This is a genomic window from Pedobacter sp. ok626 (genome assembly GCF_900100435.1).
GTDB lineage: Bacteria > Bacteroidota > Bacteroidia > Sphingobacteriales > Sphingobacteriaceae > Pedobacter.
This window is the reverse complement of record NZ_FNEX01000012.1, coordinates 57,672-173,014: the sequence shown is the minus strand read 5'-3', so window position 1 is coordinate 173,014 and position 115,343 is coordinate 57,672. Positions and strand designations below refer to the sequence as shown.

At 40.2% G+C, this 115,343-nt stretch carries 105 protein-coding genes and 1 tRNA gene (2 of these 106 cut by a window edge); 61 read left to right on the top strand and 45 right to left on the bottom strand.

All coding sequences use genetic code 11. From position 1 onward, the window contains the following. The 3 genes in view from BLS35_RS17205 to BLS35_RS17195 are tightly spaced (at most 16 nt apart) and all read left to right on the top strand, a layout consistent with a single transcriptional unit that may run on beyond the window. Window positions 1–571, top strand: partial view of a peroxiredoxin gene (locus tag BLS35_RS17205; protein ID WP_090783325.1) — the 3' portion only. Its footprint begins 62 nt before the window's first position; 571 of the gene's 633 nt are visible here — the last part of the coding sequence; its start codon lies beyond the left edge, outside the window; its stop codon occupies window positions 569–571. 16 nt (window positions 572–587) lie between these two features. Beyond that, window positions 588–899 carry a thioredoxin family protein gene (locus BLS35_RS17200; RefSeq protein WP_090783323.1) on the top strand — a complete coding sequence of 104 codons (312 nt, stop codon included), beginning with the start codon at window positions 588–590 and terminating at the stop codon, window positions 897–899. Then, entirely contained in the window at window positions 896–1,147 is a 252-nt protein-coding gene (locus tag BLS35_RS17195) for a DUF6952 family protein (protein ID WP_090783320.1), read from the top strand. Before BLS35_RS17200 ends, BLS35_RS17195 begins: the two co-directional genes overlap by 4 nt. A gap of 61 nt (window positions 1,148–1,208) precedes the next feature. Here BLS35_RS17195 and BLS35_RS17190 read toward each other — a convergent pair whose 3' ends face one another. The 15 genes from BLS35_RS17190 to BLS35_RS17120 all read right to left on the bottom strand — a co-directional run bounded on the left by BLS35_RS17190 (window position 1,209) and on the right by BLS35_RS17120 (window position 26,104). After that, a complete protein-coding gene (locus BLS35_RS17190) occupies window positions 1,209–3,797 on the bottom strand; it encodes a phosphoenolpyruvate carboxylase (RefSeq protein ID WP_090783318.1) in 2,589 nt (862 codons plus the stop codon). Window positions 3,798–4,061: 264 nt separating this feature from the next. Continuing rightward, window positions 4,062–6,230 carry an IPT/TIG domain-containing protein gene (locus BLS35_RS17185; protein WP_090783316.1) on the bottom strand — a complete coding sequence of 723 codons (2,169 nt, stop codon included), beginning with the start codon at window positions 6,228–6,230 and terminating at the stop codon, window positions 4,062–4,064. Window positions 6,231–6,262: 32 nt separating this feature from the next. After that, window positions 6,263–9,520 carry a TonB-dependent receptor gene (locus tag BLS35_RS17180; protein ID WP_090783314.1) on the bottom strand — a complete coding sequence of 1,086 codons (3,258 nt, stop codon included), beginning with the start codon at window positions 9,518–9,520 and terminating at the stop codon, window positions 6,263–6,265. Window positions 9,521–9,550: 30 nt separating this feature from the next. Then, window positions 9,551–10,549: a fasciclin domain-containing protein gene (locus tag BLS35_RS17175; protein WP_090783312.1), complete on the bottom strand. Its 999-nt coding sequence runs from the start codon at window positions 10,547–10,549 to the stop codon at window positions 9,551–9,553. 2 nt (window positions 10,550–10,551) lie between these two features. After that, entirely contained in the window at window positions 10,552–11,886 is a 1,335-nt protein-coding gene (locus BLS35_RS17170) for a hypothetical protein (RefSeq protein ID WP_090783310.1), read from the bottom strand. 6 nt (window positions 11,887–11,892) lie between these two features. After that, window positions 11,893–12,975, bottom strand: a complete 1,083-nt coding sequence (locus BLS35_RS17165) for a fasciclin domain-containing protein (protein WP_165973333.1) — start codon at window positions 12,973–12,975, stop codon at window positions 11,893–11,895. Window positions 12,976–12,988: 13 nt separating this feature from the next. Continuing rightward, window positions 12,989–14,209 (bottom strand): hypothetical protein, encoded by a 1,221-nt coding sequence (locus BLS35_RS17160; protein ID WP_254778946.1) that lies wholly within the window; start codon window positions 14,207–14,209, stop codon window positions 12,989–12,991. Continuing rightward, window positions 14,209–15,948 (bottom strand): DUF4397 domain-containing protein, encoded by a 1,740-nt coding sequence (locus BLS35_RS17155; protein ID WP_090783306.1) that lies wholly within the window; start codon window positions 15,946–15,948, stop codon window positions 14,209–14,211. The genes BLS35_RS17160 and BLS35_RS17155 overlap by 1 nt, the downstream gene beginning before the upstream one ends. Next, entirely contained in the window at window positions 15,948–19,469 is a 3,522-nt protein-coding gene (locus BLS35_RS17150) for a TonB-dependent receptor domain-containing protein (protein ID WP_254778945.1), read from the bottom strand. Before BLS35_RS17150 ends, BLS35_RS17155 begins: the two co-directional genes overlap by 1 nt. A 203-nt stretch (window positions 19,470–19,672) precedes the next feature. After that, the gene (locus BLS35_RS17145) at window positions 19,673–20,719 is read right to left on the bottom strand and encodes a FecR family protein (protein ID WP_090783305.1); all 1,047 of its coding nucleotides are present in this window, start codon (window positions 20,717–20,719) and stop codon (window positions 19,673–19,675) included. 73 nt (window positions 20,720–20,792) lie between these two features. Further along, on the bottom strand, window positions 20,793–21,392 hold the full coding sequence (locus tag BLS35_RS17140; RefSeq protein ID WP_090783303.1) for an RNA polymerase sigma factor: 600 nt from the start codon (window positions 21,390–21,392) through the stop codon (window positions 20,793–20,795). Between the two features lie 163 nt (window positions 21,393–21,555). Then, window positions 21,556–23,103 (bottom strand): DHA2 family efflux MFS transporter permease subunit, encoded by a 1,548-nt coding sequence (locus tag BLS35_RS17135; RefSeq protein WP_090783301.1) that lies wholly within the window; start codon window positions 23,101–23,103, stop codon window positions 21,556–21,558. Between the two features lie 3 nt (window positions 23,104–23,106). Then, complete coding sequence (locus BLS35_RS17130; protein ID WP_090783299.1) at window positions 23,107–24,150, bottom strand: HlyD family secretion protein; 1,044 nt, start codon at window positions 24,148–24,150, stop codon at window positions 23,107–23,109. 21 nt (window positions 24,151–24,171) lie between these two features. Continuing rightward, window positions 24,172–25,488 (bottom strand): TolC family protein, encoded by a 1,317-nt coding sequence (locus tag BLS35_RS17125; RefSeq protein WP_090783296.1) that lies wholly within the window; start codon window positions 25,486–25,488, stop codon window positions 24,172–24,174. Next, window positions 25,478–26,104: a TetR/AcrR family transcriptional regulator gene (locus BLS35_RS17120; RefSeq protein ID WP_090783294.1), complete on the bottom strand. Its 627-nt coding sequence runs from the start codon at window positions 26,102–26,104 to the stop codon at window positions 25,478–25,480. Before BLS35_RS17120 ends, BLS35_RS17125 begins: the two co-directional genes overlap by 11 nt. Before the next feature lie 131 nt (window positions 26,105–26,235). Between BLS35_RS17120 and BLS35_RS17115 the strand changes: the two genes are divergently transcribed. From BLS35_RS17115 to BLS35_RS17105, 3 genes are all read left to right on the top strand, one after another. After that, entirely contained in the window at window positions 26,236–28,749 is a 2,514-nt protein-coding gene (locus BLS35_RS17115; protein WP_254778944.1) for a glycoside hydrolase family 9 protein, read from the top strand. A 62-nt stretch (window positions 28,750–28,811) separates the two neighbouring features. Then, entirely contained in the window at window positions 28,812–28,991 is a 180-nt protein-coding gene (locus BLS35_RS17110) for a hypothetical protein (protein ID WP_090783289.1), read from the top strand. A gap of 33 nt (window positions 28,992–29,024) precedes the next feature. Further along, on the top strand, window positions 29,025–29,579 hold the full coding sequence (locus tag BLS35_RS17105) for a DUF2911 domain-containing protein (RefSeq protein WP_090783287.1): 555 nt from the start codon (window positions 29,025–29,027) through the stop codon (window positions 29,577–29,579). Between the two features lie 13 nt (window positions 29,580–29,592). On the opposite strand, the gene BLS35_RS17100 is transcribed toward BLS35_RS17105, so the two are convergent. After that, complete coding sequence (locus BLS35_RS17100) at window positions 29,593–29,916, bottom strand: DMT family transporter (protein ID WP_090783285.1); 324 nt, start codon at window positions 29,914–29,916, stop codon at window positions 29,593–29,595. A gap of 107 nt (window positions 29,917–30,023) precedes the next feature. Between BLS35_RS17100 and BLS35_RS17095 the strand changes: the two genes are divergently transcribed. After that, complete coding sequence (locus BLS35_RS17095; protein ID WP_090783283.1) at window positions 30,024–30,590, top strand: Crp/Fnr family transcriptional regulator; 567 nt, start codon at window positions 30,024–30,026, stop codon at window positions 30,588–30,590. Here BLS35_RS17095 and BLS35_RS17090 read toward each other — a convergent pair whose 3' ends face one another. From BLS35_RS17090 to BLS35_RS17080, 3 genes are read right to left on the bottom strand one after another with little or no spacing between them, the layout of a single operon-like run. Beyond that, window positions 30,591–31,013, bottom strand: coding sequence for a hotdog fold thioesterase (locus tag BLS35_RS17090; RefSeq protein WP_090783281.1), 423 nt, complete (start codon window positions 31,011–31,013; stop codon window positions 30,591–30,593). After that, window positions 31,010–31,513, bottom strand: coding sequence for a DinB family protein (locus BLS35_RS17085; protein WP_090783279.1), 504 nt, complete (start codon window positions 31,511–31,513; stop codon window positions 31,010–31,012). The genes BLS35_RS17090 and BLS35_RS17085 overlap by 4 nt, the downstream gene beginning before the upstream one ends. Then, entirely contained in the window at window positions 31,491–32,708 is a 1,218-nt protein-coding gene (locus tag BLS35_RS17080; protein WP_090783277.1) for a sensor histidine kinase, read from the bottom strand. Before BLS35_RS17080 ends, BLS35_RS17085 begins: the two co-directional genes overlap by 23 nt. Before the next feature lie 89 nt (window positions 32,709–32,797). Here BLS35_RS17080 and gltX point away from each other — a divergent pair, with 89 nt between their 5' ends. The 8 genes from gltX to BLS35_RS17040 all read left to right on the top strand — a co-directional run bounded on the left by gltX (window position 32,798) and on the right by BLS35_RS17040 (window position 42,242). Further along, window positions 32,798–34,306, top strand: a complete 1,509-nt coding sequence (gltX, locus tag BLS35_RS17075) for a glutamate--tRNA ligase (RefSeq protein WP_090783275.1) — start codon at window positions 32,798–32,800, stop codon at window positions 34,304–34,306. A 71-nt stretch (window positions 34,307–34,377) separates the two neighbouring features. Then, on the top strand, window positions 34,378–35,217 hold the full coding sequence (locus BLS35_RS17070; protein WP_090783273.1) for a KPN_02809 family neutral zinc metallopeptidase: 840 nt from the start codon (window positions 34,378–34,380) through the stop codon (window positions 35,215–35,217). A 122-nt stretch (window positions 35,218–35,339) separates the two neighbouring features. Continuing rightward, window positions 35,340–36,464: a hybrid sensor histidine kinase/response regulator gene (locus tag BLS35_RS17065; RefSeq protein ID WP_090783271.1), complete on the top strand. Its 1,125-nt coding sequence runs from the start codon at window positions 35,340–35,342 to the stop codon at window positions 36,462–36,464. Window positions 36,465–36,476: 12 nt separating this feature from the next. Then, complete coding sequence (locus BLS35_RS17060) at window positions 36,477–40,067, top strand: response regulator (protein WP_090783268.1); 3,591 nt, start codon at window positions 36,477–36,479, stop codon at window positions 40,065–40,067. 25 nt (window positions 40,068–40,092) lie between these two features. Continuing rightward, a complete protein-coding gene (locus tag BLS35_RS17055; RefSeq protein ID WP_090783266.1) occupies window positions 40,093–40,470 on the top strand; it encodes a response regulator in 378 nt (125 codons plus the stop codon). Between the two features lie 3 nt (window positions 40,471–40,473). Beyond that, complete coding sequence (locus BLS35_RS17050; RefSeq protein ID WP_090783264.1) at window positions 40,474–41,295, top strand: CheR family methyltransferase; 822 nt, start codon at window positions 40,474–40,476, stop codon at window positions 41,293–41,295. Further along, entirely contained in the window at window positions 41,295–41,858 is a 564-nt protein-coding gene (locus BLS35_RS17045) for a chemotaxis protein CheB (protein ID WP_254778943.1), read from the top strand. Before BLS35_RS17050 ends, BLS35_RS17045 begins: the two co-directional genes overlap by 1 nt. A gap of 21 nt (window positions 41,859–41,879) precedes the next feature. Then, window positions 41,880–42,242 carry a response regulator gene (locus BLS35_RS17040; RefSeq protein ID WP_090783260.1) on the top strand — a complete coding sequence of 121 codons (363 nt, stop codon included), beginning with the start codon at window positions 41,880–41,882 and terminating at the stop codon, window positions 42,240–42,242. Here the strand turns inward: BLS35_RS17040 and BLS35_RS17035 are convergent. Further along, the gene (locus BLS35_RS17035) at window positions 42,235–43,917 is read right to left on the bottom strand and encodes a dipeptidyl-peptidase 3 family protein (RefSeq protein WP_090783258.1); all 1,683 of its coding nucleotides are present in this window, start codon (window positions 43,915–43,917) and stop codon (window positions 42,235–42,237) included. The genes BLS35_RS17040 and BLS35_RS17035 overlap by 8 nt on opposite strands. 118 nt (window positions 43,918–44,035) lie before the next feature. Between BLS35_RS17035 and BLS35_RS17030 the strand changes: the two genes are divergently transcribed. Then, complete coding sequence (locus BLS35_RS17030) at window positions 44,036–44,875, top strand: N-acetylmuramoyl-L-alanine amidase (RefSeq protein ID WP_090783256.1); 840 nt, start codon at window positions 44,036–44,038, stop codon at window positions 44,873–44,875. 36 nt (window positions 44,876–44,911) lie between these two features. Here the strand turns inward: BLS35_RS17030 and BLS35_RS17025 are convergent, their stop codons facing one another. Continuing rightward, window positions 44,912–46,573, bottom strand: a complete 1,662-nt coding sequence (locus BLS35_RS17025) for a glutamine--tRNA ligase/YqeY domain fusion protein (protein WP_090783254.1) — start codon at window positions 46,571–46,573, stop codon at window positions 44,912–44,914. A gap of 80 nt (window positions 46,574–46,653) precedes the next feature. On the opposite strand from BLS35_RS17025, the gene BLS35_RS17020 reads away from it, so the two are divergent. The 7 genes from BLS35_RS17020 to BLS35_RS16990 all read left to right on the top strand — a co-directional run bounded on the left by BLS35_RS17020 (window position 46,654) and on the right by BLS35_RS16990 (window position 51,636). Continuing rightward, on the top strand, window positions 46,654–47,073 hold the full coding sequence (locus tag BLS35_RS17020) for a cobalamin B12-binding domain-containing protein (protein WP_090783252.1): 420 nt from the start codon (window positions 46,654–46,656) through the stop codon (window positions 47,071–47,073). A 3-nt stretch (window positions 47,074–47,076) separates the two neighbouring features. Then, window positions 47,077–47,859 (top strand): enoyl-CoA hydratase/isomerase family protein, encoded by a 783-nt coding sequence (locus BLS35_RS17015; protein WP_090783250.1) that lies wholly within the window; start codon window positions 47,077–47,079, stop codon window positions 47,857–47,859. 153 nt (window positions 47,860–48,012) lie between these two features. Further along, a complete protein-coding gene (locus tag BLS35_RS17010; protein WP_090783248.1) occupies window positions 48,013–49,413 on the top strand; it encodes a sigma-54-dependent transcriptional regulator in 1,401 nt (466 codons plus the stop codon). Window positions 49,414–49,427: 14 nt separating this feature from the next. After that, window positions 49,428–50,480: an AI-2E family transporter gene (locus BLS35_RS17005; protein WP_090783246.1), complete on the top strand. Its 1,053-nt coding sequence runs from the start codon at window positions 49,428–49,430 to the stop codon at window positions 50,478–50,480. A gap of 52 nt (window positions 50,481–50,532) precedes the next feature. Beyond that, the gene (locus BLS35_RS17000) at window positions 50,533–50,802 is read left to right on the top strand and encodes a YtxH domain-containing protein (protein ID WP_090783244.1); all 270 of its coding nucleotides are present in this window, start codon (window positions 50,533–50,535) and stop codon (window positions 50,800–50,802) included. Between the two features lie 23 nt (window positions 50,803–50,825). Further along, a complete protein-coding gene (locus BLS35_RS16995; protein WP_165973334.1) occupies window positions 50,826–51,209 on the top strand; it encodes a phage holin family protein in 384 nt (127 codons plus the stop codon). Then, on the top strand, window positions 51,184–51,636 hold the full coding sequence (locus tag BLS35_RS16990; RefSeq protein WP_090783240.1) for a hypothetical protein: 453 nt from the start codon (window positions 51,184–51,186) through the stop codon (window positions 51,634–51,636). The genes BLS35_RS16995 and BLS35_RS16990 overlap by 26 nt, the downstream gene beginning before the upstream one ends. 57 nt (window positions 51,637–51,693) lie before the next feature. Here the strand turns inward: BLS35_RS16990 and aspS are convergent, their stop codons facing one another. Next, window positions 51,694–53,439 (bottom strand): aspartate--tRNA ligase, encoded by a 1,746-nt coding sequence (gene aspS, locus BLS35_RS16985; protein ID WP_090783238.1) that lies wholly within the window; start codon window positions 53,437–53,439, stop codon window positions 51,694–51,696. Window positions 53,440–53,585: 146 nt separating this feature from the next. Here aspS and BLS35_RS16980 point away from each other — a divergent pair, with 146 nt between their 5' ends. The 7 genes from BLS35_RS16980 to BLS35_RS16950 all read left to right on the top strand — a co-directional run bounded on the left by BLS35_RS16980 (window position 53,586) and on the right by BLS35_RS16950 (window position 59,773). Further along, window positions 53,586–54,146 carry an RNA polymerase sigma factor gene (locus BLS35_RS16980; RefSeq protein ID WP_090783236.1) on the top strand — a complete coding sequence of 187 codons (561 nt, stop codon included), beginning with the start codon at window positions 53,586–53,588 and terminating at the stop codon, window positions 54,144–54,146. Continuing rightward, window positions 54,133–54,657, top strand: coding sequence for a hypothetical protein (locus BLS35_RS16975; RefSeq protein WP_090783234.1), 525 nt, complete (start codon window positions 54,133–54,135; stop codon window positions 54,655–54,657). Before BLS35_RS16980 ends, BLS35_RS16975 begins: the two co-directional genes overlap by 14 nt. Further along, window positions 54,654–55,865, top strand: a complete 1,212-nt coding sequence (locus BLS35_RS16970; RefSeq protein WP_090783232.1) for a hypothetical protein — start codon at window positions 54,654–54,656, stop codon at window positions 55,863–55,865. The genes BLS35_RS16975 and BLS35_RS16970 overlap by 4 nt, the downstream gene beginning before the upstream one ends. Before the next feature lie 80 nt (window positions 55,866–55,945). Continuing rightward, the gene (locus tag BLS35_RS16965) at window positions 55,946–56,737 is read left to right on the top strand and encodes a TerC family protein (protein WP_090783230.1); all 792 of its coding nucleotides are present in this window, start codon (window positions 55,946–55,948) and stop codon (window positions 56,735–56,737) included. Window positions 56,738–56,746: 9 nt separating this feature from the next. Then, a complete protein-coding gene (locus BLS35_RS16960; RefSeq protein ID WP_090783228.1) occupies window positions 56,747–57,796 on the top strand; it encodes a nucleoid-associated protein in 1,050 nt (349 codons plus the stop codon). Between the two features lie 180 nt (window positions 57,797–57,976). Beyond that, window positions 57,977–59,521: an MFS transporter gene (locus BLS35_RS16955; RefSeq protein WP_090783226.1), complete on the top strand. Its 1,545-nt coding sequence runs from the start codon at window positions 57,977–57,979 to the stop codon at window positions 59,519–59,521. 12 nt (window positions 59,522–59,533) lie between these two features. Beyond that, window positions 59,534–59,773: a DUF6814 family protein gene (locus BLS35_RS16950; RefSeq protein WP_090783224.1), complete on the top strand. Its 240-nt coding sequence runs from the start codon at window positions 59,534–59,536 to the stop codon at window positions 59,771–59,773. 57 nt (window positions 59,774–59,830) lie between these two features. Here the strand turns inward: BLS35_RS16950 and BLS35_RS16945 are convergent, their stop codons facing one another. After that, window positions 59,831–61,015, bottom strand: coding sequence for a class I SAM-dependent rRNA methyltransferase (locus BLS35_RS16945; protein WP_090783443.1), 1,185 nt, complete (start codon window positions 61,013–61,015; stop codon window positions 59,831–59,833). Between the two features lie 85 nt (window positions 61,016–61,100). Between BLS35_RS16945 and BLS35_RS16940 the strand changes: the two genes are divergently transcribed. The 3 genes from BLS35_RS16940 to BLS35_RS16930 all read left to right on the top strand — a co-directional run bounded on the left by BLS35_RS16940 (window position 61,101) and on the right by BLS35_RS16930 (window position 62,648). Beyond that, entirely contained in the window at window positions 61,101–61,436 is a 336-nt protein-coding gene (locus BLS35_RS16940) for a tRNA-binding protein (RefSeq protein WP_090783222.1), read from the top strand. A 15-nt stretch (window positions 61,437–61,451) separates the two neighbouring features. Next, window positions 61,452–61,925, top strand: coding sequence for a nucleoside deaminase (locus BLS35_RS16935; RefSeq protein WP_090783220.1), 474 nt, complete (start codon window positions 61,452–61,454; stop codon window positions 61,923–61,925). 117 nt (window positions 61,926–62,042) lie between these two features. Then, complete coding sequence (locus BLS35_RS16930) at window positions 62,043–62,648, top strand: superoxide dismutase (protein WP_090783218.1); 606 nt, start codon at window positions 62,043–62,045, stop codon at window positions 62,646–62,648. Window positions 62,649–62,734: 86 nt separating this feature from the next. Here BLS35_RS16930 and BLS35_RS16925 read toward each other — a convergent pair whose 3' ends face one another. Both BLS35_RS16925 and BLS35_RS16920 read right to left on the bottom strand, forming a co-directional pair. Further along, window positions 62,735–63,667 carry a hydrogen peroxide-inducible genes activator gene (locus BLS35_RS16925; RefSeq protein WP_090783216.1) on the bottom strand — a complete coding sequence of 311 codons (933 nt, stop codon included), beginning with the start codon at window positions 63,665–63,667 and terminating at the stop codon, window positions 62,735–62,737. Between the two features lie 39 nt (window positions 63,668–63,706). Beyond that, window positions 63,707–64,858, bottom strand: a complete 1,152-nt coding sequence (locus tag BLS35_RS16920; RefSeq protein ID WP_256375305.1) for a GDP-L-fucose synthase — start codon at window positions 64,856–64,858, stop codon at window positions 63,707–63,709. Between BLS35_RS16920 and trmB the strand changes: the two genes are divergently transcribed. From trmB to BLS35_RS16905, 3 genes are read left to right on the top strand one after another with little or no spacing between them, the layout of a single operon-like run. Beyond that, entirely contained in the window at window positions 64,762–65,412 is a 651-nt protein-coding gene (gene trmB, locus BLS35_RS16915) for a tRNA (guanosine(46)-N7)-methyltransferase TrmB (RefSeq protein ID WP_090783212.1), read from the top strand. The two genes, BLS35_RS16920 and trmB, sit on opposite strands and share 97 nt — an antisense overlap. A gap of 13 nt (window positions 65,413–65,425) precedes the next feature. Next, window positions 65,426–65,752, top strand: coding sequence for an MGMT family protein (locus BLS35_RS16910; RefSeq protein ID WP_090783210.1), 327 nt, complete (start codon window positions 65,426–65,428; stop codon window positions 65,750–65,752). 1 nt (window position 65,753) lies between these two features. After that, window positions 65,754–66,341, top strand: coding sequence for a DNA-3-methyladenine glycosylase I (locus BLS35_RS16905; RefSeq protein WP_090783208.1), 588 nt, complete (start codon window positions 65,754–65,756; stop codon window positions 66,339–66,341). Window position 66,342: 1 nt separating this feature from the next. Here BLS35_RS16905 and BLS35_RS16900 read toward each other — a convergent pair whose 3' ends face one another. Further along, window positions 66,343–67,032: a hypothetical protein gene (locus tag BLS35_RS16900; protein WP_090783206.1), complete on the bottom strand. Its 690-nt coding sequence runs from the start codon at window positions 67,030–67,032 to the stop codon at window positions 66,343–66,345. A gap of 87 nt (window positions 67,033–67,119) precedes the next feature. On the opposite strand from BLS35_RS16900, the gene polA reads away from it, so the two are divergent. Continuing rightward, window positions 67,120–69,933: a DNA polymerase I gene (gene polA, locus BLS35_RS16895; RefSeq protein WP_090783204.1), complete on the top strand. Its 2,814-nt coding sequence runs from the start codon at window positions 67,120–67,122 to the stop codon at window positions 69,931–69,933. Window positions 69,934–70,106: 173 nt separating this feature from the next. Here the strand turns inward: polA and BLS35_RS16890 are convergent, their stop codons facing one another. The 3 genes from BLS35_RS16890 to BLS35_RS16880 all read right to left on the bottom strand — a co-directional run bounded on the left by BLS35_RS16890 (window position 70,107) and on the right by BLS35_RS16880 (window position 72,338). Then, the gene (locus BLS35_RS16890; protein ID WP_090783202.1) at window positions 70,107–70,784 is read right to left on the bottom strand and encodes a metal-dependent hydrolase; all 678 of its coding nucleotides are present in this window, start codon (window positions 70,782–70,784) and stop codon (window positions 70,107–70,109) included. Between the two features lie 28 nt (window positions 70,785–70,812). Further along, window positions 70,813–71,118 carry a YbaB/EbfC family nucleoid-associated protein gene (locus BLS35_RS16885; protein ID WP_090783200.1) on the bottom strand — a complete coding sequence of 102 codons (306 nt, stop codon included), beginning with the start codon at window positions 71,116–71,118 and terminating at the stop codon, window positions 70,813–70,815. A gap of 77 nt (window positions 71,119–71,195) precedes the next feature. Further along, window positions 71,196–72,338: a M28 family metallopeptidase gene (locus BLS35_RS16880; protein WP_090783198.1), complete on the bottom strand. Its 1,143-nt coding sequence runs from the start codon at window positions 72,336–72,338 to the stop codon at window positions 71,196–71,198. A 129-nt stretch (window positions 72,339–72,467) separates the two neighbouring features. Between BLS35_RS16880 and BLS35_RS16875 the strand changes: the two genes are divergently transcribed. The 10 genes from BLS35_RS16875 to argH all read left to right on the top strand — a co-directional run bounded on the left by BLS35_RS16875 (window position 72,468) and on the right by argH (window position 83,163). Next, window positions 72,468–73,670, top strand: coding sequence for an NAD(P)/FAD-dependent oxidoreductase (locus BLS35_RS16875; protein WP_090783196.1), 1,203 nt, complete (start codon window positions 72,468–72,470; stop codon window positions 73,668–73,670). 392 nt (window positions 73,671–74,062) lie between these two features. Then, on the top strand, window positions 74,063–74,767 hold the full coding sequence (locus BLS35_RS16870) for an N-acetyltransferase (protein WP_090783194.1): 705 nt from the start codon (window positions 74,063–74,065) through the stop codon (window positions 74,765–74,767). Between the two features lie 13 nt (window positions 74,768–74,780). After that, window positions 74,781–75,971, top strand: coding sequence for an argininosuccinate synthase (gene argG, locus BLS35_RS16865; RefSeq protein WP_090783192.1), 1,191 nt, complete (start codon window positions 74,781–74,783; stop codon window positions 75,969–75,971). After that, complete coding sequence (argC, locus tag BLS35_RS16860) at window positions 75,964–76,932, top strand: N-acetyl-gamma-glutamyl-phosphate reductase (RefSeq protein ID WP_090783190.1); 969 nt, start codon at window positions 75,964–75,966, stop codon at window positions 76,930–76,932. Before argG ends, argC begins: the two co-directional genes overlap by 8 nt. Window positions 76,933–77,025: 93 nt before the next feature. Beyond that, window positions 77,026–78,159 (top strand): aspartate aminotransferase family protein, encoded by a 1,134-nt coding sequence (locus tag BLS35_RS16855; RefSeq protein WP_090783188.1) that lies wholly within the window; start codon window positions 77,026–77,028, stop codon window positions 78,157–78,159. Beyond that, window positions 78,156–79,118: a Rossmann-fold NAD(P)-binding domain-containing protein gene (locus BLS35_RS16850; RefSeq protein ID WP_090783186.1), complete on the top strand. Its 963-nt coding sequence runs from the start codon at window positions 78,156–78,158 to the stop codon at window positions 79,116–79,118. The genes BLS35_RS16855 and BLS35_RS16850 overlap by 4 nt, the downstream gene beginning before the upstream one ends. A gap of 5 nt (window positions 79,119–79,123) precedes the next feature. Then, window positions 79,124–79,915, top strand: a complete 792-nt coding sequence (argB, locus tag BLS35_RS16845; RefSeq protein ID WP_090783184.1) for an acetylglutamate kinase — start codon at window positions 79,124–79,126, stop codon at window positions 79,913–79,915. A gap of 2 nt (window positions 79,916–79,917) precedes the next feature. Further along, window positions 79,918–80,736 (top strand): pyrroline-5-carboxylate reductase, encoded by an 819-nt coding sequence (proC, locus tag BLS35_RS16840; RefSeq protein ID WP_090783182.1) that lies wholly within the window; start codon window positions 79,918–79,920, stop codon window positions 80,734–80,736. 5 nt (window positions 80,737–80,741) lie between these two features. Further along, entirely contained in the window at window positions 80,742–81,809 is a 1,068-nt protein-coding gene (locus tag BLS35_RS16835) for a M20 family metallo-hydrolase (protein WP_090783441.1), read from the top strand. 22 nt (window positions 81,810–81,831) lie between these two features. After that, window positions 81,832–83,163, top strand: a complete 1,332-nt coding sequence (gene argH / locus BLS35_RS16830) for an argininosuccinate lyase (protein ID WP_090783180.1) — start codon at window positions 81,832–81,834, stop codon at window positions 83,161–83,163. A gap of 54 nt (window positions 83,164–83,217) precedes the next feature. Here the strand turns inward: argH and BLS35_RS16825 are convergent, their stop codons facing one another. The 3 genes from BLS35_RS16825 to BLS35_RS16815 form a co-directional block, all read right to left on the bottom strand. Continuing rightward, window positions 83,218–84,798 carry a peptide chain release factor 3 gene (locus BLS35_RS16825; protein ID WP_090783178.1) on the bottom strand — a complete coding sequence of 527 codons (1,581 nt, stop codon included), beginning with the start codon at window positions 84,796–84,798 and terminating at the stop codon, window positions 83,218–83,220. Window positions 84,799–85,085: 287 nt separating this feature from the next. Then, window positions 85,086–85,346: a hypothetical protein gene (locus BLS35_RS16820; protein WP_090783176.1), complete on the bottom strand. Its 261-nt coding sequence runs from the start codon at window positions 85,344–85,346 to the stop codon at window positions 85,086–85,088. A 439-nt stretch (window positions 85,347–85,785) separates the two neighbouring features. After that, window positions 85,786–86,526 (bottom strand): SDR family NAD(P)-dependent oxidoreductase, encoded by a 741-nt coding sequence (locus BLS35_RS16815; protein WP_090783174.1) that lies wholly within the window; start codon window positions 86,524–86,526, stop codon window positions 85,786–85,788. Window positions 86,527–86,621: 95 nt separating this feature from the next. Here BLS35_RS16815 and BLS35_RS16810 point away from each other — a divergent pair, with 95 nt between their 5' ends. Next, entirely contained in the window at window positions 86,622–87,005 is a 384-nt protein-coding gene (locus tag BLS35_RS16810) for a winged helix-turn-helix transcriptional regulator (protein ID WP_090783171.1), read from the top strand. Between the two features lie 60 nt (window positions 87,006–87,065). On the opposite strand, the gene BLS35_RS16805 is transcribed toward BLS35_RS16810, so the two are convergent. Next, window positions 87,066–88,448 carry a DUF6600 domain-containing protein gene (locus tag BLS35_RS16805; protein ID WP_090783169.1) on the bottom strand — a complete coding sequence of 461 codons (1,383 nt, stop codon included), beginning with the start codon at window positions 88,446–88,448 and terminating at the stop codon, window positions 87,066–87,068. A gap of 302 nt (window positions 88,449–88,750) precedes the next feature. Between BLS35_RS16805 and BLS35_RS16800 the strand changes: the two genes are divergently transcribed. After that, a complete protein-coding gene (locus BLS35_RS16800) occupies window positions 88,751–89,458 on the top strand; it encodes an SAM-dependent methyltransferase (protein WP_090783167.1) in 708 nt (235 codons plus the stop codon). Here the strand turns inward: BLS35_RS16800 and nadD are convergent. The 3 genes from nadD to BLS35_RS16785 form a co-directional block, all read right to left on the bottom strand. Next, window positions 89,455–90,027 carry a nicotinate (nicotinamide) nucleotide adenylyltransferase gene (gene nadD / locus BLS35_RS16795; protein ID WP_090783165.1) on the bottom strand — a complete coding sequence of 191 codons (573 nt, stop codon included), beginning with the start codon at window positions 90,025–90,027 and terminating at the stop codon, window positions 89,455–89,457. The two genes, BLS35_RS16800 and nadD, sit on opposite strands and share 4 nt — an antisense overlap. Window positions 90,028–90,089: 62 nt before the next feature. Further along, the gene (gene gmk, locus BLS35_RS16790; protein WP_090783163.1) at window positions 90,090–90,659 is read right to left on the bottom strand and encodes a guanylate kinase; all 570 of its coding nucleotides are present in this window, start codon (window positions 90,657–90,659) and stop codon (window positions 90,090–90,092) included. A gap of 6 nt (window positions 90,660–90,665) precedes the next feature. Beyond that, entirely contained in the window at window positions 90,666–91,529 is an 864-nt protein-coding gene (locus tag BLS35_RS16785) for a YicC/YloC family endoribonuclease (RefSeq protein WP_090783161.1), read from the bottom strand. Between the two features lie 113 nt (window positions 91,530–91,642). Between BLS35_RS16785 and BLS35_RS16780 the strand changes: the two genes are divergently transcribed. Then, complete coding sequence (locus BLS35_RS16780) at window positions 91,643–92,362, top strand: hypothetical protein (protein ID WP_254778942.1); 720 nt, start codon at window positions 91,643–91,645, stop codon at window positions 92,360–92,362. On the opposite strand, the gene rnc is transcribed toward BLS35_RS16780, so the two are convergent. The 3 genes from rnc to BLS35_RS16765 are packed head-to-tail and all read right to left on the bottom strand — an operon-like array spanning window position 92,359 to window position 94,659. Further along, complete coding sequence (gene rnc, locus BLS35_RS16775) at window positions 92,359–93,087, bottom strand: ribonuclease III (protein WP_175459609.1); 729 nt, start codon at window positions 93,085–93,087, stop codon at window positions 92,359–92,361. The two genes, BLS35_RS16780 and rnc, sit on opposite strands and share 4 nt — an antisense overlap. A 54-nt stretch (window positions 93,088–93,141) precedes the next feature. Beyond that, window positions 93,142–94,395 carry a beta-ketoacyl-ACP synthase II gene (fabF, locus tag BLS35_RS16770; RefSeq protein ID WP_090783157.1) on the bottom strand — a complete coding sequence of 418 codons (1,254 nt, stop codon included), beginning with the start codon at window positions 94,393–94,395 and terminating at the stop codon, window positions 93,142–93,144. A gap of 27 nt (window positions 94,396–94,422) precedes the next feature. Further along, on the bottom strand, window positions 94,423–94,659 hold the full coding sequence (locus BLS35_RS16765) for an acyl carrier protein (protein ID WP_008241990.1): 237 nt from the start codon (window positions 94,657–94,659) through the stop codon (window positions 94,423–94,425). Between the two features lie 160 nt (window positions 94,660–94,819). On the opposite strand from BLS35_RS16765, the gene BLS35_RS16760 reads away from it, so the two are divergent. From BLS35_RS16760 to BLS35_RS16740, 5 genes are all read left to right on the top strand, one after another. After that, window positions 94,820–95,239: an IPExxxVDY family protein gene (locus BLS35_RS16760; protein WP_090783155.1), complete on the top strand. Its 420-nt coding sequence runs from the start codon at window positions 94,820–94,822 to the stop codon at window positions 95,237–95,239. Between the two features lie 141 nt (window positions 95,240–95,380). Continuing rightward, window positions 95,381–96,811 (top strand): pyruvate kinase, encoded by a 1,431-nt coding sequence (gene pyk / locus BLS35_RS16755; protein ID WP_090783152.1) that lies wholly within the window; start codon window positions 95,381–95,383, stop codon window positions 96,809–96,811. A 47-nt stretch (window positions 96,812–96,858) separates the two neighbouring features. Next, window positions 96,859–96,946, top strand: a tRNA-Ser gene (locus BLS35_RS16750). Window positions 96,947–97,205: 259 nt separating this feature from the next. Beyond that, complete coding sequence (locus BLS35_RS16745; protein WP_090783150.1) at window positions 97,206–98,525, top strand: ATP-binding protein; 1,320 nt, start codon at window positions 97,206–97,208, stop codon at window positions 98,523–98,525. A gap of 388 nt (window positions 98,526–98,913) precedes the next feature. Next, window positions 98,914–100,131 carry a thioredoxin fold domain-containing protein gene (locus tag BLS35_RS16740; protein WP_090783148.1) on the top strand — a complete coding sequence of 406 codons (1,218 nt, stop codon included), beginning with the start codon at window positions 98,914–98,916 and terminating at the stop codon, window positions 100,129–100,131. A gap of 184 nt (window positions 100,132–100,315) precedes the next feature. Here the strand turns inward: BLS35_RS16740 and BLS35_RS16735 are convergent, their stop codons facing one another. Continuing rightward, entirely contained in the window at window positions 100,316–100,918 is a 603-nt protein-coding gene (locus tag BLS35_RS16735) for an insulinase family protein (protein ID WP_090783146.1), read from the bottom strand. Between the two features lie 182 nt (window positions 100,919–101,100). Here BLS35_RS16735 and BLS35_RS16730 point away from each other — a divergent pair, with 182 nt between their 5' ends. After that, the gene (locus BLS35_RS16730) at window positions 101,101–101,796 is read left to right on the top strand and encodes a LytR/AlgR family response regulator transcription factor (RefSeq protein WP_090783144.1); all 696 of its coding nucleotides are present in this window, start codon (window positions 101,101–101,103) and stop codon (window positions 101,794–101,796) included. A 7-nt stretch (window positions 101,797–101,803) separates the two neighbouring features. On the opposite strand, the gene BLS35_RS16725 is transcribed toward BLS35_RS16730, so the two are convergent. The 4 genes from BLS35_RS16725 to BLS35_RS16715 form a co-directional block, all read right to left on the bottom strand. After that, complete coding sequence (locus BLS35_RS16725) at window positions 101,804–102,535, bottom strand: MIP/aquaporin family protein (RefSeq protein ID WP_090783142.1); 732 nt, start codon at window positions 102,533–102,535, stop codon at window positions 101,804–101,806. A 32-nt stretch (window positions 102,536–102,567) separates the two neighbouring features. Next, window positions 102,568–104,058 (bottom strand): glycerol kinase GlpK, encoded by a 1,491-nt coding sequence (gene glpK, locus BLS35_RS16720; RefSeq protein WP_090783140.1) that lies wholly within the window; start codon window positions 104,056–104,058, stop codon window positions 102,568–102,570. Window positions 104,059–104,210: 152 nt separating this feature from the next. Then, window positions 104,211–104,387, bottom strand: a complete 177-nt coding sequence (locus BLS35_RS27870) for a hypothetical protein (RefSeq protein ID WP_165973335.1) — start codon at window positions 104,385–104,387, stop codon at window positions 104,211–104,213. A 238-nt stretch (window positions 104,388–104,625) separates the two neighbouring features. Continuing rightward, window positions 104,626–105,240: a porin family protein gene (locus BLS35_RS16715; protein ID WP_090783138.1), complete on the bottom strand. Its 615-nt coding sequence runs from the start codon at window positions 105,238–105,240 to the stop codon at window positions 104,626–104,628. A 293-nt stretch (window positions 105,241–105,533) separates the two neighbouring features. Between BLS35_RS16715 and BLS35_RS16710 the strand changes: the two genes are divergently transcribed. The 3 genes from BLS35_RS16710 to BLS35_RS16700 are packed head-to-tail and all read left to right on the top strand — an operon-like array spanning window position 105,534 to window position 108,684. Next, the gene (locus BLS35_RS16710; RefSeq protein ID WP_090783136.1) at window positions 105,534–107,240 is read left to right on the top strand and encodes a glycoside hydrolase family 3 protein; all 1,707 of its coding nucleotides are present in this window, start codon (window positions 105,534–105,536) and stop codon (window positions 107,238–107,240) included. Between the two features lie 9 nt (window positions 107,241–107,249). After that, entirely contained in the window at window positions 107,250–107,906 is a 657-nt protein-coding gene (locus BLS35_RS16705) for a TatD family hydrolase (protein WP_090783134.1), read from the top strand. A gap of 1 nt (window position 107,907) precedes the next feature. Continuing rightward, window positions 107,908–108,684, top strand: coding sequence for a tRNA threonylcarbamoyladenosine dehydratase (locus BLS35_RS16700; protein ID WP_090783132.1), 777 nt, complete (start codon window positions 107,908–107,910; stop codon window positions 108,682–108,684). Window positions 108,685–108,695: 11 nt separating this feature from the next. Here BLS35_RS16700 and BLS35_RS16695 read toward each other — a convergent pair whose 3' ends face one another. Then, window positions 108,696–109,205 carry a thioredoxin family protein gene (locus tag BLS35_RS16695; protein ID WP_090783130.1) on the bottom strand — a complete coding sequence of 170 codons (510 nt, stop codon included), beginning with the start codon at window positions 109,203–109,205 and terminating at the stop codon, window positions 108,696–108,698. A 127-nt stretch (window positions 109,206–109,332) separates the two neighbouring features. Here BLS35_RS16695 and BLS35_RS16690 point away from each other — a divergent pair, with 127 nt between their 5' ends. After that, on the top strand, window positions 109,333–112,560 hold the full coding sequence (locus tag BLS35_RS16690) for a UvrD-helicase domain-containing protein (RefSeq protein ID WP_090783128.1): 3,228 nt from the start codon (window positions 109,333–109,335) through the stop codon (window positions 112,558–112,560). A 1-nt stretch (window position 112,561) separates the two neighbouring features. Next, window positions 112,562–115,343, top strand: the 5' portion of a protein-coding gene (locus BLS35_RS16685; RefSeq protein WP_254778941.1) for a PD-(D/E)XK nuclease family protein. 134 nt of this gene lie beyond the right edge of the window; only the first 2,782 of its 2,916 coding nucleotides appear in the window; the start codon lies at window positions 112,562–112,564; its stop codon lies off the right edge, out of view.

The window sequence follows — 115,343 nt, the reverse complement described above, 5'->3', positions numbered from 1 at the left end:
TGATTTAAAGATCAACATTTTTGAAGAAGCAGTAAGTAAAGAGAAAAAAGTTATATTATTCTGGTATCCAAAAGATTTTACTTTTGTTTGTCCAACAGAACTACACGCTTTCCAAGCTGCTTTACCTGATTTTGAAAAAAGAAATACAATTGTAATTGGCGCTTCATGCGATACTAACGAAGTTCACTTTGCATGGTTGAATACTGCAAAAGAAAACGGTGGTATCGAAGGTGTTACTTACCCGATCTTAGCAGATACACACAGACATTTAGCTAACATTTTGGGAATTTTAGATCAAGACGTTGAGTACGATGAAGAAGGCAATGAATCTTTCTCTGGTTCAAATGTAACTTACAGAGCTACTTATTTAATCGATGAGACTGGTAAAGTATTCCACGAAAGTGTTAACGATATGCCAGTAGGTAGAAATGTAAAAGAATATTTACGCTTAATTGATGCTTATGCTCACGTTCAGAAACATGGCGAAGTTTGCCCTGCAAACTGGGAAGAAGGAAAAGAAGCAATGAATGCGAACAGAACTGGCGTTGCAGAATACCTGAGCGCGAACTAATAAAAAATAAAAAAATATGTTTTTAGAATTAACAGAAGATAATCTTCAACAGTATGTTGCTGAAAACAACAAGGTTATGGTTCAGTATGCTGCGTCTTGGTGCGGAAACTGCAGAATCATGAAGCCAAAATTCAAGAAACTGGCAGCTGAAAATGAAGATGTTACTTTCTTAATTGTGGATGCGGAAAAACTTCCTGGTTCACGTAAACTTGCAAACGTTGACAATTTGCCAACTTTTGCAGCCTTTGAAGGTGGAGCGCTGGTTGATCAGGTTCAGACCAATAAGGCAGAAGTGTTAAATGAATTATTTGATAAAATAAAATCATGAAAATACCAGTAATAAGACAACTATTCCAAAATAGTACGCCTGAAGATCTTGAAGCAACTTTAACTGTTTTAGAAGCTTTCTGTGAATTTAGAGGCGTAAATGAGGAAGAGATTAATGTGGCAGGCGAAATGATTACCAATATCTGCGGAGCCCTTGAAGTTCATGGGAGTGTAAAAGGCGGTATGGTTGAAAAAGACGCACTGAACGCATTTGGACAAAAAGTAATGGGTTCAATTGATAGAAATTAATCTCCTATACTTGTAAAAAGAGGGCGATTCCATATTGGAACCGCCCTTTTTTTTGTGCATTTTAAGCCAGGTTTCGACCAGCATTTACAATGCCGTATACCGTTCTGATGGCTAGCTTTTCATAAGCCTGTTGCTCCTCATCTGTGATTTTGGACTGTAATTGTTCCAGTGCATAATGTTGGATGAGTACAAGTGGTAGTACAATCTTCTCTCTGACCGCAATAGAGCTCTTCTCAACGGGGTAATTCTCCATTAAGGCCTTGTGACCCGAAAGCTCCAATAACATTTCCTTAGAGAGCTCGAATTCGTCGTGTAAGATTTTCCAGAAAGCACCATATTCTTTATCATTTGCAAAGTGGGCAGTGATAGAAAAATCAGACTTGCTCATCGACATCATACAGTTATCTACGATGGTTTTAAAGTATCCGGATTCCTGGTATGTTTTTACAACTTTATCCCAATTGCCTTCAGCTTTCTGATTTTTTAAAGCCGTTCCCATTCCGTAAAAACCAGGAATGTTTTGTTTTAACTGGCTCCAGGCGGTTACAAAGCTGATCGCTCTAAGATCTTCCAGTTTCAAAGCTCCTCCAGAGTTACGTTTTACCGGTCTGCTGCTAATGGTGATTTTAGACAATAAAGTTAGAGGAGAGAATTTCTCCAGATAACTTAAAAATAGGGGATGCTGACGTAAAGCAAGGAAGGACTCATAACTGTCTTTTGCCATTACATCAAGTAGGTTTTTGTGTAGTGGGTCGAGCAGAATATTGTGTGTTTCTTTAATTCCAGCGGACATACCGGCATTGATCAGTTGCTCAATGTTAAATTCGGCACTGTCAATTGATCCGTATTGTGAGCTAATGGTTTGTCCTTGTATGGTCAGCTGTATGTTCTTGTTGGCAATTTCTTTACCCATAGAGGCATAGAAACGGTGTGTTTTACCCCCACCACGTGAAGGTGGGCCGCCACGACCGTCAAAGAATGCAAGTTGTATGTTGTGTTGGTCTGCAATTCCTGTTAGGGCTACTTTAGCATTAAAAATAGACCAGTTGGCCATTAGATAACCACCATCTTTGGTGCTGTCTGAGAAGCCCAACATGATGTGTTGTTTGTTGCCGCGGTTTTTTAAGTGTTTTTTGTAAAAAGGATGCGTGTAAAGTGTATTCATGATCTCTGCAGCATCTGCAAGGTCATGTACAGTTTCAAATAAAGGCACGAAATCAATAGATAAGTCGTCCTCTTCCCAACCATTCCATAAGAAAAGCTCCATCAATTGCAGGATGTCACTTGCTTGTTGGCAGTTACTGATGATGAAACGGTGACAGGCCAGCTCTCCATTACTTTTCTGGATCTGTTTGATCTCCGCGATGGTTTGCAGGGTATCCTTCACCAATGCGTCTGAAGATTCTGGAACATTCAATTTTGCACTTTTGAACGACATGTTTTTAATCTTTTCTGCTTCGGAAAGACTATCGTAGTCCTCAGGAAACAAGGAAACGATTGGCTTACTTTGACGGCAGAAAGCGTGTACATCTCTTAAAACCCTGCTATCTTGTCTGATGTCTAAAGAAGCGAAATGGCTACCATAGAGTTCTACTTTACGGATCAAATCGGATACGACATCTGTAAACAGGCCATCGTGGTCTTCATTTAAAGTGGTTAGGATCTTATTGAGGTTTTCGATTAAGAAATCAGCAATATTCTCCATTGGAATATTAGGATCGAACGCATTTTTGTATAAGACATCCTGTACAATTGCAATGGTATCTTCTACACCTCTGAAGGTAATGCGACGTTTAAGATTCCTGAAATCACGGTAATAGCACCTGAATAGGATTTGACGAAGCATTTTAGAAACTTGTATAGTAGAATCGGCGTGTACATTCGGATTGCCATCCCTGTCGCCGCCTGGCCAGAAGCCCAATTCGATGATCTTTTTCGACTGCAGGTTGTAATCGTTTAAGCTTTTATCTACTTCTGACTGGATATTTGCAGCGGCAAAATAAAATACGTTTTCTAGGTACCATGCCAGGCTTAATGCTTCATCAACAGGGGTTGGCGACTTCTTGTTAAAGAAGGGCGTTTTACCCAATTGCTGTAACAACAGGTTAATGCTTGATATATCGTTGGTCTTAATGGCAGTGGTTAGATCGGTAATGATCGACAATACGCTACCTGGATAAAACTGGGTAGGGTGTGCAGTTAATACCAGGCGAAGAGAAAACTCCTCGATTAGTTTTTCAATCTTATCCGTAAGGGCTTTATTGTCTATGCCCTTTTTAAGGTACGACAACAAGGCATTGTGTTCATCGGCAGCATTCAGCTTATTGAAGGAAGCATCTTCTACTGCGTCGAATAATACAACCTGACGCTCTATGTATTGTATAAAACGGAATAAAAGGTCTACAATGTCCTTCTTTGAATGTTTTTGGGTGTACTTCTTGAAAAAAACATCAATAATTTCTGCGGGAGTGTCATGGTTTTTTACACCATCCTCGCAGTATTTTAAAAAGAGAGGGAGTAAAGTACCGGTGTCTTTAACTTTGTAAAACGGAAGGGTTAGGAAAAGGCTATTATAAAGTTCGAACCGGGATACGACTTCATTGTTAAATAAAGACTCTCTCTGACCTTTTGCTCGTTGTTTTTGCATCATAATTTGAAGGAAATATTTTCGCGCTTAATCTAGCAAAAATCATCCAAATAATGGCTTAAAAGGGCAATAATTTTATTTTGATTTATTTATATAAATCGATAACTTAGATGTGTAGAGATTTAAAAAATCTTTAAAGAGGGTTGGTATATTTAAGCGGAGACGCTGAAATTATACCATTTAATTGTTATTTTTTTGGGGTAAAAGAGGTTGATTCATCTATAAAAGATGATCAACCTCTTTTTTACGTTAAGGTAATTTTTAAGATTACTTCAAAAATACTTTCCGTATCGCTTTATTTGCGGCATCTAAAATGTAAATATTTCCGTCTTTGTCAACGGCCATATCGTCCATTGAACCGATTTTTGCCTGAGAGAATGCTCCATCTGCAAATCCAGGGGCTAATTTCACCAGCGTTGAAACCTTTCTGCTGGCGATATCAACCTCTCTTAATGCGTAATTGTATTTGTCGCCGGCAATCAATTTACCAGGGCCATATAAAGCCAATCCACCTGAAATACTGTTGAATCTCGCAGCTAATCCTACTCCGTCCTGGAATCCAGGATCAGAACTACCTGTGAAATAGTTTTCATTTCCAGCTCCGGCAGCAATACGCCCAATCGCATTATTACTGCTTGAACTGGAATCTACATAATAAAGATTTCCATCAGCATCTACTACTGCCTTGGCCATTGGCCAGAATGGCCCGCTGATCTTCGTATAACCACCGGCTGTATTTACTTTGTTCATCCCTGCATAAGCAGCCACAATATTTACATAAAGATTTCCTGCATTATCAAATGCCATCAAGCCTGGTGCGAAGCCGGAAACATAGATGGTATTCTGACCGGAAGGCGTAATTTTTCTGATGTGGTTGCGCCCGATATCTGACACATAAATATTATTCTGTTTATCGATGACTATTCCGTAAGGCGTGTCAAAAACAATATCTGCGCCATTGGTCTGTAAAACACTAACTACACCAGCTGGCGTGATCTTTTTCACCAGATGGTTCATCCTGTCGGCCACATAGATATTGCCTGAATTGTCTACTGCTATTCCAGCCATGAAACCTCCAAAAGTATCATCGTTAGGTCCACCAGCTAGGGTCAGCATACCTGCTCTTCTAAATTCCTGTGGTGCCAGGGCTTCTTGTCCAGCTACGACTACTTTTAAATCACCCGTGCTTAAGCCAGCTGGTGCATCTAGGACCAGTGTGTTTTCTGTGGCTGTTTTTACTGTTGCCAGCAGGCCATTAAAGTACACCTTGTTGTTTATAGGATTGGCACTAAAACCTGATCCCTTAATGGTCACGGTTGTACCTGCCAATCCATTATCCGGACTTACAGAAAGGATACCGAGCGTTTGGTCTTTAAATTGTGGCCCATCAGTTGCCTGATCATTCACCACAACTTTTACCACTCCTGTTCCTGTACCCCCCGGTACCAGCAGTTTTATCTGGGTTCCGCTGGCAGATTGAACTGGAATTTCAACCCCGTTAATGAATACTTTGTTTTCGTCCAGAACCTCACTAAACAAAGCCCCGGAAATCGTCATTTCAGCTCCTTTCGGACCGCTTAATGGCGTTACAATTTGAATTGATGGCGGAGCAACTACAGTAAATATCGGTCCCGCAATTTTTTGTCCGTTGATATTTACAGAAAGTGGTCCTGTTTTAACACCATCTGGTGCTAGTACGACCAGTTTTTCTTTCGTCGCTTCCAGAACAGTAGCGCTGGTTCCGTTAAAATCGATCAGATTGCCTTCGGTCAGTTCTTCAAAGCCTATCCCATTGATCGTTACTTTTGTGTTTTTACCACCGCTTAAAGGTTTGATACTGCTAATGGCCTGATAAGTGAAATTCTGACCTTTGGCTTCTTTACCATCAACCTTCACTATGATCGGCCCAAAGCCAGCATCCACAGGCACTTCGGCCACAATAATTTCGTCGGACACGCTGACAACCAATGCCGGTTTTCCATTGATGAAAACTGTAGCCGGCCCAGTAGTGCTACTGAAACCAGCGCCGCTAATCCGGATTTGAGAGCCCGCCGGTCCGTTGGCAGGGAATACCGTTTTTACACTTAAATCCTGATAGATATATTGTCCCAGGTCAAAATTACGGGAATCGTAATTTAGGGACAATGCGCCCGTCACACCACCTTCTGGCATGCGAAGTACGATTGTATTTTCAGTGGCACTGATCACTTCTATGGCTTTTCCGGAAATGGTTGCAGAATACTTACTGAGTTCGGTCCCAAAACCCTCGCCAACAATAGAAACCAGGGTTCCTGCATTTCCACTATTTGGGTAAAAGCTGTCTACTTTGAAAGGTACCAGGGGTACTTCCACCTTATCCTTTTTACAAGCCCCAATAAACAGCAGGAAGCACAGCATTATGCCAATACTAAAATTCCATTTGTGTTGAATATTCATCTTTTTTATGAATTAATTTTTTAACTATTAAACTAGAAGCTATACCTCAATCCCAGTTGTATTTGAGCTCTCGATCCAAAATAATCGATGCTGTACGGCTGACCAGGGTTATTAAACGTAAACACAGGATAATTATCCGCATTTTGCTGTGGCGGGAACAAGGAAGGTGTTAAGCCTACGCTACTGGTGGAATTAAATGTGTTTGGTGAGAAATACTGGACGCCCCATGTCTTGCTGATCAAGTTGGTTACATTCATCACGTCCACTGTAAAGCTTAATGATTTGGACTTATTGGCGTTTACAAATAACTCATGGGAAAGGTGTAAATCAGCCTGGATATTCCATGGGGTTCTTCCTTTATTACGCTCCGTGTAGCTTCCTCTTCTGCTAGTAAGGTATTCATTCCCATCAATAAATTGATTAAATGCGGCTGCTTGTTGCGCTGCAGTTGCCGTTGGGATATCCTTGAAATAGCGGATGGCTTCCTCTCGCAATGGGATGTAGGTTAAACTCACCTGCTGCGGTAAGCCCTGGATATTTCCGTTTACAATTCCATAACTAAAAGGACTGCCCGATTGTGCGCTAAAGAATAAGCTGATATTCGTTTTACCTGCTCTGCTCCATTCGTAGTTATAGCTGATGCTAGATACAATGCGGTGGCGAATGTCAAAATTACTTGCACTTAGTGTTGGGTTATTTGGAATCAAGGCCTGGTTCAGTTGCCAGTTACTTTCCATCGAGTTACGCACGCCATTGCTTAGATCTTTTGACTGCCCGTAAGTATACGAAGTGCTTAGATTTATGGCATTGATAAATCTTTTCGCAATGGTACCTGTCAGGCTGTAACGATAGCCTTCTTTGGTATTGCTCAGCAGGTAAATATTGGAGAAACGTGGATCAACTGTGCCACCATAAACAGGCTGTTGCTTTTCTTTGTCGTAACCATAGTAAAGTGGATTGTCTTTGGTATTCAACTGCTGGAACAACACATCTTTTAAGTTTTTAGTGTACATTCCTTCTACAGTAAAACGCCAGTTATTATCTGTTTCGTAATCGACACCTAAGCTTCCACGTAATACTTGTGGCATTTCAAAACCGTTATCTACCAGGTCGACCTGTGTACGACCGCTATTTGGGTTATTGATCACCGTTCCGTTTTGCTCAATAAATCCAGCAATGCCATTCGGACTTGGTTTAATTGGATCTGTTCCCGGTAGGAAAGGCTGTTGATCGGCTCTCTGGTCAATCGCACCAAAAGTATTTCCGGTGTTGTAATAAGCATAAGCTAACCATGCAAAAGGAATACGACCGGTAAACATCCCTATTCCTCCACGGAAAATCAACTTTTGATCACCTAGGGCATCGTATCTAAAACCTAAACGCGGAGACAATTGTACCTTGTTTAAAAACTTATTATTGATGCGGTTTAATGGCGTATACGTGTAGGTATTTCCAAAATTTGGATCTGCGAAAATGTCGCGGACTTTATCACTTAAAGTCGGCATGGTTGGCAAATTCACAAAATCTGCACGTAATCCTGGCGTGATACGTAATTTATCGCTGATCCTGATCTCATCCTGCACATATAAACTGTACATGTTTACGTCGAAATCTGCTGCAGGATTGGCCAACAGGTAATCTCTGCTGTTATTGAAATAATTGTAACTGCCTCTTACGCGGTAAGGGTTGTTGTTCGTGAAATCTTCAATACTCTGATAATCCACACGACCGTTCCAGGAATTTACGAAACCATATTGAATGTTGTACAACTCATTATGTGTTCCGATTAAGAACTTATGACGTCCTTTTGTCCAGTTTAGGTTAGCGGTAAACTCCCAGGTTTTCTGTTTCATGTTGAAGATACTCGCTTCGCGATCTGTACCTAAATAAATGGTCGTTCCTGGTGTACGGCCCATAATCTGTACCTGTGGCAAGGTAGGGTCGCTTAAGGGATCCCTGCTGTCGTTTACATGGGTAAAGCCAACTAATAAATTACCAGATAGTTCATTATTGAAGCGGCTTTTCAGCTCGGCAACAGTACTCGTTTGGTTATTTTCCTGTAGGAAAGCCATGCTGCTGAAACGGAAATCCTGCTGGTCGCGGTCCATATGTGTGGCCTTACTGAAAATCGTATTATTTCTGATCGCCAACTGGTGTTTATCGTTAATGTTCCAGTCTAAACGGTTAAAGAACTTCTGGGATTTGCTCCAGTTGGTATATACATCTGCGGTACCTGCATCAAAGATGCTTCCGTACCTGGTTTTTACCGTATTGGCAATAGAATGCGCATCTGCAACGCTGAAAATAGGATTGGTTTCTGCGGTACCTACGAATAATTGTGTAGGGTCCTGACGGCGGGTGATCTCCTCGTTGCTAAAGAAGAAAAGTTTGTTTTTAATAATCGGGAAACCGATGCGAAAGCCGGCCTGATAATCATAGAAATCAGCATTCATTTTGCCCAAACTACCTACGCGATCCCGACCGGTTAATGTGGCGTTTCTTCCTAATCCATAAACGGAACCACTTACGGTATTGGTACCACTACGCGTGACGGCATTAACCGATCCACCGGTAAAGTTTCCGATCTTCACATCAAAAGGTGCCAGGTAAACCTGCATGTCTTCTATGGCGTCTAATGAAACTGGGTTTGTTCTCGTACTGCTGCCGTTCATACCTGAAGTTCCGGTTTGTCCACCTTGTGAAGGGCTAAAACCAATGGCATCGTTATTTACTGCACCATCGATAGTTACGTTATTGTACCTGAAGTTTGTACCGCCGAAGCTATTGTCGCGGCTCCCCTGGGGGGTTAAGCGGGTAATATCGGTAATACTTCTGCTGATCGTTGGCATGTTTTTCACCTGCTCAGCGCTTATGTTTTTACCCGTTCCGTAGTTGTCTGCTTTTTGCCGAATGGTTTTCTTTGCGGATACTTCAACTCCTTTCAGTTCCTGTGCATTTTCTCCCAGCACAAAGTTGAGCTGCTGACTGCCGCCCAGTCGGATTGCGATGTCATTGCGTACTGCATTTTGCATCCCCATCGTGGAAACGGTCACCAGGTAAGGTGCTCCAATGCGGAGATTATTTAAGAAATAACGGCCATCTTTATCCGCCGACATGGCGTAACGGGTACCAGATGGCGTGTGAATGGCCACAACTGTAGCACCAGGTATCGCTAAACCTTTGGCATCTTTAACCTGCCCTGTTAACGAACCGCTTGTTTCCTGCGCCATGCTATAAAGCGACACCAACATCAGGGCGCAAAGCATAACGACTGAATATATTTTCTTCATTTTTTAAGTTTAATTGTTTTACGAAGCCTGTTATTGGGTGATTCGCAAAGCGGCATCAATAATATGTAATACACCATTTCCAGAAAGGACATCTTGTTTAAGCAGTTTTACCTGAGCTGTATTTCCGATTCCTTTGAGTGTAATTCCTTTAAAACTACCTGCTGCACTTTCATCCGGCACCAAGGTCATAGTCACAGAATTGCCGTCAAGCATGGACTGCAAACTCATATTAGAAGGCCCGGTACTTAAAATATAGTCGTAGATAAAGCGCCTGTCTTTCACAATATGGTAGTTCACAAAGCGCTTCAATACTGCTGGATCTGTATTGTTGATTTGTTCGATACTGCTATAGCCTATCGCCTGCATCGCGTCATTATTAGGAGCGAAAATGGTGTAAGGGCCTGCTTCATTAATGGTTTGTAGTACACCAGAACTTCTTAAAGCTTGGGTAAAAAGTGTAGTGCTGGCTTCTGCGGCGATTGCATCACCCAATAAATCATGCAGATAAGGCGTCAGCACACGGTTAACCACCTGGATCAATCCATTGGAAGCTGGGATATTTTTTGAAATCACCCTAGAGCCATTCAGGGTCAGGATAGTATCCTGGCCTTTGATCCAATGTGTGGCATATAACTTGCCCCCGCGAGAGCGCAGCTCCTGATTAAATAGGAAGGGCAGCTTGTTCAGTTCGTACTTTCCGTCCAGGGTATGGTAGTTTGCTATCCGGGAAATTATAGTCGGATTAGCAGTCATAACACCTACTGCACCTGTATACCCCGCGGCGCTAAAGGCCGCATCTGAAGGTGCCAGGACTGTATAAGGACCTTGACCTTCTTGTAAGGACTTGTCCAATCCGCTACGTTTTAAGGCAGCACTAAATGCCGAGAGGTTAAAGTTATCGGCGATCACCAGGTTGATTTTATTGTTATCGTACTCGTTCTTTTTCTGATCCTCTTTACTGCACGATGCGCCCAATATGGTCATCAGTATTAAAGAAAATAGGGTGTTCTTTTTATATAAATGTGCCATGTTTAGTTTAATTTAAATCCTTTAGGAAAAATCAGGCGGTCAACGACATGGATAGGTCCATTTAAGGTGTTGACATCGGTCTCTGTCACCGTAGCTGCTGGATATTCTGAACCTTTTGCCTTCATCTGAATGCTGTTATTTACCGATGAAAATTCGATTGGCATTTTATACGCGAAATCTGAGGTGGGGTTTCCACCCAGGTTAACCATGTAATTGTTCAATGTTGCATTGAGTACATTGCCATAAAACACAGTAGAATTGGCGTAAGCTTTATCACCACCACTTGTAACTGGCTGAAACATCCTTCCCCAGTCACGATGAAAGTTGTAAATCGTATCCATCGGATATCCACCCACTGCATTAAATGTATTCTCATCAAAACGAATCGAACCAGCACTTCGCTCATTAAATTTCATCACATCGGCCAGCGTTTGAAACCCTGCTTTATGGAAAGCCTCATCGGTTGGTGCAAAGAGTGTAGATATTGTGATATTTGGTCCTATATATCCTGGATAAATCGGCTCATTGATGCCCCAGCCAACTTGGTACAGCTTTCGGGAGCTAATGTAAGGCCGGACTTCCTCCGGACTAGGTCTATAGCCGAAAAGCGGTTCCATATCATTGATCATGGTCTCTATAAAATTTTCATCCGCCAGGCGCTGGGATTCCAGGAATATCGTAAATCTGCCATCAGCTCTTAAAGCTTCTAAAATGGTTTTTGTTGGCTTTTCTATGGTTTTTTCCAGGACATACAGTCCACCGTCGGTTGCTGGCAAATAGTTCAATTTACCTAAGTTCTTGCCGTTGATCAGTAAGGATTCGCCTTTTATACCTACATAGTTTTTATAGAAATAGAGATCATACTGATTTGCTCCAGTCCCTGTATTTTCATAATAAGGAAGATAGAGTCCTGGTTGCTCCAACAAGGTCTTCACCACAAAATTGTCGGTCCGCTGTGTCAATTCTGTTTGTGTAACCGGACCAAGGGTCGTATAAAACATCATTAAGCTATCTAGTTCTGCTATAGGCATCTGAGCGATTGCACTCGCCGTTAAACCAGCAGCTTGCATGGCCGCATCATTCGGGGCGAAAACAGTATACACCAATTTGCTGCTCCTGGCTTTCAGGATTGTCTTGATATTGCTTTTTTGCCAGGCGCTATAGTATAGTTTTGCCGGAGATGCGGCTAATAATTCTTCTACGGTTTGTGTGGCTTCAGGTTGAAAAGGAACCTGGCTTCCTTCCGGGTCAGGCAAAAATTCGCTCTTGGTACAAGCCGCTAGAAGAAGCAGACTTGAGCATAAAATGATTGACCTTAAATTTTTTATATTCATCATGATATCTTATTTTTTTATCGCTTGATCTGGTGTTACCATTCCATCAGTCAAGTGGTGGACAAGCCCATTACTACATAAATTGTCATTTTTTGCGACGATCTCACTGGTCACTGCTTTTATGGGGCTATCCGAAGGTCCGTTACCCGGACGCAGGACTAGTCCATAACCGAGTTTAAAGCTGGGGTATTGTTTTCCACCTCCGAAAGTCATATAGTAGTTGCTGTTCTTCAGGAAATAATTAAAGGCGCCATTCGAATTGATTATGGAGAACACCTGACCATCGGACACAAAGAAGTGCCTGTCGTATAAAATATAAACCCCAAAAAGCAGATCCCCCAGGTATTTGCTGGCATCCATCTCATTTAAAGAAGCTGCGGTAATCCCTACATTTTTAAGGGCTTCGTTATTGGGCGCAAAAACAGTGAATTGCTGTGTTGTCGCCAGTTGATCCCATAGGTTAAACTTCTTTAAGCCGCTTACAAATACGCTGTAATCCGGATGTTCGGCCAGCCATGCTTGTACCGTTTTATTGAAATTAGGTTTCATTACGTTATCTAATACCTGTAGGTTGCCATTGGCCAACACCACATCTTGCCGGGTCACTTCGGATCCAGAAAAATACAACTCATTTTCTGCACCTCCATTCGGGTTTGTTGATGCTCTGGAAACATATAATTCTGCGTCAGATAGAGTGGCATAGCGCACATCAATTCCGTTATTTGGAATATCACTAACCCTCAGCTTACGGGGTAGTATGTGGTATCCAATCACTTTTCTTAGGCTATCTACGTTCATCTTATCAAAATCTGAAGGATTATAAATACCCATCCTGTTAAATGCGGCATCTATTGGTGCCAATACCGTAAAAGGACCTGCCCCATTGAGCTGATCTATATAGCCCACTTTTTTTATGGCGGCATAAAACAAGCGCATTTCATAGTTGTTTTTCACAAAATCGGCTGCCGGGCGGATGTTTTCGTTAGGTGCGGCAATCGTTAAATCATCATGCTTACAGGAAGCCAGCAATAAGATTTGTATTCCTATGGCCAGTATCATCAGCGTTTTATTCCTATATTTTCTTTTTTCCATGGAAATCATATTCTTAATAAATTGGCGGTGCATATTTCCTTTGAACCGTGGTTAAATAAACCTTACCATTTACTACTTCAATGGTATTTACAGTTGCGAATGTGGCTGGATTGTTCTTTCCAGAGTGAATGTTGACCAAAAGGTTAGGTAATATCGCTGCGTTATCATTGCTCTGCATCCTGATTTTACCGTTCTGCAGGCAATTTACAGAAACCCAGTTTCCTCCATTATCCGTAGAGCCACTAAAAAATGGATTGGAAGAAACATCCATCCCCGGTACAAAAAAGTCGAAGCGCGGCCAGATGTTTGTGGTGATGCCATTGGATGATTTACTGGCCCAGATCGGGAAGCTGGAATAAGGGTTAACCACTGAGGTTTCGGTATTCAGCTTCACATTGGCGAAGTATTTCCCTTTATAACCAGGTACTGTGGCCCCTTGAGTACTCAATAAATTCTGATCCTCGTAAAGTGAAAGATAAACGTTCATGTCATCTTTCATTCCCCACTGAAAACTTGCAAGCAGAAAATTGTCTTCTTTAAGCGACTTATCGGCCTCCCAGTAACCTTTTCCGCTCATGTTATAGAAATTTACATAGGCCAGCGAGTCAGACAAAGGGAGTTTATGGAAGATTTCCTGACGCAATAAAACGCCTGTTCTTTTGGTCACAAAATCTTTCTGCAGCAGGTGCATGGTATAAACCTCCTTAGCGGTTAAATTAATAGTCGTATCGATCAGAATATCCTTTTTAAGATGGGTTTCTAATTGGAAGAAGGGCACTGTATTTTTAGGTCGGTAAGCGAACATAATACGCACTTTTCCAGATGGCACCTGGGCCCAGCTGCTCAAATCAAAACCGTTTAAGATCGGGCCTACCAGTACGTTTTCTTTTCCAGGATATTCTGGATTGTTTACCGAAGTGCTGTTTCCGACATGGGAGGGATAGGGCGGAGCATAAGCATCTCGCTGATCTAGAAAATCACCTACAATTTCTGCACTTACAGGCATTCCGCTGGCATCCACTACGGGGTTGATGAACATACAGAAAAAGGGCACTTTATTGTCTTTGCTGCCCAGGGTTTGCACGTAGTTCAGGTTATTGAACACACGGAGGTAAGCAGGCTCCTTAATTTTACTATATTCGAGCTTTACACAACCGGAAATCAGTAGCAGGAAATTACAAGCTACAAGCCAGAGGAATGTGGTGTTCATTTGAAATAATCTATTCTTTTTCATTATTTGTTATGTTTGATAATGATCATTTTTGCTTTGGTTGCCGGCGTACTTCCCGTTCCCGATTGTCCAATTAAGCTCAAGGTATAAATGCCCGGCTCATGTACGGGCAATGCTCTTCCTGGTCGCAGATACAAGTCTTTATTGGCGATAAAAGCATCGTTTTTCAGTACCTCAATGTCGTTTGCCCAAACACCCGGGACAACGTTAGGTTTAGAGCGGTAGACCATCACTTCATATGGACTTTGCGAATAACTACTGCTTACATACGGGTGCTCAAACAATGGTATCCCCAGTTGTAGGTTGACACCGGCATTGGGATTGTCTTCACCACCGGCAATAGATTGGCCGTTATTTAGCGTAAACGTAATATAAGGGTTGCCTGTTGAAAGGTTTAAAAACCTTTTAAAGAAGAAGTAACGGTACTGATTTCTGGCATAGGTAGCATCTTCTTGCGCAGGGCCACCGCTATAAGTTGCCCCACTCAAATCGTTGGCTACTACTAATAATTTAGGGGCACCCGCAGCATCTGGAGATAACCAGACTGTATAATTTTGTGCGGGGCGAAGTACTTGTGTTGCGCTGGCTATGACCTTACCCGAAGCATCCGCCGCTTCGATGGTATGACTGCCTTGAATGAAGTTACTATAGGCACCAGATCCGCCAAAACTAAGGTCGCTTGCAATGGTTTTGCCATCTACTTTAAAGCTTACTGCGTCTGTACCCCAGGCATTAGCGGCTTGTATGCGGAAATAGGTATTGTTAACAGCAGCAGTATTATCATTCAATACCTGGAATGAATTCTGGTAGGTGTCAGCGGTCTCAGCATTCTCATTGATTAAATAATTAAAACGCTGAGGCGCGATTAAAATCGTGTAAATCCCTCCAGGTTGATAGGTTTGGATTGGCGCATAAGTTAAAGCGGTAGAATTCATGATATCTTTTGGAATCGTAGAGGTTGGTGGATCCAGTATGGTATACTGATTCAATTCAGACCCTAATGCCGGCATTTGCCTGCCGTCCTGCATCAACACTTTAAACTGATACGTACCATAAGGGACCTCTATGTATTCAGATGTTTGTGTTGCTGAACTGATGTTATTCGTCTTCGGATTTACAAATGAACCATCGGAGTAAGCCAAAGAGACACTGCCCGTTAAATCTTCGAGAGTCCCACTGCTGTTGAAGGCAGGGTTTTTAATTTTACCGGATAGGTTTACGATCCTGATTTTAAAATGATCAGGTTTTGAGGGGGCCGCAACACCGCGCTTTATTTGAACAACATCCGGCTGCCCTTCCATACCAAAAGTTGGCATCAGGAAATAGTCCGTGGGGTTATTGTAATCATTTTTGACCTCCGTTTTGATATCATTACCCAATGTGGCCTGATATGATCTGGTCATGAAGTCCAGTTTTACAATTTCCTGTGCATTAAAAAGATCCTGTGGCACGTTCCAGATTTTAGTTAAATACCCGTTACCAGGGAAATAGGAGGTTCCCGGTAATTTAGGAGGCGTTCCTGGAGTTGGACTAGGGGTTAGAAAACTGGTCAGACTATCGCCATTGGCGATCACCTGATTGTAAAGCGCCAGATTGATTACCCTGGCGGTAGAATTGACACGGTTATCCGTTAAAACGCGGTTATCGGCCTCAAAATTCAGCTTATCCTTTTTGCAGGCCTGACCTAAAATCATGACCATCAGGAAAAAGAGGGGAAGGAACTTATATTTTAGCTTATTCATTATTTAAAAAGGTTATAGGTAAAGCCCAGCATAATTTCTGCACCACGATTAAAACTTCGGTTGATGTATTCGTTACCATACCATTTACCACCAGTCTGAGGATTCGCATAAACGGTTTTTATTGCTGGATTCAGGATATTCTTGGCGTAGCCTTTGAATTTCACGCTTTTAGTGATTCGCTGACTGAATACAAAATCTAATACCGGTACAGGTTGCGTATATAAATCAGGTTCTCCAGTCAGGTTAATCTGTACCAAACGTTCACCTACCATATTAAAAGTCATGGTTAAATCAGAGCCCGATTTTGGGTTTTCATAGTTTAACCAAAGATTGATAGAGTATGGTGCCTGCTCAAAAAGTGGAGAGTTTTTTGGCGTATAACGATCCAGTGAACGAATAGCTTCATAACGTTCCGGTGTTTTTTTAATGTCACTTTGAGCCAGTAACAAGTTAGAGCCGAAATAGAAGTTCTTCAAAGGATCATATAAAGAACCCAGGCTTTTCACGACCTCTAACTCCAATCCCCATACTCTACCCAGGTTAGGATCGTTCTGGAATTGGATGGTTGGAAACTCTGGGTAGGTAGCTGCTAAACCTGCGGTTTGCAAGCTGAATACCTTTACCAACTGGTTTTCAATACGTTTGCCAAATGCAGAAATGGCCAATACTTCTCCTTTTTCCGGGAACCATTCCCATCTGAAATCCAGATTTTGAGTAGATTGGTTTTTCAGGTTTGGATTACCTACTACCAAGCCCATCTGGAAAGCATCAAATTCAAAAACGTTGGTGATTTCCCTCAACTCTGGTCTCGCCAAAGTGGTGTTATAAGCTGTACGGAAATTCATGTTGTCGTTTAAGGCATAGGTTGCATTTACGGAGTAATAAGGTTTGAAACCTGTTTTGTACACCGAATTAGGGTTGATTGGGTTCAATGGAATCCTTCCGCCGTTGGCCTCTCCGGCAGTCAATGAAGGATCTAAGAATACACCTGCAGTATCTACTTTGGAGCCGATATTAGTGGTTTCGAAACGTACACCACCTGCTACACGAAGTTTTTCAGTGATTTTCAAATCTACCATCCCGTAAAGGGCATTGGTTTCAAAATACCCGGTATAGTTGTTTGGAGACTTCTGGGTATTGTATAAGAAACCACCGATAGGCAACATGCCCTCGTCCTGATTGGCTGCAGGCATTTTTACGCCGATCATCTGATTGCTCACCAATCGGTTCAGGTTGCCTTCCGCATCGTACAGTGGGATTGATTTATTAGTCGTAAAGTTAGAGCCTGGTAAGAACAACTGGTTCTCTGTGAAAGAGCGGTCACGGAACAAATAATTTATCCCTGTTTTAAATTGCTGGATCTGTCCGAATAATTTAAAAGGGATGCTTAAATCTACTTTGTAGTTGTAGTTTTTCTCATCCAGGTTACGCCATCTACGTCCGTTTGGCTCTGCCTGCATGATACCGTAAGGACCAAATCCATTCACATAACCAGAAGTTAAGGCGTAAAGATGTTTTGTATAGGTCAGATCTCCGGAAGTACCTCCAGCACCGATTCCTGGTCTCATATACCAGCCACCGCCTCTTGGTATGTAATCTGCTAAACTCGCGAAACGGAAATCAGGATCATTCTGCTTTGATCTAGAGCTGGCCACGTTGTAACTCAACCGGGGTGATAATTCTTTCTCAGAAAGCTTGTGTTCGCCTTGTAAGTTAAATGTATTCAGATTCCGGAAAGTTTGTTTTAAAGAATAGGTCGTCGTATTTACATCTCCAGGCAGGCCTGTATATTCGTAACGACCATACAGATTTGTCGCCTTGCTTTCTCCTCCCCAGCTGCCCAGATACTGCATACTGATTTCATTTCGACTGTTAAAACGATAGGTTAAACCTGCAAGGGTACCGTAATTGAGGGTTTCAACACCAGTATTTTCTTTATAGGTTTGGTATTTACCCATGTACAAACTGTTTGGCGTGATATAGTTTGGAATATTTCTTGGACTGTATACGTCTGGATTACCAGTCACCACACCCTGATAGATACTGTATTGGGTTAAATCCCCGTTGGAAATATCGGTGATTCGGCGGTAGTAATTTCCACCGAGGATCAAACCTATTTTATGCTTTTTAAACACCTCATAGCTATTTCCGTAAGTAGCCGAGTATAACTGATTCAATGGAGCCTTCTTGTATTGGGTAGTCATTACCGGATCAAAAGACTGCATGATATTGTTGATTCTATTTACTTCCTGATAAGCTGAGGGGCTGTAATTGCTATTTGCAATCATGCTTTGTATAGAACCTAATCCGGCTGGATACTGCTTAGCCAGGTTTTTAAAATCAGCAGTTAAGTTTTTGTCACTTATTTTATCTCCAAAAGTGCCCATGTCGCTGTTCCAGAAACTATTGTATTGGCCACCCAGACCTACATTAGAGTTTAAACCGCTTTGAGCTATGATTTCAAAAGTCTCCTTTTCAGGTACTGATTTTGTTTTTAATTCTACAATACCGGCGGCTGCATCGGCAGGTTTATCCGGGGTTACGGTTTTATAGATGGTGATGTTATCTAACAAAGAGGCGGGAACCAGGTCCAAAGGGATGGTACTTCTGTCTGGATCTGAAGAAGCCAGACGCACACCGTTTAGCTGTCCGATCACACTTCTATCACCCAAACCGCGGATGGCTACATACTTGTCATCGGTTACCGTTACACCAGCTACCCTTTGCAAAGCCTGTGTAGTTGTAATACTACCGGTTTTTTCAATCAGTTCTGAGGAAATGGCATCCTGTATAATGGAAGATTTTTTCCGTTCATCCAAAACAGCAACACTCGTGTTTGCTTTTCTTCTTGCCTGCACGGTCACCTCGTTCAAAGCTTTACTCGAAGCATTCATGGCAACCATAAGGTTACCACTGTTTTTATCAACTTTCAGCTCTCTGTTGTCGTAGCCGATATAGCTGAATATTAACAAGGCTTCAGGCTGACTGATCGTCATACTGAAATTGCCATTCGCATCAGTTGTGGTGCCCCCCTGCACGCCTTTTACCCGGATGGATACTCCTGGCAAGGTTTCCTTGTTCACTGCATCAATTACTTTGCCCGTGATGCGCTGCTGGGCGGGGATGGCTTCAATTACCACATAATGATCTACTACTTTATACCTTAAGCCAGAATTTGAAAGCACATTCTTAATGGCCTCGGCAACGGTAATATCAGGAGCCCTGAGGGTTACTTTTTTGGAACTGATGTCAAGCGTTTTTTGCGGAAGCAGAAATTTAATGCCGCTTTTCGCCTCTATGGTTAGCAAACTTTCTTTAATCCCCATGTCTTCCAGTTTCAACTCTACCTTTCGGTTAAGATCCTGACCGGTAACCGTGTTGGCATACAGCATACCTACCATAGTAAGCTTAGTAAACAACAGGACAAATGAACATTTCATCAGCAAATAAATTATTCTTAAAAATCTGGAACCACCGGGTTCCACAAAAAGTGAAGGATTATCTATTGATCCTTTTTGCATATATTTGAATGTTATATGGGTTAAAATTGCCCTTTGGGGCAAATAATCTGTTAATAGGCCGGGTTTCCGGCTGTCATTTCATCGTGCCTATGTGTCTTCCAAAACAATGAGGGCTCGAAGAAATATCTAAGCGTTCCCTTTAGCCTGCCAGGGCCATTGGGAACGTTTTGTTTAAGTAATTAATGAGTCATAACCGCCTTTCTTTAATTAATAATGATGTTTTTACCTGTTATGCTGTATTTAAACTGTGCCCCAGAACTTAAAACCCGGAGCGTTTTGCTTAAAGGGACATTGTCCTGAAGGGTTACAGTTACTATTTCTTTGGCTTTTGCAGCATTTTTGAAGCTGAATTGGACATCATAAGCCCGCTCTAATTGTTGTGCTATTTCCCCGATTGATTGATCTTTAAATACGAGTCTGGAATTTTTCCACCCACGAACATCCTGCACGGCTATTTGACCAAGTATTGCCGGGCCGTTTAAGGTGTTTAACATCACTTGCTGACCGGGTGTAAGTATGGCCAGATGTTCTGTTTGTCCCGGATTTATACGGTCGACGCGAACTTTGCCGGTCGCAACCTGTACTTCAAAGGGTTGACCTTTAATTGCGTTGACCTTAAAGGAGGTGCCCAGTACCTGTGTATAGATGTTCTGCGTGTGTATGATAAATGGTTTTTTGGGATTATGTGCGACCTCGAAAAATGCTTCGCCGGTAAGTGCGATTACTCTTGTTGAATCTGAAAAATGGTCTGGATATTTTAGGGTACTGACGGGCCCCATATAGACCAACGTGCCATCTGTCAGGGTGATTTTGGCCCTTTGCCCTTTTACAGTCGAAAATTCCTTCATTACCAGTGTCGAAGCTACCGGAACCGATGTTGAGGGCATTTCTTTTAATCGGTTAAAAGTGTAAATTCCGACGCCGAGGATTAAAGGAATCCATACAGCTGCATACTTTAAAAATCGGGTTGTTTTAAAAGAATGAGGTGTTTCTGATTGATCTAAAAATATCGTCCTTGCCGCTTTTCTTTGCTCGAATTTGGCTTGCCATTCCCGCATCTGCTCATCGGATTCGAGCGCTGTGCTCGTTTGCAAATCCCACTCTTCTTGTGATTCGGCAATAATTAGCTCATGCAAAATTTTTCGGCTACCCGGTTTAAGCAAATAAGCGCGGACTTGCTGCAATTCTGCGGGGCTACAATTGTCCTTAAGGTATTTTTTTAGTAGTTCTTTATCTATTGGTTGCTGCATAATGCGATGTCCTTCAAAAGGTATAGCGCAAAAAATTAGCAGTAGGGTGAACGTGATTTAAAAAATATTTGAATTATTTTATAAATGTGGAAAGGAGGATAATTAGACCGGTTACATCAAGGTGTTCGTGTAGACTTTTTCTTAAGTGATTTAGCGAAAAGCTAATGTGACTCTTCACGGTATTGGCAGATAAATTTAGTTTACGGGCAATTTGGGGATAAGTCATTTCCTCATTTCTGCTCATCTCATAAACTTTCCTGCGTTGTGGACTAAGTTCTCCTAATTTTTTCTGAAAGCAGGCCTCAATTTCGGCATAGATTTGATCATGATCTGCATGTTTGGAATCTTGCATGGTTTCTTCATGATAAAGCTCAATAGGTTGGGTAGCCAAAGTCTTTCTGCGGAAAAAACTAATTACGCTATTGCGCATGGCCTGAAATAAATATGCTTTTAAGGTTCCGTCAGGACAAAAATCAGTTCCTCTTTTTTCCCACATCCACATCATTAGATCCATGACAAGTTCTTCGGCAATTTCTGTGTTGCGGACGTATTTAAGTGACAAGGAGTATAGTGGTTTAAAATATCGCTGAAAGATGATGTCAAAAGCCTTATCATTACCATTGCGACAATATTCCAATAGCTGATGGTCTGATAAAGCATATAATTCCTTCATGATCTTCCTGAACTTAACGCTAGCAAACCTAGTAGGAAGAAATAAGCTGAAGATTAATATTGAGTTATGTGATTGTTAACAAAAGCTTGAGCTGTGCTGATTTGAAGCCAGGGAGCGCTAAAAGCAAAAAGCCCTGTATCAACGTAATACAGGGCTCTTTATCTTAATGCAGATCTGCCGGTACTTCGACATTCTTTTTAAATTTCTGTAGGTATAACAATGGGATCGAACAGAGCAAAATAAGCCCGGCTACCCAATAAGCATCACTATAGGTTAACAATAGGGACTGCTTAGTTACTGTACCATCGATTGCTTTAATGGCAAGAGCTTTGGCATCCAGGTATGAATAACCCTTAGCCATGAAGTTGTTTACAAAGGCATTAAAACGCTCTGTAAAGGCCGGATTATATTCGTTGATGTTTACGAGTAGATTGCTGCGGTGGAAGCCCTGACGCACGTGTATAAGCGTTGTTAAGGCCGCAATGCCGAATGAGCCACCTAACTGTCTCATCATGTTGTTTAATCCTGAACCTTGTCCAATTTCTGCTCCGGTTAAATCTTGAATAGCCAAGGTGGTTAATGGCACAAATAATAAGGCCATACCCACACCACGGATCATTAAGGGTAGGAAAAAGTCGTTTGGTCCCGATTGTAGTGTAGATCTGCTCAGCATAGAGCAGAATACAAAAAACAGGAACATTCCGATAGTTGCCATGAACTGTGCGGGGATGTTTTTCTTGAGCATAATTCCTATAAATGGCATCATTACTATGGTGCAAAGTCCTCCTGGGAATAATAGTTCTCCGGTTTGAAGTGGAGAGAACCCTAGCAGATTCTGACAGAATACTGGAAATACAAACACTGAACCATATAATCCAAACCCTAGAATAAATGAGGTAAACATCCCAACGGAGAAGCTACGATGTCTCATAATCTTAAAGTTTACAATAGGGTGGTCGGTACTTAGCTCTCTCCATATAAATAGAATTAAGCCTAGTACTGAAGCTACAGTGAGGGCTACAATGTATGGTGTTGCAAACCAATCTTCACTTTCTCCTTTTTCCAATACTGTTTGTAAACTTCCCACGGCAATAGCCAGTAACAAAATACCCCACCAATCTACAGGCATTCCTTTTCCATCCTTGGGGGTTTCCCTGACAAAGGTATAGGTGCAGTAGGCGGCGAGAATTCCGACGGGAATATTGACATAGAAAATCAATGGCCATGAACTGATCTCGAGTAGGTACCCTCCAATCGTAGGGCCTACTGTAGGCCCTACAACTGCTCCAAGTCCGAATAAAGCCGTGGCAATACCCACGTCTTCACGTGGCCAGGTTTCTATTAGGATAGCCTGCGCAGTTGAAATTAAGCCTCCACCTGCTAGTCCTTGCAAAATCCTGAAGGCAATGAGTTCTTCGAGGTTAGTCGCATTTCCGCAAAGGAAGGATGCGATGGTAAAGAGGACTATGGAAAAGAGGAAATAGTTTTTACGTCCGAAACGGCTGCCCAGCCATCCCGACATCGGTAATACAATTACGTTTGCAACTGCATAACCAGTAGATAACCAGGCTACATCTTCGAGAGTTGCCCCCAGGTTACCTTGTATTTGAGGGATTGCCACATTTACAATAGTGGTGTCAATCAGCTCCAATAGTGAAGCTGTGATCACTGTAAATGTGATAATCCACTTTTTTAAACCTTTCTCGGCCATTGTCTAGTCTTTTATAGAAACAGAAACCTTAACGCTCATTCCAGGACGTAGCTTTTCAAGGATATCTTTTGGAGCTTTGGTTATTTTTATTTTTACGGGTACACGTTGTACAACTTTAACAAAGTTACCTGTGGCATTATCTGGAGGCAGTAATGAGCCTTTTGCTCCTGTAATCGGCGCAAAATTATAAACTTCACCTTCTACGTCCTGATCAGGATAAGCGTCCACTTCTATTTTAACTTTCGAACCGGTTTTGATGTCTTCCAGTTGAGTTTCTTTGAAGTTTGCAGTAACGTATAGGCTGTTGTCATTCACAATAGAAAACAAGGATTGACCTGCTTGTACAAGCTGTCCTTTTTGAACATTCTTTTTAGATACAATACCTGAAGCAGGGGCTTTGATTTCTGTATAAGACAACTGCAATTTGGCGAAATCTACATCCGCCTGACGTTGTGTTACACCATTGCTGCTCACAGCCAACTGCGACTGTGTAGTGCCAACTTGTTTCACCGCGGCGTTGTATTGGTCGTTTGCCGCAGTAAAGGCCGCTTGAGCGGATTCTTTTTGCGCTTTAGCCTGATCAAATTGCTGTTGAGTAACAGAACCGTCTTTTACCAGGTTTTGGTAACGATCGTAATCTTTTTGTGCAAGGTTCAGTTTTACTCTTGCAGCCTCGATGTTTGCTTTTGCGGTACTGGTATTGGCTGAGGTAGCAGCGATCTGTGATTCAGAGACACCAACACCTGCACTTGCCCCTTTTTGTCCTGCCATTGCCTGTTCCAGCTTTATTTTATAATCGCTATCATCTAGTTTAACCAGTACGTCACCTTCTTTAACTCTGGTATTTTCTTCGAATTTAATGTCTTGTACATAGCCTCCAACACGGGAAACTACGGGGCTGATGTCGCCATCAATTTGGGCATCATCAGTATCTACGTGTTTGCTGTAATAGATATATTGTTTGATTCCAAATATTGCGCCCAGGAGGATGAGTACCCCTAATATGATTGGGATAACTTTATTCTTTTTTTTCTTTTCAGTTGTCATTGCCTAATTTGTTATGGTATTTTATTGAGAAATTTTTCCGGTAGATTTTAATAAAGTGTAGTAGGCTAAGCCAGCATCTGCTTTAGCTATTTCTAAATTGATTTTAGCTTGATATAGCAAGGTTTCTGCATCTATTCTGTCTATTGCCGAGGCTACGTTGTTTTTATATTTTGATTCCATCAATTTATCATTTTCTGTAGCCTGTGCGATTGATGTTTCGAGTACGCTGATCTTGTCGAGGGCTAGCTGATAATTCTGGTAATTCTTATTGATTTCCGTTTTAACCTGATCAGAGAAGATGCTTTTTTGTATGCCCACTTCTTTCTGCTGTATTCTGGCATCCGTTACTTTATTCTTGTTTGTCCATAAGTTGCCGATGTTCCAGGAAATATTCGCACCGATGGTTACTGGCATAATGTACTGGTTGGCAGAAGGAATAAAGCTACCATTTGGATTAATGTAGTACAGATTTGCACCTACACCAACGGTTGGTAAAGTATTGGCTTTAACAGATTTTATATTGACATCCGCAACCTTGTTTTGTAAATCCAGTTGTTTCAACTCCTGTCTGCTTTCAAATCCCGTATTCAAATAGCTGCTTAAAGGGGCAATAGCTTTCAATTCCTTGGTTGGATCTGTAATTTCAATTTGGGTGTTTTCGTTTAAGCCCAATAGAATGTCGAAGTTGTAATTGATGATCTTTCTGTTGTTCTCTGCTTCCATGTTTGTTAGCGAGATATTTGCCCGTTGAAGTTGAAACCTCAAAACATCGTTTTTGGTAACAATTCCCTGCTCAAAAAAGCGTTGAGATTGCTTTAGCTGACTGTCAATGGACTCCAGATTTTGGGTAATTACCTTTTTGCTTTGCATTACTTTAAACAAAGAATAGTAGGTATTGATAATTGCATAACTGATCTCTTCTTTGTCTTTGTCTGCATCAAGTTTGGCTACATCAGTGAGTAGACGGGTAGATTCTTCTGCATATCTCAGCTTGCCACCACCATAAATCAGCTCTTCGACCGCTGCTGTGCCAACAAAGGCATCTGCACGTTTAGGCAATTTAATGGGATCAGCACCACCAAGGGATAAGGTGTTGCTAGGGATTTCAGCGTGATTGTATAGAAAAGAAGCCTTTGCTGTAGGCAAAACATTGTCCTTGACCATATTTAGCTTTGCTACGGCCTGGTCTATTTTGTTTTGAGAAAGCTTTAGATTCTTACTATTCTCTATCCCAAGCGCTATAGCTTCCTGTAAGCTTATTTTTTTTACATCCTGGGCATAGATGACTGCCGGAACAAGAAATGCCAGGCAGCTCAGTTTGATTGATTTATGTATCATTTTTTGGTGTTAAATACGTGATGATGAGGTCTTTTAAATGGTTGATTAAGCGATCGGTAATCACCTTTCTGTCTTCTTCGTTATTGATGTCAAGTGTTGTGCCAGAGGTGATTTTTGAAGGAGAGATGGCAACGTTGCTTATTGTCCCCATGATCGTGGCAATCAGCATTTTAACGTCGACTTGTCTAAAGCTTCCTTCAGTGATGCCATCGCTAATAATTTTCTCTATGACCAACAGATTTTGAGCCATTGAGTTTTTTATTTTAAAAAACATTTCCGGGCGGTGAGGCATGGAGAGTTCCCTGTGCATCATTTTATGAAAACCGGGATTGGATAGGATTCTTGTCGCATACCCTTCAATTACTTTTAGTAATTTTTCCATTCCAGACATATTATTCTGATTGAGGCAGGCGAGTTGAGCGCTAAAATCGGCAATCCTTTGGCTCATGATTTCCATGAAAACACCTTCTTTGGAGCCAAAATAATAGTTGATCATCGCCATATTGGCTGTGGCGTCTTTTGCAATTTGGCGGGTAGAAGTGGCTTCATAACCCAATTCGATGAACAGCTTTTCAGCTGCTTCGAGGATGTTGGCCCTCTTATCTATCTTTTCCATTATTTTATTTGTGACTACAAAACTAATCAATCGATTGATTAGTTGCTTTTGAATCGAATGATTTTTTAAATAATTGACGAAATACTGACAAGGGTTTGTTATTTTTAGAACTGATCAAACAAATGTTCGATATGAAAAAGATGAAACTATGGATCCGATATGCTTGTTTTTTAGGCATAACTTTAATTTCATTGAATGTTTGGTCTCAGGATCTTAATGCCAGTGGACCCTGGATGCGAATAAACCTGCTGGGGTATCAGCCTCATGCGATTAAGGTTGCTGTTTGGGTAAGTAAGGATCAAATGGAGCAACCAGAGAAGTTTGATCTTGTAGAAAAAGGAACTGGAAAAGTGGTATACAGTTCGGGAAATGTGAAGCCTTTTGGTGCGTACGGACCTTTTAAAGTATCGTGTAGATTGAATTTTAGCGAATTTGAAGATCCTGGGCATTATTTTATTAAAGTGGGCAACACCGTGTCGCCAGAAGTGATCATTAGTGAAGATGTTTATCGTCATACTGCCGATTTCGCCTTACGTTATATGCGTCAACAGCGTAGCGGCTTTAATCCCTATTTGAAGGATAGCTGTCATACACAGGATGGATACACCATGTATGGACCGATGCGAGATAGCACACATATCGATGTTAGTGGCGGATGGCACGATGCCTCTGATTACCTTCAATATGCCACAACATCGGCAAACGCGACTTATCACTTGCTTGCAGCGTACCGGGATTTTCCTGAGACATTTACGGATCAATACCAGGAAAATGGCCTTGAAGGAAAGAATGGGCGGGTAGATGTTTTAGATGAAGCGAATTGGGGACTGAAATGGCTGCTAAAGATGCATCCAAAGAAAGACTGGTTATTTAACCAAATTGCGGACGATAGGGACCATAAAGGTTTGCGCTTGCCGACAAAGGATGATGTGGATTATGGTAAAGGGAAAGAACGACCTGTTTATTTTGCAAATGGTAAACCTCAGGGCTTAGGTAAATATCAAAGTCGCGCCACGGGAACCGCTTCTATTGCTGGAAAGTTTAGCAGTGCTTTTGCTTTAGGCGGCAGAATGTTTAGGGATATTGATGCAACTTATGCGCAATTGCTTCGAGATAAGTCCAAATCTGCTTATGCGTTTGGATTAAAGCAGCCCGGAGTGCAACAAACAGCCCCTAATAGGGCGCCTTATTTTTATGAGGAAGACAATTGGACAGATGATATGGAGCTTGCTGCAGCTGAACTTTATCAAAGTATCGGTGGGAAATCATTTTTGAAGCAAGCGTTGAGTTACGCGAGTAAAGAGCCGGTAACGCCATGGATGGGAGCCGATACAGCAAGACATTATCAATGGTATCCTTTTCACAATTTTGGGCATTACGAAATCGCTAAAACAGGGGATAAGCTAGGGGCTGAAAAAGTGGTGTCTTATTATAAAGAGGGGCTGGATAGGGTTTGGCAAAAGGCAAAGCAAAATGCATTTTATAGGGGTGTCCCATTTATCTGGTGTTCAAATAACCTAACAACTTCATTCGCTATTCAGAGCTTCCTTTATCATAAGGAAAGTGGAGACGAGACCTATGAGGAGTTGGCGCAAGCAAATTTTGATTGGCTGTTTGGTTGTAATCCATGGGGATCAGCGATGGTGTATGGCTTGCCAGCGGAAGGGGATACACCAAAAGATCCGCATTCCGCATTCACGCATTTGTTCCAGTACCCGATAGATGGGGGATTGGTAGATGGACCTGTTTATGGACGCATTTATAAAAGTCTTATCGGGATTACTTTGTACCAGTCGGACGAATATGCCGAATTTCAATCCGATTTGGTCGTTTACCATGATGATTTTGGTGATTACAGTACCAATGAGCCTACAATGGACGGAACGGCATCATTGATTTATTTGCTAGCTGCTTATGACAGCAGAGTGAAGCAGGAAAATTCTTCCTTTAAAAAAGACCATGGTGCTATTATTAGGGGGGACACAAATGAAAAGAAGATTGCATTGGTCTTTACAGGACATGAATATGCGGATGGGGTAGCGCAAATCAATAAAACTTTAAACAAGCATAAAGTAAAAGGATCGTTCTTTTTTACGGGCGATTTTTACAATACTCCAGGACTCAGGTCGCTCATTAAATCCCTTAAAGCGAGTCACCACTATTTAGGAGGGCACTCAAATAAGCATTTGTTGTATTGCGACTGGACCAAGCGGGATAGCCTATTGGTTACAAAAGCGGAATTCCGATCTGATTTAGATGCTAACTATGAGGCGATGGCTAGGTTTGGGATTAATAGGCCTGATGCCCCCTTCTTTTTGCCACCGTTTGAATGGCACAATGAAAAGATTGCTGATTGGACAAAAGGAGCTGGTTTAACATTGGTTAATTTTACTCCAGGCACGCGTTCTAATGCTGATTACACTTACCCAGAAATGGGTAAACGTTATGTAGGAAGTTCGGAGATTTATAAGTCTATCGTTGATTTTGAAACTAAGCAGGGAATGAATGGATTTCTACTCTTACTTCATGCGGGGACGGATCCAAGAAGAATGGATAAGTTTTACAATAAATTGGATGATTTGATCATTTATTTAAAGCAAAAGGGCTACAGTTTGGTAACAGTTAATGATTTGCTAGGGAAATAAACTGGCAATATTTGTTTACAGATAAAATAAATCAATATCTTTGACGCCTAAGAATTAGTATAATGATTAAAGAAGACAACAATAGTTTTGACTGGGTTTATTATGTTATGGGCCTATTTTTTGGTATTTTAACTGCAGTAATTATTTCGGGTAGCTTTGGTGCCGCTGTATTAGGTGGAATTATAGGGTTTATATTTGGCGCTATTTTCTTAAATGGAATAGTTAAAGGCCGCGAATATTAAGCTTAAATTAGTATCAATTTAAGACATCTTCTGATGAAAAGAATAAGCCTTATCGCATTGCTTGCGATGTTTACTTTCGTTGCTGAAGCCCAGGAGCTTAAGTTTGCTCCTGTTGATGCCAGCCCTGCGGATCTTGTCTATTTCCCTTTAAATGTTACGAAAGCAAAGGATAATTCAACCCCATCAATTAAGGTTGTTTATTCCAGACCCGCAAAAAAGGGGCGTGATATATTTGGCGTGCTTGAGCAATTTGGCAAGGTATGGCGTGTGGGCGCTAATGAATCCACAGAAATTAAATTCTACCAGCGTGTAAACATTGGTGGTAAGTCCATTAAGGCAGGTTCTTATAGCTTATTTGCGATTCCTAATCAAGATAAGTGGACGCTGATCATTAACCGTCAGACAGATCGCTGGGGTGCCTTTACTTATGATCAGTCTAAAGATGTCGTTCGGGTTGATGTACCGGTTAAAACATTGGATAAGCCGATGGAATCTTTTGCGATCACGTTTACCCCGCAACCGGAAGGGGCTAATTTGGTTATGGCATGGGATAAAACTTTAGTAGAACTTCCCATTACCATAAAATAGTTTTGGAAGGGGCTTAATGCCCTCCCGCCACAAACTTTAAGCCTAAAATTGAACCGATTAGAGTGACAATAAAAAAGATCCTCCAGAAGTTCAGGGGCTCATCAAAGAAGAAAATTCCGATAATGACAGTTCCTACTGCGCCTATACCCGTCCATACCGCATAGGCTGTGCCCATTGGTAAAGTTTGTACTGCTCTGTTGAGCAATAAAAAGCTTAACGTAATGCATACGAAAAAACCAGCACTCCATTTAATGTTCGTAAAGTTGTTCGAAAGCTTTAAACAGGTCGTAAAACCCACCTCAAAAAAACCTGCAATAATTAATATAATCCAGCTCATAATTCAAATATTTGTGGCAAAAGTACTTCGAATTAAGCAGGGAGTTTTTTACAAATGTTAAAAAATTACCGGTCGGGTGCTTTATCTTTACATATAACCATCGCCAATTGCAAAACGTTTTAAAAACATTAAAAGGCATTTACGCCCTGAAAGAACCGCAATTAAATCAACTACTTGATTTGATGGAGCGCATTGAAGTGCCTAAAAACCAGCGGATCATTCATGCCGAAAGTATCGAGAAATCACTTTTTTTTATTGAGAAAGGAATAGCCAGGGCATTTTGTGATGGCCCGGAAAATCAGATTACTTTTTGGTTCGGGATGGAGGGAGATGTTGTATTCTCTTATAACAGCTATATTAATGCATTGCCAGGCTATGAAAGTGTGGAGGTATTGGAGCATAGTGTATTGTATGAAATCAAGACAGCGGCATTAGAAGCGCTTTTTCAAAAGGACGTTGAGTTTGCAAATTGGGGCAGAAAGCTGGCAGAGTTGGAGCTGATCAAAACGGAGGAAAGATTGATTGCACGGTTATTTAAAACGGCAACAGAGCGCTATCAGGAACTATTGAGCAATGATCCGGCTTTGATCCAAAGAATTCAATTGGGCTATATTGCTTCTTACCTGGGAGTAACGCAGGTAACTTTAAGCAGGATTAGGGCAGAGGTTAAGTAATCAGGCTTTATTGATAATGGCCACTGTAAGTCTGCTGATGCAGTTCATTTTTCCTTTATCATTATAGATCTTGATTTCCCAAACATGGGTTTTAGCGCCAATATGGAGTGGCTTACAAATACCTGTTACCAAGCCTGATTTAACCGGTCTGAGGTGGTTGGCATTAACTTCAAGGCCGACGGCCTGGTATTTTTCAGGATCGATGCACATGTAGGAAGCGACACTACCAAGCGTTTCGGCCAGGACTACAGAGGCTCCACCATGTAAAATTCCTGCGGGTTGATGGGTACGCTCATCTACAGGCATGGTTGCTGTCAGCGCATCTTCAGCTACTTCTGTAAACTTAATCTCCAGAAAAGCCCCCATGTGGTTTGTAGGTCTATCGTTTAGCTGCTCGGGTGTAAATTCTTTAAACCAAATCATAAATAACGACTTTTAATGATTTCTGTGTGGTGTATGATGTGTCCAGGGATTACGTAGAGTAGGGCTCTTACTGTAATCTGGCGCTCAGATGCTGTGCCACTTCTATTTAATTCTTTTTCTACTAGGGAATTGAATAAAAACATGTTCGCCCTTCTCAACAAAGAAAACTCTTCGGAGAGGCTTAATAAGCTCCGATCCTGAAAATGCGCATGTGTTACGTAGTCATCCTCATCAAAGCCTGGAAGTGCATGGTTTTCTCCGCGTGCAAAGCAGGTTAAGCGATACACCAGAATGCGTTCTGTATCTATGATATGGCCAATAAGCTGTTTAATGGTCCATTTTCCGGGGGCATAGGCATAGTCCGCTTTTTCAACCAGATCATTTACAAAATCCGGAAACTCTGTGGCTTGCCTTTTTAATAATTCGAGTACATCATCCTCAACGAGGCTGATATATTGTTCAGCCCATACGGGATACTCATGCGTTTGAGGTCGGTTCATAAGTAATGCTACTTTTTAAAATGATACGAAAGGTGGTGCCTTTGCCAAGCTCCGAGTCTTTAACAAAGATTTGGCCATTATGGTAGTTTTCAACGATTCTTTTGGTAAGCGACAAGCCTAAACCCCAACCGCGCTTACGAGTTGTGTAGCCGGGCTGAAATACGGCGTCAAATTTAGATCGTGCAATCCCTTTTCCAGTGTCGGTTACGTCTATGAAAACTTCCTCTTTGGTTAAGTTTTCGATAATGTTTATCGTGATTTTACCTTCGTTTTCGATTGCATTTGCTGCGTTTTTCAGCAAGTTCTCTATAACCCAGTCAAACAGGGGTACATTTAATAAGGCCCTTACTTGTTCATCCCCAATGATTTCGAAGATCACCTTGTCTGATGTTCGAAGTTTGAAATATTCAACAAAATTATAGATCACAGCATACACGACATGGTCTTCGACAATTGGTTTAGATCCAATTTTTGAAAAACGGTCGGTAATTACTTCCAGACGTTTAATGTCATTTTCCATTTCGGCAATTAAGGGATCGTCTTCTGCATCAAATCTTGATTTGATGAGCTCTACCCAAGCCATGAGTGATGAGATTGGAGTGCCTAGTTGATGGGCTGTTTCTTTTGCCATACCTACCCATACCTGGTCCTGTTCTGCTTTACGCGCAGCGCTAAAGGCCACATAGGCCGTGAGTAAAAACAGACCGATTACGGCCAATTGGATATAGGGGAAATAGCGCAGTTGTGTTAATGTGGCAGAATCTTTATAGTAAATGTACCATCTGGTGCCATCCAGACCAATAATTGGCGTTGGCGGATGCTGCTTTTTCATTTTACGTAGCTCACGCGAAAAATAAGCAGGATCGTAAGTTTTGTTAGGTTGTTTTTCTACTTCGTAATTCGTTTTTGTAGAGTCTAATCCCTGATAAGAAAGGATTGCGCCTTCAGAATCAATCATGATTACGGGAAGCTTTGTGTTTGTTCGGATCAGGTCTATCAAACTGGTATACCGATCGTCATCATACATAGCTAGCGATTGCTCTGTTACTTTTACATATAGCTGAAATTGAAGCTGTTCTTCTCGCTCCATCTTTTTTACGAAGAAGTCGCTATAGACAACGGATGCCGTGCCAATTACAATGGCAAAGACAAGTAAAAAGAACTTCCAGCGGCGTTTTTTCTCGTAAGGGTTCATAGAATGTGATGGCAAATTACAAAATAGCATTCAAAAATGTATCAATTGAACGGTAACGCGGTAAAAAATATATCTTTGTAGTTCGTAATATGGAAAAGAAAGTAAGAGTAAGATTCGCCCCGAGCCCAACCGGCGGCCTGCATTTGGGCGGTGTACGTACCGCTTTATTTAATTATCTGTTTGCAAAAAAGCACAACGGTACATTTATTTTGCGGATTGAGGATACTGATCAGACACGTTTTGTGGAAGGTGCCGAGGAATATATCGTTTCCTGCCTTAAATGGTGTGGCATGGTTCCAGATGAGAGTCCGGAGCAAGAGGGCAACTTTGGCCCCTACCGTCAAAGTGAGCGGAAAGCAACCTACAAACAATATGCAGATCAGTTGATTGCTGATGGATATGCTTATTACGCTTTTGATACCCCAGAAGAACTGGATGTCAAAAGAAAACAGATACCAAACTTTACTTACGGATTGGCTACAAGAGGGGCTATGAGAAACTCCCTTACTTTAACCGAGGCTGAGGTAGAGGCACTTTTAGCAAGCAATACGCCATATGTAGTGCGTATTAAAATACCTGAAAACGAAGTTGTTTCTTTTACTGATTTGATAAGAGGGCACGTTAGTTTTGAGACCAATTTGGTAGATGATAAAGTTCTGCTAAAAGCAGATGGAATGCCAACCTATCACCTGGCAGTTGTTGCTGACGATAAGGCAATGGAGATTAGCCATGTATTTAGAGGCGAAGAATGGCTTCCTTCGGCACCAATTCATATTTTATTATGGAGATATCTGGGCTGGGATAATGAAATGCCTCAATGGGTGCATTTACCTTTAATTTTAAAGCCCGATGGAAATGGTAAGCTGAGTAAAAGAGATGGTGATAGATTAGGATTCCCTGTATACGCACAAAATTGGACTGACCCTAAAACCGGCGATTTAACAAAAGGTTTTAAGGAACTTGGTTTTATGCCTGAAGCGTTTGTAAACCTACTGGCTATGCTGGGTTGGAATGACGGAACGGATCAGGAAATATTTACCTTAAATGAATTGATCGAGAAATTTTCGATCGAGAGAATCAGCAAAGCCGGAGCTAAATTTGATTTCGAAAAAGCAAAATGGTATAACCAGGAGTGGATTAAACATACCAGCTCAAAAGCGCTGCTTCCTTTTGTAAAAGAAGCGTTTAATGCTCAGGCCATAGTTTTAAATGACGAGACTTATCTGGAAAAGGTAATTGACCTAATTAAAGATCGCTGTACGCTATTAACGGATTTTGTTGCGCAAAGTATATATTTTTTTACTGCACCAGCAGGATATGATTTGGATGCTGTGAAACCAAAATGGACACCTGAAAAGGCTGCCTTTTTTGAATCCTATGCTTTAGAGTTGAAAGAGGGATTGACTGGTATAGAACTGGAAGAAAAGTTCAAATCACTCGCTACGGCACATAATTTTAAACCAGGAGAGTTGATGTTGCCTTTTAGAATTATGTTGGTTGGCGGAAAATTTGGCCCTGGAGTATTTGATATTGCAGTAGCTCTTGGCGCTGAAGAAACCATAAAAAGAATTCATAAAGCAATAGCTGCCTTTAATTAAACTGAGCTTCCTTTTAATTTTGGTATAACAATTGTCCCAGCCTGTTATTAACCAAATTAAAAGGAATTTATATGCAATGGTTCGGTAAAGGAAGTGGCAATGTTGACGATAGAAGAGGGATGACTGGCGGCAAGGTACTTGGCGGCGGTGCAGCTATAGTTGTTGTTGTGCTCGGTCTTATCTTTGGTCAGGATTTTACAGGTTTAGTTAGCCAGTTACCTATGGGTGATGAGGCGAATGTTGTCGGCAAACAGGGTGTTCCCCAAGATGCTGAAGGCAAGTTTGTTGCTGGTGTTCTGGAGTCAACAGATTCTGTTTGGTATGCGCAGTTCAAGAAAATGGGACGGGTATATGAACCCCCTGTGCTTACGCTGTTTGATAACAGTGTTCAATCTGCCTGTGGGAATGCCAGTGCTGCCGTAGGACCATTCTATTGCCCAGCGGATCGTCGCGTATATATTGATCTTACTTTTTATAAAGACCTAAAAGACCGCTTTGGTGCTGCTGGCGATTTTGCGCAAGCTTATGTGATTGCCCATGAGGTAGGGCATCATATTCAGAATTTACTGGGGATTTCGGAACAGGTGCAACGTGCCAGAGCCCGGCTGAGCGAGGTAGAATACAATAAATTATCTGTTAAATTAGAATTACAGGCCGATTTTTTTGCCGGTCTGTGGGCGCACGATGCCCAGAATCTCGCTAATTTTAGATTGGAAGAAGGCGATATTGAAGAGGCGTTGACAGCTGCAAATGCGATTGGTGATGATAAACTTCAGCAGCAAGCACAGGGACAAGTTGTTCCTGATGCGTTTACCCATGGTACATCAGCCCAACGAATGTATTGGTTTAAAAAAGGCTTCGATACTGGTGATTTTAAGCAGGGAGATACTTTTAATTCTGCAAGGTTATAATTTCTTTTTTGCAACAAAATGATTATTTATAAGTTTAAACTTATAAAGTTTATATAACTTTAATGCAAAACTAATGCTCTGCGCTGTCGCCAAAAGTTTATAAGCCTTATTTATTTTTGATAATGATATTAATTGTAGATGATACCCCCGAGAACCTGATTTCTTTAAAGAAGGTTCTGGAGAGACATAATTTTGAAGTAGATACCGCATCATCCGGTGAAGAGGCCTTAAAAAAAGTACTTAAAAATGAGTACGTCTTGATTATCCTTGATGTTCAAATGCCAGGGATGGACGGATTTGAAGTCGCGGAAGCGATTTCTGGCTACAGCAAGGCCAAAGAAACGGCAATTATCTTCCTGTCTGCTGCAAATACTGAACTTAAGTTTATCGCTAAAGGCTATTCTTCAGGTGGCCTGGATTATATCACAAAGCCGGTAGATATGGATATTTTGCTCTTAAAGGTGAAAACGTTTTATCGAATTTACGAACAAAGCAGAAAACTCATCGAAATACAAAAAGCATTATTAGATGAGATTGAGTTTCGGAAAAGAGCAGAGCGGAAAAAGGACGAGTTCATTAGTATTGCAAGTCATGAGTTAAAAACTCCTTTAACAAGTGTAAAGGGGTATGTGCAATTATTAGCCCGAAGCGTAGATAAAGGGGATATCTCTACCGTAAAAAAGCACCTCGCTAAAGCCCAGGTTCAGTTAGAAAAGCTCAATGAGCTTATTGCAGACCTTTTGGACATTTCTAAAATAGAGAGTGGCAAATTAAAATTCAATAAAAAGCACTTTGTATTTGATACCTTACTTGATGGAGTGATCGAGGTTATTCATCAGGCCAATCCAGAATTTAAAATTAGCAGAAAGGGCGAGGCCCCTAAAGAAATTTATGCCGATGAGATGCGAATAGAGCAGGTGATTGTCAATTTTTTAACGAATGCAATTAAGTATTCGCCTGGAACAAACGAAATAGAAGTGAATGTCAAAACAACAGCAGATCAATTGTATGTTGGTGTTCGTGATTTTGGAATAGGGATTGCCCCAGAGCTACAAAAGAGTGTATTTGAGAAGTTTTATAGGGTTGAAGAAACATCGATTCATTTTCAAGGATTGGGAATCGGTTTATACATTTCAGCCGAAATTATCAATAGACATGGGGGTGAAGTTGGTGTAGAAAGTAAACTAGGAGAAGGATCTGAGTTTTATTTCACCTTACCCTTAGTGTCCAATCCTGAAACGGAGTAAAAGAATATTTGTATGAGTAAGAAATCTGTAAAAAATAACCTACGTATCGGTTTAGGTTTGTCGTTATTGATCCTTTTTATAACCTCATTGGCCTCTTATCTGAGTATAAGGAATTTGATTAAAAGTGCCGACATGGTTTCTCAAAGTAACAGAGTCATCTTTAAGCTTGAGGATGTGATCTCGACCATGAAGGATGCTGAAACAGGACAAAGAGGATATTTACTAACTGGAAGAAAGGAATTTCTTGAGCCTTATAAGGGGGCGCGGGAGGCTGCTTTAGGCTTGGTAGAACAGATCTTTGCTGAAACCAAAAATAATCCTGTACAGCAAAGGAATGTGAAAAAGTTGGAGAACCTTGTTCAAGGAAGGTTTCAGGTATTGAAGAATACGGTTGACATTAAAAGCCGTGGTGGCTTTGTAAGTGTTGCCGAGCTAATCGATGGCAAAATTTATATGGATGGCCTTAGGGATCTGATTAAGGTGATGGAATCAGAGGAAAAAAGGATATTGGATTTGAGGACAGCCAATCTGAACAAGATGGCTGGTTTTACACCTGCATTGATCATTTTTGCAGCCTTTTTAGCCATTTTAATTACTATATTCTTTTACAGAAAGGTTACGTTTGATTTTAATACGAGGCTAAGACTACAAGAAGAATTACAGCATAAAAATGAAGAAATAGCTAATCGGATTACTGTTATTCAGGGCATTGCTAACAGGATTTCAAGCGGAGATTATCAAATACGGCTTGATGAAGAGCAAAAAGATGGCTTGGGAAGTTTGGTTGGCTCTTTAAATGCGATGGCTGAATCGTTGCAATATTCATTTTCACTACTCGCTGATAAAGAATGGCTACAATCAGGAATCGCTGCGCTAAATGATAAAATGGTTGGCGAGAAAAGTGTTCAGCAGCTAGCAGATGACGTTGTTGCTGAGATTGTAGAACGCACGCATAGCCAGGTCGCTGCATTTTATCTGGTTGAAGATGATGGGGCGTTACAGCTAGTAGGTAGCTACTCGCTGATGGAAGAGTACAAGCGGGAAAAACTGAGATTTGGGGAAGGCCTTGTGGGACAAGCGGTTCAGTCTCGTAAGCAACTTTTAATTAATGATATTCCCGATAATGAGTTAACCATTAGCTTTGCGATTGGAACTACGCGTCCACGTAATGTTATTGCAGTGCCGATTTTTAGAGAGGGGGAAGTGATTGGCGTGATGGAGTTTGGCTCTTTACAGGTGTATACGCCTTTGCAATTGGATTTCTTTAACAGCATTTCAGATAATATTGGGATAGCGATTATAGTTTCTCAAAATCGCAAAAAATTGCAGGAATTTTTAGAAGAGACACAAGCACAAGCCGAAGAGTTACAGGCCCAACATAGGGAGCTTGAAGGCTTAAATGCGGAATTGGAGGCGCAAACTCAGCGGATTCAGACTTCTGAAGAAGAATTAAGGGTACAACAAGAGGAGCTTTTACAAAGTAACCAGGAGTTGGAAGAACGGACCAATTTATTAGAAGAAAAAAATCAGCTTATTCAGGAGCGAAACCTGGATATACAGCATAAAGCAGAGCTATTGGAGCAGAGTACCAAATACAAATCTGAGTTTCTCGCCAATATGTCTCATGAATTGCGGACGCCTTTAAACTCGATTTTGTTGCTGTCCAAACTGATGTCAGAGAATAAGGATTTGGATGAAGAGTATATTGAATATGCGGAGGTGATACAAAGTTCGGGACAGGGATTACTAGGTTTGATCGACGAGATCCTGGACCTTTCTAAAATTGAAGCTGGTAAAATGAAGCTTGAATTTACAGATGTTAATATTACTGAAGTAGCAACAGATATGCGCTCGTTATTTAATCCTGTGGCAAAGAATAAGCACCTGGAACTGATGATTGACGTGCAGGATGCATTGACGACTATCAATACAGATAAAATGCGATTAGAGCAGATTCTGAAGAATTTACTGTCTAATGCCATTAAGTTTACCGCCGTAGGGAAGGTTGTTTTGACCGTTCACAAGGACGAGGCGGGTGAAAATATGCTATTTAAAGTTACTGATACGGGTATTGGTATTCCATTAGGTAAACAAGGGTTAATTTTTGAAGCCTTTCATCAGGCAGATGGTTCTACTCGTCGTAAGTTTGGTGGAACAGGGCTGGGTCTATCTATAAGCAGGGAACTGGCGAAGCTTCTGGGTGGAAAAATAGAGGTAACCAGTAGTGAAAACGTGGGTAGTGAGTTTACTTTTTCTTTGCCCTTGATGCGTAAGGAAGATATTGAAGAGGATTTGGCCCAAGAACCGGTGGTGCCGCCTATTTACATGGAGCGAATTGAGCCTGTTGTTGCCGAACGTTTTACTGTTGATCTTATTCCTCAGGAAATAGAAGATGATAGGAATGATATTCAACCCGGGGATCGTGTCATCTTGATTATTGAAGACGATACTAATTTTGCTAAAACCCTCTTAAAGTTTACCCGGAAAAGAAACTATAAAGGCATCGTAGCTGTTCGTGGCGATGTTGGAATTGAATTGGCGAACCGCTATCAGCCTTTGGCTATATTGCTGGATATACAGTTGCCAATAAAGGATGGATGGCAGGTAATGGAAGAGTTGAAAGCTAACCCTGTTACCAAGCCTATACCGGTTCATATCATGTCTTCTCTTGAAGTTAAGAAGGAGAGTTTACTGAAAGGGGCGGTTGATTTTATCAATAAGCCAATTGCTTTAGAGCAGATGAAGCAAATTTTTCAGAAGTTGGAAGACGCATTGAGTCGGCATCCAAAAAAAGTGTTGATTGTTGAAGAAAATAAACAGCATGCAGAAGCGCTAAGTTATTTCCTTAGTAATTATAGCATACAGACGGAGGTAGTCAGCAATGTAAGCCAGAGTATTGGCGCATTGAATAAGAATGAGGTAGATTGTGTGATCCTGGATATGGGGATTCCCGATAAGAATGCTTACGAAACGCTTGATACGATTAAGAAAAGCAGAGGATTGGAAAACTTACCGATCATTATTTTTACGGGGAAAAACTTATCCAAGGGTGAAGAAACCCGGATTAAGCAATATGCAGATTCGATCGTAGTGAAGACCGCACATTCTTACCAAAGAATTTTAGATGAAGCAGGACTTTTTCTTCATTTGGTTGAAGAAAAGGAAATAGATGGCAAGCATAAAAAGACGCCATCTGAAAATCTGGGCGGCTTATATGAAGTCCTGAATAATAAAACAGTCCTGATTGCTGATGACGATGTTCGGAACATATTCTCTTTAACCAAAGCTCTGGAACAGCATAAAATGAAAGTTCTTGCAGCTACTGATGGAAAAGAGGCGCTACAGATGCTTAAAGAGAATCCAAAGGTGGATGTAGTGCTTATGGACATGATGATGCCGGAGATGGACGGATATGAGACGACAAAGGAAATTAGAAAGATTCATGCATACAAACAATTGCCAGTTTTAGCTGTTACAGCAAAAGCTATGATGGGTGACAGGGAAAAATGTATAGCTGCAGGGGCCTCGGATTACATTTCTAAGCCGGTGGATATTGATCAGTTGATTTCATTATTAAGGGTGTGGCTTTACAACAAGGCGTAGTCATAATTACTATGGTTTTAAATATATGGCGGACAACAAAGTATTAATCGTAGATGATGATAACCGGAATATTTTTGCTTTAACAGCCGTTTTAAAGGCAAGAGGTTATCAATGTGTATCTGCTACAGGAGCAGAAGAAGGGCTTGAAATTCTTAAGAATGATAGCGATATTGCTGTGGTGTTAATGGACATGATGATGCCCGGCTTGGATGGGTATGAGGCCATGGCAATAATGAGGAATAATCCGGAACTAAAGGATGTGCCAGTGATTGCGGTTACAGCACAAGCGATGCTTGGGGATAAGGAACGTTGTTTGAATGCAGGTGCTGTTGGTTATATTTCCAAGCCAATAAATGTGGATGAACTAATTAGGATGCTAAATCTTTACGTTTTAACAGAATAGAATTTGGAAGTATCAGTAATTACCGATGAACACGTAGAAATATTGCTCTCTGATCTTTTGGAGCAGTATGGTTACGATTTTACCGGTTATTCAAGGGCATCTATAAAAAGACGCATTTCCAGAATCTATGCTTTAGATCGAGCGTTAAGCTTTGCTGAATTTAGATACATGATTTTAAACGATCAGGTCTATTTTAAAAGATTTGTGGAGCAGATTACGGTTAATGTGACGGAAATGTTTAGAGATCCATCTTTCTTTCGGAAATTGAGAGAGGAAGTGTTGCCCAAGCTGGGTACTTATCCTTTAATCAGGATATGGCTTGCCGGCTGCTCTACTGGAGAAGAGGCCTATTCTATTTCTATTATTTTGAAGGAGTTGAATTTGCTGCATAAATCACTGATTTACGCAACTGATCTTAATCCCACCGTGCTGGAAAAAGCTTCCCAAAGCATGTTTGCCATCAGTCAAATGCAGCAGTATTCAGAAAACTACATTTTATCTGGAGGCACCAAAGACTTTTCCAGTTACTATACCGCTAGTTATTCTTTGGCAAAGTTTGATGATGAATTAAAGCGTCGGATTGTATTTTCCACCCATAATTTGGTTTCTGATCATTCCTTCAATGAATTCCAACTAATTCTTTGTCGAAATGTACTGATCTATTTCAATCGGGATTTGCAACATAATGTGCTCGATTTATTCGATAATAGTCTAGATGAACTGGGGTATCTGGCACTGGGGTCAAAGGAGACGGTAGAATTTTCGAGGATTTCCAAAAGATATAAGCGCTTACCAGGAGAAAAAATATGGAGAAAAGTCGGCTGATGAGAAAATGTAAAGCATTTATAATTGGGGGCTCGGCGGGTAGTCTGGAGGTATTACTCAAGGTACTCCCAAATGTTAGAACTGATATTCCCTTTCCAATTATCATTGTGGTTCACAGAAAACATGGAACGGACTCTTTGCTGCCGGCGCTGCTTTCAACGCGCACGGAGCTTAAGGTTAAGGAAGTGGATGAAAAAGAAGAGATAAAGGCAGGAACGGTTTATGTCGCGCCCTCAGATTATCATTTACTCATAGAGCAGAATGAAACCTTTTCTTTGGATTACTCCGAAAAGATAAATTATTCCAGACCGGCAATTGATGCCACATTTCAAACCGCTGCAGAGGTATACAACACCAAACTTGCTTGTTTGCTGCTTTCAGGATCAAATTCTGATGGAGTAAATGGGTTAAAATGTGTAAAATCCTGGGGTGGTACTACCTTAATTCAAGACCCGGATTCGGCGCAGGTGGCCTATATGCCTGCCCAGGCTCAACTTAATGTGGCAATAGATCAGGTACTTATGATTGAAGATATTGCAGAATTCATAAATTTGCTATCTTAAGCCATATATTTTACACAGACTATGAACAAGAAGGTATTCGTATTTGACGATAATGTTGACATTTTGGAATTGTGTACTATTATTTTGGAAGATGCTGGCTACGATATTAAAACGTCTTCCACATCCAATAATATTATAGATCAGGTAATGACTTTTACGCCTGATATTATCTTTATGGATAACTGGTTGCCAGATGTTGGGGGGATAGAGGCGACAAGAGCCTTAAAGGCACACGCGGTATTGAAAGATATTCCAGTGATCTATTTTTCTGCCAATAACGATGTAAAGTCACTGGCTGACCAGGCGGGGGCAGATGGGTATCTATCCAAGCCCTTCGATATCGAAGAGCTTGAAAAGATCATCAGTAAACATTTGGTTATTTAACACCCAAAACATCTACGCCCTGTTCGAATACAACATCTACAGGGATTCCTCTTTTAGTTAATTTATCAAGATCGGCCTGTAACTCAGGAGTAATTACGGCTTTTTCACGTTGTGTTTTTTCAACAGCAGCTTTGTCTCCGTTACCTTGAAGCGTAATGATTAAGTTGCTTAGCTTGTTCATTGAATCTTCAAACTTAACGAAGTCTACTTTGTAGGTTCCATTTTCATTTCGTATAAATGCGCCATTGTCTTTAAAAAAGTTAAAGCATTGCATATTCGCTTTTCCATGAGCACTTGCAGCTCCAAACCTTACTGAGCGAAGAATGCCGGCCATATAAGTTGTATAGAATTGCTTAATGTCACCCTCAAGTTCGCCTTTTTTAAGTAGTCCGGTTACCATATAAAGACCTAAAACATCTGCTTTGCCTTCTTCTAACCACGAATATTGTTCTTGGAGTGCCTCTTTAACAAAGCCTTTGCCGGTTACAGTCTTTTTAATACCCAATCCATGTGCTACCTCATGAAACATCACATTGGCAAAGAAAGCGTCAAAGTTGATGTATTGAAGCTGGTCCTTATCTATCAGTTCTTTAGCGATAGGCATCATAATCTTATCGAATTTGGCTTTCATGGCATTTTTCAACTGAGAACGTCTGGTCCCCTTTTTTTGTTGAATTACCTCATCATTCGGAAGATTAACTGCGATCGTTTTAGAACCGGCATTACAATCACCTGCATAGTACACCACATCATAAGCATTCAGTTCTGAATCCGTTCCGGGTTTTTCAGCTTTGTATTTTGCATCAACCGGGAGTCCTTTCTGTAAATCAGGTAACATACTTACATATTTTTCCAGTTTTTTACTCCATACTTTATCCTTTACCAGCACATACGCCTCATAAGAAGCGCGGGCATTGAACAACTTATCTTCATAGTTCTCGATCGGGCCAATGATTAGGTCAAGTGTATTGGTTTTCATATCCAACCAGGCATAATCACTAGCGGTATAATTATCAGAAAGTAGCGCATCAGCACGTAGGTTAAGGTATTTCTTTAATCCTGCATCATCGGCAAGTAAAGCTGCCTGTTTCAATAAACTGGAAGCTTTTTGTAGTTCTGTAGCGTATAGAACATGATAAGGAATGGAAATAAGCTTACCCTTGTCGTCTTTTCTAATCACCGAGTATTGACCAGATTTATCTTTTACATCAGAGTTTTTAAGTTCTTCTTTGGTCATACCAGCTGGGTAAAAGGTAGCGCCATCCGGTTTTGGGCCAATGCCATAAATGAATGGTTTGTCTCCATTTAACCTATCCCAAGGTCCATAATTGATCAAAAGGAAGTCCCTGGCTTTTTCATCCTTAATGGTACTTAACAGACTATCGCGCTGAGGATACGCTTGTTGCCAGAATAATTCATCCATAATCTTGGCTGCCTGTATCATTAATGGTAGTATTTTCCGGTCATTTACAGAAAGATCATTAATGTTGGTTGTCAACTTAACTTTTTCGTAAATAGCCAGACGCTCGTCTACATACTTTTGCAAACTATCTTCAGTGGAGGAATGTTTTGTTGTTTTTTGATCGTTATTTCCCTGAGGGCCAGAGCATGAAGCTATCCCCATGACAATTGAGCATCCAGCAATAAAAACAGTTGCTTTGCTTATGTGTTTCATATATCAGTTAGTTTTAAATAGGTTATGAGACCGCCAGGATACCATGGGATTCATATATCGAATTATTTGCGGCTAAAATAGTAAAAAATAGTAATTTCACATTCTCTATCCCCTTAATATGGTACAGCACTATAAAATTACAAAAATTGGGCTCGTAATCGGTTCTTTATTTTTATTTGTTGCCTGCTCTACAAACAAGTACGCAGCAACGGAGAAAATCTACAAAGATAAGGCCAAAGCTTTTTCTGAGATCATTAAGACTGTGCCGCCTCCAGAACAAAAAATCGACGGGCTTGATCCCACCATACAATCCTGGGTAGGATCAATTAATTTCGGTATCCGCAAGCCTAATTTTGTCATCATTCACCATACCGCCCAAAACTCTACTCAACAAACGATCAATACATTTCTTGTCAAAGGGAAAAGTGAAGTGAGTTCACATTATATCGTTGGTAAAGATGGCGTGGTTGTGCAAATGGTAAATGATTACTTGCGCGCTAATCATGCCGGGATAGGGAAGTGGGGAAACACGAGTGATCTGAACTCTTCTTCAATAGGGATAGAACTGGATAATAACGGCATTAATCAACCCTTTACCGATGCACAGATCAGAAGTCTGCTTGGGCTTTTGGATGCTTTAAAGAAGCGCTATAACATTCCTACGGCTAATTTTATCGGGCATGCAGATATTGCACCGGGAAGGAAAAATGATCCAAAGAATTTTCCCTGGAAGGTTTTGTCGAAGAAAGGGTTTGGCCTTTGGTATGATGATGTTTTAAATTTACCCCCAGAAGATTTTAACGCAGAGTTGGCATTGAGGGTGATTGGTTATGATACCCGTAACCTGCCTGCAGCTATTGAGGCTTTCAAAATCCATTTTGTGCAAACAGATATTACGCAGGTACTCACACCGGCAGATAGACTGATTTTGTATAATTTGTATAAGAAATACATGTAAACAAAAGAGGCGCTTTAGAAAGCGCCTCTTTTGTTTTTACTTATTTCCTTTTGCCCAGGCATCCTTTAAAGATACTGTGCGGTTAAATACCAGGTGTTCTGGTGTGGAATCTTTATCCAGGCAGTAATAGCCTTTTCTGATGAACTGATAGCCGGCATCCTTATCGGCTGTAGCCAGATAAGGCTCAATATAAGCCTGTTTAATTACCTCTATACTGTTTGGGTTCAGGTAATCCTTAAAGTCCCCTTCTTCCCCGTCAGGAGACTCTACAGTAAACAAACGATCGTACATCCTGATCTCAGCGCTCTTCGCATGTTTGGTACTTACCCAATGGATCGTTCCTTTTACGTTGATGCCGCTCGTATCTTCACCGCTCTTAGATTCAGGGATGTATGTACACTGTATTTCAGTTACATTTCCTTCCGCATCTTTCACAAAGTTCTCACATTTAACAATGTAAGCATGTTTAAGGCGTACCATTGCACCAGGTGCAAGTCTGAACCATTTTTTTGCAGGTTCTTCCATGAAATCTTCACGCTCAATCCACAGCTCGTTACTAAATGGAATTTCTCTGCTTCCGCCTTTGTCTTCAGCTTCAGGGTTGTTTTCTCCAATTAATATTTCGCCTTGCCCTTCCGGATAATTGGTGATCACCAATTTTATTGGATCTAAAACGGCCATTACGCGATTGGCAGTTTTATTCAAATGCTCACGAACACAGAATTCCAAAAGACTAAGTTCAATGATGTTCTCTCTTTTGGCAACGCCAATTCTTTCACAAAACTCACGGATACTTTCTGGAGTATATCCACGTCTTCTTAATCCGCTAATTGTGGGCATTCGAGGGTCATCCCAGCCACTTACCACACCTTCATTAACCAATTGAAGCAATTTACGTTTGCTCATTACGGTATAAGAAAGGTTTAAACGTGCAAATTCGTATTGTTTAGAAGGGTAGATCTCTAATTTTTCAATGCACCAGTCATACAGCTCTCTATGAGAAACGTATTCCAATGTACAGATGGAGTGGGTAATAGTTTCAATGCTGTCACTTTGACCATGAGCAAAGTCATACATTGGGTAAATACACCATTTGTTACCTGTACGGTGATGCTCAGCGTGTTTAATGCGATAAATTACAGGATCACGCATGATCATGTTTGGACTGGCCATATCTATTTTGGCCCTTAAAGTACATGCGCCATCTTCAAACTCGCCGTTTTTCATACTGGTAAACAAATCCAGGTTTTCCTGAATGCTGCGGTTCCTGTATGGGCTCTCTTTACCCGGCTCGGTTGGTGTACCCTTTAATGCTGCAATTTCCTCAGCTGTACTGTGATCTACATAAGCTAAGCCTTTTTCAATTAGCTTAACAGCATATTCGTACAGTGTATCAAAGTAATCAGAAGTATATAGTTCGTTTTTCCATTCAAAACCAAGCCATTTGATATCAGCTTGCTGACTGTCCACGTATTCTGTTTTTTCGGTTACTGGGTTGGTATCATCAAACCTTAAGTTTGTGTAGCCCCCGTATTTTTTTGTTAAACCAAAGTTTAAACAAATGGCTTTAGCATGGCCAATGTGTAAATATCCATTAGGTTCAGGTGGAAAACGGGTGATTAACGTCTTGTATTTTCCGCTATTTAAATCGTTCTCAATGATCTCTTCAATAAAGTTCAATGATCTTTCCTCACTCATATCAGCTGTAAATTTTTGGTCAAAGTTAACATAAAACGGCTAATTTACTTACATTTACAACCTACTTATTAGCATAAAATATGAGCAATGCACTAAAAAGGCCCATCCGGGTTTTAGTGGCCAAGGTTGGATTAGATGGTCATGACAGGGGAGCAAAAGTAATCGCTACTTCTTTAAGGGATGCAGGTATGGAGGTTATTTATACCGGATTGCGCCAAACTCCTGAAATGGTGGTGAATACGGCCCTACAAGAGGATGTTGACGCAATTGGCGTTTCCATTTTATCTGGCGCCCACATGACTGTATTTCCAAAGATTGTGGAGATCATGAAACAGAAAAACGTAACAGATGTTTTGCTTACCGGTGGTGGAATTATACCCGAGAAAGATATGGGTAAGCTTAAGGAAATTGGAGTGGGAGAGCTATTTGCTCCGGGAACGACAATGGAGACTATTGTTAATTATATTAAAAACTGGGTTGCTGAAAACAGAAATTTTTAGATCATGACTTATCAAAATATTTTATCCGAATTAAAAGAACAGATTTTATATGTAACCATTAACCGGGAGCATAAACTAAATGCTTTAAATAAAGAAACATTGGCCGAATTGGCCGACGTGATTGCTGTTGCCACACAGCAGGAAGAGATAAGAGGTGTTCTTTTAACCGGAGCCGGAGAAAAAGCTTTTGTAGCCGGGGCTGATATTTCGGAGTTCTCTGATTATAATGGTCAGCAAGGCGAAGAATTGGCCAGGAATGGTCAGGCACTTGTTTTTGATGCTATAGAAAAGTGTCCTAAACCAGTCGTAGCTGCGATTAACGGTTTTGCCCTTGGTGGTGGATTAGAATTGGCTATGGCTTGTCATATTCGTGTTGGTGCTGACCATGCAAAATTGGGTCTGCCAGAAACTTCACTCGGTTTGATCCCTGGATACGGTGGTACTCAACGCTTAGCACAAATCGTAGGCAAAGGAAAAGCCATTGAAATGATTGCTACCGCTGATATGATTTCTGCAGTAGATGCCGAAAAAATCGGATTGCTAAACTATGTGGTTCCTCAGTCAGAACTTATCGCGAAAGCAGAAAGTATCTTAAATAGGGTGAAATTACGCGCTCCTCTAGCAATTGCAGCTGCAATAAAATCTGTCAATTCCGCATTTGATTTTGAAGGGGATGGATTTGAAACTGAAATAAAGGAATTCGGAAAGTGTTTTAATACAGAAGATTTTAAAGAAGGTACGCGTGCTTTTTTAGAAAAAAGAAAACCAGCTTTTCAGGGTAAATAGTTGATTTTTACAATATAACGGCGTTTTTTTCTTTTTCATCCCCCAATTTTAGGATTCAGGTTGGGGGAATGTCCACACAAAAAAGTGTAGAAAATATTTCCCATAACAAAAAAAAGCACATATATTTATCTCAGTATTATTCAATAAATACCTATGAGAAAAATATTAATTGTTGACGATGAAATAAATATTGGGATACTATTATCTAAATTTTTAACACGTAATTCATTCAGTGTATCAACAGCGACGAGTGGTGTTTCAGCGATGGAATATCTGTCCAAAGAGTATTACGATTTAGTTTTATGCGATTACCGGCTGGAAGATACCGATGGTAAAGAGATGTTAATCAAAATCAAGGAAAAGTATCCCAGGACAGGGGTAATCATTATAACGGGTTATTCTGACATCAAGTTGGCTGTAGAATTAATCAAACTTGGCGCTTATGATTATATCACTAAGCCGCTTTATCCTGATGAGATTCTAAATACGATTAACAAATCGATTGAGACACAGATGGCGCTTAATGCTGATCCTTTGCCTGAAGTTTCTGAGACACCAAAGCAAAGATTCCAAAAGCATATTTATAGCCAAACGGATAATTTTGTAGCTGGCCAAAGTAATGCTTCAAAGCATTTATTAAAACAGATCCAATTGGTAGCACCAACTTCCTATAGTGTAATTTTAACAGGTGAAAGTGGTACTGGAAAGGAATCTGTTGCTAAGGCGATCCATTTAAACAGTCCAAGGCGCGATAATCCATTTGTGGCTATGGACTGCGGTTCTTTGACCAAAGAGTTGGCTGGTAGTGAGTTTTTTGGACACGAAAAAGGATCCTTTACGGGAGCTTTGTACACTAAAATCGGACATTTTGAAATGGCCAATGGTGGAACACTCTTTTTGGATGAGGTAGGAAATCTTTCCTATGATATTCAGGCCGCCTTGCTAAGAACTGTTCAGGAGCGTAAAATCAAACGCATTGGCAGTACTAAAGAAATTGATCTTGATGTAAGGATTATTGTTGCAACGAACGAGAATCTGGCAAATGCCATTCAAAAAGGAAAGTTTAGGGAAGATTTATACCACCGCTTTAACGAGTTTTCTATTGATCTTCCCCCTTTAAGTCAGCGTGGAAGAGATATTTTGATATTTGCAAATACATTTCTGGAAGTTGCCAATCAGGAACTTAGTCGAAATGTGCTGGGCTTTTCGCAAGAGGTTGAGGAATGCTTTTTAACCTATAACTGGCCAGGTAATGTAAGGGAGCTGAAAAATGTAATCAGAAGGGCTACCTTGTTGACGGAGTCTCAGGAAATTCAACTGAAGGCGCTTCCATTAGAGATTTCGACCTATGCAAAGGCTAATGCGATTGAAACGACCATGTCGCGCACTGAGCGCCCGAGGGACTTAAAAAATGCGGCATTAGAGGCAGAATATGAGGCTATTTTAAAAGTGCTGCGAGAAGTTAATTTTAACAAAACGAAAGCTGCTAAAATTCTGAATATAGATAGAAAAACACTTTACAATAAGATGAGGGCTATTAACCTGGACAAATAAATCGCATTAAAAATATGTCAATTTTCAACTATAAGCAACGGAATAATATCAACCTGGTTATTATCATAGCATTAGGTTGTTTAATTGCCTATTCCTTGCAGGGGATTTTTGGCTCAATTTTAAGTACGCTAGTATTATTTACGATTTTACGGCCAGCCTTTATGTATCTGGTTGATGTTAAGCACTGGAATAAGAGCTTTTCAGCTGTGCTATTGCTTGCAATTTCAGTTATTGTACTCATTCTTCCATTTTATGCCCTAAGTGCGATGGTGATTAAAAAAATCGCTGAACTGCAAAATGATCCGGCTTATTTTAAGGACCTCCTTTTTAAGGTCCAACATTTGGTTCCAGTAGGAGAGAATGTTGAAAGACTAATTGGAGAGGGTTTAAAAAAGACCAGTACCTGGGCTACGGAACTGTTCCCCTCGCTCATTTCAGGTGCATTTAATATTGTACTGGGTCTGCTATTGATGTATTTTTTACTGTACTTTATGTTGGTAGAAAGGGAACGGTTTGAGAGCGCATTGATAAAGTATGCCCCTTTTAGGGCACAAAATGCCCAAAGGTTTGCCGAGGAGATGCGGAACACCACTTATGCAAATGTGTTGGGGCAGGGTTTTATTGCTATGGTTCAGGGAGGCTTGTTAGGCCTTTCTTTTTTTGTGTTAGGTTATTCCGATCCTGTATTTTGGGGGGTAATAACCACTTTTATCTCTTTTGTGCCTGTATTGGGACCACCTATTATTTTTGTTCCTGGAGCCTTAATACAAATTGCCAATGGCAATGATTTCAGTGGATGGGCAATGTTGGCATTCGGTTTCCTGGTGATTATCAACATTGATAATGTCCTGAGGCTCATCATTGCAAAAAAAGTTGGAAATATTCATCCCATTATAACCGTAATTGGCGTAGTTATTGGTGTACCCTTGTTTGGAATACTTGGGCTGGTTTACGGCCCGCTATTGTTGTCATATTTTATACTGCTAATTAAAATATACGAAACAAGTTCAATGGCTTCGGAAAGATTGGAAAGAATTAAAACAATTTCTGAACACGAAGGGTTGTAATAGTAGTGTTCCGGAGAATAAATATATCGTTAACCATTAAAATTTAAATGTTATGAATGATAATTCAAAAGTGTTAGTTGGATTGTTGGTTGGATTAGCTGCCGGCACCGCACTAGGTTTGCTGTTTGCTCCGGAAAAGGGCAGTGAAACCAGAGATAGATTAAGTCAATCTTTAAAAGATCTTGGTGATTCTATTAAAGATAAGGCTGCAGATGAGATTAATAATCTGAGTAATTTAAAAGATAAAGTAGTTAGCTCTGTTAAAAGTAAGCTTCGTCAGTCTGAGGACGAATTTGTTGACGACGATCTGGAACACGCTTAAAAACTAGCAAAAACCACATCATAATGCAGGAAAATAAAGAAAAGAGTATTGAAGGCTTGTTTGACGATGCCAAAGATTATATAGATACGCGAATAGAGTATACCAGGTTATATCTGGTAGAAAAAATCGCGAAGATATTTGCCGATCTGGTAACGAATGCCGCAGTTGTCATTTGCTTTATTTTGGCTTTTTTGTTTGGTACGTTTACTTTGGCCCTCTTTTTATCGGATGTGTTAGGTAGTTATGCTCGTGGTTTTGGCTGTGTAGCTGCTATCTATTTGCTACTGGCGTTCATTGTGTATTATACCAAAGAGAAGTATATCGAAAAGGCAATAATTAACTTTACCATTAGGAATTATTTTAATAAACTGGCCGACAAGGATGAAGAAGAAGATCAGAAAATATAACATCAATAACCTTGATGATCTACATGCTATGGTTTCTACTTTAAAGGCCGAACATGAGCTTAAAGGTGACTTATTGCTTAAGGATACCAAAGGGTACCTCAATCAGTTTACCATAAGTGGACTGATCAAGCGCTATGCCACACCTTCAGCTTTCCTTAAAATAGATGATAAGCTGAACCTCAGCAGTAGCATTATGTCTATGGTATTGCCTTTTTTAATGAATACAACTTTATTTAGAGGCTCAGGATTTTTAACTAAAACACTGGTTGGTTTGGCTTCAAATAAAGTGGGAAAAACATTGGATGCGGAACATATCTCCGCTATTTTCAATTCCATTAAATCCTGGTTTAGCAGTAAAAAAAGTAAAGATGAAAAGACGCCACAATATGTGGATTACGGGATCCCTCCCGATAGTGAGACTTATTAAAACAATAAAGCCAGGCTAAATAGTCTGGCTTTATTGTTTTTAAGTTTAATACTGTGATTAAACTGTCGATTTTATTTTTAATTCATTCAATTGCTTATCATCAATTGTAGAAGGACTATCAATCATTACGTCTCTTCCCGAGTTGTTTTTAGGGAAAGCGATTACATCACGGATGCTGTCCAGACCAGCGAAAATAGAGCATAGCCTATCAAATCCAAAGGCAATACCACCATGTGGAGGTGCACCAAACTCAAAAGCGTCCATTAAGAAACCAAATTGTTTCTGAGCCTCTTCTGTTGAGAAGCCTAAGTGTTTAAACATTAAGGCTTGCAAGGCTCTGTCATGGATACGGATAGAACCACCACCGATTTCAGTACCATTTACGACCATGTCGTATGCATTCGCTCTTACATTTCCAGGATCTGTATCCAATAAAGCAATATCTTCCGGTTTTGGAGAAGTGAAAGGATGGTGCATGGCATGGTAACGCTCTGATTCCTCATCCCATTCTAGCAACGGGAAATCAAGCACCCAAAGGGCACTGAATTTGTTTTTATCGCGTAAACCTAAGCGGGTTCCCATTTCCAGACGTAGCTCGCTCAATTGTTTGCGTACTTTATCTGTATTTCCGGCCATTAGAAGTGCTAAGTCACCAGGTTGGGTGTTTAGGGCTGCCGACCACTTTTTAAGCTCGTCTTCGCTGTAAAATTTGTCTACAGAAGATTTTAATGAACCATCTTCATTGTGTCTCATGTAAATCAAGCCTGTAGCTCCAATTTGCGGACGTTTAATGAAATCAGTCAATTCATCAACCTGCTTGCGTGTATAGCTTGCACAACCAGTAGCATTGATTCCAATTACAAGTTCAGCATTGTCAAATACAGGGAAATCTTTCCCTTTTACCAGTTCAGTCAGTTCTACAAACTGCATCTCAAAACGGGTGTCGGGTTTATCGGAACCATATAAACGCATGGCATCAGCATATTGCATTCTTTGAACTTCCGGCAAATCAAAGTTTTTCAGGTCTTTGAATAAGGTACGGATCAATCCTTCAAATGTATTCAATATATCTTCCTGCTCAATAAACGACATTTCGCAATCGATCTGGGTGAATTCAGGTTGTCTATCCGCGCGTAAATCTTCATCTCTAAAGCATTTAACGATTTGGAAATATCTATCGAATCCAGAAACCATTAAAAGTTGCTTAAAGGTTTGTGGCGATTGAGGTAAAGCGTAAAATTCGCCAGCGTTCATTCTGCTTGGGACCACAAAATCTCTTGCACCTTCTGGTGTAGATTTGATCAATACTGGAGTTTCAACTTCAATAAAATCTAATCCATCCAAATAACGACGAACAGCTTGTGCCATTTTATGACGTAAAATCATGTTATTGCGGACAGGATTTCTACGCAAGTCTAAATAACGATATTTCATACGTAAATCATCACCACCATCTGTTTCATCATCAATCATGAAAGGAGGTAGTTTTGCCGCATTTAACACTTCAAGCGCAGTGATTTTTATTTCCACTTCACCTGTTGGCATTTTAAGATTTTTGTTAGAACGCTCTACCACTTGTCCGATTGCTTTGATCACAAATTCACGACCTAGATTACGAGCAGCTTCGCACAAATCACGGTTATCATCCATATTGAAAACCAGTTGAGTGATGCCGTATCTGTCACGAATGTCTATAAAAGTCATTCCTCCTAAATCTCTTGATTTCTGAACCCAGCCACACAGGGTTACGTTTTCGCCCAGGTTCTTAATGGTTAAAGCGCCGCAAGTAGTTGTTCTTAACATTATTATTAATTCTTAAGCGGCAAAAATATTCATTTTGAACCACATATTTCAAACCGGAATGATTTTACTTATTATATTCAAGAATTTTTAAATAAAGATGCAACGTTTCTGAATTTACATTGTCATATATAACGAATAAGAAAATATTGGAAATCGCATACATAGATAGGCACGTCGCTCTTGTAGATCAATGCAGGAAGGGAGACCGTAAGGCACAATTTGAAATTTACAAATTGTATGCTAAGGCTATGTATAATGTGGCGTATAGAATTGTGAATTTTGACGAAGAAGCGGAGGATGTTTTGCAGGAGGCTTTTTTAGATGTTTTTACAAGGATTGACAGTTTTAGAGGTGAAACGACATTTGGCTTGTGGTTAAAACAAATTGTGATCAATAAATCCATCAATCAGCTAAGAAAACGGAAGGTTGATTTTGTAAATATTGATGAGGTGGAGGTCGCAGAGGAGGAGGAAGCTGATTTAGGTGATTTGGAGTTAAAGGCAGAGGAAATCAGGCAAGCGATTATGAGTCTTCCTGATAGGTATCGGGTCGTGTTGAGTTTATATCTGCTTGAGGGTTATGATCACAGTGAGATTGCTCATGTATTAAAGATTTCTGAAGGGACGTCACGCTCACAATTTATGCGGGCCAAATTAAAATTGAATGATTTTTTGATAAAGGGAGGGGTAAAAGATGAAAAATGTTGAGGATTACGTAAGAAAAAATAAGGCAGATTTCGATGTGGAAATGCCGTCAGATAAACTTTGGGGAAGAATTGAGGTTAGGTTGAATCAACAAAAAATAAATAGCAATAGGAAATTTCCGTTTTGGTTGCGCATAGCTGCGTCGATCTTGTTGGTTGGAGGGCTTGCCTATTTATTCAAGTTCTATAGCGGAAATAGCCGATCTGAACTTTCGGCGGTAAATTCAGGATACAAAAAAGAGGAAATGAAGTTTGCCAGCTTAATTGAGGAAAAAAAGGACAGCTTGCTGATTTATGCAAAAGATAATCCTGATTTGTATAAAAAATTTAGTGAAGATCTTGATGGATTGGATAAGGATTATGAACGGTTAAAAAAGGAATTGCAGCATAGCCCGGATCGAAGATTGGTTGTTAAGGCGATGGCTCAAAATCTGGAAACCCAATTGCAGATTGTCAGCCAGCAATTATCCGTGATCAGTCAGGTCGATAATTATAGAAGGGAAAATCAAATATGAAAGGGTTAAGGGGAATAATTAGCATTATCATTTGTCTTGTTGGATCTATCGGAAGTCAGTGTATTTATGCTGCTGAGACAACATTGGATCCAAACACTAGGACTGGTTCGCCAGTAGGACACGGAATTGATGAGCAGGATCCTGGGGTAAGTAAAATCAGCAAGACCTTTGCTGTAAATGCATCTGATAAAGTTATTTTAGATAACCAGTATGGCACATTAAACGTTAGAACATGGAACAAGAACGAGGTGCGGCTTGATGTGATTGTGTACGGGAGTCCTGAATTGGATGCCCGAAAATTATCAGAGTTTGTTACCGTAAATGCCATTAAAAAGGAGGGGGTAGTAATTTTAGACACAAAACTTTCTGGTAATAAACGGCTAAATGGGAAGAAAATCAGGGTAGAGTTTATGGTCTATATGCCTCAGACGAACAACCTGAAGCTATCACATCAATACGGAAACGTAAGTATAGGTGATTTTACAGGTTCAGTCGTTGCGGGAGTACAGTACGGAAATTTCTCAGCAGGAGATCTGAAAAATGGCAATAATGATCTTTCCATTAGCTATGGGAGCACGACGATTAAAAGTATCAACAAGGCAAAAATTTCGCAGGAATATGGAAATGGTTTAACGATAGGAAGCGTTGGGACATTGTCTCTTAATTCGTCTTATGCGGCTGTAAAGATCAATACGATTCTAGAAAAAGCCAATATTTCACTGGAATATGGCGCGGGGCTGGTTATCGGCACAGTTGGGCAACTGACGCTGGATGCTGCTTATGCCAATGTTCGAATCGGGACAATTAAGAATTATGCTAAAATTTCGCATCAATACAGCAACCTCAACATAGGTGTAGCTAATGGAGTAAATTTAAATGCACAATACAGCGATGTAACGCTGGGGCGTTTAAATGGCGATGCTAAGCTGAATATCCAATACAATAGTTTAAATATTGATGATGTAAATGTTGATTGTCAGTCCTTAATTGTTGACTGTGCTTATGTGAAAACCAACATTAAATTTAGTAGTAATTATAATGGCAGTTTAGACGCGTCCACCAGCAATTCATCGCTTAATTACGGGGCCGGAATTTCAGTGAGAGTTGAAGGCGATAAACAGAATAAACGATATGTGGGTAAGATAGGTGCTGGTGGCAATGCGAAAGTAAATCTGGTTACCAGCTACGGATCGACGGTGATCAATTAAATAAATTAGGGTACACAACGCAGCAGCTTGTTGATTTATCAGCAAGCTTTTTTATATCTTAGCGGCTATAAAACTACCATATGGAACTTTTAAGCAGCCCAGAAGCCTGGATCTCTCTTTTAACCCTTACTGTTCTCGAGATCGTTTTGGGGATAGATAACATCATCTTTATTTCTATTCTGTCTGGTAAACTACCTGCACATCAACAAAAAAAAGGGCGTCAGGTTGGTTTGGCTTTAGCAATGATCACTCGCGTTTTATTGCTTTTGTCCCTTACCTGGGTAATGAGCTTAACCGCACCATTGTTTAACCTGGGCTCGCTGATCAATATAGCGGATTCAGAATGGCTTGGTAAACTGGCTATATCTGGTCGAGATCTCATCCTGATTATCGGGGGATTGTTCTTGATCTATAAAAGCACACATGAGATTCATGACAAGCTGGAAAGCGAAGAAGAGAAGGAAATCAAGGGAAAAGTATATTCTTTTTCTGGGGTGATTATCCAGATCTTACTGTTAGATATTGTTTTCTCTTTGGATTCTGTAATTACTGCTGTAGGCATGGCGGAGCATGTAGAAATTATGATTGCCGCAGTGGTTATCGCTGTGATTATCATGATGATGTCTGCAAGTACAATTAGCAATTTCGTAAATAACCACCCTACGGTAAAAATGCTGGCTTTATCCTTCCTGTTGCTAATTGGCGTTTCGCTATTGGCCGAAGGATTTGATCAACATATACCAAAAGGATACATTTACTTTGCTATGGCCTTTTCCATTTTAGTAGAAATGTTGAATTTGAAGATGAAGAAAAATGCGAAGAAGCCCGTTGCGCTTCGCAATGTCCCTAATGAACACGAAAATAAAGCCTAATTTTTCTCAATGATTTCTTTTTTTGAGGCCTCACTGGCCGAATTATCCATACACCGTATCGGAAATAAATCCGAAGATGAGTTTTATGTATTGTCTGAAAAATCCATAGCGATCAGAGACATTACATTGAGTAATTTACTACAACAGTATTTTCTAAGTCCGTACGAAAAGGTAAATGAAGTTTACCGCTTTATTCATCCCAACGGTGATCTTAACCTGAATGAAGCTTATCATTTCGCAGAAGAGATATTTGCAAATGGCGAAACCTTTCATGAAAACAGCAAGCAGCTGGCTAAGTATCTTTATGATGTATCTGGACATCCAAAAATTAAATCTGGGGAGCTATATGTAGCCTATTTCGAGAATGTACAGATCGAAGGCGAACTCCATGATGCGATCGGAATCTTTAAATCTGAAACGAAAGAAAGCTATTTAAAAGTTTTTCCTGAGCAAGACGGCTTTGGCTTAAGCTATGAGCAGGAGGGTATCAACATCAATAAACTGGATAAAGGTTGTTTAATTTTTAATACGGATAGGGAAGAAGGGTATAAAGTTGCTGTGATTGACCAACGAAGTGCAGAGGCTGTATACTGGAAGGACGAGTTCTTGAAACTTAAAATCAGAAATGACAGTTATAATCAAACTGCAGGTGTTTTAGGCGTATATAAAAACTTTGTAACTGAGAAGCTGGACCAGGAATTTGATATTTCAAAGGCCGATAAAATAGATTTGCTCAATAAATCGATGAAATACTTCAAAGAGAAGGAAAGCTTTGATATAGAGGAGTTTTCTAATGAGGTGATTGGTAATGCGGAGGGGATAGAGTCATTTAAAACTTATAAAAAGAATTTTGAAGAGGAGTTTGATCAGCCTATTCCGGATAGCTTTGACATTTCAGGTGCTGCGGTAAAAAAACAAGCCCGAGCTTATAAAAGCGTATTAAAGCTGGATAAGAACTTCCATATTTATATTCATGGCGACAAAGAGCTTATCGAAAAGGGTTTTGATGATGATAAATACATGAATTATTATAAGGTTTTCTTTAAAGAAGAAGAATAATGTAGTATGGGTTTGGTTTTAGAATAAGCATAATAATGCTAATTTTTAAATAAAACCCGCTTAATTTTTCGATACTGTGAAAAATGTTTGAATTATTCTAGCATTTTTATGGAAATGCTTTGCTCATAGTTGGAAATAAATGGTAGATTTATTTTTTAAGTCAAACGTTTTAAACCAAATATGAGTCAAGAACCACAACAAAGCAGTATTTTTAAAGTTATAGGCGCCTCCTCCCTGGGGACGCTGATTGAATGGTATGATTTCTACATTTTCGGAAGTCTAGCCACTATTATTGGATCCCAATTATTTCCCGCAGACGCTGGTGCCTCTGCCTTAATTAACACATTAGCTATTTTTGCTGCTGGTTTTATTGTGCGTCCTTTTGGAGCATTGGTATTCGGTCGCCTTGGCGATTTGATTGGCAGAAAATATACCTTCTTGTTAACCCTTGTATTAATGGGCGGTTCGACCTTTTTAATCGGATTGATCCCTTCTTATTCAAGCATCGGTTATGCAGCACCCATATTGGTGTTAATATTAAGACTGATACAGGGCTTGGCCCTCGGCGGTGAATACGGTGGTGCGGCGACTTACGTTGCTGAACATGCGCCGGCCCACAAAAGAGGTTTTTTTACCAGCTGGATTCAAACTACCGCTACCGGAGGATTATTTCTATCTCTGGGGATCATCGTATTGACTAAAAATTTGGTCGGTGCAGAAGGTTTTGCTGATTGGGGCTGGAGAATACCATTCCTGCTATCTATTCTATTGGTTGGTGTTTCTATCTACATCAGGATGAAGATGCACGAATCGCCAATGTTTACCAAGTTAAAATCAGAAGGAAAAGTATCTAAAAACCCACTAAAAGAGAGTTTTAATAATAAAACGAATTTTAAAATGGTATTGCTTGCCCTGTTTGGAGCTACAATGGGGCAGGGGGTAATTTGGTATACAGGGCAGTTTTACGCTCAATCCTTTATAGAAAATACCTGCCACGTTGATTTTAACGATTCAAGGTATATCCTTTTATGGGGAATTGCTTTTGCTACCCCATTCTTTGTGATCTTTGGTTCCTGGAGTGATAAAGTAGGTCGTAAGTGGATTATGCTAGCAGGGATGCTGTTGGGTGTAATATTTTACAGACCGATTTATCAGATTTTTCTGGATGACACCGATGTTTCTAAGGTAGAACAAAAGGATATCAAAGAGATTTCTAATCCAGTAGTTACCAGAACTGCTGTTGTAGGAACAACTGACAGTTTGATTACGACCACTTCAATGGTTACATTATTGGATGGGATGTCATTTAACAAGATTCAATCACATACTAAGTTCGCGGATGCCAATAAGCCAGCAGTAGAATTACCGGATGTTTATAAAGACAAAAAGCTATCTACTCCTATTTTTTGGAAGTTTGTATTGTTGATTTTCTTCCAGATATTATTGGTTACAATGGTTTATGGACCGATAGCGGCCTTTTTAGTCGAGCTGTTCCCTACAAAGATCAGGTATACGTCTATGTCGTTGCCTTATCACGTTGGTAATGGTGTTTTTGGGGGCTTGGTGCCGTTTATTGCGACGCTTATTGTTAGTTTTTCGGGGGCTACGCCTTTGTCTGGCTTATGGTATCCAATTGGGATAGCAGCTTTGAGTCTTGTTATAGGAACCGTGTATTTGTCTAATAAAAAGCCTGATCATAACGAGGCTGAATCAGAAAACCATTAAAATATTCAGATTATGAACGCAATAAAGAAAGCATTAGGAATAGTTTGGATCATATTGGGTCCTGCATCTATCATATTTATGTTTATGCAAGCCATAGAAAAAGTAGGCTTAGCCGAAGCAGGGGTGCATAAAACAAATACAGCATTACAATGGGGGATTATCCTCTTCATTTTTATACCCATCAGCGCAGGACTGGTCATATTTGGCTATTATGCACTGAAAGGAGAGTATGACAAATTGCCGGAAGATTAGTCCTGTCATAAAGAGGCCCGTTATCTATATCAGATAACGGGCCTCTCTTTTTTGTGCTTAAAGTACTCTTAGTAGTAATCCTTTCAGGTATTCTCCTTCTGAGAAGGAGATTCTTACCGGGTGATCTTCAGGTTGGCTAAACTGTTTAATGATCTGAACTTCTCTGCCAGCATCTAATGCAGCCCAGGCAATGATCTGTTTAAAAGTTTCCAGATCTACAGCTCCCGAGCAGGAATAGGTAGCCAATATGCCGCCTTTTTTGAGCAGAAGCATGCCAAGCCTGTTTAAGTCTTTATAAGCTCTTGCAGCCCGGTCTAAAGCCGATCTGGAAGGCGCATATTTAGGGGGATCTAATACGAGGACATCAAAAGTTTTACCTTCTTCTTTAAAAGCACGGAGTTGTTTGTTCACATCCGATTGGATGCTGCTTTGTTTATCTTCGCTAAAGCCGTTAAGCCCAAGGTTATGTTTTAAAGTTTCAATGGCCAGTGCTGAGCTATCTACGCTGGTTACATGGGCAGCGCCGTATTTTAGGCTATTTAAAGTAAAACCACCGCTATAGCAAAAGCAATCCAATACGGTTTTGTCTTTTGTGTAGGCAGCAAGGATCTGTCTATTATCGCGTTGGTCGCAATAAAACCCGGATTTTTGACCATCAGCGATATTGATATGATACAAAATACCATTTTCTTTTACTTCAATAAATTCAGGTGGCGTTTCTCCCCAAAGTAAGCCTTGTGCAGGCTCCAGGTTTTCGTGCTTACGCGCGCCAGCGTCGCTTTTATCGAATATTCCTTTAGGGTTTAGCTCTTGCTTTAAAATATCAATGATATCTTCCTGTACCGCCTCTATTCCTGCGCTTGATACCTGCAGAGATAGGAAATCGCCATATTTGTCTACAATAAGTCCAGGTAAAAAATCAGCTTCGCTAAATACCAATCTGCAGGTGTTGGTGTCCGCATTCAATAGGTGGGCACGGGATTCAATAGCGGCCTTTAGCTTTTGCTGATACCAGCTTTTATCTATGGTAATGCTTTCATCCCATTCTAATAAGCGTAATGCTACCCTTGATTGATCGTTGTAAAAGGCATAAGCAAGAAATTCTTTTTCTGCTGATCTTACGATGACCACCTCGCCATTTTCTGGCTTTCCTTTAATTTTATCAATTGCACCAGAGAAAATCCAGGGATGGCGCAGCATAGCAGCTTTTTCTTTGCCTTTTTTAAGTATTACATCGATCATCATGGCGACAAAGATAAAAAAAACAATGTGGCTAGTTGATTAATTCATGATGATCACATTATTGAATAAATTGTAAATTCACGGCATGGAAGAAATAACCTGGAATGACTTCGAGAAAGTTGAATTGTGTGCGGGAACAATTTTAGAGGTCTTTGATTATCCAGAAGCTAGAAAACCCGCCTATAAAGTAAAAGTAGATTTTGGAGAACTGGGCATTAAAATGAGCTCTGCTCAGATTACAAAGCTATATACGAAAGAGGAGTTGGTTGGAAAACAGATTGTGGGGGTGATTAACTTCCCTAAAAAGCAGATTGGTAAATTTATGTCGGAGTTCCTGGTTACAGGATTTGCAGACGAAAATGGAGATATCGTGTTGACCACATTAAATGGGAAAGTTCCTAATGGGAGTAAAATGATATAATACTATCTTTGGCCCATGAGCTTTTATAATTTTTCAGAAGAAGATAACCCTGGCGCCGAAGACGAACATTTCATGCGTTTGGCCTTACACGAAGCACAAAAAGCTTACGAGGCCGAAGAGATCCCGATAGGCGCAATAGTAGTCTGTAAAGGCCGTATAGTGGGGCGTGGACACAATTTAACAGAGCAGTTGAATGATGTGACTGCCCATGCAGAAATGCAGGCGTTTACGGCAGCCTCGCAAACCCTTGGTGGCAAATATTTAAAGGATTGTACTTTGTACGTTACGATTGAGCCTTGTGTGATGTGTGCCGGCGCAAGTTACTGGACGCAGATTGGCAAATTGGTATATGGTGCGCCAGAACCTAAAAGAGGTTTTACGACTAAAGATGCTAGTTTGCTACACCCAAAAACCATCCTGAAAAGTGGGGTCCTGGCACAGGAATGTGGAGCTTTGATGAAAAAGTTTTTCGAAAATAAAAGAGGCTAAACTTGACAAAGTATTGAACAAAACTTAACCCTCGATTGTTATATTTGCTGTTGAAGACGGCAATAGTTCAGTCGTTGGCATAAATTAAATAATTATTTAAACTTAAATCATAATAGTATGGCTTTTGAATTACCTGCGTTACCGTACGCAACAGATGCATTAGAACCGCATATCGATAAATTAACTATGGAAATCCACCATGGTAAACACCACCAAGCTTACGTTACCAACCTAAATAAAGCTTTAGAAGGCAAGCCAGAAGCTACTCAAAGCATCGAAGAAATTGTTAAAAACATCTCTAAATTTCCAGTTGCAGTAAGAAACAATGGTGGTGGTCATTATAACCACTCTTTGTTCTGGGAAGTTATAGGTCCAAATAAAGGTGGTGAGCCTAAAGGTGAATTAGCTGATGCAATCAATGCAGCATTTGGTTCATTCGCTGACTTTAAAACTAAATTTGCTGAAGCTGGTGCAACTCGTTTTGGTTCGGGATGGGCTTGGTTAAGCGTTGGTGCTGATAAAAAATTAGTAGTTTCATCTACTCCTAATCAGGATAACCCTTTAATGGATATCGCTGAAGTAAAAGGTACGCCAATTTTGGGTATGGATGTATGGGAACATGCTTACTACTTGAAATATCAAAACAGACGTCCTGATTACATTTCCGCTTTCTGGAATGTAGTAAACTGGGATGCTGTAGCTGAGCGTTTCAAAAAAGCTTAATTTTCTTCCTGTTTTTATAGCAGGATCAATAATATAATAGGCCCGGATGTTTTGCATCCGGGCCTATTTTTGTGGATATAGGCTGTTTAGATGCCTACCACATCTTTTTTCTTTTTTTGCTTCATCGTTTTTGGGATTACTGCCAGTATTTCTTCTTTCAAAGCATTTAGCATCCTTTTTTTAATGAAGTTTTTGTGCGTTGCAAGGCTAATCTCTCTTACAGGTTCTGGTGATTTAAAATGCCTCACTTTGCTCAACTGCCGGCTATTTAGTTCCTCTAAGGCCAGCTCAGGCAGTAAAGTGGCGCCATTATTCATGTCTACCATCCTAATTAAGGTTTCGACACTGCCTGTATTGTAAGTTAAGCCCTGAAGTCTGTTTTGACTTGTCGAACGGCAGATATTTAACACCTGAGATCGCATACAATGACCTTCATTAAGCAGCCAGATGTTTTCATCTTCCAGGTCATCTGAGTCAATAGTCTTCTTTTTATACAGTTTACTATTTTTGCTGATATAGGTGACAAAGTTTTCGTAGTAGAGTGGTAGCTCCTCTATCGCGTTGTCGCCTAGTGGTGTAGCAAGGATTCCGCAATCCAGTATGCCGGTTTTTAAATGATGTATGATGTCTTCAGTCGTGTACTCCCAGATCAGCAGTTTTAAATCAGGGTATTTTGCCATCATTGCCGAAATTACCCGGGGTAAAAGGTACGGCGCAACAGTTGGAATAATGCCAACCTTTAATTCTCCTGTAACTTCTTGCTGTTGGTTATTGATGATTTCTTTGATCTTTTGACTTTCCTGTAGTACCAGTCTTGCTTGCTCAATAATCTGGGTGCCGATTTCTGTTGGAACAACAGGCTGTTTGCTGCGGTCGAAGAGCTTAACATTTAGCATTTCTTCCAGCTTTTGAACCTGCATACTCAGTGTGGGTTGGGTCACAAAGCATTTCTCGGCAGCACCAACAAAACTTCTGTAAGTGTCTACCGCGACAATGTATTCCAGTTGAACTAAGGTCATATAGCTAAAGTTTATTTTTCTTTAGCGAAGATATCAATTTTAACTATGTTTCTCTAAAAAATCCTGATAAGCTAGCTTAATGCCTTCTTCCAGAGATACTTTGTGTTTCCAGCCTAAGGCATGTAGTTTAGATACATCCATTAATTTACGTGGTGTGCCATCTGGTTTGCTACTGTCAAAAGTTAACTCGCCTTCAAATCCTATGATATTTTTGATCAATATAGCCAGATCTTTTATAGTTAAGTCTTCCCCAGTACCGATATTCAAAAATCCTGTTTCATTATAATTTTGCATTAAGAAATAACAAGCGTCTGCCAGGTCGTCCGCAAATAAGAATTCGCGCATTGGCGTGCCAGATCCCCAAATGTTAACTTCAGCCTGTTGATTTACCTTTGCTTCATGAAACTTGCGAATCAGCGCTGGTAATACGTGAGAATTTTGAGGGTGGTAATTGTCATTGTAGCCGTACAAGTTGGTAGGCATCACTGAAATGAAATTGCAGTTGTATTGAGCGCGATAAGCATCCGCCATTTTAATTCCTGCAATTTTAGCAATGGCATAAGGCTCATTGGTTTCTTCAAGCAGGCCAGTAAGTAAGTATTCTTCTTTTAGCGGCTGAGGTGCCAACTTAGGGTAAATACAGCTTGACCCCAAAAACATCAGCTTTTTAACCCCGTTTTTATAAGCCTGGTGGATTACATTATTTTGGATACATAGATTTTCGTAAAGAAAATCCGCACGGTAGGTGTTATTAGCGATGATGCCGCCAACTTTCGCTGCTGCTAAAAACACATATTGGGGCTGTTCAGCAGTAAAGAAATCTGTAACCGCTTGTTGGTTGCGCAAATCAAGCTCTGCTGAAGTTCTGGTGATTAGGTTGCTGTAGCCTTCTTTTTGTAATTTACGGTAAATCGCAGAACCAACCATTCCCCGGTGTCCTGCAACGTATATTTTTGCGTTTTTTTCCACGTATCTTATAATGAGGTTACAAAAGTACGAAAAGCCCCCATGAATATGTATTATCCTGAAATAAATTCGGCGCGACGAGAGGTATAAAATAACTATTTGCCTAAGTTTGTACAAAAAACAAAATAGTGGGTAAAGATAAATTAAGAAAGTTTGCGGAAATAGACACCTTCCCAAATGTTTATCAGTTGGATGCTGGAAAAGAATTAAAGGGTAAATGGGCATCGCAACATTTTAAAAATGATCATCCTATCGTGCTCGAATTGGCATGTGGTAAAGGAGAATATGCCCTGAGTATGGCAAAGATGTTCCCGGAAAAAAACTTTATCGGAGTTGATCTAAAAGGCAACAGGATATGGAGAGGTGCGCGTACCGGAATGGATGAAGGAATTGCCAATCTGGCTTTTTTAAGAATCCAGATTGAAGATATCATGGAGTTTTTTAGTGAGAATGAGATAGATGAAATTTGGATCACTTTCCCAGACCCACAGCCTCAGGATAGCCGCGAAAAGAAACGCTTAACCTTTCCGGGATTTTTAGATAAATACAAAACCTTCCTGAAACCGGGTGGCAAAATAAATTTAAAAACGGATAACGATGGCTTGTATCTTTATACAGTTGAAAAAGTAGAAGCGCTTGGGTTGAAATGTCATAAAAAAACGGATCAGTTGTATAAATCAGAGTTTTATGATGAGGTGCTTTCTATTAAAACTCATTACGAACGCATTTATTTAAAGCACGACAAAAGCATTAATTATATACAGTTCTCTTTGGAGTAACCACAAACAATAAATGGAACAATCATTTTACGACCAGGTTTTTGAATTGGTAAGGCTAATCCCAAAAGGGAGAGTAACCTCCTATGGTGCTATCGCCAAAAGTCTGGGCGCTGGTGGTTCTGCACGTATGGTGGGCTATGCCATGAGCAATGCTTCATTAGCACATCCCCCTATTCCGGCCCATAGAGTCGTAAATAGTACAGGGCTGCTGACCGGGAAGTTCCATTTTAAAACACCAGATCTAATGCAGGAATTGCTAGAGAAGGAGGGTATTGTGGTTAAAGGGGATAAAATACAGAACTTTAAAAAGTATTTCTGGGATCCGTTACAAGAATTATAATATGGAAAAAGTAGAAGAATCGAACAACGTTAAAGTGCAAATCAGATGTGGATGGTGTGGAACCGACCCTTTGTATGTTAAGTATCATGATGAGGAATGGGGTAAGCCTGTTTATGATGATCAAACGATGTTCGAATTTTTAATTCTTGAGGGGGCTCAAGCTGGTCTCAGCTGGATCACGATCTTGAAAAGAAGGGAAGGGTATAAAAAAGCTTTTGCCAACTTTGATGTAGAAAAGGTCGCTGCATTTACAGAGGCAGATGAAGAACGCTTGATGAACGACCCAGGAATCATTAGAAATAAGTTAAAAGTAAAGGCTGCCATCACCAATGCCAAACTATTTATAGCAATACAGAAAGAGTTTGGTTCATTTTCTGATTATATCTGGGGATTTGTACCGGGTAAGCAACCGATCATGAACAAGGTGCTTACTTTAAAGGATGTTCCGGCCAGAACGGACATATCTGACGCGATAAGCAAAGACATGAAAAAGCGAGGCTTTAAGTTCTTTGGTACCACAATTTGTTATGCGCATATGCAGGCAACCGGCATGGTAAACGACCATGTGATCGACTGTATCAGCAGATAATTTATTTGTGCATATCGTTGTACGCAGCTACGAAGGCCTTGATGAGTTTTGGGTCAAAGCTTTCTGTGGCTTTTATACGCTCTGCAAGATCTTCGTCATTGGTCAGCTTTTGCAGTAATACATTTTTAATTTGCTGGTTTTTACCCTCAGAGTTTCCGCCATTAACAGGAAGCTCTATCATGGGGCCTGTGCCAAAACGTTCTAGAAAATAAGCCGTAGGGGCAGCGGCTCTTGGTTGATCGTCGTCCCGGTTTCTTCCACCACCTATGGTAATGCCTACACCGCCACCCAGTCCGCCAAAACCACCAGTTCCTCCACCTATGCCAATGCTTGGCTGTATACGACGTCTTTTTTCTTGAGGTTGTTCAGCAGCTCCATTTCCACCGATGCTATATAGGTTTACAGCGCCTCGCTCTATAATCTTGAAAAAACGAAGTTCCATGCGCTTCTTGATCACAATAGGTTTGCTTACATAGGTTTCTCCGTTCCATAAAAACTCTTTGATGTCTTTAGCTTTATATGGAGAAATGCTTCCGTCATCATTTTTAAGCATTACAGTAGAGAAGTCTGTACCTTGTATGGTTCCCCTAACAAAGTTTCCTTCCGAAATAACGACAATATCCTGTGCTTTTACCGCAATTGCGGTTATAGAAAGCATCAACATCAAGGCGTATACTTTTATCAATTTCATAGTGATCAAATAACGGAAATTATTCCGTTATTGTTGTGGTCCAACGGAGTATTGTTACCTTTATCCGAGTAATTTTAATTAAAAAATATGAAACGACTTTTTCTTCTTGACGGTATGGCGCTGATTTACAGGGCACATTTTGCATTGAGTAAAAACCCCAGATTTACTTCGGCAGGAGTCAACACTTCGGCAGTAATGGGTTTTGCTAATACCTTAATGGAGGTACTTAAAAAGGAAAACCCAACTCATATCGCTGTAGTTTTTGATACGGCGGCGCCTACAGAAAGGCATACTGATTTTGAGGCTTATAAAGCGCACCGTCAATCTATGCCTGAGGATCTTTCTGCAGCATTACCATATGTTTTTAAGTTGATAGAAGGCTTTAAGATTCCTGTAATTACAAAGGATGGCTATGAGGCTGACGATATCATTGGCACTTTGGCTAAAGAGGCTGAACAAAAAGGCTTTCAAGTGTTTTGTATGACCCCGGATAAAGATTTTGCCCAATTGGTGTCAGAAAATATCTTCATTTATAAGCCAGCACGTATGGGCAATGAAATGGAGATTCTAGGTGTAAAGGAAGTATTGGAGAAATGGGAAATTGAAAATGTAGAGCAGGTTATTGATATTTTAGGTTTGTGGGGAGATGCCGTTGATAATATCCCTGGCATCCCTGGTATTGGAGAAAAGACCGCAAAATCATTGATCAAGCAATACGGTTCGGTAGAAAATATCATAGCACATTCGCATGAATTGAAGGGTAAGCAAAGGGAAAATGTAGAAGCCTATGCAGAACAAGGACTGTTGTCTAAAAAACTGGCAACAATTCTATTAAATGTTCCGGTAGAATTTGATGAGACGGCACTGGAAGTAGAGACACCGAGTAGAGAATTGCTGGAGCCTCTATTTGCCGAGTTAGAATTTAGAACCATTGGAAAAAGAGTCTTTGGGGATGATTTCAATAGAGGAGGCACGACGGTAGTTTCTCAGCAAACAGACCTTTTCGGTAATGCTGTAGGTGAGCCTATAAGAAGTGTTCAAGTGGTTGTTACTCCACCACCACCGATTCATCAAGAAATGGTGCCGCTTAAAACCATAGTAGATACTGAGCATGATTATAAACTGGCTGATACAGCTGAATTGCGCAAATCATTAATTGAGCTTTTGCAACAACAGGAAAGCATTTCTTTCGATACGGAGACTACCGGAACGGATGCTAATCTGGCTGATTTAGTCGGGATGTCATTTAGCATTAAGCCAGGTGAAGGTTATTATGTGCCGGTACCTGCCGATAAAGAAGAAGCACAAAAGATTGTAGATGAGTTTAAACCCGTACTTGAAAACGAGAATATTGTTAAAATAGGGCAAAACATTAAATATGATATGTTGATCCTGAAATGGTATGGCGTTTCCATAAACGGAAGGTTATTCGATACCATGTTAGCACATTATCTGATAGATCCGGATACCAGGCACAATATGGATGTGCTATCGGAGAATTATTTAAACTATTCGCCGATTTCTATTACAACCTTGATTGGTGCCAAAGGCAAAGGACAGGGTAATATGCGTGACGTTCCAGTAGAGCAGGTGGTAGATTATGCTGCCGAGGATTCGGATGTAACTTTACAGTTGGCTAATGTTTTTATGCCAATGCTAAAAGAGTTAAACGCTGAAAAATTAGCGACTGAGGTGGAAAACCCTTTGATTTATGTCCTTGCTGATATGGAAAAAGAAGGGGTGAGGATTGATATGGATACTTTGATCAATTACTCTAAAGAACTGGAATTGGATATTAGAAGGTTCGAACAGAATGTGTACGATAAATGTGGCATTAAGTTTAACCTGGCCTCTCCAAAACAATTAGGAGAGGTGCTTTTTGATAAATTACAACTAGATCCTAAAGCTAAAAAGACTAAAACGGGTCAATATCAAACGGGAGAGGATGTTTTGCTGGCACTGGCGCATAAAAGCGATATCGTTCAGGACATTCTGGATTTCCGTCAGTTGCAGAAGTTAAAATCAACCTATGTTGATGCTTTGCCTTTGCTGGTAAATCCTAGAACCGGGCGTGTACACACGAGTTATAACCAGGCTGTTGCTGCAACAGGAAGGTTAAGTTCAAATAATCCGAACCTGCAAAACATTCCAATTCGTACAGAACGAGGTAGGGAAGTGCGCAAGGCATTTATTGCAAGAGATGAGGATCATATCCTGCTTTCTGCGGATTATTCGCAAATAGAGCTTCGTATTATTGCAGAAATCAGTAAAGAAGAGAATATGTTGGAGGCTTTCAACAACGGAATAGACATTCATACGGCAACAGCCGCTAAAGTGTATGGTATCTCTATTGAAGAAGTTGATTCAACACAGCGTCGCAATGCTAAGGCAGTAAACTTTGGGATCATATATGGGCAATCTGCTTTTGGATTGTCACAGAACCTGGGGATACCAAGAAAAGAGGCTGCGGCAATTATAGATCAATACTTTACTCAATATCCGGGTATCAAAAGGTTTATGGCGGATACCATGAATTCTGCGCGTGAGAATGGATATGTAGAGACAATTTTAGGCAGAAGAAGGTATTTACGTGACATCAATTCGGCGAATCAAACGGTTCGTGGCTTTGCAGAGCGAAATGCTATCAATGCACCGATACAGGGCTCTGCTGCGGATATGATTAAGGTAGCAATGATAAATATCCATAGAGATATCCAAGAACAGGGATTGCAATCAAAGATGACGATGCAGGTGCATGATGAGTTGGTGTTCGATGTGTTAAAAACAGAAGTCGAAGCCATGAAGAATATTATTTCACATCGAATGAAGACTGCAATAAAAACTACCGTTCCAATTGAAATAGAGATTGGTGAAGGTGCTAACTGGTTAGCGGCGCATTAAACGTGTTAGGACTTATAAGTCGGTCGTCATTCTGAATTTATTTCAGAATCTCGCACTAACTATTCAAAATCTGCTAAAGAGTGATCCTGAAATAAATTCAGGATGACGAGCGCAAAAAAATAGCCTGATCATTCAATTGTGATCAGGCTATTTTTGAATAGCATATTTTGCAACTAAAGTTCAATCGTTTCACCAATTCCCGGTAAAAACAGCAACTTGTTCTCTCTTTTAAACTTGGCCATTGCGGCTTCAGTGTCTATCTGGATTGGCGGGAAAGTGTTGTAATGTACGCCAATCACTCTATCACAGTCAATATATTTTGTAGCCACTACGGCATCATCGGCATCCATTGTATAATGACCACCAATAGGAAGTATGGCATAATCTAAATTATATAAGTCTGCCAGAATTTTCATCTCAACGGTTAGTGCCGTATCTCCCGAATAGTATATCGTTTTTCCACCTAGCTCCAGTACAAAACCGGCAGGGTTACCACCATAACTGCCATCCGGATTACTACTTGAATGCGTAGCCCATACCGTCCGTAGCATCCCAAAGTCAAATTTAGCTTTGCCAAAATTTACATCAGTGACATTTTGTACACCCTGTTTTTTGATCCAGTCGGCAACCTCAACGACGGCAATTACTTGCGCTTTGGTTTGGTTTGCAATTGCTACTAAATCGGCAACATGATCACCGTGTCCGTGGCTAACAAGGATATAGTCGGCCTCAATACCTTTGATATCAATGTGCTTCGCTAGAGGGTTGTGGGTGATAAAAGGATCAAAAAGAAACTTTTTGCCATCAGCTTCAAGCATAAAGCAAGATTGGCCATAATAAGTATACTTCATCTGTGTTTTTTATTAGTAAGCGTGCGTATTATTGTCCAAACATACCACCAAGACCACCAAACATATCCTTTGTTGCAGCTTGCATTTCTGTAGCGCTTACCTGATCAGCCTGTGCTAAGGCTTTGTTTATGGCTGTAAGTAGTAACTCTTCTAACTCTTCTTTATCTGCCTGTTTGTAAAAATCTTCGTTAATTTCTACAGATGTAATTGCTTTATTTGCAGTGGCAGTAATGCGTATAGCGCCACCTTCAACTTCAGCAAAAACAGAAATTGTATCCAGGCGTTTTTTTATTTCATCGGCCTTTTGTTGTGCCGCCATCAATTTATCGAACATAATCAGGTTGTTTTTTTATAACAACGAAATTAAAGGAAATTGGTTTAAACTATACCGATTAAAATGAAAAAGAAGCTTTATTTCATCAGTTTGCTATTAAAATCGATAAATAACTTAAAAAGATCGTCGTATTTAGTAAAGGGGAGAGTGCCTGGTAGATCGTAAATGTTGTGATATGCTGCTATGCCGCCAGTGGTGTAAATAAAGAAAGCAGGGACCCCTTTTTCTGAAAAAAAGTAGTGATCGCTGTTTGGCGCTTTGCCTCTGGATTTAATTTTTGCGAGGTAATTATTGGCGTCGTTAATCTGGTTTAGCAGCGTAAATTCCTTTGGGTAGACCGTTGCATTAACCACAGTAATTCCCGTTTCTCCGGTTCCAACCATGTCTATGTTAATTAGAAAGCGGATTTTACTCAGGTCGACCAGAGGGTTTTCTGTAAAGTACTTAGAGCCAATTAATCCCGCCTCTTCTCCCGCAAAGCAGATAAATGCCATGGTATAGGGTGCGGGATTAGCTGCATAATATTTGGCCATACTCAACAAAAAGGATACCCCACTGGCATTGTCATTTGCACCGGGGAAATAAGTTGTACTTCCCATGCCGCCTAAATGATCATAATGAGCTGTGAATACAACTATGGAGTCGGGGTGTGCAGTTCCTTTGACTAGTCCACAGATGTTCTCTGCCTTAAACTCTGGGATAAAGCTGTTTTCGATATTTATATCAAAATTTTCCGGTGTTGTTATGGCCGATTTAATGACTTGAATCTCGGTATGGTCTGTCAGTTTAGTACTTACAGACCAGGTCAGTTTATCTTTCAAGGTTATGACAACTTGGTCTGTTGAAGAAATGAATGTTGAGCTATCTTTCTGTTCCAGCTTACCACTCGCTTTTCCGCCCATACTTTCGGGTTTGACTATAAAGTCCTTCCCGGCGATAAGGGATTTGCCATTTATTTTGAGTTCCATGCTGCCCGGAAATGTATTGACAGGGAACGAGAAATCCTGCTTAAATGTTTTTCCGTCCATCGGACTTAATCCATACGCCTTAAATTGAGCACTGATATAATCAGCTGCCTTGCCAAGTCCATTATTGGTATATCCTCGTCCCCACATTGTTTTGGAGGTGAGCGTATCTAAGATAGTTCTGGTTAACTTAATGTCTTGGGAAAAAGCTATCCCAGGGATAATAAGGCATAGAATGATTAGGCACTTCTTCATATTAAATGGTTTGGGTCTAGGGTTTCGTTGTCTTAGGGTAAATATATAAAAACGGATTAAATATGCTGTGATCTAGGCTAAATCAAACAGAATTGGCCATTTTGTGTTATAAAAGCATCAATTAAAATTATGGATGTACGATCGAATGAACCTTTTTGGCTGGTAAAAAATGGAATAAAGCACTCTTATCCCTCTCTGCGGGAAGATATAGATACAGAGGTGTTAATTGTTGGCGGTGGTATAACGGGGGCGCTAATGGCTCATGCTGCTATAAAAAAGGGCTATAAAACAGTTTTAATCGATAAAAGGGAGATTGCCAACGGCAGCACTTCGGCGACCACATCAATGCTCCAATATGAAATAGATATTCCTTTATATAAACTGAAGCAGATGATAGGGGAGCAAGGTGCTATTGCCAGTTATCTGTCTTGTAGGGATGCTATAGAGAGCCTGCATAGTGTGGTAAATGAAATTCAATCAGGATGTGGCTTTGAAAAAAAACAGTCCGTTTATTTTGCGGGCAATAGTAAAGATGTAAAATGGTTGAAAACCGAATTCGAGACTCGTGAGGCTGCGGGCTTTGTTGTGAAGTGGTTGGAAAAGCAGCAATTATATACAGCCTATGGGCTGGTGGCCGAAGGAGGTATTTTGTCAGAAGATGGTGGAAGCGTGGATGCTTTTCGCCTGACGCATGATCTACTGCACTACAATACCGAAAAGGGTTTAAGGGTATTTGATAAGACCGAGTTGAAAAAGGTAAAGTATGAAAAGGATGGGGTTAAGGTGCAGGTACAGACCGGCGCAGAAATTCGTGCTAAAAAGATCATCTATTGTACGGGGTATGAGACCCAGAATATGCTGCCAGATAAAATTGTGAATTTAAAAAGTACTTATGCGATTATTAGTGAGAAAGAGAATAAGCATACCTCATTCTGTAATAAAACCTTATTCTGGAATACTGATGCGCCGTACCTGTACATGCGTACAACGGACGATGGGCGGTTGCTTGTTGGCGGAGAAGATGTAGATTTTAAAAATGCAATAAAGCGTGATCTGTTGCTTTGCAAAAAGAAAGATCGGTTGACCAAAACACTGAAGAAATATCTTCCAGATGTGACGTTTATAGAGGATTTCTGCTGGTGCGGTACTTTCGGCGAAACAAAAGATGGTCTGCCTTATATTGGTCAACATCCCAAATTTCCGGATAGCTATTTTCTTTTGGGCTTTGGTGGTAATGGCATCACTTTTTCGGTAACTGGAGCAGAGATGATTATTGATATGATGGACGGAATGCCCAATCTTTTATCCCATTATTTTAGGTTCGGACGTTAAGACAAATACACGTTTTTATTATTAAATGATGAAATTCCTTTTTTTAAGGGGTTTAATGGTTTGAGAATGACCGAAAAATGTAAAAAAATTAAAAACGTATTGCACAATTCGATATTTATTTAAACCTTTGCGCCTCAACTCATTCAAATATTTATTATACGCAGAAAATGATCAAACACGCAACGCATAAACTTTCTATTGTTGAAGCAAAGAATATTGCTTCAAGGAGTCTGTTTATTGAACGTTTACAACCCGTGTTTTTTGTGACTACGAACCGGCAAACCTATACGCCGCGGATCTGAGTAAATCCCTTATACCAGGTCATTTACGAAGAGGATTGCCTCTCAAAAAACAATTAATCAAAACATTTATATTTTTTCGTTATCATATTAATGAATATAAACGATTTTATAGTGCAGGTTGCACTTCCTGAACATCGTGTCTTTGCAGAAGAAATCTGTGAGGAGATGGCTGAATCGGCTAAAGCACGAGGAACAGGTATTGCTAAACGCTCTCCGGAGTACGTAGCGGGGAAAATGGTTGACGGTAAATCCGTTATTGCATTTCATAAAGATGGCTCATGGGCAGGATTCTGCTACATAGAAACATGGACTCACGGACAGTTTGTGGCCAATTCTGGACTTATTGTTAGTCCTAAATACCGTAAGGCAGGTTTAGCACATGCCATTAAGGAAAAAATCTTTGAGCTTTCTCGACAGAAGTATCCAAAAGCCAAGATATTTGGCTTAACAACGGGGCTGGCTGTAATGAAGATCAATTCCGATCTTGGCTACGAGCCCGTTACTTATTCTGAACTTACTCAGGATGAGGAATTTTGGAAAGGTTGCCAAAGTTGTGTTAACTTCGAAATATTAAAAATGAAGGAACGCAAAAATTGTATGTGCACCGCAATGTTGTACGACCCAGTGGAACAAAAGCACGACGTAGCAAAGAAGTTTGCTGAGGAACTGCATAAAAAGCCGAAGTTGTACGAACGCTTTATGCGTATTAAGCAAAGATTAGTGCTTAAGACCAAATCTCCAGGTAAGAAGGGTCCTAAATCCCTGTTTCTATTGTTTAGTGTTTTATTTAAATAGCTGTTATATTAAGATGAAGAAGAAAGTTGTTTTAGCTTTTAGCGGAGGTTTAGATACCTCATTTTGTTGCATTTACCTTGCTCAGGACCGTGGACTTGAGGTTCATTCTGTTATTGTAAATACAGGAGGTTTTTCTGATGAGGAATTACAGGAAATTGAAAAGCGCGCTTACGCTCTTGGTGTAGTTTCTCATGCTGTAGTTGACGAAACTACAAATTATTATAACGGCTGTATTAAATACCTGGTTTTCGGTAATGTATTAAAAAATGCTACCTACCCACTTTCTGTTAGTGCAGAACGTGTAAGTCAGGCAACAGCTATTGCCAACTACGTTAAAAAGATTGGTGCTGATTACGTAGCCCACGGTAGTACAGGCGCAGGTAATGATCAGGTACGTTTTGATATGATCTTTAATATCATCATTCCTAATGTAGAGATCATTACACCAATTAGAGATTTAAAATTATCCCGCGAAGCGGAAATAGAATACCTGAATGCACATGGTGTGGAGTATAGCGCTGAAAAAGCGAGATACTCGATCAATAAAGGACTATGGGGAACTTCAGTTGGCGGAAAAGAAACTTTAACTTCTAACGAGACTTTACCTGAAGAAGCATGGCCTACACAAGTTTCTGAAACAAAACCACGTAAACTTAGCCTAGCTTTTGAAAAAGGAGAGTTAGTTGGTATTGATGGCGAAACCTTGGCACCAGTTCAGGCTATTCAAAAATTGCAAGCCATTGCACAGCCGTATGGCATCGGTAGAGATATCCATGTTGGTGATACAATTATTGGTATCAAAGGACGTGTGGGTTTTGAAGCTGCGGCTCCAATCGTAATTATCAAAGCACACCATACGCTTGAAAAACATACGTTAACCAAATGGCAGCTTTCGTGGAAAGAACAATTGTCTACTTTTTATGGCAACTGGTTGCATGAAGGTCAATTTCATGACCCAATTATGCGCAACATCGAAGCTTTCTTAACTGATACTCAGAAAGTCGTTAGCGGAACGGTATTTGTAGAATTGTTGCCTTATCGCTTCAATATTATTGGTATTGAGTCTGAGCATGACTTAATGAGCAATAAATTTGGTAGTTATGGCGAAATGAATAATGCATGGAGTGGCGAGGATGTAAAAGGATTTTCTAAGATTTTTGGTAACCAGGTAATGATCTGGCATAAAGTAAACGGACATGATTAGAGCAGGTATAGTTGGTGGTGCAGGATATACAGGAGGTGAATTAGTTCGCATCCTGATCAATCACCCTTCTGTAGAAATTAAATTCGTACACAGTAAGAGCAATGCTGGAAACCTGGTTTCTGATGTGCATACCGATTTACTTGGCGATACGGATTTGCGTTTTTCTCCTTCGCTTACTTCTGATATTGATGTGTTATTTCTGTGCCTTGGACATGGGGATTCGAAACTGTTTCTAGAGAACAACGACATTAACAAAGCGATCAAGATCATTGATTTAAGTCAGGATTTCAGATTGAAAGTGAATGCGGGTACGCGCTGGGCTTATGGTTTGCCAGAGCTGAACAGAGAAGCTATAAAAAACAGTAATTTTATTGCTAACCCTGGTTGTTTTGCAACTTGCATTCAATTAGGCTTGCTTCCACTGGCTGCTAAAGGCTTGCTGAAAAACGAAATACATATCAATGCAACAACCGGATCAACAGGTGCGGGACAAGGCTTGTCGGGAACATCACACTTTAGCTGGCGCAATAACAACTTGTCAGTTTATAAGGCATTCGAACACCAGCATCTAAATGAGATCGGTGAAAGCCTTAGACAGCTAAATAAAAAGTTTGAGCAGGTATTGAACTTTATCCCTCAACGTGGCGATTTTACAAGGGGTATTTTAGCGGCGATGTATTTGGAAAGCGATCTGACAGCCGAAGAAGCGCAACGTATTTACCGTGATTATTATGCTAAGCATCCGTTTACGCACGTAAGCAAAATGAATATCGATTTAAAACAGGTAATAAATACCAATAAAGCAGTTGTACATGTAGAAAAACATGGTACCAAGCTGTTTATTGTAAGTATCATAGATAACCTGTTAAAGGGTGCAAGCGGACAAGCAGTGCAGAATATGAATTTAATTTTTGGATTGGAAGAGACCGAAGGACTCCGGCTAAAGGCAGTAGCATTTTAGTTTGAACGTTCTCAACGCTCTTTTATGTGCCGTCTTTGTGCCGATTTTTAGCATAACGGACGGGAATCCTTAATCCTTAAAAAATTAGATAAAATGAACTTATTCGACGTATACCCATTAAATAATATTGAAATAGTAAAAGCATCTGGTAGTAAAGTATGGGATGCTAATGGTCAAGAATATTTAGATCTATATGGCGGTCATGCCGTAATCTCTATTGGCCATACTCACCCACATTATGTAAAACGCTTAACTGATCAGCTTAATAAGGTCGGCTTTTACTCTAATTCTGTGCTTATTCCTTTACAAGTAGAACTAGCTGAAAAACTAGGTAAAGTTTCGGGAAAGACCGATTTTCAGCTATTTTTATGTAATTCAGGAGCCGAAGCGAACGAAAATGCGCTAAAGTTGGCCTCTTTTTACAATGGAAGAAAAAAGGTAATAGCTTTTAAAGGGGCTTTTCACGGCAGAACTTCTTTAGCGGTTTCTGCAACAGACAATCCTAAGATTATCGCTCCGGTAAATGAAACTGACAACGTTATTTTCTTACCTCATAATGATGAAGCTGCTCTGGCAAATGCTTTTGCAGAATACGGAAATGAAATTACAGCCGTAATCATCGAAGGCATACAAGGTGTTGGTGGTATTAAAGAGGCTTCTGTTAGCTTTTTACAAAAAATCCGTTCACTTTGTGAACAGTACAATGCCGTTTATATTGCGGATAGTGTGCAGTGCGGTTACGGCAGAACGGGTAAATTCTACTCGCATGATTACGCCGGTGTTGATGCCGACATCTATACCATGGCAAAGGGAATGGGTAATGGTTTCCCGATAGGAGGGATTTCTATTGCGCCTAAGTTTAAGCCTTGGCATGGTATGTTGGGTACTACTTTTGGTGGTAACCATTTAGCTTGCGCAGCTGCATTGGCAGTTTTGGAAATTATTGAACAGGATAATCTGTTAAAAAATGCGGAAGAGGTTGGTACTTATCTGATCAATGAATTAAAGCAAATAGAAGGAATAAAAGAAGTGCGTGGTCGTGGCTTAATGATCGGAATAGAACTTCCTGAAACCCTTCCAAACGTAAAAAAAGACTTACTATTTAAACATAAAATCTTTACTGGAGAGGCAAAGCCTAATGTAATCAGACTATTGCCTGCTTTAAATTTAACTAAGGATCTGGCAGATCAATTTTTGAATGATTTTAAAACCGCTTTAAAAGGATGAACCAATTCACCTCAGTAAATGATGTGCAAGACATCGGCCAATTGGTTAAAGATGCATTGGCACTTAAGGAAAGCCCATACGCACACCAGCACCTGGGTAAAAATAAAACCCTGGGTCTGGTTTTTTTAAACCCAAGTTTACGTACTCGTTTAAGCACCCAAAAAGCTGCCCTTAATTTAGGGATGAATGTGATGGTGATGAACATGGATAAAGAAGGTTGGGCACTAGAAACTCAAGATGGTATAGTGATGGACGGAACTACCGTAGAGCATATTCGGGAGGCTGCCGCTGTAATGGGGCAGTACTGTGATGTGCTGGGCTTGCGCTCTTTTCCTAAATTGTTGAACCGTGAAGAGGATTATAACGAAGACTTTTTCAATAAATTTATAAAATATTGTAAGGTTCCAGTGGTTAGCTTAGAAAGCGCTACCCGTCATCCTTTGCAGAGTTTGGCGGATCTGGTTACGATCAAAGAAACCTGGAAAGGAACTGCCAAACCTAAAGTTGTTTTAGCTTGGGCACCACACATTAAAGCATTGCCACAGGCGGTACCTAATTCTTTTGCGGAGTGGATGTGTAAAGCGCAGCAAGAAGAAATGCTTGATTTTACCATTGCTCAGCCTAGTGGTTACGAGTTAAATGAAGATTTTACACCTGGAGCCAATATTACCCACAACCTCGATGAGGCTTTGGCCGGTGCAGACTATATCTACGTTAAGAACTGGTCTAGCTACAAGGAATATGGTAAAGTATTGCCTTATCCAGAAGGCTGGATGCTTACCAATGATAAATTAAAACCGACTAACGATGCTAAGGTAATGCATTGCTTACCAGTTCGCCGCGATTTGGAGCTTTCGTCAGAAATATTGGACGGCCCTAATTCATTGGTGATCCACGAAGCGGGAAATCGCTTATGGGCAGCGCAGGCGGTATTAAAGCAAATGCTTGAGAAACTATAAGGCATATGAAAAAGAAACTAAGTGTAATTAAAATCGGGGGTAACGTTATTGACGATTCGGAAAAACTACATCGGTTTTTACTGGACTTTACTGCGCTTCCGGGCGACAAGATTTTAATTCACGGTGGTGGAAAAATTGCTACGGAACTGGGCGTTTCGCTTGGCGTAGAGGCCAAAATGGTGGAAGGTAGACGTATCACTGATATAGAGACACTTCGAGTGGTAACTATGGTGTATGCCGGTTTAATTAATAAAAACATGGTTGCCCAGTTACAGGCAAAAGGTTGTAACGCAATAGGGCTTACTGGTGCTGATGGTAACATCATAAAAGCGGTAAAGCGACCTGTAAAGGATATAGACTATGGTTTTGTAGGTGATCTGGATGCTTCATCTGTTTCCTCTAAAACACTGGCTAGCTTGTTGGATGCGGGATTGGTGCCGGTGCTTTGCGCCATCACCCACGATGGGCAAACACAGCTTTTAAATACAAATGCTGATACCATTGCTTCGGCAGTGGCGGTGGCAATGTCGGATTTATATGAAACTTCGTTAATCTACTGCTTTGAAAAGCGGGGAGTAATGCGTGATATAGATGACGATAGTTCATTGGTGACAGAGATAAAGATGGAGCAGTTTGACACTTTAAAAAGTGAAGGTGTGGTTTCGGGCGGAATGATCCCTAAATTGCATAATGCTTTTGAAGCAATAAAAAGTGGTGTATCAGCCGTATACATTGGTAAAGCTGATGAGTTGCCACAGATTAATGGAAATAATTTCGGAACCAGATTAATAAAGTAATTATGAACAAGTTTAAAGGCAGCATTGCTATTTTAGGAAGCGGAAACATTGGTATCTCTTTAGCCAAAGGCTTAGTTAAATCTAATTATGCCGAACCCGGACAGATCAGCTTAACCAGAAGGAATATTTCGGGCTTAAGTGCTTTGGCCGAGCAGGGTTTTGTGGTTAGTGATGACAACGCGGCCGTAGTTGCAAATGCTGATATTGTTGTTCTGGCGGTATTGCCACAGCAATTAAACAACTTGTTATCCCAAATAGAAGGCGTTGTTAATGCCGATAAACAAGTGTTTATTTCTGTAGCGTCTGGTGTAAGTTGTATCGACATCCGGAGTAAATTGGGCGAAAGCGTACAGGTGGTTAGGGCGATGCCCAATACTGCGATCGCCATTGGACAGTCTATGACTTGCGTGGCTACTGATAATGCAACTGCCGAGAATGTGGCGGAGGTAATCAGAATGTTTGAAACCGTAGGTTCTGTGGTTAAAATTAACGAGGATCTTATGACTTCGGCAACCGCTTTATGTGCCTGTGGTATTGCATTCTTTTTAAGAGCAATCAGAGCAGCGTCGCAAGGTGGAGTAGAGATCGGTTTCCATGCCGATGAAGCTTTAAAGATGGCTGTACAAACTGCGAAAGGGGCTGCAGACTTACTATTATTGATGCAATCACACCCAGAGCAGGAAATTGATAAGGTAACTTCACCTAAAGGCTGTACTATAGCAGGATTAAACGAGATGGAGCACAATGGCTTTAGCTCATCATTAATAAAGGGGATTAAACTTTCAGCAATTAAAGCGGGTGCTTTATATACAAAAGAATAGATATGATGATAGCGGGACTGCAAAAAGATAGTTTAGAGTTGCTGAAACAATTGATTAGCATCCAATCCTTTAGCAAGGAAGAAGATAAAACAGCTGATGCAATTGAGCATTTTTTGCAGCAGAAAGGGATAAAAACCAATCGCAAATTGAATAATATATGGGCTTATAACAAGCATTTTGATGCGGCTAAGCCGACATTGCTTTTAAATTCGCACCATGACACGGTAAAGCCAAATACAGGTTATACGCGCAATCCTTACGATCCCGCGGTTGAAGGCGGTAAATTATATGGCTTGGGTAGTAATGATGCCGGAGGATGCCTTGTATCGCTTATAGCGACCTTTCTTTATTACTACGATCAGGAAGGATTAAATTATAACATTTGCTTAGCCACTACAGCTGAGGAAGAAATATCTGGTAGTAACGGCTTAGAATGTGTGCTGCCTGATTTAGGTGAACTGGAGTTTGCTATTGTGGGTGAGCCTACTCTAATGAACCTGGCTATTGCCGAAAGGGGATTACTGGTTTTAGATTGTACTACACACGGAAAAGCGGGGCACGCGGCGCGAGAGGAAGGGGATAACGCCATTTACAAGGCTTTAAAGGATATTGAATGGTTCCGAAACTATCGTTTTTCTAAGGTGTCTGAAGTTTTTGGTCCTTTAAAGATGTCGGTTACCATTATCAATGCAGGTTCTCAACACAATGTTGTGCCTGCAACCTGTACTTTCACCGTTGATGTGCGGGTAACAGATGCTTATACAAATGAGGAGGTGTTAAAGATCATCCGTACAAATGTGGATTGCGATGTGCAGCCCCGTTCTACACGATTAAAACCTTCATCTATTGATAAAGCACATCCAATAGTTGAGGCTGGATTGGCTTTAGGCCGTACTACCTATGGTTCGCCTACTACCTCTGATCAGGCATTGTTGAGCATTCCTTCTTTAAAAGTTGGGCCTGGGGATTCTGCCCGGTCGCACATGGCTGATGAATATGTCTATGTCAACGAAGTTGAAGAAGGTATCGAGCTTTATATCGCAATGCTGAAACCAGTAGTTGGAGGCAAATAGATTAAATTTTAAAAATTGACACATGAAGATCTGGCAAAAAAATATTGATGTAAATAAGGATATTGAAACATTTACAGTGGGTAAAGACAGGGAACTGGATTTACAAATGGCAGCTTTTGATGTTTTAGGTTCACTTGCTCACGTAGAAATGCTGGAAAGCATAGGCTTGCTTACTGCCGATGAGCTTGCCGAGATTCAAAAGGAACTTAAAAATATTTATACTGAAATAGCGGCTGGAAAGTTTGTTATCGAAGATACCGTTGAAGATGTACACTCCCAAGTAGAGTGGTTGTTAACTCAACGAATTGGAGAAGCCGGTAAAAAAATACACAGCGGACGTTCGCGTAATGATCAGGTTTTAGTTGATCTGAAACTTTATTTCAGAAGTTGCATCGAAGAAATGGTGGGCAATACCAACGTATTGTTCGGACAGCTGATTTCGTTGAGCAATACGCATAAGGATAAATTGCTGCCAGGCTATACGCACCTACAAATTGCTATGCCTTCTTCGTTTGGACTATGGTTTGGTGCTTATGCCGAAAGTTTGGTGGATGATATGGAATTGATGTTGGCCGCATGGAAAATCTGTAACAAAAACCCTTTGGGTTCTGCTGCTGGTTATGGCTCTTCTTTTCCTTTAAACAGAACGATGACTACCGCTTTGCTAGGCTTTGAACGCTTAAATTACAATGTGGTTTATGCGCAGATGGGTAGGGGTAAGACAGAAAGAATTTTGGCGCAGGCCATGTCCTCCGTTGCTGCTTCTCTAGCTAAAATGGCGATGGATGTTTGCTTGTTCATCAATCAGAATTTTGGGTTTATCAGCTTCCCAGATGAGTTAACTACAGGATCGAGCATCATGCCGCACAAAAAGAACCCTGATGTATTTGAGTTGATTCGTTCACGTTGTAATAAGATTCAGGCATTGCCAAATGAGATCGCCTTAATGATCACAAACCTGCCTTCAGGGTATCATCGCGATTTGCAGTTGTTAAAAGAGAATCTTTTCCCTGCAATCACTTCTTTGAATGAATGTTTGGAGATGACCACTTTCATGCTTCAGAACATTACCGTAAAAGACCATATTCTGGATGATAAAAAGTATGCTTATTTATTTAGCGTAGAGGTGGTAAATGAGCTTGCCTTAAATGGTACTCCTTTTAGAGAAGCGTATAAAATTGTTGGCGAGTCTATCGATAATGGCACTTTTGCTCCTGGTAAGGCGGTAAATCATACGCATGAAGGAAGTATAGGAAATCTTTGTAATGGGGAGATTGAAGAAATGATGTCAGAGATCTTGTCGCAGTTTAAATTTGAAAAAACACACCAGGCTATCGAGAAATTGTTGGCGTAAATAAGATTTTAACGTAATAACAAAAAACGCCTGTATCAATACAGGCGTTTTTTGTTATTTAAACTCGGATGTTTTATGGAATTCGATATCCGGATAATCCCGCATCGTCATATTGATCATGAACTCATTGTCGGCCAGATAAACCGGATTACCGTCTTTATCCTCACCGATATGTGCTTGTTTCCTTTTCAGGAATTCAGCAAGTTTAGTCTTGTCTTTTGAAGTTACCCAGTTGGAACGTGTGTAGCTTAGCATCCTGAAAGCCGCCTTAGCACCATATTCATGTTCCAAACGGAAGGCAATTACTTCAAATTGAAGCTCACCAACTGCACCAACTACCTTACGATTTCCGGGCTGCATCACAAACAATTGTGCTACCCCTTCCTCTGTAAGCTGTTGTATGCCTTTTTCCAGCTGTTTTGTTTTTAACGGGTCTCTGTTCTCCAACTCCTTAAATATCTCGGGAGAGAAGCTAGGAATGCCCTTAAATTGAAGTTTCTCGCCTTCAGTAAGGGTGTCGCCTATTTTAAAGTTGCCGCTGTCATAAAGACCCACCACATCACCTGGCCATGCTTCTTCAACGATGCTTTTTTCGTTGGCCATGAAATCCATTGGGTTGGAGAATTTCAGTTTCTTATCCTGACGGGTGTGGTAATAAAATTTATTACGCTCAAACTTGCCGGAGCAAACCCTCAAGAAGGCAATTCTATCTCTGTGTTTTGGATCAAGGTTGGCGTGAATTTTAAATACAAAGCCCGAAAAGTTCTTTTCTTCTGCAGCTACTTCACGCTGCTCTGCCTCACGTCCTTTCGGACTTGGAGCAATATTGATGAACGTATCCAACAATTCTTTGATACCAAAGTTATTGATCGCACTACCAAAAAACACAGGTGCCAACAATCCTTCGATGTACATGCTTTTGTCTAAATCGCCGTAAACGCCATGTACAAGTTCCAAATCACCTTTTAATCCTTCTAATTCTTTAGGTTTTAAGAACTTATTTAGATTCTCGTCGTTTAAGTCGTTCACCTCAATTACTGGTGCACTGATTTTTGATTTATCAGGTTCAAACAGGTTTAAGTGTTTGTTGTATATGCTGTATACGCCTTTAAAGGTGTGTCCCTGACCAATTGGCCAAGATAAAGGACACAGGCTGATGTTTAATTTATTTTCAATCTCGTCTAGCAAATCGAAGGCTTCTTTACCTTCACGGTCCATTTTATTGATAAAAATGATTACCGGAGTGTTACGCATTCTACAAACAGACATTAGTTTCTCTGTTTGTTCCTCAACTCCCTTCACACAATCCACAACAAGGATTACGCTATCTACTGCCGATAAGGTACGGTAAGTGTCTTCCGCAAAATCTTTGTGACCAGGTGTATCTAGGATATTGATACGCTTACCGCTATATTCAAAGCCCATTACGGAAGTAGCTACAGAGATACCACGCTGTTTCTCTATCTCCATAAAATCGGAAGTATTGCTCTGGTTGGCCTTATTGCGTTTTACCGCTCCAGCCGTATTAATGGCACCGCCAAAAAGCAGGAATTTTTCTGTTAATGTGGTTTTACCGGCATCGGGGTGACTGATAATGGCAAATGTTTTTCGTTTTTCTATTTCTGGGTGAATCATAAAGAATTAAGCCTGTGCGTTCAACGCGGCTGCAAAGATAATTATAATATATAAAAATTCGTGCCTGCGTAAAAGCATTGCATTTGGGCCATCTTGCTCTTCCAAATTGGAAGAGCAAGATTTTAAATCCTTCACAAGGTTAAGGTTTCTTCACACCTGGTTCACACCTCCTTCACACCAAAGCCACAAAAAGGTACCTTTTTGTGAAGAAAGTGTGTCCAATGTGTGGATCATGTGAGGACTATTCCCTAAGCATGTTTAGTTTCTGGGTTCAATTTATGTAGGGTCTATTTGCCTTCATAGAGGATACTGGTCGCCATAATCATGGGGTGGAGATGTTCATAGAAGGCGATCAAATTAGCTCGTTCTACGTTATTCAAAAATTCTTTTTTGGTATAATAACTTTGCGTCATCATTTGGCGAAGGTATTCAAGAGTATCGTCTATTGGATAATCAGCAAAAAAAGATTTTAGAATTTCATTGGCAACTTCTTGTTGCTCAGCTTTGGCGCCGGATGGTCTTTTGTGTAGATACTGTTGGTGATTCATATGCTCATTTTTAAGCTTTAAAAAATGAGTCTCCGAGGATTTAGGAGTTGCTTGCGGTGGATTTCGTTTTTTAATGAAACGAAGGTGTACTATAGCAGACTCTACGTAAACCCGCCATCTTTCGGGCTTCTGACGACCTTGAACCCGCGGATTACAATAGAGCCCATAACGCTATAGTGCACCTTCAAAAGTACAACAATATTTGTTACGGGCATTAATCTATTGTCTCGGTTCATATTGTCAGAATTTTGAAAGATGAGACTCTAATTAATACCTCATTTAAGAAGTAAACGATATGTTGTGCTGTTTCTTTATTTCATTGGCCGGGTTTTTAGTTGTCCTTGTTTTATGAGTTGTTACGTTTTTTAAAGATAAATATAATATTATTAATAAACATAATTTCTGTAAAATTAACTAATAGTATTAAATGGCTTATATATTAGGCATTCAATCCCCCATCAATTGTAATGGCAGTACCTGTAATAAACTTTCCTTCTTCACTGGCCAGATAGGCAACCAGGCCCGCAATATCTTCACCTGTTCCGTAGTCTGAAAGTGCCATGCGGCTTCTCAAAAAATCGGCTAGGTCGGTATTTGAAGGGTTCATGTCGGTATTAATTGGACCCGGCTGTACAAGGTTTACAGTAATGCCCTTAGCGCCCAGATCTCTGGCTAGCCCTCTCGTAAAACCTGTAAGCGCGGCTTTACTCATGGTATATAAAGTGGTTTGAGGGCCGACTGCGTTCTCAGCCATGTTGCTGCCAATAGTGATGATTCTACCATTATTGGGCATACTAGGAGCCACAGCGAGGGCTGCTACATATATCGCTCGAACGTTTATCGCCATGATCTCCTCATAATCTTCGAGTGTATGAGATTCAAATTCCTTACCAATGTAGATTCCGGCATTACTCACCAAAATGTCTATAGGGCCGAGTTCTGTAATGGTTTTTTGGATAGCAGCGGTTAAGGCTTTCGGGTCAATACTGTCGGCTTTCACAGCAGAGGCTTGCCCGCCATTCGCCTTAATTTCTGCGGCTACCGCTTCTGCTTTTTCCTTGGATTTAGAATAGGTTAATACTACCGTTGCACCTTCTTCTGCCAGTCTTTTGCTTATCGCTGCACCCATTCCACGGCCACCACCGGTAATAAATGCGATCTTGTTTTCTAAACGTTTCATACTATTTTGTTATTGATTTCTATTCAAAAGTAGATACTATTGCATATTTTTATAGGTATACATTAAATTGTCAGGTACTAACAAAAAGGTAAGAAATGAGAAAGGAATCATCTACGAATACTATCAATGAAAAACAGATTAACGACAGTTGCGGCATGGCCTATTCTTTATCTGTATTAGGGGGGAGATGGAAGCCTGCGATACTTTGCAGGTTGATGCACCAAACCATGCGATACAGTGATTTGAAGAATTCGATAGTACAAATTTCTGAAAGGATGTTGGTTTCGCAATTGCGCGAACTGGAAGCTGACCAGGTAGTGAAGCGGACGGTATATCCGGTGGTTCCGCCAAGGGTAGAATATGAACTCACCCCACTCGGTTTAAGTATGAGGCCGATGTTGAAAGCGATGTCAGACTGGGGCAATATGCATAGGAGCAAGGTTAATCCGGATGCAGATATTGTGGTGTCGGACTTTTAGTTTATGGCAAATAAAAAGGGCACCCTGGTTTTGGGCGCCCTATTCTATTGATTCGTTTGGCTAATTTCTGCCACCACGTGCTGGTCTTTCACCACCACCTTGATTGCCTCTGCCTTCACTACTTCTTTGAGGCTGTTGCTGTTGTACGCGCTCCGGCCTTTGTTGCTGTTGCTGCGGTGCAGGTCTGCTTTCCTGACGCTGAGGCTGTTCCTGTCTTTGCGGACGTGGAGCTTCAGGTCTTTGCTGTTGCTGCTGAGGCTGTTGAACCGGTCTGCTTTCCTGACGTTGAGGTCTTTCCTGTCTTTCTGGACGTGGCGTTTCCGGTCTTTGTTGTTGCTGCGGCTGCATTTGAGGCTGTTGTGTCGGTCTTTCCTGACGTGTTGGGCGCTCTACTTGCGGCTGCGAAGGGTTAACTTGTTGTGGCCTTTGTGCCGGATTTTCCCTACCTGGTGTTACCCCTTCTGGCCTTTGAGGACGAGATCCAGGATTTTGAGGATATTCAGTCCTACCCGGTCTTGAACTGTTACCTTCAGTGGGTCTTGTATTTCCCTCTGGACGTGTAACACTCGGCCTATTGACATTCCCTTGGTTTTCACCTCTCGAAGGACGACCGGTCGCTACTGATCCATTCCCTGCAGGGTTTCTATCGCCTCTTATCGCTGTAGCACCTTCTTGTCTAATCGCTTCTCTTGGCCTTGCATTTACATTCGAATTACCTCTGCTAGGTCTCGGCGTATAAATATTTACACTGTTCCCACTGATGTTAGTTCGGCTCGGTCTGCCAGTGTTATTTAAATTGTAAACCCTTACATCCTGTCTGGTGGCACGTCTAATATCATCAGCCCTTGGGCCAGAATAATAAGTTCTGCTGTTGCGTACATAAGTGTTATTAATGATAACAGTGTTGTTTATGTAAACCGTATTTCTGCGCGAATAGTACCTTGGGAAACTGTCGTAATAGATATTCCTTTGCGGAATAAATACCCACCATAAAGAAGGGATGTTAAAGCTGATGTTGATGTTCATGCCCGGACCCATCGGTGCCCATCCATAATATCCATCTCCACTTCTCCAACTTACCCATGCCGGTCCCCATGTGGTATCCGGAATCCAAACCCACTCATTGTAGTTGTTGTAAACCCATCTTCCATAGTGGAACGGTGCCCAACCCCAATCATAATTCGAAACCCAGGTGTTACCGTATTCAGTCATTACCCAACGACCATTTGTGTAATAAGGTCTAAAATCGCTTTGCTGGCCTACGTCTGGTCTCCAAACGTAACCATATTGAGGATCCTGAATCCAGGTTCCGTAGGGAGACAGTTCATCATAAAAAGATTGTAACGACACATCGTCTCCCTGTGCCATAACCTTTTGTGTTGTCCCGGTTAGCATGAGCAGTAGCCCAAGTACTATAGCCGGTAATTTGATCATGTTTTTCATTTTGTGTGTGTTTAATTTACCTAACGCTTTTAACGTATCAATTTGAGTTCCAAAAATTACGAATAGTTTAATGTATCTACTAAAATATTACATTGTAGTGTTTCTAGGCGTCCTAATTAAATTTGCTTATCTTGTGGTTAGACCCATTTTAATTTAAAATTACTGTATACAATTTAAGGTTTTTTAAGCGATAGGGCTGGGTTTAAATGCTAAGATTACTTATAGACCACACTATTTAAATGAGGAAATATGCGCTTTACCGCAAATAATTCTCTTCTTTTGCAGACAAAATCATATTACGAATGACAAAAGGTACTTTATTTCTTATCCCTGTTCCTCTGGCAGAAAATGCGGCTCAAAAATCTTTTACTGCATTTCTTGGAGACACCATCAACTCTTTAAGTGTTTATATTGTTGAAAATGAGAAGACTGCCCGGAAGTTCTTAAAAGAAGCGGGAATAACAATTCCGCAAAGCGATTTGACCATCCATGATTATGGAAAACATAAGCGCAATGACTCTATGGTGCCTTATTTTAAGGAGCTGATGACGGGAAAAGATGTGGGGCTGATGAGTGAGGCGGGTTGTCCGGGAATTGCTGATCCAGGCGCTGATGTAATTTTAGAAGCACATAAGCGAGGTATAAAGGTTGTGCCTTTGGTAGGGCCAAGTTCTATTTTGCTGGCTTTAATGGCATCAGGATTTAATGGGCAGAGTTTTACCTTTAATGGTTATCTGCCAATTGATAAAGTGGAAAGAGGAAAGCGTATTAAAGAATTGGAGCAATTGGCGAAAGCTAAAAAGCAGACTCAGATTTTTATTGAAACACCATTCCGTAATAATCACCTTTTTGAAGATATTCTAAAAAATACAGCGGCACAGACGCAGCTTTGCGTAGCCTGTAACTTAACTGGAGAAGATGAGTTTGTAAAAACGATGTCGGTTGGTCAGTGGAAGCAGGAGCGTATTGACCTCCATAAAAAGCCAACTATATTTTTGATATACGCTTAACGGTACATGTTTTTGCTGTCGATAAATGAAAGTACTTTGTCTGGGACAAAGTACTGCACATTTTTGCCAGCCGCAATTCCTTTGCGGATAAAGGTTGACGAAATATCCATTTGAGGAGTCTCTGTGATCTTAATTGATGGATGGTCTGCCCATTCCGTCAAGTCGACTCCCGGTCTTGGATAGACATAAATCTCGTAGTTTTTTAAAATAACCTCGTAGTTTTTCCACTTTTTGAAAGAGGCCAGATTATCAGCACCCATAATCAGCGCAAACTCTTTCCCAGGGTATTTTTCTTGTAAATAAGCTAAAGTATCGATGGTGTAAGAGGGCTGGGGTAGACTAAATTCAATATCGCTGACTTTAATCCGATCGGATGTTTCTGTTGCTAACTTTGCCATTTCCAGCCTGTCGTACATATTCGAAAGGCTGTTTCTGTTTTTTAATGGGTTGTGCGGCGAAACCACCAGCCACACTTCTTTGAGTCCGGAAAAACTGGCCATGTAATTGGCTATAATTAAATGGCCAATATGAATGGGGTTAAACGAGCCAAAGAAGAGTCCGGTTTTCATCAGTCTATATCATTGTTTTTAAAAGGTTGATGAGCTGTTTCGCACAAGGCGTAACGGTTCATTTATTTACTTATAAAATCTCCTACTAATTTTTCAGCTTCAAGACAAGCGGTTTCTAAATCGTGGTTTTTAAGGATCACATCAAATTTATCAGCGTAAGCTAACTCTTTTTCAGCCTTTACAAAGCGTTCTTGGAGCTTTTCGGCACTATCAGTACCCCTACCTGTTAAACGTTCTTTTAAGATCTCTAATGATGGTGGCTGAACAAAAATAGCCAGAGCATCATTCTCATATTTGCGTTTTAAGCGCAAGCCACCTTCAACATCAATGTCAAATATAACATGTTGGCTATTGTCCCAGATGCGTTGAATTTCTGATCTTAATGTGCCATAAAAGGTTCCGGTATAAACTTCTTCAAACTCAACAAACTCCTGATGCGCTATTTTATGCAGAAAATCTTCTTTGGAAATAAAATAATAATCTTTTCCGTTTACTTCATCACCACGTGACTCACGTGTAGTGGCAGAAATGGAGAAACTTAAAGATGGAAACTTCGTAAGCAAATGTTTAACGATAGTGGTTTTGCCTGCTCCGGATGGGGCAGAAAATATAATTAGTTTACCTTGTTTCATTGGTACTTACAAAACGTTTAATAATTGTTCTTTAATTTTTTCCAGTTCCTCTTTCATTCCAACAACCAATTGTTGAATCTGGGCATCGTTGGCTTTAGCACCCATGGTATTTATTTCACGGCCAATCTCTTGAGAGATGAAACCTAGCTTTTTACCGTTGGCATCTTTGCTTTTTAAAGTATCAATGAAATAATCACAGTGACTTCTTAAGCGGATTTTCTCTTCAGTAATGTCTAATTTGTCTATATAATAAATCAATTCTTGTTCTAAACGGTTCTGATCTACATTGATCTTACCTACGTTTTCTTCTAAAAATTGGTTTAAACGAGCTTTGATTAGCGGGATTCTAAGTGGCTCTAACACTTCGATCTGGCTAAAAAAACTAAGGATATTTTTAACTCTAAGCTCCAAATCTGTTTTTAAAACAGTGCCTTCAGTCTCTCTAAACAAGTTAAAACTAGCCAAAGCCTTATTAAATGTGTTGTTCAGGATCGCCCAGTCATTTTCACTTACCTCGTCTTCAACATAGCTAATCACGTCGGGGAAATTGAGCACAGCTTGTAAAAGATTGCTTGAATTTGCACCTAAGTTGATGTTGATTTCTTCTAATTGCTTGTAATATTTACTTAGTAAAGCGGCATTGATGGTGGCGCCTTTTAATGCTTCTTCACCACGTTCGATATTAATGGAAACACTAACTTTTCCGCGTTCTATATCTTTGCTGCAAACATTGCGCAATAGCAATTCCTTATCAGAAAAGGCTTTAGGAAGCTTTAAATTGAGCTCCAAAAACTTACTATTTAAGGATTTTATCTCTACAACGAATTTTACATTCTGATGATCTGCAGAGGCCAGGCCGTATCCTGTCATTGATTTTATCATGTGCAAAGATATAATTTATTGGCTTTCTCTGCCCATTTAACTTTTTTTAACTAAGGGAATTACTAAACATTGGCTATTTTTACATCAATAAATAACCTATAATGAAGTTTAATTCTTTAAATATTCTATTGTTTTGGGCGTTTTTTCTGATCTCCATTCCCGCCGTTATGGCGCAAGATTTTTTGTTGGGGGGAGTTATATTTGAAAAAGGGACTTCAAATCGCATCGCGGCATCGGAGGTTATCAATAAACGAAATGGTTTTAGGGTAGTTAGTAGTGATTTGGGCTTGTTCCAGATCCGAGCTTCGGTAGGAGATACGCTTTTAGTGATCAAAAGAGATTTTTCTGACGCGGAGCTTGTTGTGGCCAGTAATAAGGATCTTGCGATTTATTTAGTGCGTGGAAAGATGCTTAAGGAAGTGAATATCAGTGGGCAAACTAAAAAACAGGAGCTGCAGGATCTGAAAAGGGATTATAAAAATAAGGGCTCCTTTTATCAAGGTAAACCACCATTCTTATCTTTTTTGTTTATGCCTTTGACCGCAGTTTATGAGCTATTTGGTAGAACACCTAAGAATGCGAGACGATTTGGCCGGTATTATGAAACAGAAATGCAGCAAAGCCGCATTGATGGGTTCTTTAATGAATATTTGATACAAAGCAATACGGACCTTAAAGGGGCTGACCTGGAGAAGTTTATGCTGGATTATAGACCCGAGTACGAAAAGGCCAAAAACTGGGCAGAGTATGATGCCATTAAATACATCAGAGATTCATACAAAAAATATACAGATACGCTGGGAAAAACTATTAAGAATTAGATAGATAGGGCTTCGCAAGTTTTTTCTGCGGCTAATTTCTCCGCATTTTTCTTGTTGTAATCCCTTCCTATACCATAACTTTCGCCTTCAATAACTGCCTGAATGCTGAATAATTTGGGACTTTCGCCTTCTTCATTCGGGATCAGATCAAAGGTAATGTCTTTTCCATGGCGCTGACACCATTCGATTAGTTTACTTTTGAAGTTAGTTTCTGTAAGCTCCAGGGTATGGATGTCAATATAAGGCTTAACAATCCTTTTAAGCAGGAAATCTTTAGTGAAATTATAGCCTTTATCTAAATAGATGGCGCCGATAAGGGCCTCAAAGGCATCGCCAAGCATAGAATGGTGCTTGGTTTGAACGTTAACCGCTTTTTGATCAAATACAATCAGCTGATCGAATCCCATTTTGCGGGCAAGTTGATTTAAATTGGCGCGGTTTACAATTTTAGAACGCATTTCGGTTAGAAATCCTTCTTCTTTGTAAGGGTAGTTTTTAAAGAGTAATTCGGCTATTACAGAGCCCAGGATGGCATCGCCTAAAAATTCAAGACGTTCGTTGCTGCTTCTGGATCCATTTTTTAGAATTTTTGCCACAGACCTGTGCCTGAATGCCATTTTATACAAAACAGCATTTCCAGGCACAAAGCCCAATATGTTTTTCAACTTTCTTATAAAGACCTTATCTGCTGAAAGATAAAGCTTATAGAGATCAAATAATGGCATTAATTACTAAAAAATTAAAGGAAGCGACTAGTCGTAGCTCCCACATAAAGCGACTTATTCTTCGTATTTTTTGAAAATCACAGACGCATTATGACCACCAAAACCAAATGTATTGCTTTGAGCAGCACGAATGGTGCGTTTTTGCGCCTTGTTAAAAGTGAAATTTAATTTTGGATCACATTCAGGATCATCATTAAAGTGGTTTATTGTTGGCGGAACAATATCGTTTTGTACTGCGAGAATTGTAGCAATAGCTTCAACTGCACCGGCAGCACCCAATAAATGTCCAGTCATCGATTTTGTTGAACTGATGTTTAATTTATAAGCATCTTCTCCAAATAAATCTACAATGGCCCTACTTTCAGAGATATCTCCCAGCGGAGTAGAAGTTCCGTGAACGTTGATGTAATCGATGTCCGCTGTCGTTAATCCGGCGTCGTTTAAGGCATTTGTCATCACCATTCTTGCACCTAATCCTTGCGGATGTGGAGCTGTAATATGGTTTGCATCTGCACTCATTCCACCACCAACTAATTCTGCATAGATCTTAGCACCGCGTTTTTTAGCATGCTCCAATTCTTCCAGAATAATTGTTCCGGCACCTTCACCTGCAACAAAGCCATCACGGTCTAAGTCAAAAGGTCTTGAAGCTGTTGCTGGATCATCATTTCTTGTCGAAAGGGCATGCATTGCATTAAATCCACCGATACCGGCTTCATTAATGATGGCTTCAGAACCACCGCTGATCACAACGTCACACATATTCAAGCGAATATAGTTGTAAGCATCAATCATAGCGTTTGTAGCTGAGGCACAAGCAGAAACGGTTGCGAAGTTTGGTCCTCTTAATCCATATTTAATAGAAATATGGCCGGGAACAATGTCGATAATGACTTTTGGAATAAAGAACGGATTTATGCGTGGCGTACCATCACCTAAAAAGAAGTTCCTCATTTCCTCTTGAAATGTTTTAAATCCGCCAATACCAGAACCCCAGATTACACCAATACGATTGGTGTCGAGCTGTGAAAAATCGAAGTTACCATCTTTAACAGCCTCATCTGTAGAAACTATTGCGTACTGAACAAATGGATCTAATTTGCGAGCTTCCTTCCTGTCCATGAAGTCTTCAGGATTGAAGTTTTTAAGCTCGCATGCAAATTTTGTCTTGAACTTTGAAGTATCAAAACTGGTAATAGGGCCGGCACCACTCACCCCATTAAGCAAACCATCCCAGAACTCTGGAACGGTATTACCAATTGGAGTGAGCGCACCTAACCCTGTAACTACTACTCTTTTTAATTCCATTTATACGGATTATACGGAAACCGTATTTTACTTAACGTTTTTCTCTAAGTAAGCAATTGCTTGACCAACTGTACCAATAGTCTCAGCCTGATCATCAGGAATTGCTACGTTGAATTCTTTTTCAAACTCCATAATAAGTTCTACTGTATCTAGAGAATCCGCACCTAAGTCGTTAGTGAAAGAAGCTTCTGGTGTAACTTCGTTTTCATCCACACCTAATTTTTCAACGATAATAGCCTTAACTCTTGAAGCAATATCAGACATAATGTTATAATTTAATGGTTAAATAATTCAGTGCAAAGAAAAATAAATTATTACACATTTCAAATGTTTTTATTTCTCTCCCAATTTTAATGTTTTTATTTTGAACATTAACAATGTAAAATTAGTTTTATAATTTCGTATTCCCGTAAAATATTCTGTTTTGAACAAAACTTATTTAAAACTTTCATTAGACCTCGATTTTGTTTTAATTGCTATTACCGCATCTTTAAAGGATTATGTACTTTGTCATAAAATAAATACAAGCTTAAATTTCGGGTTTGAGAAGATTGACGATCATGAAGTTTATTTTAATATTGATGAAGCACCCCTGGCTTTCTCCAAATATTATTACTTTGTGGAGCAAGGAGAGATAGAATATTACATTGTAAACAACCGAAATGGCGAAGGTTTTTTAATTCCAGAGATGAATAAAGTTGATTTTTTTATGATTATTCATCAGTATATTGACAAGGAAGATTTGAATTATATTATATCGGGCATTAATAAACTGCCTGATATTCAGGTTGCTGCGCAGATTGATCCTGCCAAATTGAAGTCAAAAGAAAATTTGATAATGTAAATTTTATATTGAAGGTGTACAAAATACACTATATTTGATTTTACATAACCAAACAGATAACTTTAATAAATCAGACTGGCATCGGTTTTCTGTGTTGATAAACGCTCGTTTTGTTGGTCTGTAATAAATTTAAATAACTCAATGAAACCATTTCATTCAAGAACAAAAATCGTAGCAACATTAGGCCCAGCCTCAGCTAAACCAGAAGTTTTATATAGTATGTTTAACGCGGGACTGGATGTATGCCGCTTGAACTTTTCTCATGGTTCACAAGCAGACCACCAGGAAGTTTTGGACACCATTCGCGCACTCAATGAAAAACATAATTATAACGTAGGTATACTAGCTGATTTACAGGGTCCTAAGATTAGGATTGGTATGGTTAAGGATGGTGGTATTCAGTTGGTTAATGGTGCTACCACTACGATTACCACGAAAGAATGTATCGGTAATGAGGAGCGCATTTATATCACTTATGAAAGCTTTCCAAAGGATGTTAAAGCTGGTGAGATCATCTTATTAGATGATGGTAAATTACAGATGAGAGTTCTTGAAACTAATCTTGTTGACGAGGTTTTGTGTGAGATTGTTCACGGTGGAATCTTGACTTCAAGAAAAGGAGTGAACTTGCCAAATACTAAAGTTTCTATTCCCTCTCTTACCGCTGAAGATCGTAATAATTTAGAGTTTGTTCTCGAAAACGATGTAGAATGGATCGGTCTTTCGTTTGTGCGTAACGCTGAGGATATTATAGAATTAAAAGATATCATCAAACAAAGAGGTAAAACTGCTCGTGTAATTGCTAAGATTGAAAAACCTGAAGCTATTGCTAATATTGATGAAATTATTGCTGTTTCTGACGGTATTATGGTTGCCCGCGGTGATCTAGGTGTTGAAATGCCAATGGAAGAAGTGCCTTTGTTGCAAAAAATGATTGTGCAAAAATGTCGTGCGGCTTCTAAACCAGTAATTGTGGCTACACAAATGCTAGAGAGTATGATCACTACACCAAGGCCAACTCGTGCTGAAGTGAATGATGTGGCTAACTCTGTCTTGGATGGTGCTGATGCTGTAATGTTAAGCGGTGAGACCTCTGTAGGTGAGTTTCCATTGATCGTTATTGAAACAATGCAGAAGATCATCCAAAATATTGAACAAAATAACTATCCTTTCCACCCTGAGAAATTCTTGAAGCATAAAGCTGATAGCTTTTTAAGTGATGCGGTTTGTGATACAGCTTGTTTCTTATCTAAGCAAACAAATGCTGCTGGTATCGTTTCGATGACATTGAGCGGTTATACTGCGTTTCAAATCTCTAGCCACAGACCAAAAGCACATACTTATATCTTCACAAGTAACAGAAGCTTATTAAATAGCTTGAGTTTATTGTGGGGTGTTCAGGGCTTTTACTATGATAAATTTGAAAGTACTGATGAAACTATTCAGGATGTAAATGACTTGCTTAAAGCGAATAAGTTGATTAAAGCTGGTGATGTAATCATCAATACTGCGGCTATCCCGATGGAAGCTAAAGGCAAAACGAATATGATTAAGGTTTCTGTTATTGAGTAATATTCCTTAGCATTCAAAAATTTTTCTACTTTTGCAATCCGCAAAATGGAGAGTTGTCCGAGCGGTCGAAGGAGCACGCCTGGAAAGTGTGTATACCTCACAAGGGTATCGAGAGTTCGAATCTCTCACTCTCCGCAGAATGATTTAAAGCCCAACATTGTTGGGCTTTTGTTGTTTTAAGGCTTTTTTAGAGTTCTAAACTCGTTATGTTAAATACAAATAAATCAGCTCTTATTGTATTCATATTGTGAAGATCTTGTCTAATTTGTGGAAATACGATCAAAGGGGATTGTTATTTAAAATTGTTGTTAAATCGAAGAAGTTTATATAGGTTTACATAGTTTAATGACGATTGTGTGATTTTTATCACACAATTCATGCTTAACTTGTGATTATGCAAATTGAAAGAACTGTACAGAAGAAATTATCTGCCTGGAAAATAGACGCAAACCGCAAGCCTCTGGTGCTTCAAGGTGCAAGGCAGGTTGGTAAAACCTGGTTGTTGAAACATTTTGGTGCTACCGAGTTTGACAATGTTGCTTATTTCAATTTTGAGGAACAGCCGGATCTAAAGCAGTTTTTTGAAAATACTAAGGATATCCAACGCATTGTGCAGAACTTATCATTGGTGCATGGTTTGCCGATAGAACCGCAAAAAACATTAATCATATTTGATGAGATACAGGAATGTAATGAAGCTTTGAATACGCTAAAGTATTTTTATGAAAATGCGCCCGAATATGCTGTGACCAGTGCAGGATCATTATTGGGTGTGGCCATGTCAAAAGGAAATTCATTTCCAGTGGGAAAAGTTGATTTTTTGCAGGTGAACCCCATCAGTTTTTCTGAATTCTTATCTGCTGATGATCCAAAGCTATTTGCATACATTGAAAGTATAGATAAACTTGAACCCATACCTGATATCTTTTTTAATCCATTGGTAGATAAGTTGAAGAAATTTTTTATTTGTGGAGGAATGCCTGAAGCAGTTGTCACTTTACTGGAGCAGGAGGACATAGGAAAAACACAGCAGGTGTTGCAAAATATAATAAATGCGTATGCTCTTGACTTTTCTAAATACGCAGAAAGTAAGGACGTGCCTAAAATTAATCACTTATGGTCGTCTATCCCTTCGCAACTCGCCCGGGATAATAAAAAATTTTTGTATCAAAGTGTAAGAACGGGTGCCCGGTCAAGAGAATACGAAGATGCTTTGCTTTGGCTTTCGCATGCAGGTTTGGTACATAGGGTCTTTAAAATTACCAAACCTGGTTTGCCTGTTTCTGCTTATGATGACCTTTCGGCATTTAAGCTTTATTTGATTGATGTCGGTTTGCTACGCCGGCTTTCATTGCTTGATCCGATAGCTGTTAGGGAAGGTAATCGGTTATTTACAGAATTTAAGGGTGCATTAACCGAAAATTATGTGTTGCAGCACCTGGTCAAAAATTTTGAGGTGCAACCGCGTTACTGGACTTCGGGTAACCAAGCAGAGGTTGACTTTATTATTCAGGTGAAAAATGAAATTATCCCTATTGAGGTGAAATCGGATGAGAATGTACGTAGTAAAAGTCTTTCTATTTATAATGGGCTTTACGAGCCATCCATACGGGCAAGGTATTCCCTAAGGAACCTGAAGAAAGATGACGGCTTGATTAATATCCCCTTGTTTTTGGTTGATTATACAGAGAAATTGCTCGCGCTAATTAGCTGATCACTAGAGGTGATGGACTGAAGTTTTAGGACATACAAAATTCTCTACTAGAGATAAGATATGTGGTAAATCTCTACAGTGGGTTTTTAGCCCTCTATTATGTTAAAACATCATGTTTTTCCGGTCTTTATTCTTATAGATCTCTCTTATTATTCTTAAAAGTTCTTTCAAGTGTTCCAATGGATTGACCCACATTCCCCGCTGAATGATTTAAAGCCCAACATTGTTGGTCTTTTGTTGTTTTAAGCATTTCTATTGATGTTTAATTGCAAATCATGCCATTAAACGAGCAGACATTTATTAAAGACTCTTTGTGTAAAATCTTTAGTATGCAGAAAGTCTTTACTTTGATTTTGTTAAATTTAAAAAACTAACAAATCAAAAAAATATGAAAAAACTAATTTTAATACTCTTGTTTATTCCCTTTCTGGGCTCAGCGCAGGACAAAGGGACCCATTTTGAACATGGGCTTTCCTGGCAGCAAGTAAAAGAAAAGGCAAAAAAAGAGAATAAATACCTTTTGGTAGACTGTTTCACAACATGGTGTGGCCCATGTAAGTACATGAGCAGCAATATTTTTCCTCAGGAAAAAGTCGGCGATTTCTTCAATAAGAACTTTGTGAACGTAAAGGTGCAGTTCGACAAAACTAAAGATGACAACGAAGAAGTGAAAAGCTGGTATGCAGATGCGGATTTGATTAACAAGGAATTTAAAATTAGAGCTTATCCTACATTTCTGATTTTTTCACCACAAGGTGAGCTGGTACACAGAATTGTTGGCGGTGGAGAGGCCGATGCTTTTATCGCTAAAGCGAAAAAGGCATTGAATCCTGAAACACAGTATTACACCATGTTAAAGAAGTATGACACGGCTAACCCATCTCCTGAAGGATTAAAAGAGCTGGTTGCTATTGCCGAATCTGCCTATGATGATGAAAATGCTGCAAAATATGCCACGCTTTACCTGGCAACGCAGAAAGACCTGTATACAAAAGCAAATTTGGAGTTCTTAAGCAAATACACAAAGAACAGTAAAAGCAAAGGTTTTGACGTGATCCTAAAAGATCCTAAAAAAGTGGATGTTGTACTTGGAAAAGGAAAAGCAAATGAAGTTCTGAGTAAAGTTATTCTTAATGAAAACGTTTATCCGGGATTAAGAAAGCCAACTGCAAATATAGATTCGCTGATTGCGGTAGCGAGTGCTAAATATCCTACGGTTGACATGAAAAAGTCTACGGATTTGCTGAGAGTTCAGTTTTACCAGGGTACAAAAAAGTGGGACAAGTTTCAACCAGCAGTATTAGATTACATGAAAAAATATGGTTCAGAGGTAACTGCAGAAATGTTAAACAGTTTTGCATGGGCAGTTTTTGAAAACTGTAAAGATCCTGATTGTGTTGCATCTGCATTGGCATGGAGCAAACGCAGTGTTGAAGAGACTCAGGAAAAAGACCCTGCGATTTTAGATACTTATGCTAACCTTCTTTATAAACTGGGCAAAAAAAGCGAAGCAATTGCAATGCAACAAAAGGCTGTGAATCTAGTTCCAACTGATAAAAAGGGTGACTATCAGGCAACGCTTGACAAAATGAAAAAAGGAGAGTAAACTCATTTAATAAACGATGTAAATAGAGAGCGTCTGTGTTGTGAACTTCATGATACAAACGCTCTTTGTTGTTGTAAGCCTTTTTGGGGCATTCCGGGGCAGGTTGCAGGCCTGCCTGTCAGCTTCCTGCAATTAGGATTATAAAAGGGAGGCAAGCATTGCGGCATTACCCCTCCTGATAAGTTTATTGCCACTTGTCGAATTCCTTTTTAGCCAGGGCTTTCGCGGTAGAAGGATCAATGTTACCGGCAATGGTAAGGTAAGCTTTTGATGGAGTAATGGTTCCCTTGTAAAGGGATTGCACGTCGTTCAGCGTTAATTGCTGCAAGGCTGTTTCATTAACTGCTTCCGGATAGTAACGATCTTGAGCTTTCAAATGTTCAACTATATTTTGCTTTGCCTTGTCAAAAGAAGATTGATTTAAAGCGGGTGTTTTTATAGTACCTGACATTACTGAAAGTGCCTTGTCAAAATCTGTAGCTAATGAAGCCAGATTGCCGCCTTTGTCATCGAAACTTACACCTGTTTCAACTTCGCTTGCTGTTTGATTTAACATCACATTTAATACATCTTGCGCCCCGGCTTTGCCACTTTGATTCGCTGCGTCGCTGTCAACAGTAAAGCTCGAGTAAACTTTATTCGTTCCCGTGTTCTCAGCAACAATTACGGTCAGGCCGTTGCTAAGTTTAAAGCTTACTGGATTTTTCATTGTGGAAGATTGTGCTTGAGCGAATTGAGTAGAAAATAATGCAATAGTTGCAATAAATAATTTTTTAGTAGTCTGCATAGGTAGAGTCTTTTTTTTAATTTATAAAGCAAATTTACGGTAGGTATTTGGCCTCTGGAATAAAGAATAGGCAGAAAGGCAGATACGCCCGATGAAATGCATTTTTCTTGTGTTCAGTTTGTTCAGGCCTATGGTGTTCTGTGTTTTATGCTTATTTTTATCATAATCATTCCCGATTCTAAATGAACTGCTTAATTGTTGATGACAATCTTATCGCGTTAACTATTATTAAAAAAATGATAAGTCTGGAGCCTGCTCTTACTGTGGTAGGGGAGTGCTTTAGTGCAGTTGAAGCTTATATGCAACTCCAACAAAAAGAGATTGATATTTTGTTTCTGGATATAGAAATGCCAGATATGAATGGCTTGGAGTTGGTGAAGAGTTTGGGAGATAAGCGGCCTATGGTTATCATTACTACATCTACTGCGGATTATGCGGCGGAAGCCTTTGATCTTAATGTGGTAGATTTTTTGATAAAACCCGTTAGGCCTGCTCGTTTTTTGATGGGCGTAGAAAAAGCCAGAAAGATGATGATGGTAAAAAGCCTGGCTATGCCCGATAATGCAGATGAATTTGTCTTTATAAGGGCGTCTAATGTAGTTCGGCGATTAAAAATAAACGATATTCTATATATGGAGGCCAGGGGAGATTATGTTAAAATCAACATCCCTGGCCATACTTACGCTATCCACTCTTCATTAAAGTCGGTAGCAGAAAAGCTATCTAAAAGTATTTTTTTTAAGGTGCACCGCTCGTTTATCGTCAATGTAAGTAAGATTGATACAATAGACGGTGGAATGCTTGTCATTAACCAAAATATTGTACCTGTGTCTGATGCCTACAGGGCAGGGTTATATGATCGGATGCAGTTTCTTTAAGTACGCGCTATATTTTGATCCATAAATAAAGTACAGCAGCCAGTGCCGCGCCTATTATAGGTCCAACAACCGGGATCCATGAGTATCCCCAATTGTTACCTCCTTTTCCGGCAACTGGTAATATTGCATGCATTATCCTTGGTCCAAGATCTCTTGCCGGATTAATGGCATATCCAGTAGTCCCACCGAGTGATAAGCCGATTACCCAGACAAGAAAAGTTACAGGTAGGGCACCAATGGATCCTAGTCCAATAGGATTTTTATCTACACCCATTTCTGCGCCTGTAAAATGGAAGATGACAAAGATCAGTACGAAAGTGCCGATGATTTCACTGATTAGGTTGGAAACCGTATTTGGGATAGCTGGGCCAGTACAGAATGTGGCATGTTTGGCGCCTTTGTCTTCAGTACCTGCGTAAAAGTCTTTAAACAAGAGCCAAACCAGGAAGGCACCCAGCATCGCACCGATAAACTGTGCTGCAATATAGGTCGGAGCGTCAGCCCAACTGAATTTTCCGGCAATAGCTAAGCCGATGGTAACGGCTGGGTTTAGGTGGGCACCGCTGTATGGGGCAGCTATAACAACGCCTACAAATACGGCAAGGGCCCAGGCGGTGGTGATGACAATCCAGCCCCCGTTATTCCCTTTGGTTCCTTTCAAAACCACGTTGGCAACGACTCCATTGCCCAATAAAATAAGAAACATAGTGCCAATAACTTCGGCTGTAAATGGAGACATGTTAGTTAGGTTTAAGTGTGTTTAGTGATATATTAGTTTTCGGCGGCAGCTTTTGCAGCCTTCACCGCCTTATTCCAACCCTTAATTCTTTCAGGAATATGATCCGTTTTTCCAGCATTGAAATTTTTATCAATTTTCCATTGTCCACTAATGTCGTCCATACTGTTCCAATATCCAACCGCCAGACCAGCTAGATAAGCGGCACCCAATGCCGTTACTTCCGTTACTTTTGGTCTGATGACTGTAGTGTCGAGTAAGTCGGCCTGAAACTGCATCAACATATCATTGGCTGTGGCGCCGCCGTCTACTCTTAATTCTTTAATGCTATGGCCGGAGTCGGCTTCCATGGCTTTGAGCACTTCCATTGTTTGAAAAGCGATACTCTCTACCGCTGCTCTTGCAAGGTGTGAAGCTGTTGTACCGCGGGTAATGCCTGTTATGGTACCACGAGCATCCTGATTCCAGTGTGGGGCGCCAAGTCCGGCGAATGCAGGGACCAGGTATACTCCTCCAGTGTCCTCAACCTTAAGTGCCAGCTCTTCCACCTCAGCTGAGGTCTTGATGATGCCCAGACCATCTCTTAGCCATTGCACGACAGCACCACCAATAAAAATACTGCCTTCTAAGGCGTACTGTACTTTGCCGTTTATTTTCCATGCGATGGTAGTCACCAGATTGTTTTGCGAAACAATAGGTTTATCACCGATATTCATTAGCATAAAACAACCTGTTCCGTAGGTGTTTTTTACCATTCCTACTTGCGTGCACATTTGTCCGAATAAGGCTGCTTGTTGATCGCCTGCAATTCCGGCAATAGGGATTTTTGCAGCAAGTACATTGCCCGTGGTTTCACCGTAAACTTCACTGGAGGATTTCACTTCAGGAAGGATGCTTCTTGGAATATCGAAAAGATCCAATAGATCCTGATCCCAATCCAGGGTATGAATGTTATATATCATTGTTCTTGATGCATTACTTGCATCAGTAACGTGAACTCTACCATCGGTTAAATTCCATATCAACCAGGAGTCGATAGTTCCAAAAGCGATCTCGCCAGCAGCAGCTCTTTCTCTGGCTCCCGGTACATGGTCAAGAATCCATTTGATTTTGGTGGCGGAAAAGTAGGCGTCTAAAATAAGCCCAGTTTTCTCCTGTATGTCTTTAGCCATGCCTTTGGCTCTAAGTTCATCGCAATAGCCAGATGTACGTCTGTCTTGCCATACAATAGCGTTGTACAAAGGTTCTCCGGTTTTTCTATCCCACAATACAGTGGTTTCTCGCTGATTGGTAATACCAATTGCAGCAATATTGGTAGGTGTAATGCCTGCTTTTACGATAGCCTCTGTAGCTACAGAAATTTGCGTAGTCCAGATCTCACTAGCGTTATGCTCTACCCATCCTGGTTGAGGATAGATTTGTTCAAACTCCTTTTGTGCGAGGGAAATGATGCTTCCTTCCTGGTTAAATACAATCGCCCTTGAACTTGTGGTTCCCTGATCAAAGGATAAAATAAATTTGCTCATAATTTACAATTGCAATGATGTGTAATAAAACGTAAGTATAAACAATCATTATCGAAAGTAAAAGACGCAATGTGAAATTGTAAAAAAAAAGCATTCCACATGGAATGCTTTTCTGGAATAGAAGGGAATTTAATCCTCACCTAAATAAATTCTTAATGACCTTCGCGTTTGCGTTGGTTATCTCTGTTAGAGGTTTGGTCGGAACGCTGACCACCCCCATTTGAAATGCCTTGCTGTTTCTTGTCCTGTTTTGTACTGTGAAACATTCGATCCGAGGTTGTTCTGCCCTGGTCACTTCCGCTGTGTTTTTGTGTGGGTTGATTTTTCATCAGAATATAATTTGATTTTTAATTGTGATGAAGCTATCATGTGCTATCAAAAATTTATTCATTTGGGGTCTGCTACACATGATGGTTTCATAATAATGAATGGTAATATGAATACTACATTTTACAACAGTACAGGAAAAGATATGTTTTATAAAAGTATCATATAGACGATTTATACATAAAAAGCCTGCTCACGTTTTTGTGAACAGGCTTTTTCTATTGGGGGGTATGTTTTGTGTTAGAATTTAACTCCAAATCCTAATGAGAAGACTTGATTTTTAAATTCAGGGGTTTCATTTGAACCATCCTCATTGTTTTTCTGGAAGTCTAAGGCATAACGGCCGTGGATATCGACCTTATTGTTGATGTCATATCTAAAACCAATAAGTCCGCCGACAAGACTCTTTTTAAATCGATCAGATTTATCTTCAATGATCTCCTGCTCTGCAGTTCCTAGGCCACTCTCAAATTTATTCTTTGTAGAAAGTAAGAAGGACACTTGTGGACCTACTACAAGGTTTAGGCCGCTTCCACCAACATTAATGCTGGCCAGAATTGGAAGATCAATAAAACTGGTTGTTTGTGTAAAGTCCCCAAATGGAGTTTCAGCTTTGTACCCTTTAGTCGAATAAAGTAATTCTGGCGTAAATGCTAGACCTTTGATTAGGTTGATATCTAAAGTTACGCCGGCATTGAAACCAGGGTTTATCTTTGTTTTAAAATCGTTGTTACCATTATCCTTGATAATGTTTGGAAGGTTCAAACCTGCTTTAACCCCCAATCTGATTGGGGCTTGTGCGTTGGCAGCACCTGCTGCAAATAGGCCTAAGGCCAAAATAATTAACTTTTTCATATTTATGTGTTTTAATATATTGGCAGTTGAAAGAAATGTGCCAATTTTGAATAGGTAGGATCTTTTTTCTCATAAATAGCTGTAATAGGCATGTCTAGCTGTTGATTAGCCCGATTAATTCCACTCGATTATTGACGGTGATGATAGAATTCTTGAGTGTCGAATTGTATCAAATTTGATACAATTCAGGCTGAACTTCAGAATTGCCCTCATATACTCCTTGTTCAAAATTGCTCAAATCCATTAAAATGGAACTTTTGCTTAACTTTGAGGTTTAACCAATTGTTATACAAATGAATGTCAAGCATTTTTTTATAGTTAGTTTACTCTTATTAGCAACCTTCTTTAGTACACAAGCACAAAAGAAAACCTACTTACAAACACTGGCTGAACCTAATGAATGGGTCGACTCTGTATTTAAACGGTTAAGTAAACGTCAAAAAATTGCGCAAATGTTCTTTGTAAGGGCACATACCAATTTTGGTAAAGCTTATGAGGATTCAATAGGCAAGGTGATTAAGAAGGAGCGCATTGGTGGTTTGGTATTCTTTCAGGGAGGTCCAGGTAGACAAGCCATTTTAACCAACCAATACCAATCCCTGGCCAGAGTGCCTCTATTAATAACATCTGATGGTGAATGGGGATTAGGAATGCGTTTGGATAGCACCATTTCCTATCCATACCAAATGGCATTAGGTGCGGTTCAAAATAAAGATCTGCTATATAAAATGGGGATTGAAGTCGCTAAGGACTATGAACGAATTGGAATGCACATGAATCTGGCCCCTGATGTGGATGTAAATAACAACCCTAAAAATCCTGTGATCAACTTCCGCTCTTTTGGCGAGAACAAATATAATGTGGCGACTAAGGCTGCTGCTTATATGAAAGGTATGCAAGATGGAGGATTGCTGGTTAGCATCAAACATTTCCCTGGTCATGGAGATACAGATGTGGATTCGCATTACGATTTACCACAGTTAAAATTTACAAAAGCGCGTTTAGATAGTTTGGAGCTTTATCCTTTCAAAGAGTTAATTAAGGATGGTGCTGCTGGTGTTATGATCGCACACATGAACATTCCAGCATTAGATAGTGCACCAAATATGCCATCTACGCTGTCTAAGCCGATAGTAACTGGTCTTTTAAAAGACGAGCTTGGCTTTAAAGGGATTGTCATCTCTGATGCAATGGGTATGAATGGTGTGGTAAAAAATTTCAAAAATGGTGAGGCTGATGTGATGGGTATTATTGCTGGTAACGACATTTTAGAATTATCTGAGAACAGTGCTAGAGCGATAAAACTGGTGCGTAAGGCGGTTAGAGCAGACAGGATTAGCATGGCGCAAATTGATGAAAGTGTTAAGAAGATTCTTACCGCTAAATATTGGGCAGGGTTAAATGTTAAAAAGACAATTGATGAGCATAACGTGGTGGCAGAAGTAAACCGTCCGGAAAGTTTGGAGCTATTACAACAATTAGCAGAGGCATCTATGACTATGCTAAGGGGAAAAGAAAATATTCAGCAATTGAATGCGGAGAAGCGTACGGTAATTATCAGCATCGGTACACCTGAGGTTACAACCTTTCAGCGCGAACTAGGTGCTTACTATAAGAATGCTATCTTTTATACTTTGGATAAAAATGCAAACGCCACAGCAATTGCAAAGGTGTTAAGAGACCTTAAAGCATTCGATCAAATCATTATTGGCATTCATGATACGCGCACGCGCCCTGGTAATGGAATGGTATTGAGTGCTGATCTAAAGATGTTTATTAAAGATATGGCGTTAAGTAACGCAGTATTTGCTTTGTTTGCCAACCCTTATAATCTGGCAGCATTACCGGGATTGGAGCAAAGTAAAGGTTTGATTATAGCTTATCAAAAGGAAGATTTTATGCAAAAGGCAGCTGCTGCGGTGATTAAAAATCAAGTCATTGCCACAGGAAAACTTCCGGTTACTGTAAATAGCTTCTTTAAATATGGCGAGGGACTTTAATATATTATTGTGCAATTTTTAGACCTCCATACACACCAGGAAGGAAAGGAAGACGGGGTTAGACGTATACTTAGTCTTTCCTTAACCAGAGGTATGCAGTTTGCATTACCAGAAGATCAAGAGCTTTCATTAGGATTGCATCCTTGGTTTGCAACAATAGAACATCTGGAGGAGGATTATTCAAGGCTTGCTGAGGCTGTAAAGGAGACTCGGGTTAAACTGATCGGTGAGTGTGGTTTAGATAGATTGAAGGGGGAAAGCCTGGAAAATCAGTTGATCATTTTGAGAAAACAGCTCAAGTTGGCCAATGAACTCCATAAGCCAGTAATTCTTCATTGTGTAAGGTGTTTTGAAGAATTGATGGCTCTGCAAAAGGAAATGAAAGTCAGCGTCCCTCTTATTATCCATGGGTTTAACAAAGATGAAGAATTGGGACGGAAGTTGTTAGAAAAAGGGTTTTACCTTTCTTTTGGTAAGGCGATAATGCACGCCAATTCAGGACCAGCTGACTTGCTTAAACATATAGATATGTTCTTCTTGGAAACCGATGCTGCCGACTGTAGCATACAGGAAATTTATCAAGCTGCAGCAAATTTAAAAAATACTACTGTAGAGGAGATGAAAGCACTTATTTTTGCCAACTGGAAAAAAATAATGCTTATTTAATATGTCTGATTTAAATTGGTTGTCGCGCTCAGCTTTACTGATTGGGAATGAAGGAATAGATCTTCTGCAACAAAAACATGTACTGGTTGTAGGATTAGGAGGTGTGGGTTCTTTTGCTGCGGAGTTTATATGTCGTTCGGGTGTAGGCGAAATGACAATTGTAGATGGAGATGTTGTTGATCCTAGCAATAGGAACCGTCAATTGCCAGCTTTATCTACCAATCATGGTCAGAGCAAAGCTGAGATCATGAAAGAACGCTTATTGGCCATCAATCCGGATCTTAAATTACAGGTTATACAAGATTTTTTAACTCCTCAAAAATGCAGGGAACTAATGGAGCATCATTTTGATTATGTGATGGATTGTATTGACAGTCTTACCCCTAAGGTTATCTTATTGTCTAAAGCTTTGGAAAAGAATGTTCCCATCGTGAGTTCAATGGGTGCTGGGGGTAGAATGGATCCTACTCAGGTAAGGGTAACCTGGCTTCCGGAAACTTACCAATGTGTTTTTGCCCAGTACGTAAGAAAACGTTTAAAGAGGCATGAAAATTATAATCAGATCAAAGCTGTTTTTTCTACTGAAGAGACTTCGAAGGATGCGCTGCTGATGACGGATGGCAGTAATTTCAAACGTTCTGCCTATGGTACCATGTCTTATTTGCCTGCTGCCTTTGGCGGAGTTTGCGCTTCAGTAGCTATTAGGGATATGTTAGGTCAACCGATCTCCATGGCCGAAAGACCGCCAAGGATCGCAAAAAAGAAAAAGAAACCCTGATTTACAGGGTTCTATTTGTTGTTTTCGGGTTTAACGGCTGCAAAGGTCCATCCTTTTAAAAACTCCATTACTTTTTTAACACTGTGACCTTTTCCTTCTTCAAGGTAAGCCGAGTTCTGGATGTGGATTACCTTACCATTTCCGTCAAGAATTACAAATACAGGGAAACCAAAGCGACCTGGATAACCTAAACTTGCCATTACTGCAGGGTTTTTGTTGTCCTGGCTATAGTTAACCAATACGGTTTCGTAGTTGCTGTTTAAATAATCCTTCAATTCTGGGGTAGCATCAACCAATTTGTGAAAAGCAATACACCAGCTGCACCAATTACCGCCAACCTGGATAAACACATGTTTACCTTCTTTTTTTGCTTTTGCAACAGCGGCATCAATATCGGCCTTTGCATTGGCTTTAGGGTTGTAAATCTTCACAGGTTCCTTTTTAACCGGTTCTTTCTCCTGGGCGAATGCTGTGCCAGATACGGCTATGAAAGCGAGGATTACTAAGGCTAGTTTTTTCATCTTTTTAAATTTATATACAATTTTAAGTATTTATCCTTCAACTATGGTAATGTAATTATCATGATGAGTCTGTAGTCAAACTATTATTTTGTCTGCCGATGTTATAAAATATTAATAGCTTTACCTAATGCCTCAACAGCCTCTAAAAATATTACAAGCATCTGCCGGATCCGGTAAAACCTTCAGTTTAACAGCGCATTATTTAACCCTGTTGTTATCGGGGGAAACGAAGTATCGCGAAATTCTAGCTGTAACTTTTACAAATAAAGCTACAGAAGAGATGAAAAGCCGGATTATGGAGGTGTTGAAAGGCTTTGCTGAGGGAGATCCTTCAAAAAAGATCAACGACTATAGGGAGATCGTTTTAAAAGCACATTCCGATCTGGATGGGGCTAGCTTAAAGCAGAAATCAGATAAGATATACCGCAAGATTTTGCATGATTACGGCCGGTTCTCGGTGAGTACGATAGATGGTTTTGTGCAGAAAGTAATCCGGGGTTTTGCCTTTGAGTTAGGTTTGGATGCGGGTTATGGCCTGGAGATGAATTACGATAAGGTAAAGAACGAACTGGCAGAGCGATTGGATAAGGCTTTGGATAAAAACCCTGTTTTATTACAGTGGATCATTGACCTTGCTTTAGATCGGATCAATAACAATCTGAGTTGGAATTACCGAAGAGAGCTAATTGATCTGGCGAATGAGATTTTTAAAGAGCGTTATCAGCCGTTCGAAAATGCGATTAAGGAGCTGGGAGAGTCGGCCGATTTAGACGCACTTTTTAAGGACTACAACAAAGTTACCCGTCTTGGAATGGAGACCTTTGAAAGTACCATTAAGGAATTAGCCGAGCAAGCCCAACAGATTTTTGAGGTGGAAGGAATAGAAGTTTCGAGTTTAAAAGGAAAGTCGCGGTCACCATTAAACAATCTGCCGAAAATCGCCGCAGGAGATTTAAGTAAAATAAGTAGCCTTACGAAGTTGGTAGATCAGCCTGAGGAATGGTTTCAAAAAGGAGAGGAAAGTGCTGCTTACTCGGAGTTAAATCCTATTTTATCAAAACTGATAAATGTTTATCAGGATGGCCTTGCTGGTTATTTACTGGCTCAGGCATTCAATAAGAATTTATATTATCTGCGTTTGATGCAGGAAATGGCTGTTTTATTGAAGGATTATAGGGATGAAAGTCCCAATTTATTAATCAGTGATGCTCAGACCTTGTTAAAAGGGATAACCGATGACGCTGATGATAATCCATCTTTCATTTGGGAAAAGATGGGTAATAGATACCGTAATTTTTTATTTGATGAGTTTCAGGATACTTCAGCTAATCAATGGGGTAGTTTTAAATCGTTATTGACCAACTCTATCGCATCGCCTAGCGGCAAACTGATCGATCACCTGATTGTAGGCGATACCAAACAGTCAATTTACCGTTGGCGTAATGGTGATTGGAATATTCTTCACCAGCAAGCGAAGTTGGATGTTAAAGCAGAAAATGTACTGGAAGACAGTTTGGAAGAGAACTATCGGAGTACATTAAACATCATTGAGTTCAATAACTATCTATTTAAGCAGCTGCCGCAACTGATGCAGGCCAATTTAAATGGGACTATTGCCGAACAGGATGTGGCAGAGGTTTTAAATTGGTGGCAGGGACAGGGTTTTGATCATATTGTGACTGATGTTTATACCAAAGCAGGTCAGAAAACTACCCCGTTTACACTGAATGGAGGAACCATTAATTTTAATGTGCTAAAGGAAGACCCTGAAGGCAATACATTAACTAAAACTACTTTTAGGGATTTGGCGCTGTCTAAAATGATGGAAGAGCTGAACATCCTCATTAAGGATAAAAATTATAAACCGAAAGATATTTGCGTGTTGGTACGCTCTAATTCGGAAGCTGTAGCTGCGGTAGAGGCACTGATGGATGAAGGTATTGATGTGATATCTGGAGAAGCCTTGTTGTTGAACAATAACAGCGCAGTCAAACTAATTATGAATACTTTGCAGGTAATCGGCGGATTGCCAGAAAATACGGCCCTGTACAAAGCAAACTGTATAAAATTGTACGCCAACTTACAGGATAGGCAAGTTGAACCACATCATTATTTCTCGCTAAAGTTTAAAAAACTGACGGAACTTGCCGATCTATTGCCCGGTGATCTGTGTACACATTGGCAAACCTGGATGCAGCAACCATTGCCTGCTTTATTAGAAAAAATTATAGCAGCTTATGGTTTGAATGAGCCTAAGCATGCTGCCAATTTACCTTATCTGTTTGCCCTACGCGATTTAATGGGCAGTTTTGCTTTGCACGGTGAGCGTGGCATTGCCGCATTTTTGGCTTTTTGGGATGAAGAGGGGGCAAGGAAGACTTTGCCTTCGCCAGATAATGCGGATGCTGTACAGGTGATCACTATTCATAAATCTAAAGGCTTGGCCTTTAGGGCTGTAATGTTACCGTTTTGCAATTGGGATATTAATGGTAAACCTAATGGCATCTTCTGGGTTCCTGCATCGGACACTCCTTATCATCATTTGCACAGCATCCCTTTAAAATACAATAAGGAGCTTGGTCGTTCGAGTGTAGCGAAACCTTATTTTGAGGAATTGCTTTACAATAATATGGATGCCCTGAATATGCTTTATGTAGCGACAACCCGCTCAAAAGAATATTTGTACATCAGTACCATGGGTAAAAAGACTGACACAATTACCAATATCGGTGATTTGCTCAGTAAGGTCTTTGCTGATCAACTGTCTGAAGAAGGTAATTACCTGATAGATGGGGTCGTGCCTGATCAACCTGAAAAAAGCAGTCCTATTCAACAAATTGAAATGGAGCATTACCCAGTTTCTGATCGATTGAGTCAGGTATTTGATGCCAATTTAAAGCGAAGAGAAATAGACTTGTTAACTGGGGAGAGTGCTGGTAGGACAGGGACTATTCTACATGAGGTCTTAGCTGAAGCTGGCGATGTAGCAGCCGTAGATTCTGTTTTGCAGACCTTATTGCTAGAAGGTATTTTTAAGGAAGAAGAGTTGCCGTTCTTAAAAGCGCAGGCTATTGCCGTTCTACAGCACGAAGGCTTACAAGAAATATTGGGCAAAAGTGAGCAGAGCTTAAATGAACGCAGTATTATAGATACCAAAGGCAAAAGTTATCGGCCTGATAAGGTTTTGGTAAATGGCAATGAGGTAACGATTGTTGATTATAAATTTACACAGCAAGAAAGCGATAAGCATATTGAGCAGGTTAGTCATTATAAAGATTTGTTGATGGCTATGGGCTATACGAACGTGAAAACCTATTTGTTTTATGCGCTAAGTGGACAATTAAAACTGGTTTAAGATGAGTAAGGATTTAAATATGAAACCATTTTTAAGAGAGGTAGCCGAGGATTTGGTAACGCAGCTTGGCGACAACTTGCAGCACGCTGCCATCATTTTTAACAATAAGCGCCCGGTGGCCTACTTACAAGACCATCTGGCAAAAATCATCAATAAGCCCTTCTGGAGCCCTTCTTTCTTTACGATTCAGGAGTTTTTTGCCCTTTCTTCTGAACTGAAGGTCGCGGATGCTTTTACGCAGTTTTTTACTTTATATCAGAAATACAATGAGCTGGTATTGCTAAATGGCGAAACCAAGATAGAGCCTGCTAAGTTTTATCCCATCGCCAGGATTATTTTGAGTGATTTTGCTCAGATAGATAATGATTTGGTGAATGCCGGAAAGCTATTTGAACAGCTGGAAGATTTTGCAGAGATAGATGCTCAGTTTGATTATTTAAGTGAAGAGCAACAGGAATTTTTAAAGGGTTTCTGGAGTTCTTATTCTGAAGGGAAACATAAAAAACAGCAGGAGCAGTTTATCAAAATGTGGGGACGAATGCCGGATTTGTATCATGGCTATCATGAAGCGTTGAAAGAGAAAGGACTAACCACGATGGGGCATATTTACCGACAGTTAGCTGAAGGGAAAGCAGGATTGCCCAAATTTACAGATCCTTATTCTAAATTGGTGTTTGTGGGCTTTAATGCCTTAAGTAGGGCCGAGGCTGTGGTATTTAAGCGTTGGCAGGATCAGGCAAAAACCCTATTCTACTTTGATACGGATACCTATTATATGAAGGATACGTTGCAGGAGGCAGGGCTATTTTTAAGAAAGAACTTTGAGGTAAACGGCCTACTGAATGCCTTGGGGGCAAGTAAAAGCCTAATCAAAGCGAACCCAAAAACTGTAAATGTTTATAAGACGCAAGGGCAGGTTGCACAGGCAAAAATATTGAGTACTGCACTTCAGGCCGATTATCCGCAGTTAAAAGCTGAAAACAATGCCGGTAAGATTGCGCTTATCCTTGCGGATGAAAGTTTGCTTTTACCCGTATTGCAAACCATTCCTACGCATTATCATGATGGCACAGAAAAGCATCCTATAAATATAAATGTTACAATGGGCTACCCATTGGTCGCTTCTTCTATTTTTGGCCTGGCCGATTTGTGGTTAAGTGTACAAGCCCAATTGATCCAGGGAGAAAAAGATACGGTTTATCATAGGGAGGTCGAGGCCTTTTTGTCCCACCCACTTACGGGAATTAGTGAGTTGACGCGGAGTAAAATTCAGCAAAAGCTGTTGGCGGAGCAATTGGCAGAAGTGCCTTTGTCGAGGTTGCAATCCCAGAAGGGCTTGTTGGCGATGTTTTTTACCAAAGTTGAAAATAGTGCTGAAGCGACAAATACCTTGCAAGCCATTTTTAAGCATATTCTTGAGCAGCAGTTGGCCAATAAAACATTGCGCCAAACAGAGGCCGATTTGTTTGTGGCGGCCATTAAAGAGCTTAATCGACTATACGACGCCTTAAATACCTATTTGCCAGGTTTAAACAGTTCGAAGGAATTGTCGTTTATTTTATCGCTTATTCAAAAGGCGGTGCAGGGGATCGCGGTGCCTTTATCAGGAGAGCCACTTCAAGGTATTCAGGTGATGGGATTGCTGGAAAGTAGGAGTCTCGATTTTGATCAGGTATATATTTTAGGGGTCAATGAAGGATTGTTGCCTCAAACGAGTGTTTCTCCGAGCTTTATTCCAGATAGCATCCGTAGGGCTTATGGTCTACCTGTTCTTGAAAATCAGGATGCCATTTCAGCCTATATGTTTTACCGTTTGCTACAGCGCTCTAGTAAAGTGAGTTTGGTTTATAATGCGCAGGCAGATGATACCAATACGGGGGAGCCAACTCGATTTTTGAGACAATTGGAGTACGAGAGTGGTTATACTTTTAATTATCTGGAGCATAAGCAAAGTATCTCTACAGAGCAGAGAAAGCCGGTTATCATCCATAAAGATGAAAAGGTGATGGCAGTGTTGAATAAGTACCTTACAGGTGAAGCTCAATTATCTGCATCAGCTTTAACATCTTATGTGAATTGTCCTTTACAGTTCTTTTATAAATACGTGGCCAGGATAGAGGAGCCAAAAGAGATTTCGGAGAACCTGGAAGCCAATTATATTGGTTCTATGTTGCACTATGTGTTGGAGACTTTTTATGGAGATTTGATGGCTGAGGACAAATTAATCACCAAAGAGCGAATCACTGAATACCGTAAAAAGGTGCCTCATCTGGCTGTAAAAGCTTTTGCGCAGGTGATGTTTGAAAATGAAAATCATCAGGTAAGCCATAACGGAATGCAGAAGGTGGTGTTGGCTATTGTTGAGGAATATGCCAATCTGATTTTAGATTATGATGAGAATGAAGCTCCTTTTGAGGTTTTAGCCTTAGAGAAAAAGGATAAAGTTGATTTTAAATTTAAAGTTAACGGTGTAGAGCAAACCATCATTTTACATGGAATTATTGATCGTATAGATCGTAAAAATGGGATTACGCGGATCGTAGACTATAAAACGGGTAGCGATATTTTGCGGTATAGCAATTTGGCAGATGTTTTTGATACCAACAGCAACAAACAAAATAAGGCGCTAATCCAGACGCTATTTTATACCTACGTTTTTGAAAGGGCAAATGCGCTTGAGCAGGTTGAGCCTAATCTGTACAGTATTCGCAACATGCGTAAGGAAGGTACGTTTTTTATTGAAGGCAAGGAGAAGCTAAAGCTAAACGGAGCAAAGTTGGAAA

What these genes read in the sequence shown, in the direction of transcription:
- BLS35_RS17200 (WP_090783323.1), top strand. Translation starts at nt 588, where the DNA reads ATGTTTTTAGAATTAACAGAAGATAATCTTCAACAGTATGTTGCTGAA.
- BLS35_RS17195 (WP_090783320.1), top strand. Translation starts at nt 896, where the DNA reads ATGAAAATACCAGTAATAAGACAACTATTCCAAAATAGTACGCCTGAA.
- BLS35_RS17190 (WP_090783318.1), bottom strand. Translation starts at nt 3,797, where the DNA reads ATGATGCAAAAACAACGAGCAAAAGGTCAGAGAGAGTCTTTATTTAAC.
- BLS35_RS17185 (WP_090783316.1), bottom strand. Translation starts at nt 6,230, where the DNA reads ATGAATATTCAACACAAATGGAATTTTAGTATTGGCATAATGCTGTGC.
- BLS35_RS17180 (WP_090783314.1), bottom strand. Translation starts at nt 9,520, where the DNA reads ATGAAGAAAATATATTCAGTCGTTATGCTTTGCGCCCTGATGTTGGTG.
- BLS35_RS17175 (WP_090783312.1), bottom strand. Translation starts at nt 10,549, where the DNA reads ATGGCACATTTATATAAAAAGAACACCCTATTTTCTTTAATACTGATG.
- BLS35_RS17170 (WP_090783310.1), bottom strand. Translation starts at nt 11,886, where the DNA reads ATGATGAATATAAAAAATTTAAGGTCAATCATTTTATGCTCAAGTCTG.
- BLS35_RS17165 (WP_165973333.1), bottom strand. Translation starts at nt 12,975, where the DNA reads ATGGAAAAAAGAAAATATAGGAATAAAACGCTGATGATACTGGCCATA.
- BLS35_RS17160 (WP_254778946.1), bottom strand. Translation starts at nt 14,209, where the DNA reads ATGAAAAAGAATAGATTATTTCAAATGAACACCACATTCCTCTGGCTT.
- BLS35_RS17155 (WP_090783306.1), bottom strand. Translation starts at nt 15,948, where the DNA reads ATGAATAAGCTAAAATATAAGTTCCTTCCCCTCTTTTTCCTGATGGTC.
- BLS35_RS17150 (WP_254778945.1), bottom strand. Translation starts at nt 19,469, where the DNA reads ATGCAAAAAGGATCAATAGATAATCCTTCACTTTTTGTGGAACCCGGT.
- BLS35_RS17145 (WP_090783305.1), bottom strand. Translation starts at nt 20,719, where the DNA reads ATGCAGCAACCAATAGATAAAGAACTACTAAAAAAATACCTTAAGGAC.
- BLS35_RS17140 (WP_090783303.1), bottom strand. Translation starts at nt 21,392, where the DNA reads ATGAAGGAATTATATGCTTTATCAGACCATCAGCTATTGGAATATTGT.
- BLS35_RS17135 (WP_090783301.1), bottom strand. Translation starts at nt 23,103, where the DNA reads ATGGCCGAGAAAGGTTTAAAAAAGTGGATTATCACATTTACAGTGATC.
- BLS35_RS17130 (WP_090783299.1), bottom strand. Translation starts at nt 24,150, where the DNA reads ATGACAACTGAAAAGAAAAAAAAGAATAAAGTTATCCCAATCATATTA.
- BLS35_RS17125 (WP_090783296.1), bottom strand. Translation starts at nt 25,488, where the DNA reads ATGATACATAAATCAATCAAACTGAGCTGCCTGGCATTTCTTGTTCCG.
- BLS35_RS17120 (WP_090783294.1), bottom strand. Translation starts at nt 26,104, where the DNA reads ATGGAAAAGATAGATAAGAGGGCCAACATCCTCGAAGCAGCTGAAAAG.
- BLS35_RS17115 (WP_254778944.1), top strand. Translation starts at nt 26,236, where the DNA reads ATGAAAAAGATGAAACTATGGATCCGATATGCTTGTTTTTTAGGCATA.
- BLS35_RS17110 (WP_090783289.1), top strand. Translation starts at nt 28,812, where the DNA reads ATGATTAAAGAAGACAACAATAGTTTTGACTGGGTTTATTATGTTATG.
- BLS35_RS17105 (WP_090783287.1), top strand. Translation starts at nt 29,025, where the DNA reads ATGAAAAGAATAAGCCTTATCGCATTGCTTGCGATGTTTACTTTCGTT.
- BLS35_RS17100 (WP_090783285.1), bottom strand. Translation starts at nt 29,916, where the DNA reads ATGAGCTGGATTATATTAATTATTGCAGGTTTTTTTGAGGTGGGTTTT.
- BLS35_RS17090 (WP_090783281.1), bottom strand. Translation starts at nt 31,013, where the DNA reads ATGATTTGGTTTAAAGAATTTACACCCGAGCAGCTAAACGATAGACCT.
- BLS35_RS17085 (WP_090783279.1), bottom strand. Translation starts at nt 31,513, where the DNA reads ATGAACCGACCTCAAACGCATGAGTATCCCGTATGGGCTGAACAATAT.
- BLS35_RS17080 (WP_090783277.1), bottom strand. Translation starts at nt 32,708, where the DNA reads ATGAACCCTTACGAGAAAAAACGCCGCTGGAAGTTCTTTTTACTTGTC.
- gltX (WP_090783275.1), top strand. Translation starts at nt 32,798, where the DNA reads ATGGAAAAGAAAGTAAGAGTAAGATTCGCCCCGAGCCCAACCGGCGGC.
- BLS35_RS17070 (WP_090783273.1), top strand. Translation starts at nt 34,378, where the DNA reads ATGCAATGGTTCGGTAAAGGAAGTGGCAATGTTGACGATAGAAGAGGG.
- BLS35_RS17065 (WP_090783271.1), top strand. Translation starts at nt 35,340, where the DNA reads ATGATATTAATTGTAGATGATACCCCCGAGAACCTGATTTCTTTAAAG.
- BLS35_RS17060 (WP_090783268.1), top strand. Translation starts at nt 36,477, where the DNA reads ATGAGTAAGAAATCTGTAAAAAATAACCTACGTATCGGTTTAGGTTTG.
- BLS35_RS17055 (WP_090783266.1), top strand. Translation starts at nt 40,093, where the DNA reads ATGGCGGACAACAAAGTATTAATCGTAGATGATGATAACCGGAATATT.
- BLS35_RS17045 (WP_254778943.1), top strand. Translation starts at nt 41,295, where the DNA reads ATGAGAAAATGTAAAGCATTTATAATTGGGGGCTCGGCGGGTAGTCTG.
- BLS35_RS17040 (WP_090783260.1), top strand. Translation starts at nt 41,880, where the DNA reads ATGAACAAGAAGGTATTCGTATTTGACGATAATGTTGACATTTTGGAA.
- BLS35_RS17035 (WP_090783258.1), bottom strand. Translation starts at nt 43,917, where the DNA reads ATGAAACACATAAGCAAAGCAACTGTTTTTATTGCTGGATGCTCAATT.
- BLS35_RS17030 (WP_090783256.1), top strand. Translation starts at nt 44,036, where the DNA reads ATGGTACAGCACTATAAAATTACAAAAATTGGGCTCGTAATCGGTTCT.
- BLS35_RS17025 (WP_090783254.1), bottom strand. Translation starts at nt 46,573, where the DNA reads ATGAGTGAGGAAAGATCATTGAACTTTATTGAAGAGATCATTGAGAAC.
- BLS35_RS17020 (WP_090783252.1), top strand. Translation starts at nt 46,654, where the DNA reads ATGAGCAATGCACTAAAAAGGCCCATCCGGGTTTTAGTGGCCAAGGTT.
- BLS35_RS17015 (WP_090783250.1), top strand. Translation starts at nt 47,077, where the DNA reads ATGACTTATCAAAATATTTTATCCGAATTAAAAGAACAGATTTTATAT.
- BLS35_RS17010 (WP_090783248.1), top strand. Translation starts at nt 48,013, where the DNA reads ATGAGAAAAATATTAATTGTTGACGATGAAATAAATATTGGGATACTA.
- BLS35_RS17005 (WP_090783246.1), top strand. Translation starts at nt 49,428, where the DNA reads ATGTCAATTTTCAACTATAAGCAACGGAATAATATCAACCTGGTTATT.
- BLS35_RS17000 (WP_090783244.1), top strand. Translation starts at nt 50,533, where the DNA reads ATGAATGATAATTCAAAAGTGTTAGTTGGATTGTTGGTTGGATTAGCT.
- BLS35_RS16995 (WP_165973334.1), top strand. Translation starts at nt 50,826, where the DNA reads ATGCAGGAAAATAAAGAAAAGAGTATTGAAGGCTTGTTTGACGATGCC.
- BLS35_RS16990 (WP_090783240.1), top strand. Translation starts at nt 51,184, where the DNA reads ATGAAGAAGAAGATCAGAAAATATAACATCAATAACCTTGATGATCTA.
- aspS (WP_090783238.1), bottom strand. Translation starts at nt 53,439, where the DNA reads ATGTTAAGAACAACTACTTGCGGCGCTTTAACCATTAAGAACCTGGGC.
- BLS35_RS16975 (WP_090783234.1), top strand. Translation starts at nt 54,133, where the DNA reads ATGAAAAATGTTGAGGATTACGTAAGAAAAAATAAGGCAGATTTCGAT.
- BLS35_RS16970 (WP_090783232.1), top strand. Translation starts at nt 54,654, where the DNA reads ATGAAAGGGTTAAGGGGAATAATTAGCATTATCATTTGTCTTGTTGGA.
- BLS35_RS16965 (WP_090783230.1), top strand. Translation starts at nt 55,946, where the DNA reads ATGGAACTTTTAAGCAGCCCAGAAGCCTGGATCTCTCTTTTAACCCTT.
- BLS35_RS16960 (WP_090783228.1), top strand. Translation starts at nt 56,747, where the DNA reads ATGATTTCTTTTTTTGAGGCCTCACTGGCCGAATTATCCATACACCGT.
- BLS35_RS16955 (WP_090783226.1), top strand. Translation starts at nt 57,977, where the DNA reads ATGAGTCAAGAACCACAACAAAGCAGTATTTTTAAAGTTATAGGCGCC.
- BLS35_RS16950 (WP_090783224.1), top strand. Translation starts at nt 59,534, where the DNA reads ATGAACGCAATAAAGAAAGCATTAGGAATAGTTTGGATCATATTGGGT.
- BLS35_RS16945 (WP_090783443.1), bottom strand. Translation starts at nt 61,015, where the DNA reads ATGATCGATGTAATACTTAAAAAAGGCAAAGAAAAAGCTGCTATGCTG.
- BLS35_RS16940 (WP_090783222.1), top strand. Translation starts at nt 61,101, where the DNA reads ATGGAAGAAATAACCTGGAATGACTTCGAGAAAGTTGAATTGTGTGCG.
- BLS35_RS16935 (WP_090783220.1), top strand. Translation starts at nt 61,452, where the DNA reads ATGAGCTTTTATAATTTTTCAGAAGAAGATAACCCTGGCGCCGAAGAC.
- BLS35_RS16930 (WP_090783218.1), top strand. Translation starts at nt 62,043, where the DNA reads ATGGCTTTTGAATTACCTGCGTTACCGTACGCAACAGATGCATTAGAA.
- BLS35_RS16925 (WP_090783216.1), bottom strand. Translation starts at nt 63,667, where the DNA reads ATGACCTTAGTTCAACTGGAATACATTGTCGCGGTAGACACTTACAGA.
- BLS35_RS16920 (WP_256375305.1), bottom strand. Translation starts at nt 64,858, where the DNA reads ATGCCCATTTACCCTTTAATTCTTTTCCAGCATCCAACTGATAAACAT.
- BLS35_RS16910 (WP_090783210.1), top strand. Translation starts at nt 65,426, where the DNA reads ATGGAACAATCATTTTACGACCAGGTTTTTGAATTGGTAAGGCTAATC.
- BLS35_RS16905 (WP_090783208.1), top strand. Translation starts at nt 65,754, where the DNA reads ATGGAAAAAGTAGAAGAATCGAACAACGTTAAAGTGCAAATCAGATGT.
- BLS35_RS16900 (WP_090783206.1), bottom strand. Translation starts at nt 67,032, where the DNA reads ATGAAATTGATAAAAGTATACGCCTTGATGTTGATGCTTTCTATAACC.
- polA (WP_090783204.1), top strand. Translation starts at nt 67,120, where the DNA reads ATGAAACGACTTTTTCTTCTTGACGGTATGGCGCTGATTTACAGGGCA.
- BLS35_RS16890 (WP_090783202.1), bottom strand. Translation starts at nt 70,784, where the DNA reads ATGAAGTATACTTATTATGGCCAATCTTGCTTTATGCTTGAAGCTGAT.
- BLS35_RS16885 (WP_090783200.1), bottom strand. Translation starts at nt 71,118, where the DNA reads ATGTTCGATAAATTGATGGCGGCACAACAAAAGGCCGATGAAATAAAA.
- BLS35_RS16880 (WP_090783198.1), bottom strand. Translation starts at nt 72,338, where the DNA reads ATGAAGAAGTGCCTAATCATTCTATGCCTTATTATCCCTGGGATAGCT.
- BLS35_RS16875 (WP_090783196.1), top strand. Translation starts at nt 72,468, where the DNA reads ATGGATGTACGATCGAATGAACCTTTTTGGCTGGTAAAAAATGGAATA.
- BLS35_RS16870 (WP_090783194.1), top strand. Translation starts at nt 74,063, where the DNA reads ATGAATATAAACGATTTTATAGTGCAGGTTGCACTTCCTGAACATCGT.
- argG (WP_090783192.1), top strand. Translation starts at nt 74,781, where the DNA reads ATGAAGAAGAAAGTTGTTTTAGCTTTTAGCGGAGGTTTAGATACCTCA.
- argC (WP_090783190.1), top strand. Translation starts at nt 75,964, where the DNA reads ATGATTAGAGCAGGTATAGTTGGTGGTGCAGGATATACAGGAGGTGAA.
- BLS35_RS16855 (WP_090783188.1), top strand. Translation starts at nt 77,026, where the DNA reads ATGAACTTATTCGACGTATACCCATTAAATAATATTGAAATAGTAAAA.
- BLS35_RS16850 (WP_090783186.1), top strand. Translation starts at nt 78,156, where the DNA reads ATGAACCAATTCACCTCAGTAAATGATGTGCAAGACATCGGCCAATTG.
- argB (WP_090783184.1), top strand. Translation starts at nt 79,124, where the DNA reads ATGAAAAAGAAACTAAGTGTAATTAAAATCGGGGGTAACGTTATTGAC.
- proC (WP_090783182.1), top strand. Translation starts at nt 79,918, where the DNA reads ATGAACAAGTTTAAAGGCAGCATTGCTATTTTAGGAAGCGGAAACATT.
- BLS35_RS16835 (WP_090783441.1), top strand. Translation starts at nt 80,742, where the DNA reads ATGATAGCGGGACTGCAAAAAGATAGTTTAGAGTTGCTGAAACAATTG.
- argH (WP_090783180.1), top strand. Translation starts at nt 81,832, where the DNA reads ATGAAGATCTGGCAAAAAAATATTGATGTAAATAAGGATATTGAAACA.
- BLS35_RS16825 (WP_090783178.1), bottom strand. Translation starts at nt 84,798, where the DNA reads ATGATTCACCCAGAAATAGAAAAACGAAAAACATTTGCCATTATCAGT.
- BLS35_RS16820 (WP_090783176.1), bottom strand. Translation starts at nt 85,346, where the DNA reads ATGAATCACCAACAGTATCTACACAAAAGACCATCCGGCGCCAAAGCT.
- BLS35_RS16815 (WP_090783174.1), bottom strand. Translation starts at nt 86,526, where the DNA reads ATGAAACGTTTAGAAAACAAGATCGCATTTATTACCGGTGGTGGCCGT.
- BLS35_RS16810 (WP_090783171.1), top strand. Translation starts at nt 86,622, where the DNA reads ATGAGAAAGGAATCATCTACGAATACTATCAATGAAAAACAGATTAAC.
- BLS35_RS16805 (WP_090783169.1), bottom strand. Translation starts at nt 88,448, where the DNA reads ATGAAAAACATGATCAAATTACCGGCTATAGTACTTGGGCTACTGCTC.
- BLS35_RS16800 (WP_090783167.1), top strand. Translation starts at nt 88,751, where the DNA reads ATGACAAAAGGTACTTTATTTCTTATCCCTGTTCCTCTGGCAGAAAAT.
- nadD (WP_090783165.1), bottom strand. Translation starts at nt 90,027, where the DNA reads ATGAAAACCGGACTCTTCTTTGGCTCGTTTAACCCCATTCATATTGGC.
- gmk (WP_090783163.1), bottom strand. Translation starts at nt 90,659, where the DNA reads ATGAAACAAGGTAAACTAATTATATTTTCTGCCCCATCCGGAGCAGGC.
- BLS35_RS16785 (WP_090783161.1), bottom strand. Translation starts at nt 91,529, where the DNA reads ATGACAGGATACGGCCTGGCCTCTGCAGATCATCAGAATGTAAAATTC.
- BLS35_RS16780 (WP_254778942.1), top strand. Translation starts at nt 91,643, where the DNA reads ATGAAGTTTAATTCTTTAAATATTCTATTGTTTTGGGCGTTTTTTCTG.
- rnc (WP_175459609.1), bottom strand. Translation starts at nt 93,087, where the DNA reads ATGCCATTATTTGATCTCTATAAGCTTTATCTTTCAGCAGATAAGGTC.
- fabF (WP_090783157.1), bottom strand. Translation starts at nt 94,395, where the DNA reads ATGGAATTAAAAAGAGTAGTAGTTACAGGGTTAGGTGCGCTCACTCCA.
- BLS35_RS16765 (WP_008241990.1), bottom strand. Translation starts at nt 94,659, where the DNA reads ATGTCTGATATTGCTTCAAGAGTTAAGGCTATTATCGTTGAAAAATTA.
- pyk (WP_090783152.1), top strand. Translation starts at nt 95,381, where the DNA reads ATGAAACCATTTCATTCAAGAACAAAAATCGTAGCAACATTAGGCCCA.
- BLS35_RS16745 (WP_090783150.1), top strand. Translation starts at nt 97,206, where the DNA reads ATGCAAATTGAAAGAACTGTACAGAAGAAATTATCTGCCTGGAAAATA.
- BLS35_RS16740 (WP_090783148.1), top strand. Translation starts at nt 98,914, where the DNA reads ATGAAAAAACTAATTTTAATACTCTTGTTTATTCCCTTTCTGGGCTCA.
- BLS35_RS16735 (WP_090783146.1), bottom strand. Translation starts at nt 100,918, where the DNA reads ATGCAGACTACTAAAAAATTATTTATTGCAACTATTGCATTATTTTCT.
- BLS35_RS16730 (WP_090783144.1), top strand. Translation starts at nt 101,101, where the DNA reads ATGAACTGCTTAATTGTTGATGACAATCTTATCGCGTTAACTATTATT.
- BLS35_RS16725 (WP_090783142.1), bottom strand. Translation starts at nt 102,535, where the DNA reads ATGTCTCCATTTACAGCCGAAGTTATTGGCACTATGTTTCTTATTTTA.
- glpK (WP_090783140.1), bottom strand. Translation starts at nt 104,058, where the DNA reads ATGAGCAAATTTATTTTATCCTTTGATCAGGGAACCACAAGTTCAAGG.
- BLS35_RS27870 (WP_165973335.1), bottom strand. Translation starts at nt 104,387, where the DNA reads ATGAAAAATCAACCCACACAAAAACACAGCGGAAGTGACCAGGGCAGA.
- BLS35_RS16715 (WP_090783138.1), bottom strand. Translation starts at nt 105,240, where the DNA reads ATGAAAAAGTTAATTATTTTGGCCTTAGGCCTATTTGCAGCAGGTGCT.
- BLS35_RS16710 (WP_090783136.1), top strand. Translation starts at nt 105,534, where the DNA reads ATGAATGTCAAGCATTTTTTTATAGTTAGTTTACTCTTATTAGCAACC.
- BLS35_RS16700 (WP_090783132.1), top strand. Translation starts at nt 107,908, where the DNA reads ATGTCTGATTTAAATTGGTTGTCGCGCTCAGCTTTACTGATTGGGAAT.
- BLS35_RS16695 (WP_090783130.1), bottom strand. Translation starts at nt 109,205, where the DNA reads ATGAAAAAACTAGCCTTAGTAATCCTCGCTTTCATAGCCGTATCTGGC.
- BLS35_RS16690 (WP_090783128.1), top strand. Translation starts at nt 109,333, where the DNA reads ATGCCTCAACAGCCTCTAAAAATATTACAAGCATCTGCCGGATCCGGT.